110 protein-coding genes and 1 tRNA gene (2 of these 111 cut by a window edge) are annotated in these 111,220 nt (G+C 64.3%); 59 read left to right on the plus strand and 52 right to left on the minus strand.

Features of this window, described 5'->3' with window-relative positions; all coding sequences use genetic code 11:
- Positions 1–250: the start of a peptide chain release factor N(5)-glutamine methyltransferase gene (gene prmC, locus IVB19_RS01595; RefSeq protein ID WP_247820902.1), read on the minus strand. 647 nt of this gene lie to the left of the window's left edge; only the first 250 of its 897 coding nucleotides appear in the window; it begins with the start codon at positions 248–250; its stop codon lies beyond the left edge, outside the window.
- A gap of 90 nt (positions 251–340) precedes the next feature.
- Here prmC and IVB19_RS01600 point away from each other — a divergent pair, with 90 nt between their 5' ends.
- Positions 341–760 carry an HIT family protein gene (locus IVB19_RS01600; protein ID WP_018452887.1) on the plus strand — a complete coding sequence of 140 codons (420 nt, stop codon included), beginning with the start codon at positions 341–343 and terminating at the stop codon, positions 758–760.
- Here the strand turns inward: IVB19_RS01600 and IVB19_RS01605 are convergent.
- From IVB19_RS01605 to IVB19_RS01620, 4 genes are all read right to left on the minus strand, one after another.
- Positions 757–1,455, minus strand: a complete 699-nt coding sequence (locus tag IVB19_RS01605; protein ID WP_247820903.1) for an ABC transporter ATP-binding protein — start codon at positions 1,453–1,455, stop codon at positions 757–759. The two genes, IVB19_RS01600 and IVB19_RS01605, sit on opposite strands and share 4 nt — an antisense overlap.
- On the minus strand, positions 1,452–3,299 hold the full coding sequence (locus tag IVB19_RS01610) for a branched-chain amino acid ABC transporter ATP-binding protein/permease (RefSeq protein ID WP_085348401.1): 1,848 nt from the start codon (positions 3,297–3,299) through the stop codon (positions 1,452–1,454). Before IVB19_RS01610 ends, IVB19_RS01605 begins: the two co-directional genes overlap by 4 nt.
- Positions 3,300–3,310: 11 nt before the next feature.
- On the minus strand, positions 3,311–4,186 hold the full coding sequence (locus tag IVB19_RS01615; protein WP_247820904.1) for a branched-chain amino acid ABC transporter permease: 876 nt from the start codon (positions 4,184–4,186) through the stop codon (positions 3,311–3,313).
- Positions 4,187–4,285: 99 nt separating this feature from the next.
- The gene (locus IVB19_RS01620; RefSeq protein ID WP_018452891.1) at positions 4,286–5,620 is read right to left on the minus strand and encodes a substrate-binding protein; all 1,335 of its coding nucleotides are present in this window, start codon (positions 5,618–5,620) and stop codon (positions 4,286–4,288) included.
- A gap of 251 nt (positions 5,621–5,871) precedes the next feature.
- Here IVB19_RS01620 and IVB19_RS01625 point away from each other — a divergent pair, with 251 nt between their 5' ends.
- A complete protein-coding gene (locus IVB19_RS01625) occupies positions 5,872–6,486 on the plus strand; it encodes a hypothetical protein (RefSeq protein ID WP_247820905.1) in 615 nt (204 codons plus the stop codon).
- A gap of 112 nt (positions 6,487–6,598) precedes the next feature.
- The gene (locus tag IVB19_RS01630) at positions 6,599–7,069 is read left to right on the plus strand and encodes a MarR family winged helix-turn-helix transcriptional regulator (RefSeq protein ID WP_247821743.1); all 471 of its coding nucleotides are present in this window, start codon (positions 6,599–6,601) and stop codon (positions 7,067–7,069) included.
- A gap of 33 nt (positions 7,070–7,102) precedes the next feature.
- On the opposite strand, the gene prfA is transcribed toward IVB19_RS01630, so the two are convergent.
- The 3 genes from prfA to IVB19_RS01645 form a co-directional block, all read right to left on the minus strand.
- On the minus strand, positions 7,103–8,188 hold the full coding sequence (gene prfA / locus IVB19_RS01635; protein WP_085348398.1) for a peptide chain release factor 1: 1,086 nt from the start codon (positions 8,186–8,188) through the stop codon (positions 7,103–7,105).
- A 56-nt stretch (positions 8,189–8,244) separates the two neighbouring features.
- Positions 8,245–10,512: a phosphoenolpyruvate--protein phosphotransferase gene (ptsP, locus tag IVB19_RS01640; protein WP_026232414.1), complete on the minus strand. Its 2,268-nt coding sequence runs from the start codon at positions 10,510–10,512 to the stop codon at positions 8,245–8,247.
- Positions 10,513–10,781: 269 nt separating this feature from the next.
- Positions 10,782–12,038: an aspartate kinase gene (locus tag IVB19_RS01645; RefSeq protein ID WP_027515136.1), complete on the minus strand. Its 1,257-nt coding sequence runs from the start codon at positions 12,036–12,038 to the stop codon at positions 10,782–10,784.
- Between the two features lie 149 nt (positions 12,039–12,187).
- Here IVB19_RS01645 and IVB19_RS01650 point away from each other — a divergent pair, with 149 nt between their 5' ends.
- The 3 genes from IVB19_RS01650 (at position 12,188) to IVB19_RS01660 (ending at position 14,597) form a co-directional block, all read left to right on the plus strand.
- On the plus strand, positions 12,188–12,655 hold the full coding sequence (locus tag IVB19_RS01650) for a PH domain-containing protein (protein ID WP_018452897.1): 468 nt from the start codon (positions 12,188–12,190) through the stop codon (positions 12,653–12,655).
- Between the two features lie 14 nt (positions 12,656–12,669).
- Positions 12,670–13,443 (plus strand): bifunctional 2-polyprenyl-6-hydroxyphenol methylase/3-demethylubiquinol 3-O-methyltransferase UbiG, encoded by a 774-nt coding sequence (ubiG, locus tag IVB19_RS01655; protein WP_162496295.1) that lies wholly within the window; start codon positions 12,670–12,672, stop codon positions 13,441–13,443.
- A 254-nt stretch (positions 13,444–13,697) separates the two neighbouring features.
- On the plus strand, positions 13,698–14,597 hold the full coding sequence (locus IVB19_RS01660) for an EamA family transporter (protein ID WP_247820906.1): 900 nt from the start codon (positions 13,698–13,700) through the stop codon (positions 14,595–14,597).
- Here IVB19_RS01660 and IVB19_RS01665 read toward each other — a convergent pair.
- The 5 genes from IVB19_RS01665 to IVB19_RS01685 all read right to left on the minus strand — a co-directional run bounded on the left by IVB19_RS01665 (position 14,594) and on the right by IVB19_RS01685 (position 17,451).
- Positions 14,594–15,079 carry a DUF1178 family protein gene (locus IVB19_RS01665; RefSeq protein WP_247820907.1) on the minus strand — a complete coding sequence of 162 codons (486 nt, stop codon included), beginning with the start codon at positions 15,077–15,079 and terminating at the stop codon, positions 14,594–14,596. The two genes, IVB19_RS01660 and IVB19_RS01665, sit on opposite strands and share 4 nt — an antisense overlap.
- On the minus strand, positions 15,076–15,954 hold the full coding sequence (locus IVB19_RS01670) for a carbon-nitrogen hydrolase family protein (RefSeq protein ID WP_085348371.1): 879 nt from the start codon (positions 15,952–15,954) through the stop codon (positions 15,076–15,078). The genes IVB19_RS01665 and IVB19_RS01670 overlap by 4 nt, the downstream gene beginning before the upstream one ends.
- A complete protein-coding gene (gene grxC, locus IVB19_RS01675) occupies positions 15,951–16,226 on the minus strand; it encodes a glutaredoxin 3 (protein ID WP_085357821.1) in 276 nt (91 codons plus the stop codon). Before grxC ends, IVB19_RS01670 begins: the two co-directional genes overlap by 4 nt.
- 47 nt (positions 16,227–16,273) lie before the next feature.
- Positions 16,274–17,071, minus strand: a complete 798-nt coding sequence (locus IVB19_RS01680; protein ID WP_247820908.1) for a ComF family protein — start codon at positions 17,069–17,071, stop codon at positions 16,274–16,276.
- 65 nt (positions 17,072–17,136) lie between these two features.
- A complete protein-coding gene (locus tag IVB19_RS01685; protein WP_247820909.1) occupies positions 17,137–17,451 on the minus strand; it encodes an NIPSNAP family protein in 315 nt (104 codons plus the stop codon).
- 115 nt (positions 17,452–17,566) lie between these two features.
- On the opposite strand from IVB19_RS01685, the gene IVB19_RS01690 reads away from it, so the two are divergent.
- On the plus strand, positions 17,567–18,436 hold the full coding sequence (locus tag IVB19_RS01690) for a methyltransferase domain-containing protein (RefSeq protein WP_247820910.1): 870 nt from the start codon (positions 17,567–17,569) through the stop codon (positions 18,434–18,436).
- Between the two features lie 156 nt (positions 18,437–18,592).
- On the opposite strand, the gene IVB19_RS01695 is transcribed toward IVB19_RS01690, so the two are convergent.
- Entirely contained in the window at positions 18,593–19,003 is a 411-nt protein-coding gene (locus IVB19_RS01695; protein ID WP_247820911.1) for a (deoxy)nucleoside triphosphate pyrophosphohydrolase, read from the minus strand.
- A gap of 140 nt (positions 19,004–19,143) precedes the next feature.
- On the opposite strand from IVB19_RS01695, the gene IVB19_RS01700 reads away from it, so the two are divergent.
- A complete protein-coding gene (locus IVB19_RS01700) occupies positions 19,144–20,499 on the plus strand; it encodes a TadE/TadG family type IV pilus assembly protein (RefSeq protein ID WP_247820912.1) in 1,356 nt (451 codons plus the stop codon).
- A 51-nt stretch (positions 20,500–20,550) separates the two neighbouring features.
- Here the strand turns inward: IVB19_RS01700 and argJ are convergent, their stop codons facing one another.
- Both argJ and IVB19_RS01710 read right to left on the minus strand, forming a co-directional pair.
- Positions 20,551–21,792: a bifunctional glutamate N-acetyltransferase/amino-acid acetyltransferase ArgJ gene (gene argJ, locus IVB19_RS01705; protein ID WP_247821744.1), complete on the minus strand. Its 1,242-nt coding sequence runs from the start codon at positions 21,790–21,792 to the stop codon at positions 20,551–20,553.
- Positions 21,793–21,894: 102 nt separating this feature from the next.
- A complete protein-coding gene (locus IVB19_RS01710) occupies positions 21,895–22,827 on the minus strand; it encodes a peptidylprolyl isomerase (protein WP_018452911.1) in 933 nt (310 codons plus the stop codon).
- Between the two features lie 361 nt (positions 22,828–23,188).
- Between IVB19_RS01710 and secA the strand changes: the two genes are divergently transcribed.
- Positions 23,189–26,029: a preprotein translocase subunit SecA gene (gene secA / locus IVB19_RS01715; protein WP_247820913.1), complete on the plus strand. Its 2,841-nt coding sequence runs from the start codon at positions 23,189–23,191 to the stop codon at positions 26,027–26,029.
- A 220-nt stretch (positions 26,030–26,249) separates the two neighbouring features.
- Here secA and IVB19_RS01720 read toward each other — a convergent pair whose 3' ends face one another.
- On the minus strand, positions 26,250–26,684 hold the full coding sequence (locus tag IVB19_RS01720) for a MarR family winged helix-turn-helix transcriptional regulator (protein WP_007599198.1): 435 nt from the start codon (positions 26,682–26,684) through the stop codon (positions 26,250–26,252).
- Positions 26,685–26,862: 178 nt separating this feature from the next.
- On the opposite strand from IVB19_RS01720, the gene IVB19_RS01725 reads away from it, so the two are divergent.
- The 7 genes from IVB19_RS01725 (at position 26,863) to IVB19_RS01755 (ending at position 34,464) form a co-directional block, all read left to right on the plus strand.
- Positions 26,863–28,050: a substrate-binding domain-containing protein gene (locus IVB19_RS01725; protein WP_085384113.1), complete on the plus strand. Its 1,188-nt coding sequence runs from the start codon at positions 26,863–26,865 to the stop codon at positions 28,048–28,050.
- A gap of 189 nt (positions 28,051–28,239) precedes the next feature.
- Entirely contained in the window at positions 28,240–29,754 is a 1,515-nt protein-coding gene (locus IVB19_RS01730) for an amidase (RefSeq protein WP_085351652.1), read from the plus strand.
- Between the two features lie 108 nt (positions 29,755–29,862).
- Positions 29,863–30,720, plus strand: a complete 858-nt coding sequence (locus IVB19_RS01735) for a branched-chain amino acid ABC transporter permease (RefSeq protein WP_085351651.1) — start codon at positions 29,863–29,865, stop codon at positions 30,718–30,720.
- Positions 30,721–30,724: 4 nt separating this feature from the next.
- Positions 30,725–31,942, plus strand: coding sequence for a substrate-binding protein (locus tag IVB19_RS01740; protein ID WP_018452916.1), 1,218 nt, complete (start codon positions 30,725–30,727; stop codon positions 31,940–31,942).
- A 6-nt stretch (positions 31,943–31,948) separates the two neighbouring features.
- Positions 31,949–33,055 (plus strand): branched-chain amino acid ABC transporter permease, encoded by a 1,107-nt coding sequence (locus IVB19_RS01745; protein WP_247820914.1) that lies wholly within the window; start codon positions 31,949–31,951, stop codon positions 33,053–33,055.
- Positions 33,042–33,776, plus strand: a complete 735-nt coding sequence (locus IVB19_RS01750) for an ABC transporter ATP-binding protein (RefSeq protein ID WP_018452918.1) — start codon at positions 33,042–33,044, stop codon at positions 33,774–33,776. The genes IVB19_RS01745 and IVB19_RS01750 overlap by 14 nt, the downstream gene beginning before the upstream one ends.
- Positions 33,769–34,464, plus strand: coding sequence for a branched-chain amino acid ABC transporter ATP-binding protein (locus IVB19_RS01755; RefSeq protein WP_026232421.1), 696 nt, complete (start codon positions 33,769–33,771; stop codon positions 34,462–34,464). Before IVB19_RS01750 ends, IVB19_RS01755 begins: the two co-directional genes overlap by 8 nt.
- A 186-nt stretch (positions 34,465–34,650) precedes the next feature.
- Here IVB19_RS01755 and IVB19_RS01760 read toward each other — a convergent pair whose 3' ends face one another.
- From IVB19_RS01760 to IVB19_RS01775, 4 genes are all read right to left on the minus strand, one after another.
- On the minus strand, positions 34,651–36,198 hold the full coding sequence (locus IVB19_RS01760) for a L,D-transpeptidase family protein (RefSeq protein WP_247820915.1): 1,548 nt from the start codon (positions 36,196–36,198) through the stop codon (positions 34,651–34,653).
- 412 nt (positions 36,199–36,610) lie between these two features.
- The gene (locus IVB19_RS01765) at positions 36,611–37,573 is read right to left on the minus strand and encodes an acetyl-CoA carboxylase carboxyltransferase subunit alpha (protein ID WP_007599220.1); all 963 of its coding nucleotides are present in this window, start codon (positions 37,571–37,573) and stop codon (positions 36,611–36,613) included.
- Between the two features lie 281 nt (positions 37,574–37,854).
- The gene (gene xerD / locus IVB19_RS01770; protein ID WP_247360805.1) at positions 37,855–38,838 is read right to left on the minus strand and encodes a site-specific tyrosine recombinase XerD; all 984 of its coding nucleotides are present in this window, start codon (positions 38,836–38,838) and stop codon (positions 37,855–37,857) included.
- A gap of 16 nt (positions 38,839–38,854) precedes the next feature.
- Positions 38,855–39,001 (minus strand): hypothetical protein, encoded by a 147-nt coding sequence (locus IVB19_RS01775; protein WP_035669499.1) that lies wholly within the window; start codon positions 38,999–39,001, stop codon positions 38,855–38,857.
- A 184-nt stretch (positions 39,002–39,185) separates the two neighbouring features.
- Between IVB19_RS01775 and IVB19_RS01780 the strand changes: the two genes are divergently transcribed.
- The 3 genes from IVB19_RS01780 to IVB19_RS01790 all read left to right on the plus strand — a co-directional run bounded on the left by IVB19_RS01780 (position 39,186) and on the right by IVB19_RS01790 (position 42,349).
- Complete coding sequence (locus IVB19_RS01780; RefSeq protein WP_085384097.1) at positions 39,186–39,809, plus strand: shikimate kinase; 624 nt, start codon at positions 39,186–39,188, stop codon at positions 39,807–39,809.
- The gene (aroB, locus tag IVB19_RS01785) at positions 39,806–40,954 is read left to right on the plus strand and encodes a 3-dehydroquinate synthase (RefSeq protein ID WP_247360807.1); all 1,149 of its coding nucleotides are present in this window, start codon (positions 39,806–39,808) and stop codon (positions 40,952–40,954) included. The genes IVB19_RS01780 and aroB overlap by 4 nt, the downstream gene beginning before the upstream one ends.
- Before the next feature lie 90 nt (positions 40,955–41,044).
- Entirely contained in the window at positions 41,045–42,349 is a 1,305-nt protein-coding gene (locus tag IVB19_RS01790) for an HlyC/CorC family transporter (RefSeq protein ID WP_018452925.1), read from the plus strand.
- Between the two features lie 142 nt (positions 42,350–42,491).
- On the opposite strand, the gene IVB19_RS01795 is transcribed toward IVB19_RS01790, so the two are convergent.
- Positions 42,492–42,767 carry a BolA family protein gene (locus tag IVB19_RS01795; RefSeq protein ID WP_026232423.1) on the minus strand — a complete coding sequence of 92 codons (276 nt, stop codon included), beginning with the start codon at positions 42,765–42,767 and terminating at the stop codon, positions 42,492–42,494.
- Between the two features lie 152 nt (positions 42,768–42,919).
- Between IVB19_RS01795 and IVB19_RS01800 the strand changes: the two genes are divergently transcribed.
- A complete protein-coding gene (locus IVB19_RS01800) occupies positions 42,920–43,555 on the plus strand; it encodes a J domain-containing protein (protein ID WP_027515160.1) in 636 nt (211 codons plus the stop codon).
- A 198-nt stretch (positions 43,556–43,753) separates the two neighbouring features.
- On the opposite strand, the gene IVB19_RS01805 is transcribed toward IVB19_RS01800, so the two are convergent.
- Complete coding sequence (locus IVB19_RS01805; RefSeq protein ID WP_018452928.1) at positions 43,754–44,848, minus strand: citrate synthase/methylcitrate synthase; 1,095 nt, start codon at positions 44,846–44,848, stop codon at positions 43,754–43,756.
- A 75-nt stretch (positions 44,849–44,923) separates the two neighbouring features.
- Here IVB19_RS01805 and IVB19_RS01810 point away from each other — a divergent pair, with 75 nt between their 5' ends.
- Positions 44,924–46,144, plus strand: coding sequence for a citrate/2-methylcitrate synthase (locus IVB19_RS01810; RefSeq protein WP_085358851.1), 1,221 nt, complete (start codon positions 44,924–44,926; stop codon positions 46,142–46,144).
- A 48-nt stretch (positions 46,145–46,192) separates the two neighbouring features.
- Here IVB19_RS01810 and IVB19_RS01815 read toward each other — a convergent pair whose 3' ends face one another.
- The 3 genes from IVB19_RS01815 to IVB19_RS01825 form a co-directional block, all read right to left on the minus strand.
- Positions 46,193–46,522: a type II toxin-antitoxin system PemK/MazF family toxin gene (locus IVB19_RS01815; RefSeq protein ID WP_026232424.1), complete on the minus strand. Its 330-nt coding sequence runs from the start codon at positions 46,520–46,522 to the stop codon at positions 46,193–46,195.
- Positions 46,509–46,721 carry an antitoxin MazE-like protein gene (locus IVB19_RS01820; RefSeq protein ID WP_143273843.1) on the minus strand — a complete coding sequence of 71 codons (213 nt, stop codon included), beginning with the start codon at positions 46,719–46,721 and terminating at the stop codon, positions 46,509–46,511. The genes IVB19_RS01815 and IVB19_RS01820 overlap by 14 nt, the downstream gene beginning before the upstream one ends.
- A 105-nt stretch (positions 46,722–46,826) precedes the next feature.
- A complete protein-coding gene (locus IVB19_RS01825) occupies positions 46,827–47,486 on the minus strand; it encodes a DedA family protein (RefSeq protein ID WP_018452932.1) in 660 nt (219 codons plus the stop codon).
- Positions 47,487–47,795: 309 nt separating this feature from the next.
- On the opposite strand from IVB19_RS01825, the gene cobS reads away from it, so the two are divergent.
- From cobS to IVB19_RS01850, 5 genes are all read left to right on the plus strand, one after another.
- Entirely contained in the window at positions 47,796–48,794 is a 999-nt protein-coding gene (gene cobS, locus IVB19_RS01830; protein ID WP_018452933.1) for a cobaltochelatase subunit CobS, read from the plus strand.
- A gap of 163 nt (positions 48,795–48,957) precedes the next feature.
- Positions 48,958–50,862, plus strand: coding sequence for a cobaltochelatase subunit CobT (gene cobT / locus IVB19_RS01835; RefSeq protein ID WP_018452934.1), 1,905 nt, complete (start codon positions 48,958–48,960; stop codon positions 50,860–50,862).
- Positions 50,859–51,920: an esterase-like activity of phytase family protein gene (locus IVB19_RS01840; protein ID WP_247820916.1), complete on the plus strand. Its 1,062-nt coding sequence runs from the start codon at positions 50,859–50,861 to the stop codon at positions 51,918–51,920. Before cobT ends, IVB19_RS01840 begins: the two co-directional genes overlap by 4 nt.
- 119 nt (positions 51,921–52,039) lie before the next feature.
- Positions 52,040–53,152 (plus strand): NADH:flavin oxidoreductase/NADH oxidase, encoded by a 1,113-nt coding sequence (locus IVB19_RS01845; RefSeq protein WP_018452936.1) that lies wholly within the window; start codon positions 52,040–52,042, stop codon positions 53,150–53,152.
- A gap of 281 nt (positions 53,153–53,433) precedes the next feature.
- Entirely contained in the window at positions 53,434–53,844 is a 411-nt protein-coding gene (locus IVB19_RS01850) for a hypothetical protein (protein ID WP_026232425.1), read from the plus strand.
- 243 nt (positions 53,845–54,087) lie between these two features.
- Here IVB19_RS01850 and IVB19_RS01855 read toward each other — a convergent pair whose 3' ends face one another.
- From IVB19_RS01855 to IVB19_RS40180, 3 genes are all read right to left on the minus strand, one after another.
- Entirely contained in the window at positions 54,088–54,333 is a 246-nt protein-coding gene (locus IVB19_RS01855) for a PilZ domain-containing protein (RefSeq protein ID WP_027515169.1), read from the minus strand.
- 352 nt (positions 54,334–54,685) lie between these two features.
- On the minus strand, positions 54,686–56,023 hold the full coding sequence (locus IVB19_RS01860; RefSeq protein ID WP_247820917.1) for a T6SS phospholipase effector Tle1-like catalytic domain-containing protein: 1,338 nt from the start codon (positions 56,021–56,023) through the stop codon (positions 54,686–54,688).
- Positions 56,024–56,314: 291 nt separating this feature from the next.
- Positions 56,315–56,446, minus strand: coding sequence for a hypothetical protein (locus tag IVB19_RS40180; protein WP_007599247.1), 132 nt, complete (start codon positions 56,444–56,446; stop codon positions 56,315–56,317).
- 360 nt (positions 56,447–56,806) lie between these two features.
- On the opposite strand from IVB19_RS40180, the gene IVB19_RS01865 reads away from it, so the two are divergent.
- The 3 genes from IVB19_RS01865 to IVB19_RS01875 all read left to right on the plus strand — a co-directional run bounded on the left by IVB19_RS01865 (position 56,807) and on the right by IVB19_RS01875 (position 57,837).
- Positions 56,807–57,073, plus strand: a complete 267-nt coding sequence (locus IVB19_RS01865) for a hypothetical protein (protein ID WP_085351640.1) — start codon at positions 56,807–56,809, stop codon at positions 57,071–57,073.
- Positions 57,066–57,362, plus strand: a complete 297-nt coding sequence (locus tag IVB19_RS01870) for a hypothetical protein (RefSeq protein WP_204512787.1) — start codon at positions 57,066–57,068, stop codon at positions 57,360–57,362. The genes IVB19_RS01865 and IVB19_RS01870 overlap by 8 nt, the downstream gene beginning before the upstream one ends.
- A gap of 196 nt (positions 57,363–57,558) precedes the next feature.
- A complete protein-coding gene (locus IVB19_RS01875) occupies positions 57,559–57,837 on the plus strand; it encodes a DUF1488 family protein (RefSeq protein WP_085351675.1) in 279 nt (92 codons plus the stop codon).
- Positions 57,838–57,843: 6 nt separating this feature from the next.
- On the opposite strand, the gene IVB19_RS01880 is transcribed toward IVB19_RS01875, so the two are convergent.
- The gene (locus tag IVB19_RS01880) at positions 57,844–58,224 is read right to left on the minus strand and encodes a hypothetical protein (RefSeq protein WP_247820918.1); all 381 of its coding nucleotides are present in this window, start codon (positions 58,222–58,224) and stop codon (positions 57,844–57,846) included.
- Between the two features lie 311 nt (positions 58,225–58,535).
- Between IVB19_RS01880 and IVB19_RS01885 the strand changes: the two genes are divergently transcribed.
- The 3 genes from IVB19_RS01885 (at position 58,536) to IVB19_RS01895 (ending at position 60,630) form a co-directional block, all read left to right on the plus strand.
- Positions 58,536–59,156 carry a class I SAM-dependent methyltransferase gene (locus IVB19_RS01885; RefSeq protein WP_247820919.1) on the plus strand — a complete coding sequence of 207 codons (621 nt, stop codon included), beginning with the start codon at positions 58,536–58,538 and terminating at the stop codon, positions 59,154–59,156.
- A gap of 71 nt (positions 59,157–59,227) precedes the next feature.
- Positions 59,228–59,980: an SIR2 family NAD-dependent protein deacylase gene (locus tag IVB19_RS01890; RefSeq protein ID WP_247820920.1), complete on the plus strand. Its 753-nt coding sequence runs from the start codon at positions 59,228–59,230 to the stop codon at positions 59,978–59,980.
- 2 nt (positions 59,981–59,982) lie between these two features.
- On the plus strand, positions 59,983–60,630 hold the full coding sequence (locus IVB19_RS01895) for a non-canonical purine NTP pyrophosphatase (protein ID WP_247820921.1): 648 nt from the start codon (positions 59,983–59,985) through the stop codon (positions 60,628–60,630).
- Here IVB19_RS01895 and IVB19_RS01900 read toward each other — a convergent pair.
- The gene (locus IVB19_RS01900) at positions 60,625–62,298 is read right to left on the minus strand and encodes an HTH domain-containing protein (RefSeq protein WP_247820922.1); all 1,674 of its coding nucleotides are present in this window, start codon (positions 62,296–62,298) and stop codon (positions 60,625–60,627) included. The genes IVB19_RS01895 and IVB19_RS01900 overlap by 6 nt on opposite strands.
- 270 nt (positions 62,299–62,568) lie before the next feature.
- The gene (rpmB, locus tag IVB19_RS01905) at positions 62,569–62,880 is read right to left on the minus strand and encodes a 50S ribosomal protein L28 (RefSeq protein ID WP_007604603.1); all 312 of its coding nucleotides are present in this window, start codon (positions 62,878–62,880) and stop codon (positions 62,569–62,571) included.
- Positions 62,881–63,508: 628 nt separating this feature from the next.
- On the opposite strand from rpmB, the gene IVB19_RS01910 reads away from it, so the two are divergent.
- The 5 genes from IVB19_RS01910 to IVB19_RS01930 all read left to right on the plus strand — a co-directional run bounded on the left by IVB19_RS01910 (position 63,509) and on the right by IVB19_RS01930 (position 70,372).
- Positions 63,509–64,318 carry a DUF3108 domain-containing protein gene (locus IVB19_RS01910; protein WP_204512785.1) on the plus strand — a complete coding sequence of 270 codons (810 nt, stop codon included), beginning with the start codon at positions 63,509–63,511 and terminating at the stop codon, positions 64,316–64,318.
- A 691-nt stretch (positions 64,319–65,009) separates the two neighbouring features.
- Entirely contained in the window at positions 65,010–68,426 is a 3,417-nt protein-coding gene (locus tag IVB19_RS01915) for a helicase-related protein (RefSeq protein WP_247820923.1), read from the plus strand.
- Positions 68,427–68,448: 22 nt separating this feature from the next.
- Complete coding sequence (locus IVB19_RS01920) at positions 68,449–68,718, plus strand: RNA-binding S4 domain-containing protein (protein ID WP_083926310.1); 270 nt, start codon at positions 68,449–68,451, stop codon at positions 68,716–68,718.
- 132 nt (positions 68,719–68,850) lie between these two features.
- On the plus strand, positions 68,851–69,189 hold the full coding sequence (gene fdxA, locus IVB19_RS01925; protein WP_018452948.1) for a ferredoxin FdxA: 339 nt from the start codon (positions 68,851–68,853) through the stop codon (positions 69,187–69,189).
- A 343-nt stretch (positions 69,190–69,532) separates the two neighbouring features.
- Positions 69,533–70,372, plus strand: coding sequence for a CarD family transcriptional regulator (locus IVB19_RS01930; RefSeq protein ID WP_247360829.1), 840 nt, complete (start codon positions 69,533–69,535; stop codon positions 70,370–70,372).
- Positions 70,373–70,507: 135 nt separating this feature from the next.
- Here IVB19_RS01930 and IVB19_RS01935 read toward each other — a convergent pair whose 3' ends face one another.
- Positions 70,508–70,879: a winged helix-turn-helix transcriptional regulator gene (locus IVB19_RS01935; protein ID WP_018452950.1), complete on the minus strand. Its 372-nt coding sequence runs from the start codon at positions 70,877–70,879 to the stop codon at positions 70,508–70,510.
- A gap of 109 nt (positions 70,880–70,988) precedes the next feature.
- Here IVB19_RS01935 and IVB19_RS01940 point away from each other — a divergent pair, with 109 nt between their 5' ends.
- Positions 70,989–71,699, plus strand: coding sequence for a glutathione S-transferase family protein (locus tag IVB19_RS01940; protein ID WP_247360830.1), 711 nt, complete (start codon positions 70,989–70,991; stop codon positions 71,697–71,699).
- Between the two features lie 37 nt (positions 71,700–71,736).
- Here the strand turns inward: IVB19_RS01940 and IVB19_RS01945 are convergent, their stop codons facing one another.
- The 7 genes from IVB19_RS01945 to cyoA are packed head-to-tail and all read right to left on the minus strand — an operon-like array spanning position 71,737 to position 78,650.
- Positions 71,737–72,270 (minus strand): response regulator transcription factor, encoded by a 534-nt coding sequence (locus IVB19_RS01945; RefSeq protein ID WP_018452952.1) that lies wholly within the window; start codon positions 72,268–72,270, stop codon positions 71,737–71,739.
- Entirely contained in the window at positions 72,260–73,639 is a 1,380-nt protein-coding gene (locus tag IVB19_RS01950; protein WP_247360832.1) for an ATP-binding protein, read from the minus strand. The genes IVB19_RS01945 and IVB19_RS01950 overlap by 11 nt, the downstream gene beginning before the upstream one ends.
- On the minus strand, positions 73,611–74,471 hold the full coding sequence (locus tag IVB19_RS01955) for an SURF1 family protein (RefSeq protein ID WP_247360833.1): 861 nt from the start codon (positions 74,469–74,471) through the stop codon (positions 73,611–73,613). The genes IVB19_RS01950 and IVB19_RS01955 overlap by 29 nt, the downstream gene beginning before the upstream one ends.
- Positions 74,468–74,854: a cytochrome o ubiquinol oxidase subunit IV gene (cyoD, locus tag IVB19_RS01960; RefSeq protein WP_085351630.1), complete on the minus strand. Its 387-nt coding sequence runs from the start codon at positions 74,852–74,854 to the stop codon at positions 74,468–74,470. Before cyoD ends, IVB19_RS01955 begins: the two co-directional genes overlap by 4 nt.
- Positions 74,851–75,480, minus strand: a complete 630-nt coding sequence (gene cyoC / locus IVB19_RS01965; protein ID WP_085351629.1) for a cytochrome o ubiquinol oxidase subunit III — start codon at positions 75,478–75,480, stop codon at positions 74,851–74,853. The genes cyoD and cyoC overlap by 4 nt, the downstream gene beginning before the upstream one ends.
- A complete protein-coding gene (gene cyoB / locus IVB19_RS01970; protein ID WP_018452957.1) occupies positions 75,481–77,478 on the minus strand; it encodes a cytochrome o ubiquinol oxidase subunit I in 1,998 nt (665 codons plus the stop codon).
- Positions 77,479–77,489: 11 nt separating this feature from the next.
- Positions 77,490–78,650 (minus strand): ubiquinol oxidase subunit II, encoded by a 1,161-nt coding sequence (gene cyoA / locus IVB19_RS01975; protein WP_027567955.1) that lies wholly within the window; start codon positions 78,648–78,650, stop codon positions 77,490–77,492.
- A gap of 181 nt (positions 78,651–78,831) precedes the next feature.
- Here cyoA and IVB19_RS01980 point away from each other — a divergent pair, with 181 nt between their 5' ends.
- On the plus strand, positions 78,832–80,157 hold the full coding sequence (locus tag IVB19_RS01980) for an MFS transporter (protein ID WP_085351627.1): 1,326 nt from the start codon (positions 78,832–78,834) through the stop codon (positions 80,155–80,157).
- Positions 80,158–80,279: 122 nt separating this feature from the next.
- Here IVB19_RS01980 and IVB19_RS01985 read toward each other — a convergent pair whose 3' ends face one another.
- Together IVB19_RS01985 and IVB19_RS01990 are read right to left on the minus strand one after the other, a co-directional pair.
- On the minus strand, positions 80,280–81,671 hold the full coding sequence (locus tag IVB19_RS01985; protein WP_240544076.1) for a M48 family metalloprotease: 1,392 nt from the start codon (positions 81,669–81,671) through the stop codon (positions 80,280–80,282).
- Between the two features lie 134 nt (positions 81,672–81,805).
- On the minus strand, positions 81,806–82,645 hold the full coding sequence (locus tag IVB19_RS01990; RefSeq protein WP_085351626.1) for a thermonuclease family protein: 840 nt from the start codon (positions 82,643–82,645) through the stop codon (positions 81,806–81,808).
- A gap of 254 nt (positions 82,646–82,899) precedes the next feature.
- Here IVB19_RS01990 and IVB19_RS01995 point away from each other — a divergent pair, with 254 nt between their 5' ends.
- The 4 genes from IVB19_RS01995 to IVB19_RS02010 all read left to right on the plus strand — a co-directional run bounded on the left by IVB19_RS01995 (position 82,900) and on the right by IVB19_RS02010 (position 88,091).
- Positions 82,900–84,105 carry an ABC transporter substrate-binding protein gene (locus IVB19_RS01995; protein WP_018452962.1) on the plus strand — a complete coding sequence of 402 codons (1,206 nt, stop codon included), beginning with the start codon at positions 82,900–82,902 and terminating at the stop codon, positions 84,103–84,105.
- A gap of 134 nt (positions 84,106–84,239) precedes the next feature.
- Positions 84,240–85,031, plus strand: coding sequence for an enoyl-CoA hydratase (locus IVB19_RS02000; RefSeq protein ID WP_247360837.1), 792 nt, complete (start codon positions 84,240–84,242; stop codon positions 85,029–85,031).
- Between the two features lie 2 nt (positions 85,032–85,033).
- A complete protein-coding gene (locus tag IVB19_RS02005) occupies positions 85,034–85,786 on the plus strand; it encodes a VOC family protein (protein WP_247364519.1) in 753 nt (250 codons plus the stop codon).
- Between the two features lie 136 nt (positions 85,787–85,922).
- The gene (locus IVB19_RS02010; RefSeq protein WP_247820924.1) at positions 85,923–88,091 is read left to right on the plus strand and encodes an acetate--CoA ligase family protein; all 2,169 of its coding nucleotides are present in this window, start codon (positions 85,923–85,925) and stop codon (positions 88,089–88,091) included.
- Between the two features lie 101 nt (positions 88,092–88,192).
- Here the strand turns inward: IVB19_RS02010 and IVB19_RS02015 are convergent, their stop codons facing one another.
- From IVB19_RS02015 to IVB19_RS02025, 3 genes are read right to left on the minus strand one after another with little or no spacing between them, the layout of a single operon-like run.
- Entirely contained in the window at positions 88,193–89,011 is an 819-nt protein-coding gene (locus tag IVB19_RS02015) for an enoyl-CoA hydratase/isomerase family protein (RefSeq protein WP_204512777.1), read from the minus strand.
- Positions 89,012–89,026: 15 nt separating this feature from the next.
- Entirely contained in the window at positions 89,027–90,187 is a 1,161-nt protein-coding gene (locus tag IVB19_RS02020) for an acyl-CoA dehydrogenase family protein (RefSeq protein ID WP_085351673.1), read from the minus strand.
- Positions 90,188–90,204: 17 nt separating this feature from the next.
- Positions 90,205–91,269 (minus strand): acyl-CoA dehydrogenase family protein, encoded by a 1,065-nt coding sequence (locus IVB19_RS02025; RefSeq protein WP_247820925.1) that lies wholly within the window; start codon positions 91,267–91,269, stop codon positions 90,205–90,207.
- A gap of 238 nt (positions 91,270–91,507) precedes the next feature.
- Here IVB19_RS02025 and IVB19_RS02030 point away from each other — a divergent pair, with 238 nt between their 5' ends.
- Positions 91,508–92,293, plus strand: a complete 786-nt coding sequence (locus IVB19_RS02030) for an SDR family NAD(P)-dependent oxidoreductase (protein ID WP_085358831.1) — start codon at positions 91,508–91,510, stop codon at positions 92,291–92,293.
- Positions 92,294–92,476: 183 nt separating this feature from the next.
- On the opposite strand, the gene IVB19_RS02035 is transcribed toward IVB19_RS02030, so the two are convergent.
- Both IVB19_RS02035 and IVB19_RS02040 read right to left on the minus strand, forming a co-directional pair.
- Positions 92,477–92,749 (minus strand): GlsB/YeaQ/YmgE family stress response membrane protein, encoded by a 273-nt coding sequence (locus IVB19_RS02035; RefSeq protein ID WP_085384090.1) that lies wholly within the window; start codon positions 92,747–92,749, stop codon positions 92,477–92,479.
- 30 nt (positions 92,750–92,779) lie between these two features.
- Positions 92,780–93,361, minus strand: coding sequence for a YidB family protein (locus tag IVB19_RS02040; RefSeq protein ID WP_204512775.1), 582 nt, complete (start codon positions 93,359–93,361; stop codon positions 92,780–92,782).
- Positions 93,362–93,519: 158 nt separating this feature from the next.
- On the opposite strand from IVB19_RS02040, the gene IVB19_RS02045 reads away from it, so the two are divergent.
- A complete protein-coding gene (locus IVB19_RS02045; protein WP_085351619.1) occupies positions 93,520–94,527 on the plus strand; it encodes a 2-dehydropantoate 2-reductase in 1,008 nt (335 codons plus the stop codon).
- A 28-nt stretch (positions 94,528–94,555) separates the two neighbouring features.
- Positions 94,556–94,771 (plus strand): hypothetical protein, encoded by a 216-nt coding sequence (locus IVB19_RS02050; RefSeq protein ID WP_247820926.1) that lies wholly within the window; start codon positions 94,556–94,558, stop codon positions 94,769–94,771.
- A 117-nt stretch (positions 94,772–94,888) separates the two neighbouring features.
- Here the strand turns inward: IVB19_RS02050 and IVB19_RS02055 are convergent, their stop codons facing one another.
- Positions 94,889–95,521, minus strand: coding sequence for a hypothetical protein (locus tag IVB19_RS02055; protein WP_247820927.1), 633 nt, complete (start codon positions 95,519–95,521; stop codon positions 94,889–94,891).
- Between the two features lie 208 nt (positions 95,522–95,729).
- Between IVB19_RS02055 and IVB19_RS02060 the strand changes: the two genes are divergently transcribed.
- The 6 genes from IVB19_RS02060 (at position 95,730) to IVB19_RS02085 (ending at position 100,754) form a co-directional block, all read left to right on the plus strand.
- Complete coding sequence (locus IVB19_RS02060; protein ID WP_085358823.1) at positions 95,730–97,247, plus strand: AMP-binding protein; 1,518 nt, start codon at positions 95,730–95,732, stop codon at positions 97,245–97,247.
- A gap of 26 nt (positions 97,248–97,273) precedes the next feature.
- On the plus strand, positions 97,274–97,912 hold the full coding sequence (locus IVB19_RS02065; protein ID WP_085384087.1) for an RraA family protein: 639 nt from the start codon (positions 97,274–97,276) through the stop codon (positions 97,910–97,912).
- 26 nt (positions 97,913–97,938) lie between these two features.
- Positions 97,939–98,310 carry a cupin domain-containing protein gene (locus IVB19_RS02070; protein ID WP_018452976.1) on the plus strand — a complete coding sequence of 124 codons (372 nt, stop codon included), beginning with the start codon at positions 97,939–97,941 and terminating at the stop codon, positions 98,308–98,310.
- 48 nt (positions 98,311–98,358) lie between these two features.
- Positions 98,359–99,315 (plus strand): tripartite tricarboxylate transporter substrate-binding protein, encoded by a 957-nt coding sequence (locus IVB19_RS02075; protein WP_247820928.1) that lies wholly within the window; start codon positions 98,359–98,361, stop codon positions 99,313–99,315.
- 97 nt (positions 99,316–99,412) lie between these two features.
- Positions 99,413–99,489, plus strand: a tRNA-Arg gene (locus IVB19_RS02080).
- A 125-nt stretch (positions 99,490–99,614) separates the two neighbouring features.
- Positions 99,615–100,754, plus strand: a complete 1,140-nt coding sequence (locus IVB19_RS02085) for an amidohydrolase/deacetylase family metallohydrolase (protein WP_085351614.1) — start codon at positions 99,615–99,617, stop codon at positions 100,752–100,754.
- 26 nt (positions 100,755–100,780) lie between these two features.
- Here the strand turns inward: IVB19_RS02085 and IVB19_RS02090 are convergent, their stop codons facing one another.
- Complete coding sequence (locus tag IVB19_RS02090; RefSeq protein WP_018452979.1) at positions 100,781–101,926, minus strand: acyl-CoA dehydrogenase family protein; 1,146 nt, start codon at positions 101,924–101,926, stop codon at positions 100,781–100,783.
- 121 nt (positions 101,927–102,047) lie between these two features.
- On the opposite strand from IVB19_RS02090, the gene IVB19_RS02095 reads away from it, so the two are divergent.
- Positions 102,048–102,746 carry an alpha/beta hydrolase family protein gene (locus tag IVB19_RS02095; protein WP_247820929.1) on the plus strand — a complete coding sequence of 233 codons (699 nt, stop codon included), beginning with the start codon at positions 102,048–102,050 and terminating at the stop codon, positions 102,744–102,746.
- 4 nt (positions 102,747–102,750) lie between these two features.
- On the opposite strand, the gene IVB19_RS02100 is transcribed toward IVB19_RS02095, so the two are convergent.
- Positions 102,751–103,725 (minus strand): ketopantoate reductase family protein, encoded by a 975-nt coding sequence (locus IVB19_RS02100; protein ID WP_085351612.1) that lies wholly within the window; start codon positions 103,723–103,725, stop codon positions 102,751–102,753.
- A gap of 154 nt (positions 103,726–103,879) precedes the next feature.
- Between IVB19_RS02100 and IVB19_RS02105 the strand changes: the two genes are divergently transcribed.
- Complete coding sequence (locus IVB19_RS02105) at positions 103,880–104,683, plus strand: enoyl-CoA hydratase-related protein (RefSeq protein ID WP_247820930.1); 804 nt, start codon at positions 103,880–103,882, stop codon at positions 104,681–104,683.
- Positions 104,684–104,730: 47 nt separating this feature from the next.
- Here the strand turns inward: IVB19_RS02105 and IVB19_RS02110 are convergent, their stop codons facing one another.
- Complete coding sequence (locus IVB19_RS02110; RefSeq protein WP_204512773.1) at positions 104,731–105,615, minus strand: LysR family transcriptional regulator; 885 nt, start codon at positions 105,613–105,615, stop codon at positions 104,731–104,733.
- A gap of 113 nt (positions 105,616–105,728) precedes the next feature.
- Here IVB19_RS02110 and IVB19_RS02115 point away from each other — a divergent pair, with 113 nt between their 5' ends.
- The 4 genes from IVB19_RS02115 to IVB19_RS02130 are packed head-to-tail and all read left to right on the plus strand — an operon-like array spanning position 105,729 to position 109,739.
- Positions 105,729–107,093, plus strand: a complete 1,365-nt coding sequence (locus tag IVB19_RS02115; protein WP_204512772.1) for an FAD-dependent oxidoreductase — start codon at positions 105,729–105,731, stop codon at positions 107,091–107,093.
- Positions 107,094–107,127: 34 nt separating this feature from the next.
- Positions 107,128–108,132, plus strand: coding sequence for an ABC transporter substrate-binding protein (locus IVB19_RS02120; protein WP_085351609.1), 1,005 nt, complete (start codon positions 107,128–107,130; stop codon positions 108,130–108,132).
- 16 nt (positions 108,133–108,148) lie between these two features.
- Positions 108,149–108,922, plus strand: a complete 774-nt coding sequence (locus IVB19_RS02125; protein ID WP_085351608.1) for an ABC transporter ATP-binding protein — start codon at positions 108,149–108,151, stop codon at positions 108,920–108,922.
- A complete protein-coding gene (locus IVB19_RS02130) occupies positions 108,915–109,739 on the plus strand; it encodes an ABC transporter permease (protein ID WP_018452987.1) in 825 nt (274 codons plus the stop codon). The genes IVB19_RS02125 and IVB19_RS02130 overlap by 8 nt, the downstream gene beginning before the upstream one ends.
- Positions 109,740–109,847: 108 nt before the next feature.
- Here IVB19_RS02130 and gtdA read toward each other — a convergent pair whose 3' ends face one another.
- Complete coding sequence (gene gtdA, locus IVB19_RS02135; protein ID WP_018452988.1) at positions 109,848–110,888, minus strand: gentisate 1,2-dioxygenase; 1,041 nt, start codon at positions 110,886–110,888, stop codon at positions 109,848–109,850.
- Between the two features lie 90 nt (positions 110,889–110,978).
- On the opposite strand from gtdA, the gene maiA reads away from it, so the two are divergent.
- Positions 110,979–111,220, plus strand: the 5' end (the start) of a protein-coding gene (maiA, locus tag IVB19_RS02140) for a maleylacetoacetate isomerase (protein WP_247820931.1). It continues 391 nt past the right edge of the window; the window shows 242 of its 633 coding nt (coding positions 1–242); the start codon lies at positions 110,979–110,981; the stop codon falls past the right edge of the window.

The raw sequence follows: 111,220 nt of genomic DNA on the forward strand, positions 1-111,220 counted from the left end.
TGCGGGCGACGGGCTCATGCGCGAGCCGGCGCTGCGCATACGCTTCCAGCCGCGCAGCCTCTTCAGGCGCGAGTTGTCGGCCCGCCTGCGTCACCATCCCGGTCAGATCAAGCCTCAGCGCAGCTCCGACGAGCAGGCGCGCATCGAGGGCGGGCTGCTCGATGCCGGCCGATTGCAGCCGTGCCGCAAGCACGCGCCGCGCACTCTCGATGCTGTGTCCGGGATCGAAATCTGTCGCCAATGGAACCATCCTGCCTAGCATCGTGGATAGATCGGCTGGCTTGCTTGCGTCAATGAAAAGGAGCGCGTCAGATCGCGCCTCGCAACCCAAGGAGGGTCCATGACGCCCTACGACGATCAGAACGTCTTCGCAAAGATCCTGCGTGGCGAGATCCCCTGTTTCGAGGTTTTCAGGGACGACCGTAGCCTCGCCTTCCTCGACATCATGCCGCGTTCGCCCGGGCACACGCTGGTCGTTCCCCGGGCGCCGGCACGCGGCATCCTCGACATCGCGGATGACGACCTCGCCGCGGTCGCCCGAACCGCCAAGCGGATCGCGATTGCCGCGATGAAGGCGTTCGACGCCGAGGGCATCATCCTTCAGCAGTTCAGCGAGCCGGCCAGCGGCCAGGTGGTCTTTCACCTGCACATGCACGTCATGCCGGTCAGGGCCGGAATCGAGCTGCTGCCGGCGCAGACGCGCAAGGAGGATACGGCGGTGCTCGCCGCTCACGCCAGGCGAATGATCGCCGCGCTCTAGACACCGAGATAGCGCTGGAGCAGCTCCGGCTGGGCCTTGAGCTCCCGCGCCGGCCCTTCGTGCACGATATGTCCGTTGTTGATGATGTAGATCCGTGTCGCCAGCGCCAGCGTCGCCGCCAGGTTCTGCTCGACCAGCACGATGGTCTGGCCGGCGGCGGCGAGCTCGCGGCAGGCCTTGACCAGATCGTGGACGATGACGGGCGCGAGTCCCTCGAACGGCTCGTCCAGCAGCACGATCTTGGGATCACGCACGAGCGCCCGTGCGATCGCGAGCATCTGCTGTTCGCCCCCGGATAGCTCGGTGCCGCGGTTGTTGCGCCGCTGCTTCAGCCGCGGAAACATCTCGTAGATGCGATCGAGCGGCCAGCGTTTCGGCGCGGTGATGCCGGCGAGGACGATGTTTTCCTCCACCGACAGGCTGCCGAAAATGCGGCGTTCCTCGTGCACGAGCTGCATGCCGGCCTGCGCGATTCTGTGGCTCTTGCGCCCGGCGATATCGATGCCGTCGAATTTCACGCTGCCGCTACGCGGCGTCACGACGCCCATAAGGCTCTTCAGCGTGGTGCTCTTGCCGGCGCCGTTGCGTCCGAGCAGCGCCACCACCTCGTGAGGCTCGACATGCATGGCGACGTCGAACAGGATGTGGGAGTCCCCGTAATAGCTGTTCAGGCCGTTGACCTCGATCAGGCTCATGCCGCGATCTCTCCGTGCACGCCACCGAGATAGGCTTCCTGGACGGCGGCGTTGGCCTTGATTTCCTCCGGCGTGCCGGAGACCAGCACCCGGCCTTCCTGGAGCACGGTGACGCGCTCGACCAACTCGAACAGCGAATCCATGTCGTGGTCGATGATGATCATGGTACGGCCGCGCGCGATCGACTTGAGCAGCTTGACGGTCTCGAGACGCTCTCGCGGGCTCATGCCGGCGAGCGGCTCGTCAAGCAGCAACAGGCGCGGCGACGTGGCGAGCGCAAGCCCGATTTCCAGCCTGCGCTTCTCGCCATAGGCGAGCTCGGACACGGGCGTGTCGGCACGACGGGTCAGGTTCACCAAAGCGAGCGTGTGCGCCACCTGCTCCGTCAGGCCCTTGACGCCGCCGAGCGTGCGGAACAGGTCGAGCCGGAATTTTCCGCGCAGTTCGGCAAGGGCTGCGATCGTCAGGTTCTCCCGCACCGTCAACCCGGTGAAGAGCTGGTTGACCTGGTAGCTTTTGGTCAGTCCGAGCTGGCAAACCTCGGTGACCTTCAATCCCGTGATGTCGCGGCCCTCGAACACGATCTGGCCGGAGCTCGGCGCGATCTCGCAGGTCAGCATCTTGAAAAAGGTTGATTTGCCGGCGCCGTTGGGGCCGATGATCCCGCGCAGCTCGCCCCGATTGACGCTGAAATCGATGTCGCTGTTGGCAACGAGGCCGCCATAGCGCTTGGTCAGGCCGGTGGCTTTCAGGATCGGCCCGGAATAGGCGGGGTGCTCGACCTCCTTGGCCTGCATCGGCGCCGGTGGAGGTTGCAGCCTGGCCTCGGTGTCAGCGGCGTCCTGCTCCATCTCCGCATCCGCCTGCTTTCGCTTTCCCGAGACGAGGCGGTAGAGATCGGCAAGGCCGCCGATGATGCCGCCGCGCAGGAAGCAGACCAGCAGCACGAACACGACACCCAGCACCAACTTCCAGGCTGCGCCGAGGCCCAGTGCGGACTGCAGGAAGTCCTGAAGGAACAGCCAAACGGTTGCGCCGACCAGCGGTCCGAACAGCGTGCCCCTGCCGCCGATGGCCGTCTGCATCACGAGCTGGCCCGAGGTGTCGAAGGTGAAGGCGTCGGGCGGCATGAAGGCCTGGAGCACGCCGAGCAGTCCGCCGGCGAAGCCCGCGTAAGCGGCTGCGATCACGAAGGCGGTCAGCTTGTAGCCATGGATGTTGTGGCCGACCGCCGTGGCGCGCAGCGGATTGTCGCGGATCGCACTCAGAACCGCGCCGACCGGCGAGCGCACGATCCTGAGGGCGATGACGACGCCGACGAAATAGCACAGCGCGATGAACTGATAGAGCGACCAGCCATTGGTGAAGTGGATGGAGGTGAAGCCGAGATTGAAGCTCGGCGTCGGCACGCCGGGCAGGCCGTTTTCGCCGCCGGTGAAATCGGAAAGTGGATTGAATTCGACGAAGAAGAACACTTCCGCGATTGCCACGGTGATCATCGCGAAATAGATGCCGGTGCGGCGCAATGCGATCAGGCCGATCAGGTAGCCGGTCGCTGCGGCCGCGATCATGCCGATGATCAGCGCGCCCAGCACGTTGCCGAAGCCCGCGCGGGTCAGCAGGTAGGCGGCGACGAAGCCGCCGGTGCCGTAGAAGGCGGACTGGCCGAACGAGAGCAGGCCGGTGAAGCCGAACAGGATGTCGAAGCCGAGCCCGAACAGGCCCCAGACCAGGATCCTGTTCACGGTGTTCGGCGCGAAGCCGAGATGAGGCAGCACGAAGGGGGCTGCGATCAAGCCGATCGCAGTCAGGGCTTCGATCAGGAAGGGGCGTTGCTTGAGCATCAGGTGATCGCTTACTCGCGGCCCTGGACGCCGAGCAGGCCATGCGGTCGTACCACGAGTACGAGCGTCATCGCCGCAAACAGCATCACATAGGCATAGCCGGGGTTGAACATGGAGGTGACGCTGATGATCTCGCCGGCGATCAGGCCGCCGAGAATTGCGCCGGGGAACGAACCGACGCCACCGATCACCACCACCACGAAAGTCTGGACCAGGATGTCGTCACCGATGCCCGGTGTCAGCGACACCACCGGCGCGTTGACGATGCCGGCAAAGCCGGCGGCCATTGCGCCGATGCCGAAGACCGCCATGAAGACGCGATAGACATTGATGCCAAGCGAATCCACCATCACCGAATCCTCGATGCCGGCGCGCACAATCATGCCCAGCCGGGTCCGGTAGAGCACGATGAACAATGCGCCGAGGGCGATCGCGACGATGCCGACGACGGCGAGGCGGTAGGTCGGATAGAACATGAAGCCGAGATTGGTGATGCCCTGGAATAGCGCCGGCGGCGGCACCAGCTGCGACTGGCTCGAGAAGATCAGGCGCACGAGCTCGACGAAACAGATGCCGAGCCCGAAGGTCACGAGCAGCTGATCCTCGTGCGGACGATGATAGAAATGACGGATGATGACGCGTTCCATGAGAACGCCGAGCAGCATCACGAACAGGGAGCCCGCGATCACGGCAAGGATGAACGACTCCGTGTACTGATAGGCGACGAAGCCGGCATAGCCGCCGATCATGAACATCGCGCCGTGTGCGAGGTTGAGCACGCCGAGCGTGCCGTAGATGATGGTCAGGCCGGAGCTGATCAGCGCGAGCAGGGCGCCGAGCGCGAGCCCGTTGAAAAGCTGTGAAACGAGGTTGGGCCAACTTATCATGCGACAATCGCTGTTGTGGCGCGCGATGTTGCGCGTCAGAAAAAGGCGACGCCGCGGGACCGGAGTGCAGTCCGCGGCGTCACAGGGGTTGGCGAGGTCTCAGCTGTAGTCGCCGAGATGGCAGCCGAAGGCGTCGGGCTTCTGCATCAGGCCTTCACCCGGGACGATCTCGACGACGTCGTACCAGTCTTCCTTGTTCTTCATGTCCTTCTGCTGCTTGCCCTTGACGATGATCACCGGGCGGACGCATTGGTGATCCTCCGGGCGGTAATGGACGTCGCCGACCAGGGAGGGGATCGTCTCGCCCTTCTCGTAGGTCTTGATCACGTCAGGCGGACTGAAGCTGCCGGCCTGCTCGCACATGTGCGCCCAATGCGCGAAGCTGACATAGGCGTTCTCGGCGCCCCATTCGGGCTTGTAGCCGTACTTCTTCTCGAACGCTTCGTTGAACATTTTCGCCAGCGGGAACTTGTCCTCGATGGTCCACCAATAGTCGGTGGCGGCGTAGACGCCCTGCATCAGGCCCCCGGTCTCGCGCGCGATGAAAGGCACCTGGTACGGCACGACCAGCTTCATCTTGTCGAGCACGCCAAACTGCTTGGCCTGTTGTGTCGACAGTACCGCGTCGTGGCCCCAATTGACGTTGATCAGCACGTCGGCGCCGGAGTTGGCGACGTTCAGCAGGTATGAGGAATAGTCGGGGGCGCCGAGCGGGGCGACCTGGTTGGTCACGGTGGTCCAGCCGGCGGTCGCCAGGAAGTCCTGCATCGATTTGGTAACGGTGTGGCCGTAGGTGTAGTCGGGCGTCAGATACGCCGCCTTCTTGCCCTTGCCGAACTCACGTACCATCACCGGGCCGATCGCTGCGGCCGCAGTCTGGCCGTAGAAGTTCTGGCGAAAGCCGTAGCGGACGCAATCCTTGCCGGTGGTGTCGTTCGAGCCGGAAATGCCGCATACGAAAATCACATGTTCGCGCTGGGCGAGCTTGTTCAGCGCCACCGCAACGGCGCTCGACGTGCCGCCGGTGATCATGATCGCCTTGTTCTCGCTGATGAAGCGCTGCTGCGCCTGCACTGCCTCGTTCGGCTTGGCCGCGGAATCGGCGACGCCGAACTTCAGCTCCTTGCCGAGCACGCCCTTGCTGGTCTTGGGCGAGATCTTCTTGATCAGCTCGTGGCCTTCATTGATGTGCTCGATCGCGAGCTGGTAGCCCTTGAGCTCGTCTTCACCCTGCACGGCATAGGTGCCGGTGCGCGGCACCGAGATGCCGATGAAGGCGGTGGAGCCCGAGACCCCTGCGGGGTAGGAGCCGATCGCCGGCTTGTCCTCGGCAAACGCCGGCATCCCCGGCAGAACCGCGCCACCGATGAGGCCCGCGGTGGTCTGAAGCAGGCCACGGCGCGAAAGGCCGCGGCGGATGAGATTGTCAGTCATGATCGTTTCCTCCGAACGTCGTTCTTGTTTGCAGGCAAAGCACGACCTGTCCGACGGCAGCCGGCCTCGAAGGCCTGTCCGCGCCGGGCACGTCACATCCGCGTGTAGCTCTTGGGCGCAAGCATTGCTTGTGAACGCCTTCTGTCAATTTCGTCTTTGGTCGAACGCCGAAAATTATCTCGTGAAAACATATCGCATCACGATATATATTAGCCTTTGTGAGTACGAGGCTGGTGAGTTCGGCGAGAGAAATGGCGCGGCAGACGACAGTGGCGGGTACCCGAAAGCGAGGGTCGTGGCCGCAAGGTGCGGAGCGGCAGGAGGCGGCGTGGCCGGAAGAGGTGAGCGGGCAGCGGGCGACACCGCAGTCCGGCGATGCCTCGCGCATGCCCGATCCGCGCAACTGGCCGGCCGGCCGGCGCGGGCCCGTCGTCGGCCCCGTTCAGGCGAAGCGCGCACCAGGTCCGATGCAGAAGTTGAGCGTGCGCGCCCAGAACGTCCTCAAGGAGCTCGCGGTCGAGCTCACTGCCGAGCAGCCGCCGAAGGGGAACTGGTCGCCCTCGCGCGAATTGCTGCTTGCGCTGACGGCTGAACGCCTCGCGACCGCGCGCAATTGCGGTCCTCACACGATGAGGGAAATCATCGACTGGGCGCAGGGCTGTGGCGTGACGATCAAGCCGGTGATTCCGCCCGGGGGGTCGCTGTCGCAGATGTGGGCGGAATTGATTAGCAATGCATCCGCGGGCGCCTTGACCAGCGCCGAGATTGCCGGCGCGCTGCAGCGCTCGATCCGGCGGAAAAGCGTCCGCATCCCGATCGCGTTCCAGGTCATCCTGGTGAAGATCCTGCTGTCCAGCTTCGAATAGCTGGCGATATTTGTGTATCCGGGGCGCCGGTCGGTTGGTTCGGCTTGGCCTTCCTTGCTAGTCTCGGTGAGGCCGCCCGTTGCGCCGGCTGGCTCGACGTCGCAGGCAGGGAATGGCCCCATCGAAGCGGAAGACGACACGCCCATCGCGTGCTGTGGCCACAAAAGGTGGCGCGATGCGCGAGGCCGACTACGGGGCGCTTGCGCAGTTTCGCTATCAGCTCCGAACCTTCCTGGCCTTCAGCGAAGCCGCGGCCCAGAGCGCCGGCTTGACGCCGCAGCAGCACCAGGCGCTGCTGGCGATCAAAGGATTGGCCGCCCCTGACGGCGCCAGCGTCGGCGACATCGCGCGCTTCCTGCTGATCCGGCACCACACCGCGGTGGAGCTGGTGGATCGCATGGCGAAACTGAAGCTGATTGGCCGGGAAGCCGACCCGGATGATGCGCGGCGCGTCCTGGTCAAGCTGACAGCGAAGGGCGAGCGGAAGCTGCGATCCCTCTCGCGCATCCATCTGGACGAGCTCAGCGCCGCCGCGCCCGGTTTGGGCAAGATCCTGCGAGCGTTTCGAGCCAAGAGATGCTGAGGACACGCTGAAGAAAGCGCGAAGCCGCGAGCTCTACGCCGCCGCGCCCTGAGCGGCGAGCTGCGCGGCCTGGTGCTCGGTGGTCAGCGCGTCGGTCAGTTCGCCCAGCGCTTCGCCCGCCATCACCTGCGGCAGCTTATAGAGCGTCAAATTGATGCGGTGATCGGTGACGCGTCCTTGCGGGAAATTATAAGTGCGGATGCGCTCGCTGCGGTCGCCGGAGCCGACCTTCTCCTTGCGCTCGGCCGAGCGCGCCGCGTCGAGGCGTTGCTGCTCGGCGTCGTAGATGCGCGAGCGCAGGATGTTCATGGCGGAAGCGCGATTCTTGTGCTGCGAGCGGCTATCCTGCATCATCACCACGATGCCGGTCGGGATGTGGGTGATGCGGATCGCCGATTCGGTCTTGTTGACGTGCTGGCCGCCGGCGCCTCCGGCGCGCATCGTCTCGATACGCAAATCATCGTTCCGGATCTCGACGTCGACCTCCTCCACCTCGGGCATCACGGCGACGGTGGCGGCAGATGTGTGGATGCGCCCCTGCGTCTCGGTGTCCGGCACGCGCTGCACCCGGTGCACGCCGGACTCGAACTTCAGCTTAGAGAACGCGCCGCGGCCCTGCACCTCGGCGATGATTTCCTTGTAGCCGCCGACGCTGCCTTCGCTGGCCGAGATCACCTCGACCTTCCAGCCCTGCAGGGCCGCGAAGCGCTCATACATCCGGAACAGGTCGCCGGCAAACAGCGAAGCCTCGTCGCCGCCGGTGCCGGCGCGGATTTCCAGCACCACGTTGCGATCGTCCATGGCGTCCTTCGGCAGCAGCGCGACGCGGATCTTCTGGACCAACTCCTCGATCTTCGGCGTCAGCTCGCCGCGCTCGGCTTCCGCCATGGCGCGCATCTCGGCATCGGTCGCGGGATCGGCGATCAGCGCCTCGGTGTCGGCGAGCTCCTTGAGGGCCGAACGATAGGTCTTGACCGCTTCGATCAATGGCGTGAGCTCGGCGAGCTCACGCGTGATCTGCACATAGCGTTCGGAGGCGAGCTGACCGAGCGATTCGGCCTCGAGTGAGGCGTGATGCGCGAGCAGGACGTCCAGTTTGGCTTCGGGGAGTGACGACATCGGTTCGGTCTCAAATGCGGAAAAGGGCGAGGCGGCAGGAGGGGGCGACAGGCCCGCTACAAGGCCAGGCCTTCGGCCTCGGCAAATTCCGTCAGCTTCTGCCGGATCGAGACGCTGCCGGCGGGCGCGTCCAGCAACGGCCCGAGCATCGCCTCGGCCTTCTTGGCGTCGAGATCGAGCACCATGGCCTTGACCGGGCCGAGCGCGGTGGCCGAGAGCGACAGCGAGCGATAGCCCATCCCGATCAGCGCCAGCGCGCCGATCGGTTTCGACGCCATCTCGCCGCAGAGCGACAGCGATTTGTTCGCGGCTTGCGTCTTGCGTGCGATGTCGCGAAGCGCGCGCAGGATCGGCGCCGACATGGTGTCGAAGCGCTCCGAGACTTTCGCGTTGCCGCGGTCGACCGCGAACAGGAACTGGAACAGATCGTTGGAGCCGACCGAGATGAAGTCGACCTTCTTCAGGAGCTCGTCGAGCTGATAAAGCAGCGCCGGCACCTCGACCATGGTGCCGATGTCGATCCGCTCCGGCAGCGTGTGGCCGTGCTGGCGCAGATAGGTCAGTTCGCGTTCGACCAGCGCCTTCGCAGAATCGAATTCACCCACCTCCGAGATCATCGGGAACATGATGCGCAGCGCGCGGCCGCCGCCGGCGCGCAGCAGTGCGCGGATCTGGCCGCGCAACAGGCCGGGACGGTCGAGCCCGAGCCGGATCGCGCGCCATCCGAGCGCGGGGTTCTCCTCGATTACCGCCTCCATATAAGGCAGCGCCTTGTCGCCGCCGATGTCGAGGGTGCGGAAGGTGACGGGCTTGGTGCCGGCGGCATCCAGCACGGTGCGATAGAGCGCGAGCTGGTCGCTGGTGCGCGGCAGGCTCTGGCCGACCATGAATTGCAGCTCGGTGCGGAACAGGCCGATGCCGGCGCTGCCGGTGTCTTCGATGTGCGGCAAGTCGATCGCTAGACCCGCATTGATCATCAGCTCGACCTTCTGGCCGTCCTTGGTGACGCAGGGCCGGTCGCGCAGCGCCAGATACTGCGCCTGGCGGCGGGCCCGGAAGCGCACGCGCTCGGCGAAGGCCGCTTCGACCTCCTGCGATGGGCGCACATAGATCATGCCGGAGGTGCCGTCGACGATGACGGCGTCGCCGGGATCGGCGATACCAGGCGCGTTCGGGACTTCGCCGACCGCGGGAATGCCGAGCGCGCGCGCCACGATCGAGACGTGGGAATTGGCGGTGCCTTCCTCCAATATGATGCCGCGCAGGCGCTTGCGGTCATAGTCGAGCAGCGCCGCCGGGCCCATCGCGCGCGCGATGACGATGGCGTTGTCGGGCAATTGTTCGCGTGACGGCGCGTGATCCTGGCCGACCAGCTGTCGCATCAGGCGATAGCCGAGATCCTCGAGATCATGCAGCCGGTCGCGCAAATAGGGATCTGTCGAGCGCAGCATGCGCGCGCGGGTGTCGGATTGCACACGCTCGACGGCGGCTTCCGCCGTGAGGCCGGTGGCGACCGCCTCGTGCAGCTTGTGCGACCAGCCCTGGTCGTTGGCGAACATGCGGTAGGCTTCCAGCACCTCGCGATGCTCGCCGCCCTCGGCGACGTCGCCGCGCTCCAGCATGCGGTCGAGATCGGCGCGCAGCTTGGCGAGCGCGGTGTCGAGCCGCTTGATCTCCTTTGGCAGGTCCTCGGCGATGTAGTCCTTGATAACCACGCGCGGCTCGTGCAGCACGACATGGCCGAGTGCGATGCCTTCCGACAGGATGGCGCCGACCTTCTGCGCCGAATGGCGCGCCGCGGGCTCATGGCCTGGCTGGGCCAGCGCAGACAGCTCGCCGGAGGCGATCAGCTCCGCCAGCACCATCGCGGTGGTCTGAAGCGCCTCGAGCTCCTCCTCGACATAGTTGCGCTTGGCGCGATTCTGCACCACCAGCACGCCGAGCGTGTTGCCGGCGCGCAGGATCGGCACGCCGAGGAAGGAGTGGTAAATCTCTTCGCCCGTCTCCGGGCGGAACGAGAAGGCCGGATGGCTTTGCGCATCGCTTAGGTTGAGAGGCGTTGCCTCGCTCGCGACCAGGCCGACCAGGCCCTCATGGGCGCTGAGCACGGTGTGGTGCACCGCCTCGCGGTTGAGGCCTTCGGTGGCATAGAGCTCAAGCGTGTTGTCCACGCGCAGCACATAGACCGAGCACACCTCGGCCACCATGTTGGCGGCGATCAGCACCACGATCTTGTCCAGCCGCTCCTGGGCCGAGACCTGCTCCGCCATGGTTTCGCGGAGCCGTCTCAACAAGACGCGGGGACCTCCCGACGCGCTCCGCATGAACCGTCAATCTCCTTCGTCTGCCGGGGCCGAAAGGGCCCGCGGCGGCTCGCCCAGAAATCCAGAAAAACAACAAATTTGCTCGTCCGGCGCCAGCCCCGGCGGTTGCCTGGGCCGAATCAGCACCGCCTCAACTGGGGCACAGTTTCTGGCAGCCCACCCAGTTCGCCGTATAGCGAATTGGGGCTTGTTTTGCCAAGCAAAACGCCTGCCAAACGCGAAAGTGTGGACACCTTCGCGTTTGCTGCGACCGCTAAGAGAAAATTAGCCTAAGCCTGATCGAGACCGTAGAGCGTGTGCAGCGTGCGCACCGCAAGCTCGGTATAGGCGGTGTCGATCAGAACCGAGAATTTGATCTCGGAGGTTGTAATGGCCCGGATGTTGATATTCCGTCCTGCGAGGGCCGAGAACGCCTGGGCGGCAACGCCGGCATGGCTGCGCATGCCGCTGCCGATCACCGAGATCTTGGCGACATCGGTCGCGGTGTCGAGCCGGGCATAATTGATCTGGCTCTTGGCCGCGGTAATCGTCTCCTTGGCCCTGGTGTAGTCGGCGGCCGGGACCGTGAAGGTGAGGTCGGTGGTCTTGCCGTCCTCGGAGACGTTCTGCACGATCATGTCGACGTTGATGTTGGCATCCGCGAGCGGGCCGAAGATCGACGCCGCCACGCCGGGCTTGTCCTCGATCTGGCGTACCGAGATCTGGGCCTCGTCCTTCGAAAAGGCGATGCCGGTGACGACGTGGCTTTCCATGATCTCCTCCTCGCTGCAGATCAGCGTGCCGGGCGGCTGGTTGGCATGCGGGTCGATATCCTCGGGCTTGTCGAAGCTCGAGCGGACGAAAATTGGCATGTTGTGGACCATGCCAAGTTCCACCGAGCGGACCTGGAGCACCTTGGCGCCCTGGGAGGCCAGCTCCAGCATGTCTTCAAATGCGATCTTGTCGAGCCGGCGCGCCTTCGGCACGATTCGCGGATCGGTGGTGTAGACACCGTCGACGTCGGTGTAGATGTCGCAGCGGTCCGCCTTCACGGCGGCGGCGATCGCCACGGCCGAGGTATCGGAGCCGCCGCGGCCGAGCGTGGTGATGCGGTTGGTCTCGGGGTTGATGCCTTGGAAGCCGGCGATCACGGCGACTTCCTTGCGCTCCCTGAAGCGCTTGATGATCTCGCTGCCGTCGATGCCCTCGATCCGGGCCGAAGCATGGGCGTCGCTGGTCGTGATCGGGATCTGCCAGCCCTGCCAGGAGCGGGCCTGGATACCCATGCCCTGAAGCACGATGGCAAGCAGGCCGGACGTCACCTGTTCGCCCGAGGCGACCACGGCGTCGTATTCGCGCGCGTCGTGCATCGGCGAGGCCTCGGTGCACCAGGCCACCAGCTCGTTGGTTTTACCGGACATCGCCGAGACGACCACGGCCACTTCATGGCCGGCGTCGACCTCACGCTTCACATGGCGTGCGACGTTGCGGATACGTTCGATGTTGGCGACGGACGTGCCGCCGAATTTCATCACGAGGCGGCTCATGACGACGCGTGCATTCCTTCATAAGGATCAGTATGGTGGCCCGCACTGGACGGGCCTCGCGGACACCGACCGCGCGTATACATAGCGGCGGGGCCGGGGGCAAGCGGGTTCCTGCGGGGCAGGGTGCGGGTAGTGGGTTAACCGAGATCATGGCGCGCTATATCGACGAGATCCTGCAGCCTGGCGAGAAGGTGCTGTATTCGACCAATGCGCACTGGATCTTCTATTTTCCGGCGATCCTGGCCTGGATCGTGGCGCTGGTCCTGTTCGTCCTGTCCCGGCAAACCACCGTCGAGGGGCTCGTCATGCTCTGTCTGGTTGCGGCCGGCCTGGTCGCTCTGGCGGCGCTGTACTGGACTGTGAAGGGCTGGTTCCATCGCTTTACCACCGAGACCGACGTGACCAATTTGCGGGTCGTGCACAAGACCGGCTTCATCAAGCGCCGCACCTTCGAGATGGCGCTGGACAAGGTCGAGAGCGTCGATGTCGATCAGACCATTCTTGGACGAATTCTCAACTACGGCGACGTGACGATTCGCGGCGTCGGCGAGGGGATCGAGACGATCAAGACCATCGCCTCGCCGCTCGCCTTCCGTAGTTCGATCACCACGCGGTAGGACCGCGCGTAACCATGAGCATGCAGCAAGATACTTCCGTAACCGCAAGCACCTCGCCGGGCTCGACCGTCGATGCCGCCGAGATCGCGAAATTCTCAAAGCTCTCGGCGGAGTGGTGGGATCCCAACGGCAAGATGGCACCGCTGCACCGGATCAACCCGCTGCGGCTCGGCTATATCCGCGATGCCGCCTGCCGCAAGTTCGAGCGCAACGCGCGCAGCCTCAACTGCCTCGGCGGTCTGCGCGTGCTCGACATCGGCTGTGGCGCCGGCCTGCTCTGCGAGCCGTTGTCGCGCCTGGGTGCGCAGGTCATCGGCGTCGATCCGTCGGTCAGCAACATCGCGGCCGCCAAGCTGCATGCCGATAAGGCGCACCTCGCGATCGACTATCGCTGCACCACGGTTGAGGAGATCGACCCGCGCGAGCGCTTCGACATCGTTCTGGCGATGGAGGTGGTCGAGCACGTCGTCGACGTCGGCGTTTTCCTGAAGCGCTGCGCCGCGATGCTGAAGCCGAACGGCCTGATGGTGGTCTCGACGCTGAACAGGAACTGGAAGAGCTTTGCGCTTGCCATCGTCGGCGCTGAATATGTCCTGCGCTGGCTGCCGCGCGGCACCCACGAGTGGAACAAGTTCGTCACCCCCGACGAGCTGACGAAATACCTGCTCGACAACCGCCTGGTCATCACCGAGCAGACCGGCGTCGTCTACAGCCCCTTCGCCGACAAATGGACCCTCTCGTCAGACATGGACGTGAACTACATGGTGGTGGCGGAAGGCATGGTGTGAGGCGTTGCCGCTTCCAAACATTCGGCGTCGTCCTGGCGAAAGCCAGGGTTTAGTTAGGCGAAAACTGATAATTACGAGTCTTCGCCAAACCACTCCCTGGGGTAATGGGTCATGGATCTGCGCTTCGCTTGTCCAGGACGACACCGAATTCGTCAGGCAAGCATCGCACCCATGACATCCGCGTGATTGACCTGCTTGAGCGCGAGCGGCACGTTGACTCAACGTCCTCTCGCTCCCAGCGCAGTCCCATCCCCATGTTCACCATCGCCAGCCTCTGGATTCCCTTTACCGTCATTGCCGCGCTCGGCCAGGTCGCGCGCAATGCGATGCAGCGGTCGCTGACGAAGCCGCTGGGGACCTGGGGCGCAACCAATATCCGCTTCCTGTTCGGCTTTCCGTTCTCGCTGCTTTTCCTGGCGGTGGTGCTGGTCGCCACCGGCGATCATCTCGACATGCCGCCCGGTGTGTTCTGGCCGTGGCTCCTGCTCGGCGCGCTCAGCCAGATCGTCGCGACCGGCCTGATGCTGCTCGCCATGAACGACCGCTCCTTCGTGGTGACGACGGCCTATTTGAAAACCGAGGCGATCCAGACCGCCATCTTCGGCTTCGTCTTCCTCGGCGATCATCTGACATGGCTGAAGGTGCTTGCGATCGTGATCGCGACAATCGGCGTCGTCATCACCGCGCTGCGGCCCGGCGGCGAGAAGAGCTTTGCCGAATTGAAGCCGACCATCACCGGCCTCGTCGCGGCCGCGGCCTTCGCGCTCTCTGCGGTCGGCTTCCGCGGCGCCATCATCAACGTGCCTGATGTCTCGTTCGTGACTGCGGCATCGTTCACGCTGGTGCTCGGCCTGTTCGTGCAGACGCTGATCCTGACGGTCTATCTGCTCTGGCGGGCGCCAAAAGTGCTTCAGTCGATCCTGAGGCTTTGGAAGCCACCGCTGCTCGCCGGCTTCATGGGCGCCTTCGCCTCGCAGTTCTGGTTCCTAGCGTTCGCGCTGACGGCCGCCGCCAATGTCCGCACCCTCGCTTTGATCGAGGTGCTGTTCGCGCAAGGCGTGGCGTACTATTCGTTCAAGCAGCCGATCGCGCCGCGCGAGATTATTGGCATCGCGCTGATCGTGGTCGGCGTGGCGGTGTTGGTGGGAGTCTAATTCCGGTCTTCCGGCAGCGTCGGCAGCGGCGACACCTCGATGCCTTCGTCGATCAGCGACTTGGCCTCGTCGGGCGAGGCCTCGCCATAGATCGGACGGTGCTCCTTGTCGCCGTAATGCATCGCGCGGGCTTCGGTGGCGAATCGCTCGCCGACATTGTCGGCGTTCTTCACGATGTGATCGCGCAGCTCTTTGAGCTTGGCGCGCAGCTCGCGCTCCTGCGCCATCAACAGCGAGGTCGGTGCGGATTGCGCAGCTTCGGGCGCGGTCATCGTGGCGGTGGGCTCAGGCGGCGGCGTGGCGCGTCCGCGGCCCTTCTTGCCGACGATGCGCGGCGCCATGATCGCCTTGTCGACCTTGGCCGAGCCGCAAACCGGACAGGTCACGAGCTTGCGCTTCACCTGCTGGTCGTACGCGGCCGAGCTCTGGAACCAACTCTCGAAGTCGTGGCTCCGGTGGCAGCGGAGCGCGTAGCGGATCATGCCGATCCCCGCACCAGGTGCAGATGGTCCGGCCCCGCCTTGGGGTCGGCGACGCCGAAGCGGCGGCCGTGCTGGAGTGAGGGGATCGCGCGGCGCGCGGTCTCGACCTTGGCCGGATCGATTTTTGCCATGATGATGCCGGGCTCGACATCGCCTTCGGCGAGAATCTCGCCCCAGGGATCGATGATGAGCGAATGGCCATAAGTCTCGCGCTTGTTCTCGTGCAGGCCTGCCTGCGCCGCGGCGAAGATGAAGCAACCGGTCTCGATCGCGCGCGCACGCAACAATACGTGCCAATGCGCCTCGCCGGTCTTGCGGGTAAAGGCCGAGGGCACCGTGATGAAGTACGCGCCGCTTTCGGCCAGCGCGCGGTAGAGCGCGGGGAAGCGCACGTCATAACAGATCGTCAGGCCGACGCGGCCCCAGGGCAGGTCAGAGATCACGGCCGTCTCGCCCGGCTGGTAATTGGCGGATTCGCGATAGCTCTCGCCGTCAGGCAGCTCGATATCGAACATGTGGATCTTGTCGTAGCTCGCGAGCACATTGCCCTCGGGCCCGATCAGGAACGAGCGGTTGACCGCTTTCTCGTCCGAAAAGCGCAGCGCCAGCGAGCCGACATGGATGTGGATCTTCAGTTCCGCCGCGAGCGCCCGGTACGCCCTCAGCGAGCTGTCGTCGTCTTGGCTCTGGAGGTGCTCGAACAGGGCCTTGCGGTTGAGCTGCATCATGTTGCTGACTTCGGGCGTCTGCACGTAGTCGGCGCCATTGGCTGCAGCTTGGCGGATCAGCCTGGTGGCCTGCGCGAGGCTCGGCTCGGGCATCAGGCCGGTGCGCATCTGCACCATCGCCGCCGTGAAAGTCCTGTTGTCGCTCATGACTCCGCCTTGACGCTCTCGAACATGGCGTCGAGCTTGCCTTCGCGATCGAGCGCGTAGAGCTCGTCGCAGCCGCCGACATGGTTCCCGCCGATCCAGATCTGCGGGAAGGTCGAGCCCTCGCCGGCGCGATCGTACATCTCCTGGCGCCAGGACGGGTTCTTGGCGATATCGAACTCCGTGAACGTCGCCTTCTTGCGGGTCAGCAGCGACTTGGCGGCGGAACAATAGCCGCAGCCCGGCCTCGTGTAGATCTCGACAGCAGCGGTCATCTTGTCTAGCGCTCTCATGTCATGAATTCATTGAATTATATGGGACTTCACCGGCTCTCGACAACCCGGGCAAACACCAGCACGTCCACTTGCGCCGCTTTGGCCCGGAGCAGGGCCCGCGCACAGGCATCCAGCGTCGCGCCCGACGTCAGGACGTCGTCGATGAGGACAATGCGCCGACCTTGAACGTCCGCCTGGCGGTCGGGGGATACCTGGAATGCGCCCTGCACATTGGTAGCGCGCTGGGCCCGCGACAGGCCGATCTGCTGCTCGGTCGCGCGTACCCGGCGCAGCACCTCAGCCTTCGCCTTCACTCCGCTCTGCCGCTCGATGATCCGCGCCAGCGCCCCGGACTGGTTGTAGCGGCGGCGCCACGCCCTTCGCCAATGCAGGGGAACGGGCACCAGCATGTCGGCTTCGGCGAGCAGTTCGCCGCCCGCGCGCGCCATCCAGCGGCCCATGGCGGGCGCCAAATCCGTCCGGTCCTGGTATTTCAGCGCATGCACCAGGGTGCGCGCGACGTCGTCATAACGCACCGCGGCGCGCGCCCGCTGGTAGGCCGGCGGGCTCGCGATCGCCTCCATCGACAGCATGTCGGGCCCGGGATCGTACACAAAGGGAATGCCGAGCCGCGGGCAGTAGGGCCGTTCGATGAACGACAGCCGCGCCCAGCACGCCGCGCACACGCCCTCGCCGTCGACCGGCTCGCGGCAGGACACGCACAGTGTCGGCAGCGCAACGTCGAGCGCAAGCCTTGGCAGATGCGCCATCACACCTCGGCAGGCCTGAAGTGCGCCGCGCAAATGGCTGGAAATGGAGCGTGGTGGTGATGCCTCGGCGTCCATTGGGCAAGGCTAGCGCCGTCCTGCGCCACGCTCAAGTCAATGGGCTGTTCTCGTCCGCGCCCGGCCTACGGCTCTTTCGGCAGCACGGGCCGGAAAAACGATCGCTCATAACGGCGAAAGCAGCGCGTTTGCCCTGCGAACTCGATCGCTTTCTGGACGTCCGGATCTTCGGCGCTGTCCTTCCGATATTGTTCGTACGCCGCGAAGCTCGGGAAGCTGAACATCGCGAGGGCGACGTCGCTGGCGCCTTCCGATGGCAGGAAGTACCCGTGGTGGATGCCGCCGAATCTTGGCACTAGTTCCAGCCACATCCTGCCATAGGCTTCGAATTCGGCGAGCTTGTCCGGGGGGATCTCGTATCGCAGATAACAGGTGATCATCGTTTGACGCTCCGGCGCCGCGGGCCTGGTGCGGATTGCTAGTTTGGAACACGGGGCCGGTGCCGGCTCCATGAGGCAAGGCTAGCGCCGCGCGCAGTGGATTGCCAGAACCAGCATGATCGGCGTAACCAGCGGCATGGCTCAAGACCCGCAAACCCCGCCCGCTTTGTTCGATCGTGCCTTGCTGCGCGCGCGACAGCGCCGCGCGCAGGCGCAAGGTGCCGCGAGCTTCCTGCTGGATCGGGTCGCCGAGGACATCTCCGACCGGCTGGCCGCGGTGATGCGAGAGTTTCACACAGCGGCCGATCTCTGGACGCCCGGCGAGGGTCTCGCGGTGCTGCGCGCGCGACTGCCCTCGATCGAGCGCATTGAGCTCGATGCGTCGGGTGCGGAGAAGCTGCCCTTTGTACCGGAGAGCCTCGATCTCGTGGTCTCGGCGCTGGCGCTGCAATTCGCCAACGATCTGCCGGGTGTGCTCGCGCAGATCCGTCGCGCGCTGAGGCCGGACGGGCTGCTGCTGGCGGCGATGATCGGCGGCGACAGCCTGACCGAGCTGCGCCAGGCCTTTGCCGCCGCGGAGGCCGAATGCGAGGGCGGCGTATCGCCGCGAGTCGCACCGTTCGCCCATCTGCGCGACGTTGGCGCGCTGTTGCAGCGGGCGGGGTTTGCGCTGCCGGTCACCGATGTCGACCGCGTCGTGGTGCGCTACGCCAACGCGTTCGCGCTGATGCAGGATATCAGGCGCATGGGCGCCGCCAATGTGCTGATCGAGCGGCGACGCACGCCGAGCCGGCGATCGACGCTGCTGCGGATGGCTGAAATCTACGCGGAACGCTTTGCCGACGCCGACGGCCGCATCCGTGCGACATTCGACATCATCTGGCTTTCCGGCTGGGCGCCGCATGCGAGCCAGCAGCAGCCGCTCAAGCCTGGATCAGCGAAGGCGAGCCTGGCGGAAGCGGTGAAGAAGGCCGGAGGGACGTAAGCTCTCTCCGCCGTCATGGCCGGCATGCCGTCCGAAGGACGGCGTCGCTTCCGCTCGCCTATGTCCCGGCCATCCACGCCTCTCGGTTCAGCACGAAGATCGTGGATGCCCGGGACAAGCCGGCATGACGCCGAGAGTGTGGTGCCCGCTTCGAATTCACATCAACAAATCAATCAAATGCGGGATCAGCGGAATGTCCGCGGGCGGCATGGGATAGTCGCGCAGCTTGTTGGCGCGAACCCAGGCCAGGGCCTGGCCTTCGCGCGGCGTGACCTGTCCGTCCCAGCGCCGGCAAATGAAGAGCGGCATCAGGAGGTGGAAGGTCTCGTAGCCGTAGCTCGCGAACGTCAGCGGCGCCAGGCAGGGTTCGGCGACGGTGATGCCGAGCTCCTCGTGGAGTTCGCGGATCAGGCTCTGTTCCGGCCGCTCGCCGGGCTCGCACTTGCCGCCGGGAAATTCCCAAAGGCCGGCCAGCGTCTTGCCCTCGGGGCGCTGCGCGATCAGGACGCGCTTGTCGGCGTCGACGAGGGCGCAAGCCACCACGAGCGTCAGTTTGAGATCAGCCATGCCTGGAATTCCGCTCACTGAAGGATCATCCGCAACGGTTCGTTAACCCTGTTACGGCCCGTGTTTCCGAGGTCTCCATAAGTCATATTTAATCCACGGTTCCTAGAGTGGACACGCTGAAACCATTTCGGGCCAGATCCATGCGCGCTGAGTGTCGTCCCATCTTCCGTCGGTTCCTTCGCGACCGGCGCGGCAATGTCGCGGTGATCTTCGCAATCTGCTGCGTCCCCCTGATCACGTTCATCGGCACCGCGATCGACTACTCCCGCGCGACGCAGGTCCGGGCCAAGCTTCAGGGCGCGGCTGACGCGGCCAGCGTCGGTGCGCTCGCCAAGGCATCGCCGGGGTTTGCCGCCGCGGGCTCGATGACCACGGACGGCACGATCACGGCCGGCGTCGACGACGCCCAGAAAATCTTCGATGCCAATCGCGCCAACCTGACCGGCTATACACTCGACAGCGTCACCCCGACCGTCGTCAAGACCGGCTCGACCATCAACTCGACTGTCTCGTTCACCGCCACCATCAACACCATGTTTCTCGGCCTGATCGGCAAGACCACACTGACCATGAGCGGCACGTCGTCGTCGACGGCCAATATGCCGCTCTATGTCGACTTCTATCTCCTGCTGGACAATTCTCCGTCGATGGGCGTCGCAGCGACACCGACCGACATAACGAAATTGCAGGGAAAGACGGGTGGATGTGCATTCGCGTGTCACGACACCACCAAGGCCGCCGGCACAAGCAACTACGACATCGCCAAAGCAAACGGCATCACGACCCGAATTGACGTGGTGCGCCAGGCGAGCGCGAACCTGATGGACACAGCCCAGAACACGCAGACCTATTCGAACCAGTTCAGAATGGCGATCTACGATTTCGGCGCTTCGTCAGCGACGATCGGATTGAGAAATCTGTTCGCGCTGTCGTCGAGCCTGAGCTCCGCCAAGACTGCGGCGGGAAACATCGACCTGATGGCGGTCGCCGGTCAGAATGACTCGTATACTAAAGACAAAGATACTCCCTTCACCACGATTTTTCCCGCGATCAATAGCGCAATCGCCTCGCCGGGAGCCGGCACATCCGCGTCACCGCTGAAATATCTGTTTTTTGTATCCGATGGGGTCGCTGACGAAACCAACTCAGGCACGACGATGTGTAGTGTCTCGTCTTCTTCGTATCCTCTCGCGTCATCGAATCGCTGTCAGTCGCCGATCAATCCGGCGCTCTGCACGGCCATCAAGGACCGCGGTATCAAGATCGCGGTGCTGTACACGACGTATCAACCACCTACCGACACCTGGTACACCACCTGGATCTCGCCCTTTAACCCCGGGCCGTGGGGGCCGTCTCCGAACAGCAAGATCGCGCAGAACATGCAGAGCTGCGCTTCGCCGGGATTCTATTTCGAGGTCAGCCCCACCCAGGGCATTTCGGAAGCGATGAACGCGCTGTTCAAGAAGGCACTCGCGGATGCGCGGATCTCGGGGTGATTTTGATCACCCCGCCCGCTTGCGGGTCAAGCGGACTCACCGCGAGTCCGGCTACGACCTGTAATCCCCGTTGATCGCGACATACTCCTTGGTGAGGTCGCAGGTCAGCACGCGGTCGCGGCCCTTGCCGAGGCCGAGCGAGACCTTGATCGCGATCTCCGGCGCCTTCATCGCTTCCGACACCTGCGCCTCGTCATAGGACGGATCGCGCGCGCCGCTCTTGGCGACGCGGATGCCGTTGAAGGAGATCGAGAGCTTGTCGCGGTCAGCCGGCTCGCCGGCCTTGCCGACCGCCATCACCACGCGGCCCCAATTGGCGTCCTCGCCGGCGATTGCGGTCTTCACCAGCGGCGAGTTCGCGATCGACATCGCGATCTTGCGCGCCGAGGCCTTGGTCTTGGCGCCCTCGACGGTGATCTCGACCAGCTTGCGCGCGCCTTCGCCGTCGCGGGCCACTTGCTCGGAAAGATTGGCGAGCACCTGGTTGAAGGCCTTGACGAAGGCTTTCAGGCGCGGGTCGGTGGCGCGACTGATCTTCGGCGCGCCGTGTTCCGCAGCAGCACCGGTGGCAAAGGCCAGCAGCGTGTCCGAGGTCGAGGTGTCGCCGTCGATCGTGACCGCGTTGAAGGTGTCCTCGACGCCGCTTTTGAGCAGCGCCTGCAGCGCGGCAGGCGCGATCGGTGCGTCGGTGAAGATGAAGGACAGCATCGTCGCCATATCGGGCGCGATCATGCCGGCACCCTTGGCCATGCCATTGATGGTGACCTTGGCTTTGCCGAGCTTCACGGTCGCGGTCGCGACCTTCGGGAAGGTGTCGGTGGTCATGATCGCCTTGGCGGCCGCCAGATAATCGCCGGCCTCGGCGGTTTCCGCGAGCCGACCGAGCACGCCATCGAACTTGCTCGCATCCAGCGGCTCGCCGATCACGCCGGTCGAGGCCAGGAAGATCTCACCCTCGGTGCATCCGACGGCCTTGGCCGCGATCTTCGCGGTCAGTGCCGTGGAGCTGCGGCCGGTCTTGCCGGTGAAGGCATTGGCGTTGCCGGAATTGACCACCAACGCGCGGGCCTTGCCGCCTTTCAGCTTGGCGCGGCACCATTCCACCGGCGCGGAGGGACATTTCGACTTGGTGAAGACGCCTGCGACCGCGGTGCCCTTGTCCATCACCGCCAGCAGCACGTCGGTGCGGTTCTTGTAGCGAATGCCGGCTTCGGCCGTCGCGAGACGGACCCCCGCGATCACGGGCATGTCGGGAACGTGTTTCGGGGCGAGGGGGGAAACGGAGGAGGACATCGGGGCGCCTTGGTGGGATCTGGACATGCAGATGCCCGGCGCGGGGGCCGGGCATCACAAAGGCTTAGATACTCTTCACGTCACCGAAGTGACAGCGAATTCTTACTTCTTCGCCGGGGGCGCCATCTTGCTGTCGGACGGCTTGGCGTCAGCCGGCTTGGCCGCATCGGCCGGCTTGGCGTCCTTTGCCGCATCCGCCGGCTGGTCCAGCCGCTCGACCTTGGCTTCCGCGCGCAGCTTGGCGACGTAATCGGCCTGGGCCTTGCGGGTGACATACTGCTCGATCTGCGCCTTGACTTGCTCGAAGTCCGGCGCCTTGCGGCTGCGCTTTTCCTCGACCTTGATGACGTGCCAGCCGAACTGCGACTTCACGGGGTCGGAGATCTTGCCCGGCTCGAGCGCGAAGGCGACCGCGGAGAATTCCGGCACCATCTGCTCCTTGGTGAAGAAGCCGAGGTCGCCGCCGTCGGCCGAGCCCGGATCCTTGGACTTCTTCTTGGCGAGTTCGGCGAAATCGGCGCCCTTGTCGAGTTCGGCCTTCACCGCCTTGGCCTCGTCCTCGGTCTCGACCAGGATGTGGCGGGCGTGCACTTCCTGCTCGCCGGTGATCTGCTTGGAGGCCTCCTCATAGACCTTCTTCATGGCATCCGGGGTGGTGGCGGCCTTGCCCTCGCCGGCGAGCAGGCTGTCCATCAGCAGGCGGTTGCGGGCGAACGCGAGCCGCTTCTTGAACTCCTCGCCCTCGGCGAGCTTCTTGTCCTCGGCGGCCTTGCCGACGATCTTCATGTCGATCAGGAAGGACAGGACGTTCTCGTCCTTGGTCGCCGGGTCCATCTGGGCGAGGCTCGGCCCGAGTTCCTCTTCGGCCATGGCGACGTCGCTCTTCTTGATTTCCGCGCCATTGACCTTCGCCAGCACCGGATCGTCGGCAGCCCGGCCGGGACCCGCGATCAGCGCCAGCGCAAGGCAGCCCACGAGGGCGGTGGCGAGGCCGAAGCGCAGGCCGGTTCTGGTTACCGGGAACGAGGTGGTCATGGAAAATCCTTTTGTTGAAGCAGGGGGCTGCTCGAGCGGGGCGGACACTCGCCCAATTCAGGGGGCCTTGGCAACGCGAAAAGTCTGTCAAAATGATGAATTAGCCGCAATGCACCCGCCGTTGACAAGGCCCTGACCGGGCCATATCTCTGCCCGGTCGCGTCCATGCGATGGCGTTTATTTTGCTGCGTTTTTGGCCGTTGAACCCAGACTTGCCCAACTCCCACCCATATGGCGGATGGACCCCCCGCAGACGGGGCTCTGGCGCCTAGCAGGCGTCACGGTGAGTTGATAGGCAGGCGGGTGACAACCTCTTGGCTGCAACGCGAACGCGGTTGAATCGCGAACACAGGAACTAAGCATGATCGGCGCGCTCGCCCGCAAGTTTTTCGGCTCCGCCAACGACCGGCGGGTGAAGGGATATCAGTCCCGCGTCAACGCGATCAACGCGCTGGAGCCCGAGGTCTCGAAACTCTCTGACGAGGCCCTCAAGGCCCGCACCGTCGAGTTCAGGAAGCAGCTCGCCGAGGGCAAGACCCTTGACGACCTGCTGGTCCCCGCTTTCGCCACGGTCCGTGAAGCCGCCAAGCGCACGCTCGGCCAGCGCCATTTCGATGTCCAGCTGATCGGCGGCATGGTGCTGCACGAGGGCGACATCGCCGAGATGAAGACCGGCGAAGGCAAGACCCTGGTCGCAACGCTCGCGGTCTACCTCAACGCGCTCGCTGGCAAGGGCGTCCACGTCGTCACGGTCAACGACTACCTCGCCCGCCGCGACTCCGCCTGGATGGGCCAGATCTACGGCTTCCTCGGCCTGACCACCGGCGTGATCGTGCACGGCCTCGACGATTCCGAGCGCAAGATGGCCTATGCCTGCGACATCACCTACGGCACCAACAACGAATACGGCTTCGACTATCTGCGCGACAACATGAAGTACCGGCTCGAGGACATGGTCCAGCGGCCGCACTTCTACGCGATCGTCGACGAAGTCGACTCCATCCTGATCGACGAAGCGCGCACGCCGCTGATCATCTCCGGCCCGCTCGACGACCGCTCCGACTTCTACAACACCATCGACGGCTTCCTGCCCAAGCTCGACAAGTCCGACTACGACGTCGACGAGAAGCAGCGCACGGTGACGCTGACCGAAGCCGGCATGGAGAAGATCGAGACGCTGCTGCGCGATGCCGGCCAGCTCAAGGGTGAATCGCTCTACGACGTCGAGAACGTTTCCGTCGTGCACCACATCAATCAGGCGCTGCGCGCCCACACGCTGTTCACGCGCGACAAGGACTACATCGTCCGCGACGACGAGGTCGTCATCATCGACGAGTTCACCGGTCGCATGATGCAGGGCCGCCGCTATTCGGAAGGCCTGCATCAGGCCCTGGAAGCCAAGGAGCACGTGCAGGTCCAGCCGGAAAACCAGACGCTGGCCTCGATCACCTTCCAGAACTATTTCCGGATGTACGAAAAGCTCGCGGGCATGACCGGCACGGCGCTGACCGAAGCCGACGAATTGTTCGACATCTACAAGCTCGAGGTCGTGGAGATCCCGACCAATTTGCCGGTCGCCCGTCTCGACGAAGACGACGAGGTCTATCGCACCCAGAACGAGAAATACGCCGCGATTCTGGCCGAGATCGAGCGCGCCAATGCGCGGCTGCAGCCGGTGCTGGTCGGCACCGCCTCGATCGAAAAATCGGAAGTGATCGCCGAATATCTCAAGAAGCACGGCTATCGGCAGATCGATTTCGGTAACGAAAATTCGATGCAGAAGCTGTACGCGGCGGCCCGCGCCGGCAAACCGGCAAAGCTGTTCGCGGTGCTCAACGCGCGCTTCCACGAGCAGGAAGCCTACATCGTCGCGGAAGCCGGCGTCCCCGGCGCGATCACGATCGCGACCAACATGGCCGGCCGCGGCACCGACATCAAGCTCGGCGGCTCGCTGGAAATGCGCATCCAGCAGGAGGCCGCTTCGATCGAGGACGAAGCCGAGAAGGCCTTGAAGATCGAGCAGATCAAGGCCGACATCGAGCACTTCCGCGACATCGTGCTGAAGGCCGAGGAAGAGGTCGAGATCGAGCCCGCGAAGGGTTCGAAGCCCGCCAAGACCGTGAAGAAGCCCGGCGGCCTCTACATCATGGGCTCCGAGCGCCACGAATCCCGCCGCATCGACAACCAGCTCCGCGGCCGCTCCGGCCGTCAGGGCGATCCCGGCCGCTCGAAATTCTTCCTGTCGCTGGAAGACGATCTGATGCGCATCTTCGGCTCGGATCGCCTCGACAGCATGTTGCAGCGTCTCGGCCTGCAGGAGGGCGAGGCCATCATCCATCCCTGGATCAACAAGGCGCTCGAAAAGGCGCAGCAGAAGGTCGAGGCGCGCAACTTCGATATCCGCAAGAATTTGCTCAAGTTCGACAACGTCCAGAACGACCAGCGCAAGGTGATCTTCGACCAGCGCGTCGACCTGATGAAGGACGACAGCGTCGCCGAGACCGTCGCCGACATGCGCCACGCCTTCATCGACGACCTCGTCGCCAAGCACGTGCCCGAGCATGCCTATGCCGAGCAGTGGGACGTCGCGGGCCTGAAGGAAGAGCTCAAGCGCGTGCTCGATCTCGACCTGCCGGTCGAGGACTGGGCCAAGGAAGAGGGCATCGCCGACGAGGAGCTGCTCACGCGCATCGAGACCCGCGCCGACGAGCACATGGCCGCAAAGGTCGCGCAATGGGGTCCCGACGTGATGCGTTACGTCGAGAAGACCATCCTGCTGCAGACGCTCGACCATCTCTGGCGCGAGCATCTGATCATGCTCGACCATCTGCGCCAGGTCATCGGCCTGCGCGGCTACGGCCAGCGCGATCCGCTGCAGGAGTACAAGACCGAGGCGTTCAACCTCTTCCAGGAGATGAGCGCGCATCTGCGCGAGGCCGTCACGGCGCAGCTGATGCGGGTCGAGATCGTGCCGCCGGAGCAGGAAGCCCCGGTGCTGCCGCCGATGGAAGCGCACAAGTTCGACCCGAACACCGGCGAGGACGAAATGGCGCTCGCGAGCGTCACGCTCGGAGCGCAGTCCACCGACGCGGCGTTGCGCGATCCCAAGAACCCGGCAAGCTGGGGCAAGATCGGCCGCAACGAGGATTGCCCCTGCGGCTCAGGCAAGAAGTACAAGCACTGCCACGGGCGGTACGCTTAGCGATCAGGTGTGAGGTGCGACGTCGGCGCCTCACATTCCACTGTCGTCGCCCGGTTTAGCCGGGCGACCCAGTACGCCACGGCTTCTCGGTTCAATCACGTCAGTCTCTGGAATACTGGATCGCCCGATTAAATCGGGCGATGACATCGAGTATGGGGCGCGCGGCTCCATCTCCTTCGCCGGGACGACCGTGTGGAGAGAGCTTGCTAAACACGCCAGCTCAATTCGAGCTGTCGATCAAGCTCTCCAGCAGCCGCTTCAATTCGCTCGTCGATTTGTCGCCGTAGCTCTCGAGGATGTGCTCTTCCTGGTCGACCGCGAGCGAGTTGAGCTTCTTGCTCAGCACCTTGCCGCGATCGGAGATGAACATCAGGACCTTGCGGCGGTCGTTCGGGTCCTGCACGCGGTAGACCAGCGTGTCCGAGACCATGCGATCGATCATCTTGGTCAGCGTCGGATGGTTGAGCAGCACGGCATCCGCGAGCTCTCCCATCGAATGGCCGTTGCCATCCGACAGGACTTTCAGAATGCGCCACTGCTCGACGGGCACGCCTTCCTTGCTCAACCGCAGTTCGAGCTGCCGGTTGATCTCCCGGTTGGCTTGCGCGAGCAGGTAGGCGAGGTGTTCGGTGATCGGGGTGTTCGGTTTTGCCACGGCTAAGACTTTGTCTTGACCCAAATGAGTGAATGTCTTGCAATCGATGCTGCATCTATATGCACTTCAATTCTTGAATATTCAATATTTTCAAAATAGGATATTGCCCAACAATAGGGCGGGTGCCGCGGCCGCCTGCTGAATGAGCTTTCAAGTCTGGTATCAGACAGGAGTTGGCGTGCGCGCGACGGTAAACTTCCCGGCTCACGGCGGTCCGGCGTTACCGCCGTCCTTGCTGTTCAGGAATCTGTCGCCCGCGGCAGCGGATTTCGACCTGTCGCCGGCTGATGCGCATTTCATGAAGCGCCGCGGCGCACACAACAAGCTCCGCATCGGGGGCTTCATTTGCTGCACCGGCTCGCCCGGTGTCTGGGGCCCGTGCGCGACAAGCAGCGCGCAGCTCGCGGTCGCCGAGATCAACAAGCGCGGCGGCATTCTCGGGCGCGAGATCGAGCTTTCGATCTACGATGCCGGCGGGCCGCTCGACGGGATTCTGAGCCGCGCCGAGCAGGCGATCGCTTCCGATGAGATCGACCTCATCGTGGGACTGCATACCAGCGCGGTGCGTGTGGCGCTGCGCAAGGTCACGACCCGCCACCGTATCCCCTACATCTATACGCCCGTCTACGAGGGCGGCGAGCAGACGCCGGGTGTCATGGCGATCGGCGAGACGCCGCGCTGGCAGAGCCGCCCCTCCATCCACTGGCTTGCCGACGTCAAGAAGGCGGCGCGCTGGTACCTGATCGGCAGCGATTATGTCTGGCCCTGGCAGTCGCACCGCGCGGTGAAGCGCTACATCAAGGAGGCCGGCGGCCATGTCGTCGGCGAAGAGTTCGTTCCCCTCGGCGAAGACAACCACGAGCCGCATCTGGAGCGCATCCGTGCCGCGAGGCCTGACGTCGTCCTGATCTCGTTGATCGGCACCGACAGCATCACGTTCAATCGCGCGTTCGGCGAATGCGGCCTCGGCGCCACGACGCTGCGGCTGGCCGGGGCGATGGACGAGACCGTGCTGCTCGGAATCGGCGCCGACAACAGCGAAAATCTGTTCTGTGCCTCCGGCTATTTCCCGGGCATCGGATCGCGAGCCAACGACGACTTCCAGAGCCGCTATCGCGCGATGTTCGGACCGAACGGCCCCCCGATCGGCTCGCTCGGTCAATCCAGCTATGAGGGACTGCGCTTCCTTGAGGCCGTGGCAAACAAGGCGGGCACGTTGGCGATGGGGCCCATGCTCGCGGCCGGCCGCAACATCGTCTATGGCGGCGCGCGCGGCCCCGTCACCGTCAGGAACGGTCATACCCGGATGCAAATGTATCTCGCCGGCGCGGATGGCCTCGATTTCAAGCTGATCAAACCGATCTGACGCCGGCGCCCCATCTGCAAACGCCCGAATCCAAAATAATACTTGAAAAGGAAAATATTTCCGTCTGTAATATCAAGGTAGAGCCGACGGGCGCGCGCCGCACACGCGCGCCGATGAGGCTCCAATGCCAGGGATTCCAATTCCAGGGATTCCAATTCCAGGGATCAAGAAGCCTTTGAGGAGAGCGCCGTGACAGTTGTCCTTCCCACGCCAGCCCAATTGCGCAGTGTCGCCGACCAGTGCGGCCTTTCGCTGACCGACGACGATGTCGCCTCGTTCCGCGGTCTGATGCAGGGCTCGATCGAGGCCTACAATCTCGTCGGAGCCATGCCGGACGAGGTGCCGGAGGTCAAATATCCGCGCACGCCGGGCTATCGGCCCTCGCCGGAAGAGAACCCGCGCAACGCCTGGTATCGCAAGTCGACCGTGAAGGGTGCGGCGAGCGGCAAGCTCAAGGGCAAGACGGTCGCCCTGAAAGACAACATCATGCTCGCCGGCGTTCCCATGATGAACGGCTCGGCGACGCTCGAAGGCTACGTCCCCGATTTCGACGCCACCATCGTCACCCGCATGCTCGATGCCGGCGCCGAGATCGCCGGAAAAGTTCATTGCGAATCCTTCTGCATGTCCGGCGGCAGCCACACCAATGCGGTCGGCGCCGTCCACAATCCGCACAAGATGGGCTATTCGGCCGGCGGCTCGTCGTCAGGCAGCGGCGTCGTCGTCGCGCTCGGCGAGGTCGACATGGCGATCGGCGGCGACCAGGGCGGTTCGATCCGCATGCCGTCCTCGTTCTGCGGCACTTATGGCATGAAGCCGACCTGGGGCCTCGTGCCCTACACCGGCATCATGCCGATCGAGGTGTTCGTCGACCACACCGGCCCGATGACGGCGACCGTCGCCGACAACGCGCTGCTGCTGGAGGTGCTGGCCGGTGACGACGGCTACGATCCCCGCATCAAGGCGCCGAAGGTCGAGGAGTACACCAAGGCGCTCGGCCAGGGCGTCAAGGGCATGAGGATCGGCATCCTCAAGGAAGGCTTTGAGCAGGCGACGGCCGAAGCCGCCGTCAACGAGAGCGTGCGGGAGGCCGCAAAGCGTTTCAAGGATCTGGGCGCCACGGTCGAGAACGTTTCGATCCCGATGCATCTCATGGGCCCCGCGATCTGGACGCCGATCGGCACCGAGGGCATGACCCAGACCATGATGTATGGCGACGGTTATGGGCTGAGCCGATCCGACCTCTATTCGACCACTCTGATGGATTTCCATCGGGGCTGGCGCCGGCAGGCGGATTCTCTGTCCGAGACCACAAAGCTGTTCCTGCTGCTCGGCACCTACATCAACAACACGTTTGGTCCGCGCTATTACGGCAAGGCTCTCAACATTTCCCGACGCCTGACCGCGGCTTACGACAAGGCCTTCAAAGACTACGATTTGCTGCTGCTGCCGACGACGCCGATGAAGGCGACGAAGCTGCCGGAGCCCACGGCCAGCCGCGAAGACTATGTCGCGCGTGCGCTGGAGATGATCTCCAACACCGCGCCGTTCGACATCACCCATCATCCGGCGATGTCGCTGCCCTGCGGCATGGTCGACGGCCTGCCCGTCGGCCTGATGCTGGTCGGCCGCATGTTCGAGGAATCCACCATCTACCGGGCTGCCCACGCCTTCGAGCAGATCGGCGACTGGAAGAAGATGTGAGCGAGGCATTGATGCGGGCCAACGGAACAGGGAAGCGTTTTCGGACGCGTCAAGACAACGAGCCGGAGCCCCGTTCCGATTCCTTCGGAACGGGAAAGGCTCCGGCGCATGGCTAACGCGTTCGTCGCGGCGTTCGAGATCCTGAGCTTCGGCGCGATCATCGTCCTGATCGTGCTGGGGCTCGGGATCATCGCCAGCATGATGGGCATCTTCAACTTCGCGCAGGGCGAGTTCGTCCTGCTCGGGGCCTACATCACCTATCTCGCCTACGCCAAGGGCCTGCCGATCTGGGCCGGCATGGTCGCCGCACCATTCATTGTCGGCGCGCTCGGCTTCGTCCTGGAGGCGCTGATCATCCGACGCTTCTACGCAGCCCCCATCGTCGCCATGCTCGGCACCTATGCGCTCGGCCTGATCATCCGCGAATCCGTGCGCGGCTTGATCGGCGGCTTCTATCTCACCGTGCCGGAGCCGATCGGCGGCTCGATCGATATCGGTGCCATGCACATCTCGGCCTGGCGCTTCACCATCATCATCATCACGGCGCTGGTGATGGGCGGCTGCTATCTGCTGCTGGCGCGCACCAGCTTCGGCCTGCGCGTGCGCGCTACCCTGGAAAATCCTTCGCTGGCCCGCGCCTCCGGAATCTCCACGCCGCTGATCTACGGCGCCACCTTTGCGTTCGGCGCGGCGCTTGCCGGCCTTGCCGGCGCACTGATCGTGCCGGTGTTCAGCCTGTTCGCCGATCTCGGCCTGCGCTTCCTGATCCAGGGCTTTGTTGCGGTCATGGTCGGCGGCGTCGGCTCCTTCATCGGGCCGGTCGCGGGCGCCGGCGTCATCGGCACGCTCAGCGCCGCGCTGCCCTGGGTGATGGCGCCCGTCGTGGCCGATGTCCTCGTCTTCGTTCTCGCCATCGTCTTCATCAAATTCCGGCCGCAGGGCCTCATCGCTGGAAAAGGGGTTTAGTCACATGTCCGATCGTTCTCAGCTCTCCCGTCGCCGGTTCCTTTCGAATCTCGCCTTTGCCTCCGGTGCAGTCGCAACCGGCGTCGGCAGTTGGGTGATCCCGGCGCCCTGGGCCAATGCGGCCGAAGCCCCGATCAAGGTCGGCATCGCCACCGACCTCACCGGGCCGATTGCCTACGCCGGCAATGCCGACGCCAACGTCGCCAAGATGGTGATCAAGGAGATCAACGCCGGCGGCGGTCTGCTCGGCCGCCCGCTCGAGCTCTTTGTCGAGGACACCGCCTCGAACGAATCCGTCGCGGTCGGCAACGTCCGCAAGCTGATCCAGCGCGACAAGGTCGACATGGTATTGGGCGGCATCACCTCGTCGATGCGCAACGCCATCAAGGACCCGATCGTCGCGCGCGGCAAGACGCTCTACATCTATCCGCAGCTCTACGAAGGCAAGGAGTGCACGCCTTATCTGTTCTGTACCGGGCCGACGCCGGCGCAGCAGTGTGACGAGTTCATTCCCTGGCTGATCAAGAACGGCGGCAAGAAGTTCGCGCTGCCGAGCGCCAACTATGTCTGGCCGCACACGCTCAACGTCTACGCCCGCAAGGTGATCGAGGCCAACGGCGGCGAGGTCGTGTTCGAGGAATACTATCCACTCGACCAGGTCGACTTCTCCTCGACCGTCAACCGCATCATCTCCAACAAGGTCGACGTCGTCTTCAACACCGTCATCCCGCCCGGCGTCGGTCCGTTCTTCAAGCAGCTCTACGAGGCCGGCTTTCTCAAGAATGGCGGACGGCTGGCCTGCGTTTACTATGACGAGAACACGCTCAACATCAATCAGGCGGCCGAGATCGAGGGTCTCGCCAGCTGTCTCGATTATTTCAAGGTGCTCACCAAGGAGAACCCGTTCGACGCAAAAATCCAGGCGGCCTACGAGAAGGATTTCCCGGGCAACTTCCTGTTCGCTGCCGGCAGCGCCGCCACCGGCACCTATCGCGGCCTGAAGCTGTGGGAAGCCGCCGTCAAGGAAGCCGGCAAGGTCGATCGCGACTCGGTCGCCGCTGCGCTCGATCATGCCAAGATCGCCGAAGGTCCCGGCGGACCTGCCGAGATGGTGCCGGGCAAGCGCCACTGCAAGATGAAGATGTACACCGCTGTCGCCAAAGGCGGGAACTACGAGATCGTCGGACGCAGCGACGGACTCGTCGATCCCAAGGAATGCTAGAGTCGAATGCCGAAAGCGATGGGCGCAGTGAAGCAGGCAGTCCCCGCCGAGATCGGCGGGGAGCAGAACGTTGCCATGGTTGAACACGGATCAGCAGGGCAAGCCGGTTCGGCGCGGAAAATCCTGCCGATCGTGGAGGGCGTCGTGCTCGTCGCGGCGCTGCTCGCGCCGCTGGTGCTGCAGGACTACCTCACGGTGTTCGCGACGCGCGTGATCATCCTCGCGCTGTTCGCGCTGTCATTCGACCTGGTGTGGGGCTATGCCGGCATCATGAGCTTCGGCCAGGCGCTGTTTTTCGGCTCGGCCGGCTATGGCGTGGCGCTGCTCGCGCGCGATCTCGACATTACCAACATCTTCCTGGTGCTGCCCGCGGGCACCATGATCGGGCTCACCTTTGCGCTACTGCTGGGCGGCTTCCTGCTGCTTGGACGGCATCCCTCCAGCGTGATCTTCGTCTCGCTGGGCACGCTGACCGGATCCTACGCCGCCGATCGGCTTGCGCGCGGCTGGTACTATCTCGGTGGCCAGAACGGCATCCCCTCGATCTCCTCGATGACGCTCGGCAGTTACGAGTTCTCGGAAGGGCCGCCGTTCTATTATCTCGTGCTTGGCCTGCTCGTCGTGGTCTATCTCCTCTGCCGCTTTCTGGTGCGCTCGCAGTTCGGGTTGGCGCTCGCGGGATTGCGCGAGAACGAGCAGCGCATCGCCTTTTTCGGCTACAAGGCGCAGCATCTGAAGGCGATCATTTTTGCGATCGGAGGCGCAGTGGCCGGCCTCGCCGGCAGCCTCTATGCCTTCCACGAAGGTTTCGTCTGGCCCAACATGGTCGGCGTCGTGGTCTCGACGCAAGTGGTGCTCTATGTGCTGTTCGGCGGCTCCGGCACGCTGATCGGCGCCGTCATCGGTGCCGTCATCGTTGAGGGCGTCAGCTTCTGGCTCTCGGACAATTACCGCGAGGTCTGGCCGATCATCCTTGGCGTGCTGCTCCTGCTGGTGATTCTGTTCCGGCCGCTCGGCCTGATCAGCTTCGTGCTCGGCGAGCGCGAGCGGGTCGGCAGCTTTGGTGGCAAATCCAGGAAGACCGGGAAGGAGAAGCGCGATGCCGCTCCTTGAAGCCAGCGGCGTCAAGAAGATCTTCGGGAAGCTCACCGCGCTCGACGGCGCCGCGCTGACCGTCGGCGAGAACGAGTTTCACGGCCTGATCGGCCCGAACGGCTCCGGCAAGAGCACGCTGATGAAGTGCATCGCCGGCGCCGAGGTGCCGACACAGGGCAAGGTCTCCTTCGTCAACGCCGATATCACCGCGTTCACGCCGACCGAGCGTGCCCGCGCCGGTATGAGCTTGAAATTTCAGATCACATCCGTGCTGCCGACGCTGACGCTCTACGACAACATTCTGCTCGCGCTGCAGGCGCAATCCTCGCTGTTCGATCTCGTGTTCTCGCGCACGCGCGGGCTCTTGCACGATCAGGTCATGACCATGCTGACGCAATTTCGCCTCGCCAACCGCGCTTTCGACGCGGCGGCGGCGCTGTCGCACGGCCAGCAGCAATGGCTGGAGATCGCGATGGCGCTGGCCTGCAAGCCGAAGCTTCTGCTGCTGGACGAGCCGACCGGCGGCATGAGCCTGGAGGAGCGCCGCGTCACCGGTGAATTGCTGCAGCCGATCAAAAAGCATTGCTCGCTGGTCATCGTCGAGCACGATCTCGATTTCATCCGCGACATCTGCGATCGTCTCACCGTGCTCGACCAGGGCAAGGTGCTGGCGTCCGGCACGGTGTCGGAGATCCAGGCCAACAAGGCCGTCCAGGAGATTTATTTGCGCCGTGCCTGAATTTTTGGACATCAAGCATCTCGACGCCGGCTATGGTCGCAGCCAGGTCCTGTTCGACGTCAACCTCGGCATTCCCTGGCGCGGCGGTGTCGCCGTGCTGGGCCGCAACGGCGCCGGCAAGACCACGCTGATGAAGACCATCGTCGGCGAACTGCCGGCGTGGAAGGGCGAGGTCGCCTTCGATGGCCGCGACATCAGCCGCCGCGCGACCCAGGAGCGCGTGCGCGCCGGCATCGGCTACGTGCCGCAGGAGCATTCGGTGTTCGCGCGCCTGTCGGTGCGCGACAATCTCGCGGTCGGGTCGCTCGCGAGCAGGAAAGCCGACGCGGTCGAGCACGTGCTGACCATCTTCCCAAAGCTCGGCCAGCGCCTCGACCAGCCCGCCGGCACGCTTTCCGGCGGCGAGCGCAAGATGCTCGCCATCGGCCGCGCCATGCTGGGCGATCCAAAACTTCTTCTGCTCGACGAGCCGACCGAAGGCGTCTGGATCGGCGTAATCGAGGAGATCACCGAGCGCCTGATCGAGCTTGCGAAAACCATCGCCGTCATCATCGTCGAGCAGCACCTCGACCTCGCGCTCCGCGTCGCCGATTACGCCTACGTGCTGGACCGCGGCCGCGTCGCGCTGCAAGGCGAAGCGGGCGAGGTGAGGGGCAATCCGGAGCTGCTGCGGTATCTGGCGCCGTAGGGCGCGCGTGAAGCGCGTCGCTCTCACACCGAACTCGGCTGTCATGCCCCGCGAAGGCGGGGCATCCAGTACGCCGCAGCTTCTCGATCGATAAGGGGTGCCTCTGGAATACTGGATTCCCCGCCTTCGCGGGGAATGACGGCGTCAGGCTGGGATGGATCGAAGAGATTAAGCGGAGCGCCCGCTTTACTTCACCGCCCCAAACCGGCTGTCGAATGAGTTCGATTGCACCACCGGCGCGGCGCCCATGATCTGGGTCGCTTCACCCGCGCCATCCGACACCGACGGCTTCAGCGTCGGGCGGGTTGCGGCGAGGCGGGTGTCGGGCTTCGCAGGTTCGGCGGGTTTGGCAGCGGCAACAGCCGGCTTCGGTGCATCCTTCGCTGCGTCCTTGGACGTGTCGCGGCCCGGTACGAACCGGGTCACCGCGGCCTTCAGCCGGGACGCTGCGGTGGGCGGCGTCGTGGTCGTCGTTGCAGCCGGAGCGACGGATGCCGTGGCCTGCGGCGGCGGCGTGGTCGCGGTGGCGTCGGCATTGCCCACACCCATCTTGCGGCCGAGATTGGAGAAGAAGCCGGATTTCTCGGGCGGAGCTGCGGTGGCGACGCGGGCGCTGGCGGCGGGCGCGCTGACGGCGACGACCGGCTCTTCCTGCGGCGAGGGCGCGGCTGCATCGAGATTCGGCTTCGGCGGATTGACGTGTCCAGGGATGGTGCCCGGCGCCTTCGCCATCGCCAACATCTGGAGCGTGGTGCCTTCGGCGCCCTCCGACAGGCCGGTCGAGCCTTCCGGAATCTTCGCGGCAAAGATCTTGTTCATGCCGCCGTCGATGCCGGTGTTCATGCGCGCAACGGGCGTGCCGCGCGAAACCAGCTTGTTGTACTCCGCCTGGTCGCGCGCATCCTTCTCGCGCACGGCGCTGGCGATCTCCTCGGGGATCACATAGGCCGGGCACTTAGCGGACGCGTCGAACACCGGATCGCGCTTGGCGTCGGGCGGCTTCGCCGCGTCGAACACGTACTTCTTCTCGCAGAAATCGACCTTCGGCTCCTGCCGCGTCACCTCGAAATGATCATAGCCTTCCTTGATCATCTTCCAGAACGGCATGTTCGGATTGTTCCGGTGCTTGGCCATGTTCACCGGCGTCATCTTGAACGGATAGGCCTGCAACTGGAACGCCTTCTGGCCGCCGAAGAAGGACTCGCGCCCGAGCGAATAGATCTCGGCGATCTGCTCGTCCGTCATCGCGTAGCAGCCGCGCGACGAACAATCGCCATGCACCATCAGCTGCGACCCGCTGCGGCCCAAAGCCTTGTCGAACGCGTTCGGATAGCCCGTGTTGAACGACAAATAGTACGCCGATTGCGGATTCATCTGGCCCGGATTGATCGAGTAGAATCCTTCCGGCGCCTGACGATCGCCTTCGCGCACCTTCGGGCCGAGATCGCCCGACCAGCGACAGATCGGATAGGTCTTGAGCAGCGCGAACTGGCCGTTGCGGGTCTGCTTCCAGACCTCGAGCTCGGCCTCCTGCTTGAACAAGCGCACCAGGATCGGTGATTGCAGATCCATGTTCTTCTCGACCATCGCGGCGAGAAGCTTTGGCGGCACCGGCTGGTTGGCCTTGGCATTGGTCGCAAGCGAAACCTGGTCGGTGTCGCAGCCGGCCAGCACGAAGCTGGCGGCAAGCGCCACCGAAACCAGAAACGCGCGAGCAAGCGAACGAGAAATCAAGATGGACCCCACACCGTCCAAGGCATCGCGCGCAAACCCCAATCTTGAAGCATGATCCGACCGGAGACCGGGACCCGTCGCGACGGGCTTTTTCGCAATCACGCTCCAGCGCTTATGCCCTGAAGCCATTGATTAAAATTCTAACCTCTGGGTCATGTGGTCGCAACCCGCACGGGGATCACGAGCCCGTTGGCCCAAAGGCGTGGTCAACGAAGACTTAAACTGGGCTGAAACTTGGGCCTTTCGGCCAAACCAGCACTGAGATCGCTGATTTGGGCAAAAAAAGGGTTAACGCGGGGTTACCGGGGGCCTCCGGGACGGTTTGGCCGGCCTCAAATTCAGCGTCGTCTCGGCGAAAGCCAGGACGACGGCGGAGGGGGACGCGTCCAACGGGCCCCAAAGCCCGCCCGAATCAGCCCAGTTTCCGGCCAATATCGAGGAATTTCTGCCGCCGATGCTTGCGGATGGCGTCCCCGTCCAGACCCCGGAGTTCGTCAAAGGCCTTGGCAATGGCGTCGCCCGTGGTGGCGATCATGGCGGCGGGGTCGCGATGGGCGCCGCCGACCGGCTCCTTCAGGATGCTGTCGATCACGCCGAAGCGGAGCATGTCCTGGGCCGTGATCTTCATGTTGTTGGCGGCTTCCTGCGCCTTGGAGCCGTCGCGCCAGAGGATCGAGGACGCCGCCTCGGGCGAGATCACGCTGTAGATCGCGTGCTCCAGCATCAGGACCTTGTTGGCGGTGGTGATGGCGATGGCGCCGCCCGACATGCCCTCGCCGGTGATGATGGCGACGTTCGGCACGGTCAGCGCCATGCAGGCATCAGTCGAACGCGCGATCGCCTCGGCCTGGCCGCGCTCTTCCGCGCCGATGCCGGGATAGGCGCCGGCGGAATCGGCGAGCGACAGCACCGGCAGGCCGAACCGCTCCGCCATCTCCATCAGCCGCACGCATTTGCGATAGCCCTCGGGCCGCGCCATGCCGAAATTATGCTTGATGCGGCTCTCGGTGGAATCGCCCTTTTCCTGGCCCATCACGCAGATGGCCTCGCCGCGGAAGCGGCCGAAGCCGGCCACCAGCGCCTCGTCCTCGCCGAACTTGCGATCGCCGGCGAGCGGGGTGAACTCGGTGATCAGGCCCTTGATGAAGTCGTTGAAATGCGGCCGCTGCGGATGCCGCGCGACCAGCGTTTTCTGCCACGGCGTCAGGTTCAGATAGAGGTCGGCCATCGCCTGCGCCGCCTTGTCCTCGATCCGCCCGATCTCCTCGGCGATGTCGCTGCCGGAGGCCGCAAGCGTCCGCAATTCATCGAGCTTGGAATCGAGCTCGGCGACGGGCTTTTCGAAATCGAGATAGCTGCGCATCTGGTCTGGCATCAACTCAATATAGGGAGGACGGGGCGAGGCGGCGAAGCGGATTCGATGTCGCGGAAAGAAGTGTAGGTTCGTCAATGAGTTGGCTTGTGTGCTCGCAACGAGCGCAGGCCAAATCATCGTGAGGCCCCGGCTCTTTCTGCGGAGATGTGGCCGAAGTCAAGGCGGTTTCATCGTTCCAGTACCGTAGCCCGGATGAGCGAAGCGATATCCGGGGCAGGTCGCCCGATCGTCAATCCCGGATGTCGCTTCGCTCATCCGGGCTACTGCAGCTACGGCAGCAACTATTTCTCCGCCAGCGGGTGCAGGTCGCGGACCAGGCTCTTCAGCCGCTCCTCGACCACGTGGGTGTAGATCTGGGTCGTCGAGATGTCGGTGTGGCCGAGCAGCGTCTGCACGATGCGCAAATCGGCCCCGTTGTGCAGCAGGTGGCTGGCGAAGGCGTGGCGCAGCACGTGGGGGGAGACCAGCCGGGCCTGGAGGCCCGAAGCGACCGCGAGCTCCTTCAAATCGCGGGCAAAATGCTGCCGCGTCAGATGTCCGCTCTCGCCGAACGAGGGGAACAACCATTTCGAGGCCGCCACGCTGTTCTTCTTGTCGGTCTTGTTGTTGTCCTTGGCCGCCTCGGTCGCCGCGAGATAATCGGCCATCGCCTGGCGCGAGGCCTCGTTGAGCGGCACCAGCCGTTCCTTGTTGCCCTTGCCGCGCACCACGATCATGCGGGCGTCGCGCTTCGCGGCCGTACGTGGCAGCGCGACCAGTTCGGAGACGCGCAGGCCGGTGGCGTAGAGCACCTCGAGCAGGCAATAGAGTCTCAGGGCGCGCAGCCGTTTCGAGAGCGAAGCATCCTCCGCCTCGCTCAATTCCTTGGCGCGGCGGAGCATGCGGTCGACATCCGCAATCGACAGCACTTTCGGCAGGCCGCGGCCGCGCTTGGGGCCGGACAGGATCGCCGCGGGATCGTCGGTTCTGATGCGTTCGTTCAGGAGGAAGCGATAGAGATGCCGCATCGCCGACAGCCGTCGCGCGACGCTGGTGGACTTGAAGCCCCGCGTATCGAGATCGGCGAGATAGTCGCGCAGCGTCTGTGTTTCCGCGTCCGCGAATGCATGGCCGGCGCGACCAAGAAACTCGGAGAAGTCGGTGAGGTCGCGGCGATAGGCGTCGAGCGTATTGGGGCCGGCGCCCTGTTCCGCCGCGAGCATGTCGAGGAACAGGCCGGTGAGCTTGGCGTCTGAGGACTTGTTATCGGAAGATCTGGCACGCATGCCGGCAGCCTAGCTGCTATTTCTTGAGAAACTTATCCGGCGGGATCGTCACCGTCATTTCCCGCGGCTTGGGATTGACGAAGTTCGCCAGCGCGAAGACCACGCCATAGACGATGCCGGCGATCACGGCGACGACCGTCAGGAAGCGGAACAGGCTGGGCATCGGCAGGATCTCGGAGAGGGTCTCGGTCAGGGGCTTGGCGGGCAAATTAACCAATGAAATCATCCAACACGTTCGCCGTTTCGTGGCAAGAGTCCTCTGGCGAGGGCCCCTGCGGGGTCGTATAGGTGGCCAAAGGATGCCGCCTTTGGCGGCAGATCGAGCGAGACCCATTCGAGCGAGACAAATGCCCGACGCCGCGTTGCCGATCCAAGCCTCGCCCGAGGCCGACATCCTGTCGGCGCTGGGGACGCGCTCGATCGTGCTCGTCGGCATGATGGGGGTGGGCAAATCCACCATCGGCCGCCGCATGGCTCTCCGGCTCAAGCTGCCCTTCGTCGATGCCGACACCGAGATCGAGGCGGCGGCCGGCATGACCATACCGGAAATCTTCGAGCGTCATGGCGAGCCGCATTTCCGCGACGGCGAGGCCCGCGTGATCGCGCGTCTGCTTGACGGCGGTCCCATCGTGCTGGCGACCGGCGGCGGCGCCTTCATGCGCGAGGAGACGCGGACCCGGATCGCGGCGAAGGCGATATCGATCTGGCTCAAGGCCGATCATGATGTCATCATGCGCCGCGTGCGCCGGCGCGCCGACCGTCCGCTGCTCCAGACCGCCGATCCCGAAGGAACCGTGACGCGCCTGCTCACCGAGCGCGAGCCGGTCTACGGCCATGCCGACCTCACCATCGCCTCGCGCGACGTGCCGCACGACAAGATCGTCGATGAGACGATAGAGACGCTGCGCGCGCATCTTTGCGGCGAACGGGCGTCCCCGCCACCAGCCGACGTCGCGAGTGCCGCACGATGACCGCGCCTTTGAAACATTCAGATCCTGTCAATGTCGAAGTCGCGCTGGGGAATCGCGCCTATGACATCGTCATCGGCCGCGGCGTGCTGGCCTCGCTCGGCGAACGCGTCGCGCGCCTGCGCCCCGGCGTGCGCACCGCGATCGTGACGGATCGCACCGTCGCGAAATACTGGCTCGAACCCGCCGAGGCCTCGCTCGCAGCCGCGGGCATTCCGACATCGCGCATCGTCGTCGAGGAAGGCGAGATCTCCAAGACCTATGCCGGTCTCGAAAAGGTCAGCGAAGCCCTGATCGCCGCGAAAATCGAACGCAACGATCTCGTCATCGCGCTTGGCGGCGGCGTGGTCGGCGATCTCGCCGGCTTTGCGGCGGCGATCCTGCGCCGCGGCGTCGATTTCGTGCAGGTGCCAACCTCGCTGCTGGCGCAGGTCGATTCCTCCGTCGGCGGCAAGACCGGCATCAACTCGCCGCAGGGCAAGAATCTGCTCGGCGCCTTCCACCAGCCGGTGCTGGTGATCGCCGACACCGCCGTGCTTGACACGTTGTCCGCTCGGCAATTCCGCGCCGGCTACGCCGAGGTCGCCAAATACGGCGTGCTCGGCGACGAGGCCTTCTTCGCCTGGCTCGAGAAGAACCATTCCGACATCTCCAAAGGCGGTTCGGCGCGCGAGCATGCGATCGCGACCTCCTGCCGCGCCAAGGCCGGCGTGGTCTCGCGCGACGAGCGCGAGACCGGCGAGCGTGCGCTGCTCAATCTCGGCCATACGTTCGGCCATGCGTTGGAAGCCGCGACCGGCTTCTCCGACCGCCTGTTTCACGGCGAGGGCGTTTCGATCGGCATGACGCTGGCGGCGCAGTTTTCCGCGAAGCTCGGCATGATCGGCGAAGCCGATGCGATGCGAGTCGAGCGTCACCTCATTGACGCCGGCTTGCCGACGCGCTTGCAGGACATCGCGGGCTTCGCGCAGGAGGGGCTTGCCGATGCCGACGCGCTGATGACGCTGATGGCGCAGGACAAGAAGGTCGAGCGCGGCAGGCTCACCTTCATCCTGCTGGAGGCCGTGGGGCGGGCCGTCGCCGTGAAGAACGTCGAGCCGGCTCCGGTGCGCGACTTCCTGAAGGACAAGCTCGCGCAAAAGGCATGACGCGAGGCTGAACGGCGCTACAGCGTTTTCGCGCGAAGTGGGTACCGGTTCGCGTAAGAAACGCGTCAAAACAAGAAACCAGAGTGGTTCATGGATTGGCTCGGATTCACCATCGTCATTCTCTGCCTGCTGGTCTCCGGCTTCTTCGCCGCGAGCGAGACCGCACTGACGGGCGCCTCGCGCGCCAGCATGCTGCGGCTCTCCAAGCAGGGTAATCGCGACGCCGACGTGGTTTCGCAGCTGCTCGACATGCGCGAGCGCCTGATCGGCGCCCTGCTGCTCGGCAACAACATCGCCAATATCAGTGCATCCGCCCTGGCCACCAGCATCTTCACCGCCTGGTTCGGCGACGTCGGCGTGCTCTATGCCACCGGCTTGATGACCGCACTGGTCGTGATCTTCGCCGAGGTGCTGCCCAAGACCATCGCGATCAACGCGCCCGACCGCATGGCGCTCGCGGTCGCGCGCCCGATGCGGCTGACAATGTACGTGCTGGGGCCGCTGCTGCGGATCGTGGAAGTCATCGTGCGGCTGTTGATGCGCCTGTTTGGCCTTGCCGGCGAGCACCAGGCGATCCTGTCGCCGACCGAGCGCCTCCGCGGCGCGGTCGACCTGCTGCATCATGAAGGCAAGTTTGAGAAGCACGACCGCGACATGCTCGGCGGGCTGCTCGATCTGCGCGAGCTCCAGGTCTCCGACGTCATGATCCATCGCACCGAGATGACGATGATCAACGCCGACCTGCCGCCGGAGGATCTGGTGCGCGAGGTGCTGGCGGCCGAATACACCCGCATCCCGCTGTGGCGCGAGAAACCGGAAAACATCATCGGCGTGCTCCACGCCAAGGATCTGCTGCGCGCGATCCGCGCGTCCGACGGCGACACCTCGCGCATCGACGTCTCGACCATCGCGCTGCCGCCCTGGTTCGTGCCGGAAATGCGGCCCGTCTCCGAGCAGCTCAAGGCGTTCCGCCGCCGCAAGACTCATTTCGCCCTGGTCGTCGACGAGTACGGCGAAGTTGAAGGCCTCGTGACGCTGGAAGACATTCTGGAAGAGATCGTCGGCGACATCTCCGACGAGCATGACGTCGTGGTCGCGGGCGTGCGCGCCCAGCCGGACGGCTCGGTCGTCGTCGACGGCTCGGTCCCGATCCGCGATCTCAACCGCGCCATGGACTGGCACCTGCCCGACGAAGAGGCAACGACGGTCGCCGGCCTCGTCATTCACGAGGCGCGCTCGATCCCCGACCGCGGCCAGAGTTTCACCTTTCACGGCTTCCGCTTCCGCGTCCTCCGCCGCGAACGCAACCGCATCACCGCGCTCCGTATTTCACCGGTGCCGCGCGAGACGGAAATGGAGGAAGCCAAGCGGCGGCGGGCGGGGACGTCGTTTTGAAGCGGTAGCTGTCATCGTCCGCCTTGTGCGCGCTTGCGCACTGGGGCGGACGATCCAGTAAGCCGCAGCGGCTCGATTCTAGCCGCGCCGCCTCGGAGTACTGGATGCCCGCCTTTGCGGGCATGACAGCCGCATCGGCGAGCTAGCTGCCGCCTTCTCCCGGCGCTTGCGCGTGGATCGCCAGCGCGTGCACGCTGCCGGAGAGTTCCGCGGCCAGCGCCGAATTTATCATGCGGTGGCGATCGACCCGGCTCTTCCCTTTGAAGGCGGAAGACACAATATAAACCCGAAAGTGCGTCTCGCCGCTCGGCCGATGGCCGGCGTGGCCCTCATGCAAATGTGACTCGTCGACGACTTGCAGGCTTTCCGGCGTGAAAGCTTCCTGCAACTTGTTGCTGATAGTGTCTCTGATGGCCATCTGGGTCATTACGGTGCGAGATCGCTCTCCGTATTGCATAGGCCGCCTCTAGCGGCCGTTCAAGGACGCCTCAGCATAGTTTCGGCTATGCTTTTCAGCTAATTGCAATGTCAAGACTTGAAGGTTTTTGCATTGCGTAGTCAAAGTCAGCCATGCCGATCGATTCATCAAAGTTCTTCGACTCCATCCGGATCAAGCCGAAAGGCAAGCAGCCGGAGGTGAAGCCGCGCGACGCCGTGGTCAATTGCGAATGGACCGGGTGTCAGAACAAGGGCGCGCATCGTGCGCCCAAGGGTCGCGACAATCAGCGTGAGTACTGGCACTTCTGCCTGAACCACGTGCGCGAGTACAACCAGAACTACAATTTTTTCTCCGGCATGAATGCCGACGCTGTCGCGCGCTATCAGAAAGATGCGCTGACCGGTCATCGTCCGACCTGGAAGATGGGCGCCAATGGCGGCGTCAAGAAGGGCGCCGAGGCCGAGATCGACGGCGCCTTCGATCCGTTCAGCATGTTCCAGGAGCTGAACGGCCGCACCGGCTGGCGCGCCGGCCCGCAGGCCGCGCCCAAGGCCGAGACGCGCAAGATCATGAACGCCGAGCGCAAGGCGCTTCAGGTGATGGGCCTCGGCCCCGAGTCCACGCTCGCCGACGTCAAGTCCAAGTACAAGGCGCTGGTGAAGCAGCACCACCCCGATGCCAACGGTGGCGACCGCTCCACCGAGGATCGCCTGATCGAAATCATCAAGGCGTATAATTATCTGAAGACCGTGGTGCGCGAGGCGTAGGCTTCGCGCGCGCTTTCTTCCCTTCTCCCCTTGCCGGAGAAGGTGGCGCGAAGCGCCGGATGAGGGGTTTCTCTCGGCGAATTCAACTGCAAGATATGAGGGTGTCGAGACAATCCCTCACCCGTCTCGCCGCTTTGCGGCGAGCCACCCTCTCCCGCAAGGGGAGAGGGGAAGCACGCGCTCCGGGCTACGCATTCCCTACGCCTTCGGCATCGCGCCCACATATGACGAGCTCGGCCGGATCAGCCGCCCGGTCCGCTGCTGCTCCCGCGCATGCGCCGTCCAGCCGGCTGCGCGCGCCACGGCGAAGATCGGCGTGAAGGCCTGCCTCGGAATCGCCAGCGCATCGAGCAGGATCGCGGTGAAGAACTCCACATTGGTCTCCAGCGGCCGGTCCGGATTCTTCTTGCGCAAGGCTGCGCGGATATAGGCCTCGACCTCGCCGGCAAACGGCAGGTCGGCGCCGTCCGAGGCCAGCGCCTCGATCGCGGTCTTGAGCACGTCGGCGCGGGGATCGCGCACGCGATAGACGCGGTGGCCGAAGCCCATCATTCGCTCGCCGCGGGCGAGTGCCGCGTCCACCCAGGGCTGGATGCGCTCGCGCGAGCCGATCGCGTCGAGCATTTCCAGCACCGGCTCCGGCGCGCCGCCATGCAGCGGACCCGTCAGCGCGCAATAGCCGGCGGTGACGGCGGCAAACAGATCTGCGTGCGTTGAGGCCACCACGCGCGCGGTGAAGGTCGAGGCGTTCATGCCGTGGTCGCTGGCGGTCACGAGATAGGCGTCCAGCGCCCTGACCTCGCGTGGTTCGGGCGCGCGCCCGTGCAGCATGCGAAGCGTATCGGCAGCCTGGCTCACGTTCGGATCGGGCGCCACGGGATCGAGACCCCTAGCCCGGCGGACGAGCGCGCCCGCAATCACCGGGAATGCGCCGACGATCGTCGCCTCATGGGCGAGCCCGTGCTCGGCGCGAACTCCCGCGACCGCCGCGCGAAATCCGTCGATGATGCCCATGCCGCGCGTTGCCGGCAGCAGCTCATCCAGCCGCGCGAAGGCGCGCTCGCGTGCGGCGCCCAGGCTCGCGCGCACATCGGCTTCGCTCAGCGTGGTCGTGCTGGCGCCGTTCCAGAGCCGGGCGGTGACGCCCTCAAAGCTCGACTGGCTCGCCAGTCGGCCAACATGCTCGCCGGCGATGATCAACTCGCCGCGCTCGCCGTCGACATGGCTCAGCACGGTTTCGGCCGCGGGAACGCCGTCCAGCCCGATCTGGCTCTTGGTGAGGTGGATGTTCATGGCCCAAATCTCCTTTGCACCAGCCAAAGATCAGGCCTCTCGACAGATTGATCAATCTTGATTACATTAATCAATATGAAAAATTCGGAAGGTCTCTACCTCTCCGCCCGGGAAGCCGCCGCCGAGCTCGCGATCTCGCCGGCCACGCTCTACGCCTATGTCAGCCGCGGCCTGGTCCGCTCCGAGCCGACGCCCGACTCGCGCAAGAACCGCTATCGCGCCGAGGACGTCCGGGCGCTGAAGGAGCGTCGGGTGCCGTCGCCGGAGCCGCGCGGCCTGCGCAGCTTCGATGCCGATCTGCCGGTCATGGACACGGAGATCTCCACCATCACCGAGGAGGGCGCGATCTATCGCGGCGTCAATTGCGTCGATCTCGCGGAGAACGACACGCTGGAGCACACGGCGACGCTTCTGTGGGACGTCTCCGGCGTCGATCCCTTTGCGCCGGACAATTTTCCCGCGGTGTCCGATGAGATGCGCCTGATCGCGCAGGCCGCGCGGCGCGCCGCGCCGATCGATCGCGCCATTGCCGTGCTGGCGCTCGCATCGAGCGCCGATCCCCGCGCCTTCACCCGCGCGCATGATGGACGTGCGATGGTCGGTGCGCGCATCGTCCGGCTCCTGGTCGCGACCATGCTCAATACGGAGCCGTCCGCCGAGCCGCTGCACCAGCAGATCGCCAGTGCCTGGGCTCCCGACAACAAGCACGCGGCCGATCTCATACGCCGCGCGCTGGTTCTGCTCGCCGAGCATGAGTTGAACGCGTCCACCTTCACCGCGCGTTGCGCAGCCTCGACCGGTCTTAATCTTTATGATTCCGTCATCGCCGGCCTCGCCGCGCTGAAGGGACCGAAGCACGGCGGTGCCGGCGTGCTCGCCTCGCAGCTCGTCAAGGCACTGGTCGATCGTGACGTCGAGCCAATGGTCCGCGAGCGTGTCGCGCTCGGCGAACGCTTTGCCGGCTTCGGTCACGGCGTCTACAAGCGGGGCGATCGGCGCGCGCAATCGCTGCTCAACGCGCTCTCTCGCGCAGGCGCACCGCGCAAATTCACCAAGGAGGTGCCCGAGCGGATCGCGGAGGCGACCGGCGAACTCGTCAATATCGACTACGCGCTCGCGGTGCTCGTGCACGCGCTGCGCCTGCCTGGCGGCAGCGAGCTCGCCCTGTTCGCGATGGCCCGCAGCGTCGGCTGGATCGCACATGCGAGCGAGCAGTTGCAGTTCGGCAAGCTGATCAGGCCCCGGGCGAGGTATGTCGGGCCGGCACCGGGGCGGAGGGGAGGCGCTGCTAGCTAGGATCGCTGCTGCGGTCGTCCTGGCGGAAGCCCGTGCTCGGGTACCTGATCAATCCGCAAGCCCTAACACGAACGCCAAAGCAATCCCAATCCGCGCCATATCCTGGCTGCCGAGGCGCCCGATCTTCTGTCCGATCCGTTCGCGTCTCACGGTGATCGGCTTGTCGGCCATCGCCTGCGATCTCAGTCGTAATCCATTTTCGCGGGTTGGCTCGATAGTCACCCGAAAATCCGGGGCGTGCGCCAGTTCGGAAGTCAACTGGCAGATCACGACGGAGGCATGAGTTTCAGGGAAAGCGTCGCTCTGCACGATGACCGCCGGGCGGGGTTTGCCATAGTCGCCCGTTGCAGCGACGGTCACGACGTCACCGCGTTGCATCTGCATCAAACTCGGAGACCGACTCGATCCACTGCAGCGCGTTGCGCTCGCGATCGGGGTCGAGGCTGGCAACTTGCTTCGCCACCCGTCGTCGAACTGACCGCGAGCGAGCATCAGCTACGACGAGGCGCAGTTCGCGCAAGCCCCGCAGCCGCCTCCGCTGGCGCATCATTTTCATTCTTTCAGCGGGTGCAGTCATTGGAAACGATCCCATGTAACGCGTTACAATGTAACGCGTTACGGCTTGGAGGCAAGGGCCGCCACGTTGCGAAGTCCCCAAACCGCAGTGCGCCGCTCGACGCTATCACCCTCGCGGCTTCGCCACCGCCACGCCGCCGCCGTTCCGGCGGCGATAGATCCAAACCGCCAGGCCTACGACGATTGCCACGCCGACCACGGTCAAAATCCACATATGCTTATACGGATGCCCATGGTGCGGCAGCCCGGCATATTCGTGCAGGGCCGACACCGCCAAAACGCCCGGCAGCACATGCGCCGGCGCCCAGACCAGGATCGCCGGGATGTTGATGGCGTAGAAGCGGGCCGGGGGCATGCCGAGCGCGCCCGCCGTGACCGGGACGAAGGCACGGATCGGCGGCACGAAGCGGGCGAAGAACACCGCCCAGGTGCCGAAGCGGTGGAAGAAATTCTCGCTCTGTTCGACCACACGCGGATAATTGGTCAGCGGCCAGGTGTTGAGGATCTCCCGTTGTTGCCGGTGTCCGATCCAGTAGGCCGAACCATCGCCGAGCACTGCGCCGAGCGCCGCCGCCAGCAACACCCATTGCAGCTTGAGCTCGCCGCCCGGGACCAGGGCGCTCAGCGCCAGGATGATCGTCGAGCCGGGGATGACCGACCCCACCACCGGAACCGCCTCGAGCAGGGCCGCCAGAAACAGGGTCAGATAGGCCAGCCACGCATGGGCCGAGACGAATGAAATGAGGGGATCGAGAAAGGACGTCACATCGTCTCTGCGGTGGGATTGGGCCTTGGGGTTCGGACCCTATATTCAGACCCTACATAAGTAATGAGCGGCGGTAAAAGTGCCACCCGCGTCGGCAGGACGGTGCCTTCGGCACGAAATTCAGGCGTGATTCGCAGGGCAGCCTTCCAAAAATCGCGTTCCTTGCCTATCTAAATGAAAAGACAACGGAACTTTGATCGGGGGGCGGGCTTCTGCCCGCCCGTTGTCTCTGATAGGTTCGCAACAGCACCCAGCCGCAGCCAACGTGCAATAACTGGTCTCGGGATCGCCCGGGACCTCGGAGGATTGATGACGACCGCCGCGATGTCCAAAGTTGAGGAAGTTTCCGGTTTGCCCGACATGAAGGTGTCGGTGCGCCAGGTGTTCGGGATCGACAGCGATCTCGAAGTCCCCGCCTATTCCGAAGTCGATCCTCACGTCCCCGAAGTCGATTCCGATTACCGCTTCGACCGCGCCACCACGCTCGCCATTCTCGCCGGCTTCGCCCACAACCGCCGCGTCATGGTCACGGGCTATCACGGCACCGGCAAATCCACCCATATCGAGCAGGTCGCTGCGCGACTGAACTGGCCCTGCGTGCGCGTCAACCTCGACAGCCACATCAGCCGTATCGACCTCGTCGGCAAGGACTCGATCGTGGTCCGCGACGGCAAGCAGGTCACCGAATTCCGCGACGGCATCCTGCCCTGGGCGCTCCAGCATAACGTCGCGCTGGTGTTCGACGAATACGACGCCGGCCGCCCGGACGTGATGTTCGTGATCCAGCGCGTGCTGGAAGTCTCCGGCCGGCTGACGCTGCTCGACCAGAACAAGGTGATCAAGCCGCATCCGGCATTCCGCATGTTCTCGACCGCCAACACCGTCGGCCTCGGCGACACCTCGGGCCTCTATCACGGCACCCAGCAGATCAACCAGGGTCAGATGGACCGCTGGTCGATCGTCACCACGTTGAACTATCTCAGCCATGACGAGGAAGTGGAGATCGTGCTGGCCAAGGCCAAGCACTATCGCACCACGGAGGGCCGCGACATCGTCAACAAGATGGTTCGCCTCGCCGACCTCACCCGCAACGCCTTCGCCAATGGCGATCTGTCGACGGTGATGAGCCCGCGCACGGTGATCACCTGGGCGGAGAACGCCGACATCTTCAGCGACATCGGCTTTGCGTTCCGGGTCACCTTCCTCAACAAATGCGACGAGCTCGAACGTCCCCTCGTCGCCGAGTTCTACCAGCGCTGCTTCAACGCGGAGCTGCCGGAATCGTCGGTGAACGTGGCGCTCAGCTGATCGCTCTCGGTGTGTCGTCCCGGCCGAGTGCGCAATTGCGCACGGGGGCCGGGACCCATACCGCGAGGTCTCTCTGTGAAGCGACGCTGCTAATTTCTCCTGACGCAATGATTGCCGGCGGTTATGGGTCCCGGCCTTCGCGGGGACGACGGGTAAGGGCGAGATGAGCACCACCTCCAACTCCAAATTCCGCAACACCAAGGAAGCCCCGACCGAGCCGTTCAAGCGCTCGGTGGCCTCCTGCCTGAAGGCGATCGCCAAGGCGCCCGAGCTCGACGTCAGCTTCGCCGCCGAGCGTCCCGGGCTCGCGCCGGGCAAGGCGCGGCTGCCCGAGCCCGCGCGAAAGATGACCAGGCGTGATGCCGCCATCGTGCGCGGCCACGCCGATTCCATCGCGCTCAAGCTCGCCTGTCACGATCCGAAGGTGCATCGCAAGCTGATGCCGGGCAATCCGCAGGCGCGCGGCGTGTTCGAGGCGGTGGAGCAGGCCCGTGTCGAGGCGATCGGCGCGCGGCGCATGGCGGGCGTTGCGAAAAACCTCACCGCGATGCTCGACGACCATTTCCATCGCGGCAAGTTCGACGAGATCACCGATCGCGCCGACGCGCCGCTCGCCGACGCGCTGGCAATGCTGGTGCGCGAGCGCCTGACCGGCATGGCGCCGCCGACGGCCGCCAAGAAGATGGTCGATCTCTGGCGCCCTATTCTCGAAGACAAGATCGGCAGGCGGCTCGACCGGCTCGATACCGTGGTCGAGGACCAGACCAGGTTCGGCGATGCCGTGCATGATCTGCTGACGGCGCTCGAGATCGGCGACGAGCGCAGCGCCGACAGCGAAGACAATGACGAGAACGACGAGAACCAGGACGGCGACAACGATCAGTCCGGCGCCGAGGGCTCGCCCGATTCCGACGCCGCGCAGGAGATGAGCGCCGATCAGGCCCAGGCGTCGAGCGAGGAGATGAGCGAGAGCGCGATGGAAAGCGCGCAGGCCTCGACCTCCGACACCTTCGACGACGGCGAGCTCGGCGACGACGAGACGCCGGGCGAGGCGACGCGGCCGAATTCGCACGGCAAGAACGAGCCGCGCGGGCCGGAATATCACGCCTTCGCGCCGAAGTTCGACGAGGTCATCGCCGCCGAAGACCTCTGCGACCATGACGAGCTGGAGCGGCTGCGCGCCTATCTCGACAAGCAGCTCGCGCATCTGCAGGGCATCGTCGCCCGTCTCGCCAACCGGCTGCAGAGGCGCTTGATGGCGCAGCAGAACCGCGCCTGGGAATTCGATCTCGAAGAGGGCATTCTCGACCCCGCGCGGCTGTCGCGCGTGGTGACCGATCCCTATCACCCGCTGTCCTTCATGCACGAGAAGGAGGCGACGTTCCGCGATACCGTGGTGACGCTGCTGCTCGACAATTCCGGCTCGATGCGCGGGCGGCCGATCACGGTCGCGGCGACTTGCGCCGACATCCTCGCCCGCACGCTGGAGCGTTGCGGCGTCAAGGTCGAGATTCTCGGCTTCACCACGCGCGCCTGGAAGGGCGGGCAATCGCGCGAGGCGTGGCTTGCCGCCGGCAAGCCGGCCAGCCCCGGCCGCCTCAACGATCTCCGCCACATCATCTACAAGTCGGCGGACGCCCCCTGGCGTCGTGCGCGGAAAAACCTCGGCCTGATGATGCGCGAAGGGCTGTTGAAGGAGAACATCGACGGCGAGGCGCTCGACTGGGCGCACAAGCGCCTGCTCGGCCGGCCCGAACAGCGCAAGATCCTGATGATGATCTCGGACGGCGCGCCGGTCGACGATTCCACGCTGTCGGTCAATCCCGGCAACTATCTCGAGCGGCACCTGCGCCACATCATCGAGGAGATCGAGACCCGCTCGCCGGTCGAGCTGATCGCGATCGGCATCGGCCATGACGTGACGCGCTATTATCGCCGCGCGGTGACGATCGTGGACGCCGAAGAGCTCGGCGGCGCCATCACCGAAAAACTCGCCGAACTGTTCAGCGAGACCAACACCGCGCCCACGCAGCCGGCCAACCGCCCGCGACGCAAACTGCATTCGTGAGCAACCATCGATCCCGCCGCAGCTTTATCGGCCACGCGGCGGCGGGATTTTCCACTTTCGCACTGTCTCGCCTGGCGCGGGCGCAGCCGGCGCCGAAGCCGGCGCTCATCGAGCACGCCGTCGCAGCGCCCGTTGGCATCGAGGTCAACGCGCGGCCGATCCCCAATTTCGAGCCGCGCGACCGCGCGCGCACGCGGTTCGGTTCGCTGGACTATCGCGGCGGCCTGGTGCTGACCTCGCCGCATCGCGGCTTCGGCGGCCTGTCCGGCTTCCGCTTTCTCGACAGCAAAGGCGAGCGCTTCCTCGCGATCTCCGACCAGGGCACCTGGTTCACCGGTCGCATCCGTTATTCCGGGCGGATCATGACCGGCCTCGGCGACGTCGAGGCCGCGCCGGTGCTCAATGCGGAGGGGCGGCCGATCACGGAGAAGCGGCTGTGGTACGACACCGAGTCGCTCGCGCGTGACGGCGACCTCGTCTATGTCGGGCTCGAGCGCGTCAACCAGATCATGCGGTTCGATTTTGCGAAGGGCGGCACACGCGCGCGCGGCGAGGTGCTGCCGACCCCGCCGGCGGTGCGCAAACTGCCCTACAACAAGGGGCTCGAGGCGCTGGTGTTCGTTCCAAAGGGGCAGCCGCTCGCGGGCACCTTGATCGCGCTGTCGGAGGGCGGCTTCGATGCCGACGGCAATCTGATCGGATTTTTGCTCGGCGGCCCCACACCCGGCCAGTTCAGCATTCGCCGCACCGACCAGCAGCTCATCAGCGACGCGGTGCTGCTGCCCTCGGGCGATCTCCTGATCCTCGAACGCAAATTCTCCTGGTTCACCGGCGTCGATATCCGCATCCGCGCCATCCCCCTGAAATCGATCGCGCCCGGCGCATTGGTCGACGGCCCCGTGCTGTTCAAGGCCGATCTCGGCCACGAGATCGACAACATGGAAGGCATCGACGCCCACGTCACGGCTGACGGCGAGACCGTGCTGACGCTGGTGTCGGACGACAATTTCTCGATGCTCCAGCGCACCCTGCTGCTGCAGTTCGCGCTGGTGGAGTAGGGCGGCGCGGCCGCAATGCATCCCCCGCGAGCCGCCATGCCCCCCGCGCGGCTGGCAATCGGCGCATCGCCCACTACACTCTCTCCGTCTCCCTGCCCCCCATCCCGGAACTCCCCCGCATGAGCGCCCTGTTTTCCCCGATCAAGCTGCGCGGCCTGACTTTGAAGAACCGCATCGTGGTGTCGCCGATGTGCCAATATTCGGCCGAGGACGGCGTCCCCACCGACTGGCACTTCACCCACATCAACAATCTCAGCCTGTCGGGCGCCGCGATGTTCTGCATCGAGGCGACCCATGTCGAGGCGATCGGCCGCATCACGCCGGGCTGCCTCGGGCTCTACAGCGATGCCGCCGAGGCCGCGCTGAAGCAGATCCTCACCTCGGTGCGGAAACATTCCTCGACCGCCGTCGCAATGCAGCTCGCGCATGCGGGCCGCAAAGCCAGCAGCGCGCGGCCGTGGGACGGCGGCCAGCTGATTCCGCAGGATGCGGGCGGCTGGCAGACCGTGGCGCCGTCGGCGCTGCCGCACAAGGAGGGCGAGGCCGCGCCGCTGGCGCTCGATGCCGCGGGCCTCAAGCGCATCCGCGAGGCCTTCGTCGATGCCGCCAAGCGCGCCGATCGCATCGGCATTGACGCGGTCGAGCTGCACGGCGCGCACGGCTATCTCCTGCATCAATTCCTGTCGCCGATCTCGAACAGGCGCACCGACGAATATGGCGGCTCGCTCGAGAACCGCATGCGCTTCCCGCTGGAGGTCTACGACGCGGTCCGCGCCGTATTCCCGCACGACAAGCCGGTCGGCATGCGGGTGTCGTCGACCGACTGGGTCGAGGGCGGCTGGGACCTGGCGCAGACCATCGCATTCGCAAACGCGCTGAAGGCGCGCGGCGTCGACTGGATCGATGCCTCCTCCGGCGGCGTCTCGCCGCTGCAGAAGATCGCACTCGGCCCCGGCTATCAGGTGCAGTTTGCAGAGGCCATCAAGCGCGAGACGGGTTTGCCCACCATCGCCGTCGGCCTGATCACCGAGCCGAAGCAGGCCGAAGAGATCGTCGCATCCGGCAAGGCCGACATGGTCGCGCTCGCCCGCGGCTTGCTCTACGACCCGCGCTGGGCCTGGCACGCCGCAGCCGAACTCGGCGGCGAGGTCGAAGCCCCGCCGCAGTACTGGCGCTCGCAGCCCTCGACCCAGAAGGCGCTGTTCGGCAAGACCACGTTCGGGGCGCGGTGAGGGGCCGAGTCTGGCGCGAGGACCGCGCCGCAAACTCGTCATTGCGAGGAGCCCTTGCGACGAAGCTATCCAGGCTGGGTCCGCGGAAAGAGCCTGGATTGCTTCGCTGCGCTCGCAATGACGATGGGGAGGCAGCCATGCGACACACGCCAAGGTCGTTGCTCCGCGTACCTTTTGGTCCCGTGCCGTCCCACCTCACGCATCCGTAAACCTTCTCAGCTTCCACCCCACCCAAATCTGGCCTAACCTCGCGTGCGTCCAACGCCTCGCGGAGGCCCGCCATGCGATTTCGTGTTCGAAAAGCTGCCCACGTCATCGAGCGCGTGGGGCTTGCGATGGCGGGCGCGGCGTGCGGGCTGTTCGTCGGCGCTTACGTGGGATCCGCGATACCCGCGCTCACCACCGAGGGGTTCCTGCTGCTGATGATGGTGCTGGGCTTCGTCGGCTTCTATCTCGGCATCGACACGCCGCAATTGCCGTTCGACGAGGCCCACGGCGACATCGACGCCGCGGAACTGTTGAGCGCCGCCGGCACGCTCTGCGCCACGCTCACCGCACTCGCCTCCGTCGCCATCATCGTGCTCCGCCTCGATCCGCACATCGCCTGGAGCTGGTTCGCCTTGTTCGGCTGGATCGCCGGCGTCGCGATGCAGATCGTCGCGGGCGCAAAGGCGCGGATGCGGAAGCCGTGAATTTGTTGTGTTGGGAGAGATCGCGCCGCAAGTACACTGCGTTCCCTCCCCCTTGTGGGGGAGGGCTAGGGAGAGGGGTAGCCACACGGCGTGCTCTGTCGAATGAAGCGACACTCTGTTGCCATCGCTTCGCACGTAACTAACACCTTTTGCTGGGCCACCCCTCTCCCCAACCCTCCCCCACAAGGCGGGAGGGAGCCGAGCGGAGTGTGGAGCGCGGCCTTGTTCAGCAGCTGGAAGGAGTCAAAACACCACGCCCACCTTCGAGCCGCGCTTCCACGCCACGCGGCAGCGTTTTTTCGTGTTCACATGCAGCAGCTCGAAGCGATCGGGAATCTTCACCTGGCCGCCGAGATCGACGCAGGCGCCGCCCGGCGAATAGTCGATCAGCGTGCAGGGGATCACCGGCGCGCGCGGGTCGGTGATGATCTTGGCCTGGCGGGACACGAGGCCCGCGGGTTTGACGCGGGCGTGTCGTCGCGGATGCATTGGCACTCTCCTCCAATTTCCGCGGATGGCGCGGGTGGTCGGGAGATGATGCCAAGGAGTTGATTCGATCCGGCTAAGGCGGGCTGGAGAATTTTAATGAAAAGTGTCGGCGAATGGAGAAAGCGGCGGTAGCGGGGTGGGAAGGCTTCCCCCTCTCCCCTTGTGGGAGAGGGTGGATCGCCACGAAGTGGCGAGACGGGTGAGGGGTCTCGCACGGCATACGAAGCTTTCGCGTTCGCGGCGACAACCCCTCATCCGGCGCCATAGCCGATGCGAAGCATCGGCGTTTTCAAGAACGGCGGCCGAAGACCGCCTATGCCACCTTCTCCCACAGGGGGAGAAGGGAAGGCCCTCACCCCACCACGATCTCCCCCGACTCCGCCACCATGCCCACACCCGGCGGCAGCGGCATCGGCACCGTCACATAGTCCTTCGGCAAATTCACCGGCCGATAGCCCGGCTCCACCGCCATCCGCTTCACCACGCTCTCATGCACATGCGCGCCTTCGGGGATCAGGCGCGGTTCGCAATCGGGGATGTAGAACCCGAGAAACACCTTCCGCGCCGGCCATTCCCGGTACTTGGCGCTCTTCGGCAGATATTCCAGCACGCGCCAGGGCGCCGTCATCGAATCATGCAGCTCGCCGGTCTTGCCGGTGTAAGCCGGCGGCACGTATTGGAACGGCGAGTTCTTGCGCTGGATGCCCCAGGCGAGCTGGTTCACCGTGCGCGGGTTGAAGTTCAGCCCCGCCTTGGTCGCCTCCTCGATCATCCAGAGCAGCGGATATTTGGACTCGCCGCTCTCGACTTCCGGATAGCCGCCACCGACGTCGCAATGCACGCCGGCGAACCACACCTGCAAAATGTCCTGCGGCTCCTTCTTGTCGTCGGGCACGAAGCGGTTGCGCCAGTACTCCTGCGGCTCCTCATACGCCTTGAGGCGGAACATGCAGCGCCGCTCGTCCATGGCGATCGCCTGGCGGAAGATGTTGACGCTGGGATTGCGCAGCGTGAAGGCGAGCTCCTCGAAGCTCGGCAAATAGCCCCGGTCGGCGCGCGGCACGATCACGCTCGCCACCGTGTCCCAGACGCCGATGAAGTGGATGGTCGGCCAGCGCGACGAGGTGATGCGTGCGAACTGCGCGGCGAGATCGAACTTGTTTTTCGGCAGCGGCCCGCTGTCGTCAAAACCCTCATCGATGAGGTCGCTGACATCGTTGCCGCGCCCGGTGCCGGAATATTGCTTGTAGGCGACGAGGCCACTGCCTGCGAGGTTGGCCTGCTCCGGCGAGATCAGGCCGATCTTGTGGATCAGCCCCGCCAGCACGCGAACCGTGTAGGCACCGCGCGAAAAACCGAACAGATAGATCCTGTCGCCGGGCGCGTAGTGCTGGACCAGGAAGCAATAGGCCGACAGCGTGTTGTCATCGAGCCCGTAGCCGGTGGCGAGCCCCAGCACCAGATTGACGTTGGCTTTCCAGCGGTGCCACGTCGACGGCTCCGTCACCGTGCCGACCCCGGGATCGTAGAACACCAGCTGCCGCGGCCGCGTCTTGTCGGTCTTGCGCAGGCAGCGATAGAGCTTCAGGACGTTGGAGATGTTCTCCGAGATCTCGTTGCCGGTGCCGTCACAGCAGATGACAAGGTTCTTCGGCTCGGATGTGTGCTCGGCGTTGCGCTCGTGATCCACAGGATGCCCCTCCCGCTGATGCTACCCGGGCGAGTATAGCGGAAAAGGGCGGGGAGAGGGAGATGACGCTTCTTCTCCTCTCCCCTTGCGGGAGAGGGTGGATCGCCGCGAAGCGGCGAGACGGGTGAGGGGTCTCTCTCCGCGTGCGAATCTCTCGCGTCAGAACTCCCGGAGACAGACCCCTCATCCGGCGCCATAGCCGATGCGAAGCATCGGCGTTTTCAAGAACGGCGGCCGAAGGCCGCCTATGCCACCTTCTCCCGCAAGGGGAGAAGGGAAGGCGCCCGCCGGCTACTTCTTCTTCTGGCCGATCTCCGGCTGCCAGGCCGCGTCCTTGCGGCTTGGCGCTGCGGCGCTGGTCTTGATCTTGTCCTTTTTCGGCTTCTTGGTCTCGCGGTTGCTGCGTTGCTGTCCCTTGGCCATGACGTCGTCTCCTCCTGGGTTTCGAGTTCGTCCGCGTGCGAGATCGGCGTTGCAATGGTCGCTGGGCAGGGCTCTGAGATGCACCCGCCCGAACCAATGAAGATCGCCGCTGCGCACACGAGGCGCGAAAGATGCAGCGCAACATCGACGCGCGGCAATTGCGTGAGCTGCGCTGACGTGGTCGAGCGTACGCCCGCGCCCTGCCGATTGCGAGGACTAAAACGCCGCGTGCGAGCACCGCGCTTGCGCCTTAAGTCCCGGCCCACGCTGACATAATGCTGGCTATTGCCGGGTAACAAGCGCATGGTTCGCCTTAGCTGGTGTCGGTTGGGGCCCCTTCTTTGCGAAAGGCAGGCGCGCATGACCATCCGCTCGCGGCGAGAAACCATCACCTTCAAGCATCCATTCCACATCCGCGGTCTCGAGCGCGAATTGCCGGCCGGCGCCTATGAGGTCGTCACCGACGAGGAGATGATCGAGGGCCTGTCGTTCGCGTCCTATCGCCGCGTCGCCACCATGATCACGGTGCCCTCCGAAGGCGTGCGCGGTGCGACGGAGATGCTGTCGATCGGCTCGGTCGACCTGGCGGATGCCCAACGTATCGACGCGAGTGCCGCCAATGACTGAAATTCCGGTCGATCTCGACAGCCACCGCGGCATGGCCGCCCAGAAGGCAACCGATCTGCGCCGCGCGCTGGCCGATGTCGAGGCCCAGGTCAGGGAGCTGCGCGAGCGCGAGGCCGAGCTCGAAAACCGCATGATGTCGGTGCCCGCCACCTCCTGGCCGGAGGCCGCCGTGAAGGCCCGCCATCTGCTCAACCTCTATGCTGCGAGCCTGCCCACCGAGGACACCCGCCACCGCGCGCTGGTGGCCGCGCTGTTCGACGATTTCGCAAGGCTCAACGGCGACGGCTGACGGCGAGGCAACGCGCGCAACCACCGGCGTCGTCCCGGCCGAGTGCGCAATTGCGCACGGAGCCGGGACCCATAACCACCGAAGTCAGTTGTTGTGCACCCTCGTGCCACAGCCTGCTTCGATAACGCTGACCGGCGCCGCCCCCAGTGCGCAATTGCGCAAGTCCGGCACGACGCGGACGCAAAAGGAGTACCCCATGACGCTCACCACCAGCCGCTTCATCGCCCATGACCAGGACCGCGGCATCGTCCAGTTTTCGATGCAGGACGGCGCGAAGGAGATCGCCTGCGCGATCTCGACCTCCGCCATGGACGACCTCGAGCGCGGCCCGCGCGCCAGGCCCAGCGAGCGCGAAGAGCAGTTCACGCGCCTGCGCGAGCGCATCGAAGCCTGCACCGGACGCAAATATCAGGCGACGGAGTTCGAAGGCACCCCGCCGGGGATCGTGCTGCGGAGCATTGATTTTCGGGGGTAGGGACGCCTACTTCGGCGGCTCCTGGGGCTTGTTCTGGAATTGGATGTTACACTTCTTTGCGATCGAGGCCTGTTCGACCGCGATCAATTGTCCCTTCATTTGCGCAAGTTCGGCCGCAGCTTGTTTGTCGCCTCCGACCAGAAACGCTGCGGGCCAGAACACAACGACGGCAACGCCCGTCGCGACCTGATCCTTGGTGCGCTGGCTGTCTTGCACGCCGGAGAGGGTCGCAGCTCTAGCGGATACCGACTGCGCCTCAAGCGCGAGCTGCTGGCAATTGTACTGCTGATACTGCACCGGCGAGACGTAAGCCGCCGATATGTCAGATGAAGACGACGCACAGCCAGCAAGTGCGGCCGCAAGGACCGCCAGGCCCAAATTACGCATTAGAAGAATCCCCCCGGAAAGTTGCACAGAAGCGCAACCAGTGCGGGAGATCAATAGAACCTTGGCTTAGCTAGTAGCACTACGGGGTGGCAGTCGTTTTCGGCGGCAAGTGATGGGCCGACAATTCTGAATAATTAGATCGACGCCACGTCGCCCAGTCTCGATGCAGGACGGACCCAAGGAGCTCGCCTGCGCGATCTCGACCTCCGCCGTGCACAGGGCACGGGTTTTTTCTCTATCAACCGCTGATTGCGTTGGTCCGCTAGTATCCTTAAGCTATCTGCTCCGATTAAAATTCATATTGCAGGCAAATGACAAGAGACAGCGGCGGTTACGATGAAGGCTATTCGTCGAGTGATTGTTTTTGGGGGAGGTCCCCCGGCTCTTTGGTAAAATCGTTTCTCGAAGAGCATCCGGACGTACGTGGAATTCGCGTGCTCGACTTAGGTTGCGGGGAAGGGAAGAACGCCGCCGCATTTGCTCAATGCGGCGCAAGCGTAACAGCAGTTGATTGCTCCGCGAAGGCTATAGAAAATGGTCAGCGCTCGTTTCCAGACCCGCGAATTGAATGGCTCGTCTTAGATGGAAAAGCTTATCTGACTAGAGATGAATTATTCGATGTGATTGTGCTCTATGGCTTAGCGCACTGCCTTAGTTCGTCTGAAGAGATATCCTCACTGATCCAAACGGCGCTACTGAGGACACGGCTTGGCGGGTATCACTTCCTTGTTTCATTCAATGATGGGCCCCATGATTTATCCGCCCATCCGAACTTTTCGCCAACTCTACTGGCTCATTCGTTTTATGTTGAGCAATACGAAGGCCACACGGTCTTGGCTGAGTCTGACTCGATCATTCACGAGACGCATCCCCATAACAACATCCCGCATTTTCACAGTCTTACTCGCTTAGTAGTGAAGAAGGTCCGATGACCTGCCCCCCCGATCTTCGAAGATTGTACCGCGATAGGCGCGTCGTCCCGTTCGTCGGCGCAGGAGCGTCAATGTCAGTTACCTGGGACGGAGGAACCAAGAGGGGGCCCTCCTGGGAAGCGATGGTGGACCAAGCAGCGAAGCTGATTGGCTGTAATGACGAAAATTTGCTACGGATGCGGGGAAGTGACCTCCAAATCTTGGAGTACTTCAAGATTTTGAACCGCGAGCTCGCACCGCTAACGAATTGGCTTTCGCTACAATTCGCCGAAGCGACGGATGCAGACATTCTTGCCTCGCCGGTGCATTCAGAGTTGGTTCAACTGGATCGTTGCAGCCTCTACTATACAACAAATTATGACGATTTTATCGAACGAGCTCTAAAGAAGAGCGGACGAAATACACACATCGTATCCGGCGAACACACAATTGCGCATGATAGGTCCGTGATCGAAGTCGTCAAATTTCACGGCGACTTCAATAGTCCTCAACAGATGGTGGTCTCCGAATCGCAATACATGGAGCGGATGCGATTGGAGAGTCCAATGGACTTCAAGTTGCGGGGCGACATACTTGGTAGAGCCGTTCTGTTTATCGGATACAGCTTCCGCGATCCGAATGTGAATTACTTATTTCACATCGTGAATCGCTTATTTTCCGATCTGCCAAACTCTTCGAGTGGGAGAAGAGCATACATAGTTCTGCCAGAGCCGTCGGAATTCGAGCGGCGCCTCTTCAATGAGCGCAACATCGATGTCATACCCGTTGGGGCGGAAGATATATCAAAGAACGTCGCTGAAGTGCTTCATGAGATGAGAATCTAGTGATGAGCTCCTCTCCCATACAAATCGCGTATTGCTCCTGGAGTGATTACAAGAAGGAGGAATGGGCACTAGCGAAGGACACGATCGAGCTTGAGTATACCGGCAAGAAGCTGGGTGAGCTCTTCGATATCCGCTTTAGGAAGATCGCAACAACGGAGCCGCTATTATGCGATCTCGAGTCTATGGTTAAGTTCAAAGTTGAATCTGCGTATCGACAGATTCAGATCCCCTGCATTGTTGAGCATGCAGGGCTCGTTCTGGAAGGCTTCGGGGATAAGTCGTTTCCGGGTGGACTTACTCAGCCGATGTGGGACTCTCTTGCTCCCGAGCAGTTTGTGGCGGCTTGTTCGACGCTCACCACTAGAGCGATCGCGCGAGCTGTGGTTGGCTATTGTGACGGTTTGAACGTCCACACCTTTGTTGGCGAGACCCAAGGCGCTTTGAGTAATTCTCCAAGAGGAATTAGAGAGTTCTACTGGGACACCATTTTTTGTCCTGACGGCTTCGGCGGCCGGACCTATGCGGAGATCGTGAAGAACGATCATTCAGGTCTCGGGGAAAAGCTCCTCGTATCGCAATCAATTAAGGCCCTCAAGGCATTCATGACGTATCGCTTGGCCGCTGAACCGTCTTTATTTCCAGCGCTATGAACGCATTTGCGGCAATAGCTCGTCTAGCGTTCGCCGAAAGGCTTCCATCCCAAAAGAGTTGTAGATGTAGGCGTTTGCTCGGCGGCCTAGGCTTGAGATCTCCCCCTCTACTGGGGCGTCGTATACCTTAAGAAAATCGCGATAGCTGAATTTCAGCGTTCCTGCCTCTCTGGCGCGATACATGTCGAACGCGAGATCCGGTGGGGTCTGTACAAAGAGTAGTCCGATCCCGCCAGCGCACTTTCTTTCTAAGTGCTCGAAGGTGTCGAGATTTCGAATTCCATCGACAATCGTACGATTGCCACCTTCGTGCGCGATTTGGCTCGCGATGGCGTCAGCCAACTTCTTAGTGCCGCCTTCCGCACTGATGAATTCGTATGCTCGAGTTTGAAATTCCTCTCGTCCAATCTCCGCAATTGGAGGTGATTCCATTAGCGTGCGAACCAACTCCCCAGTCTTGATCAAAGAGCATTGTAAGCGTTGGCTGAGGTAATTGGCGGTCTCCGACTTCCCCGATCCAATTCGGCCCGCGACAACTAAGATGCGGTCGGTCGCAAAGCGAGAGTTATTTACGATTTCGAGTCTTGCTCGCGTGAAGAGAGTGGACGGATAAAAGCGTCGCAAACATAGCTGCGACCAATACTCGAAATCGGTTATGTCGACCTTGTCCTTTGAAAGATCGATCCATCCCAGGCCTTTGATCGATGAATCGCCCTTCTGCAGCTTCTTGGCTGTGTTCCAATCGGGAAGCCATGCACGGTAAACAATGGCAACGTGCCGCCTTCCGACCTCCGAAGAGTCGTCATTCAGAACTCCCAAACACTCTAGTGGGACGCTTTGAAAGAGATCGATAGTAGGTTTATCCGTAAGACTTGCCTCAGCCGAGACCTTGCGTTTTCGTCTGGTTCGATCTGGCAAAAAAAGTTCTTCCGCGAGCTCTCTGCGTCCACAAGCTGACAAACCAAAGTCGGCTCGCGAAAGCATGTCGAGATCAGCGGCGCTAACGTGGCCACCGAAGCCAATGCACTTCGATCCTCTTAGAAATTCGGCTGCTCGGCTGAGATAGGATCGCTTGAAGAACAGCAGGCGCTGACCACATTGAACCAAGACGTACGTTATGAATTGCTTCGCGTCGTTGTTGACCTCAGCCTCAGCTCGCCCGAGGTAGGTGGTAGTTTTTTCGCTAAGAAGCTGCCCCAGTATGGAGGATGTATCGGTGTCTATACCTTGAAAGGTCAGGACATCGCGATATGCAGATTCTGGAACGCACAGAACTTCTTCGTGCGGCGTATTTAGTACACGGCGCTCGGCTACGTATTCAGACGGAACTTCGCCGGGCGCAATGTCCGGCTCACTTAATGGTGCTCCTAGGGAAGCGCGAAGGATAAAGCGCCCGCGACCAGTTCGAACAAATCGTGAGTCAGACTTTCTGTGTAAGATGTCCATGCTAAGCCGAGCCTGCATGGATTTCTGAGGTGTGCGACCCATTGTGTGGTCGCCAAAGAGTCCTTGCTCGACTCCTCGATCAACAATCTCACCAGCGCTAAGTGGGACACGAGACTTGCTCAACACAATCTCCGCGACACGAAGAAAGGTTTGTCGTTCACCTTCGACGCGCTCGTCGGTCTGATTCTGCACGGCAACCGTTTGTTTTTGGTAACTATGCATTAGGATGATGTGCTTCCGCTCGGCGAGTGCTCACTCAAAAGCTACCTCGATCTAAGCCGCGCGCGAAGGACGATGCGGCTGTCGTTGAGAGGCTCCCAAAAAGTCGTGTCAATTGATGATCTTAGCGTAACCTACTCCAAGCGATGCGGCGACATAGACATTTCAACCGCAAAAACAAAAACGGCCGGATCTTCCGATCCGGCCGTCACGCAAACTCTTCCGGCTTAGCCTACGCCTCGCGACGCAAGCCTCCGCCCATTCCGATAACTCTTAGCTCGCCTTCTTCGCCGGCGCGGGGGTCGGGCCGACCTTCTTCTGGATGGCGCGCTTCAGCTCGAGGGCGCGCGGCGACAGCACGGCGGCCTTGGCCTTGAGCAGGAAGGGATCGAGGCCGCCATTGTGGTCGACGCTCTTGATCGCGTTGGTGGAGACGCGCAGGCGCACGTTGCGGCCCAGCGCTTCGCTGATGAAGGTCACGTTGACCAGGTTCGGCAGGAAGCGGCGCTTGGTCTTGATGTTGGAGTGGCTGACCGTGTGGCCGACCTGGGGGCCCTTGGCCGTCAATTCGCAGCGGCGAGACATGGCAAAATCCTCAATCTTTCCCAACGATGTGCGGCCGCCATTCGGGGCGCCACGGGCAAATCTCTGTCCTTGCAGGGAGCGGGCGGACGTATAGGGGGGAAGCGGCGGGACGTCAAGGTTTTGGGGCGGGTTTCGTGCTCCAAGCTAGCTGTCATCGCCCGGCTCGCCGCCTTCGCTGAAGCTTCGGCGGGCCGAGCACCCGTGTGGGCCTCGGCGTAGCCTTGGCGGAGCCGGGACCGGGCGATCCAGTATTCCAGAGGCGGTACGGCTGACCAGAGGGGCCGCGGCGTACTGGATGCCCCGGTCAAGCCGGGGCATGACAGCGGTGGAGGTGGCGGGGTGAGGTGCGCTTTTCAGCCCCACCCCGATCACCAAAACGGCAATGATTATCGCGCCTTACCATCACATAAAGGGCGTATTCGCGCCCGAAAAGTCCAGTGGAGTTCCGGCCGCCGACAGGCCCGGACGCATTGCTTGGCGCGCTATTTGGCTTAAGTAACAACCGTTCGCGCCCCGATTGGATTGTTTCGTGCTCACAACGCCTCATCTTGCGCCCTGCCTGCGCTCAGCGGAGCGGCGCGCAAGGAATCCGCGCGTAAGCCATCCGCGCCCTGCCGGCCGCTGGGTCATGGCGGCCCTTGGCGGGCTGGTGTTGGCGTGGGCGGCGGAGCCCGCGGCGGCGCAGGGCAAGCTCGAGGCGCAATACGAGGCGACGCTGGCGGGCATTCCCGTCGGCAAGGGCGCCTGGAATATCGACATCCAGGACGATGTGTTCGCGGCCGCGGCCTCCGGCGGCACCTCGGGGCTTTTGAAATCGTTCGCGGGCGGGTCGGGCACCGGCGCCTCGCAGGGCCGCGTCGTCAACGGCGCGCTGGTCGCGACCGGCTACCAGGCCTCCACCACCACCTCGAAGAAGACCGAAGAGATCCGCATCACGCTCGACAAGGGCAATGTGAAGGATTTTGCCATCGTGCCGGAGCCGCCGGTCGATCCCGACCGCATCGTCGTCACCGATGCGCATCGCCGCGGCGTCTGGGACCCGATGACGGCCTCGCTGGTGCGTGTATCCGGCAGCGGCGAGGTGCTGTCGGCGGACGCCTGCCACGGCAGCGCCGCCGTGTTCGACGGCCGCATGCGCTACGAACTCAAGCTCGATTTCAAGCGCATGGAAAACGTCAAGGCGGAGAAGGGCTACCACGGCCAGGTCGTGGTCTGCTCGCTGTATTTCGTTCCCATCGCCGGCTACATCCCCGACCGTCCGGTGATCAAATATCTCGCCGCCCAGCGCAACATCGAGGTCGCGTTCGCGCCGATCGCCGGAACGCGCATCCTGGTCCCGTTCTGGCTGAAAGTGCCGACCCCGCTCGGGCCGGCCATGCTGGAAGCGACCTCCTTCATCACCAGCGCCCAGCCGCCCAAGGTCGCGAAGACGCAGTAGGCCTGGGTGCCGTAGCCCCGCTGCCGTAGCCCGGATGGAGCGCAGCGTAATCCGGGGTTCTTTGCTTCGGCCCCCGCATTGCGCTCCGCTCCATGCGGGCTACGGACCTCCCTTTTGGTGAAAATAAACATCAATGATTTCAACAACATCCCTACTGTGCATGGGGTTGTTTTCGCGCATTTTGTTTGGAGGGGGTCGAGAACCGGGAATCCATTTGACTCCTCCCCGATTCTGATTCGACTCCGCGCCGTCCCCAGCTTTAACGAATCCGCCATCTCAACGTCGCTTGTGCGGCAGGCCAAAACTCCATCTAGTGCGACCCAACAAGCCTCCCGCGACATCTTGCGTGAACGGAACAGGACTCAAGGGGGAGTCAGCGATTCGGCCGCGATTCGTTCTCAACTCGTTCCGAAGCTTAAAGCCAACGGGAAAAGCGTCGCAAAGTGAGACAGTTGCGCTGGGTTCGGGGAGAATGCTCCCACACTCTCGGTGTCATCGCCCGGCTTGACCGGGCGATCCAGTACGCCGAGGCGTCTGTGGTTGAGCGGAGAAGCCGCAGCGTACTGGATGCCCCGGTCAAGCCGGGGCATGACGGCGGAGAAGCCGCAGCGAGGTGACTTCCAGGCCCTTCGCGCCACCGCCCCAAAACAGCACTGACATTCGCCCCAATCGCCATTACCTAATCCCCCAGATGCCTTTTTCCTCCTCCCCCTTCGCTTCCGAGCGGCTTCCCGGCGCCGGCGTCACTGCGGTGCTCGGTCCCACCAACACCGGCAAGACCCATCTCGCCATCGAGCGGATGCTCGCGCATCCCTCCGGCATGATCGGGCTGCCGCTGCGCCTGCTCGCGCGCGAGGTCTACAACAAGATCGCAGCAAGGGTCGGCCCCGATGCCGTCGCGCTCGTGACCGGCGAGGAGAAGATCAAGCCGAAAGCGCCGCGCTACTGGGTCTCGACCGTCGAGGCGATGCCGCGGGATCTCGACGTCTCCTTCCTTGCCGTCGACGAGGTGCAGATCGCATCCGATCTGGAACGCGGCCATGTCTTCACCGACCGCATCCTCAACCGCCGCGGCCGCGACGAGACGCTGCTGCTCGGCGCAGCGACCATGCGTCCGATCATCGAGCGGCTGCTGCCGGGCGTCTCCATGATCACGCGGCCGCGCTTGTCGCAGCTGGAATTCGCGGGTGATCGCAAGATCACGCGGCAGCCGCGCCGCACCGCCATCGTCGCCTTCTCGGCCGACGAGGTCTACGCCATCGCCGAGCTGATCCGCCGCCAGCATGGCGGCGCCGCGGTGGTGCTGGGCTCGCTGTCGCCGCGCACCCGCAACGCGCAGGTCGCGATGTTCCAGAACGGCGAGGTCGATTACCTCGTCGCCACCGACGCCGTCGGCATGGGCCTCAATCTCGACGTCGACCACGTCGCCTTTGCCTCCGACCGCAAGTACGACGGCTACCAGTTCCGCCGGCTGACGCCGTCCGAATTCGCCCAGATCGCCGGCCGCGCCGGCCGCGCCACCCGCAACGGCACCTTCGGCACCACCGGTCGCTGCGCGCCGTTCGAGCCCGAGCTCGTCAATGCGCTGCAGAACCACACCTTCGATCCGGTGAAGGTTTTGCAATGGCGCAATTCGAAGCTGGATTTCGCTTCCCTCGGCGCGCTCCAGGTGTCGCTGAACCTGGCCCCCGGCCACGACGCGCTGACGCGTGCGCCGATTGCCGAGGACATGCGCGTGCTCGACCATGCCGCCCGCGACGCCGAGGTGCGCGACGTCGCGCATGGCAAGGACGCGGTGGAACGGCTGTGGGAGGCCTGCCAGGTCCCGGATTATCGAAAGCTGTCGCCGGCCGCCCATGCCGAGCTGGTGACGACGCTGTACGGCTTCCTGATGCGGAAGGGATGCATCCCCGACGCCTGGTTCAGGACCCAGATCGACCAGGCCGACCGCGTCGACGGCGATATCGACACGCTGTCGGCCCGGATCGCGCAGATTCGCACCTGGACCTTCGTCGCCAACCGCCCTGACTGGCTGAAAGACCCCGAACGCTGGCAGGGGATCGCCCGCGAGGTCGAAAATAAATTATCGGATGCGCTCCATGAACGCTTGACTGAGCGTTTCGTTGATCGCCGGACCAGTGTATTGATGCGCCGCCTGCGGGAGAACACGAGCTTGAATACGGAAATCGGCAAGACCGGCGAAGTCATCGTCGAAGGCCATGTCATCGGCCGCCTCGATGGCTTCACCTTTGCACCGGATGCGGCGGAAGCCGGCTCCGATGCGAAAGCGTTGCAGGCTGCAGCGCAGGCCGTGCTCGCCGGCGAGATCAACGCGCGCGCCGAAAAACTGGGCAACGCACCGGACGAGCAGTTCGTGCTGACCTCGGAAGGCATGATCCGCTGGACCGGCGACGCCGTGGCGCGGCTGTCTGCCGCAGAGGAAGCGCTGCATCCGCGCATCCGCATCATCTCCGACGAACGCCTCACGGGCGCCCCCCGCGACAAGGTGCAGGCGCGGCTCGAGCTCTGGCTCAAGACGCATATCGAAAAGCTGCTCGGGCCGCTGTTCGAGCTCAGCAAGGCCGAGGACGTCACCGGCATCGCCCGCGGCATCGCCTATCAGCTCGTCGAGGCGCTCGGCGTGCTGGAGCGCCCGAAGATCGCCAACGAGCTGAAGGATCTCGACCAGCCCTCGCGCGCGACCTTGCGCAAATACGGCGTCCGCTTCGGCGCCTATCACCTCTATTTCCCCGGCCTGCTCAAGCCGGCCGGGCGTGCGCTGGCCGCGCTGCTCTGGGCGCTGAAGCAGGACAATGTCGATCCCTCCGCGCTGTCGGGCGCGCAGCATCTGGCAAGCTCCGGCCGCACCTCGTTCCCGGTCGACAAGCAGCTGCCGCGCGATGCCTATCGCGTGCTCGGCTACAAGCAGGCCGGCGAGCGCGCCGTGCGCGTCGATATCCTCGAGCGCCTGGCCGATCTGATCCGTCCGGCGCTGGCCTGGCGCGAGAACGCGTCTGGCGAAAAGCCCGCCGGGGCATTCGACGGCCGCAGCTTTGTGGTGACGCAGGCGATGACCTCGCTCACCGGCTCCGCCGGCGAAGACTTTGCCTCCGTGCTGCGTGCGCTCGGCTATCGCATGGACAAGCGCCCGCCGCTGCCGGCGAAGCCCGCCGCGGCTGTTGTCGAGACGCCTATTGCTGACGCGCCTGTTGCTGAAGCCTCCAGCGAAGAGACGCCCGCAACCGAAACGCCGGTCGAGGACGCCGCAACCCCTGCGGATGCCGCGATCGAAGCCGCTGCCGAGCCTGTGACCGTCGAAGACGCGCCCGGGATGGAGCAGCACGACGAGCCCGCGCATGACGAGCCGGCGCTCGAAGCTTCCGTCACGCCGGAAGACGCTCCCGGCATCGCGCCACCTGCGGAAGAGCCTGTTGCCCCCGCTGAAGCAGTCGAAACCGCACCTGCCGAAACCGCGCCTGCAGAGACCGCTGCAACTGAAGCCGCTGCGTCGGCCGATGCGGCAGCGCCCGTGGAAGCCGCGGCGACGCCCGCCGAGCCCGAGCTCATCGAGGTCTGGCGTCCCGCGGGCCGTCACGATGATCGCAAGCCGCGCCACGAGCGCCATCGCAACCAGCGTCATCACCAGCCGCGTCCACAGGCGGGCGCTGAAGCCGGCGCTGCGCCTGCCGAAGGCGAAGCCCAGCCTGCCGCCGACGGCGAGAAGCGCGGTGAGCGCCATCGCCATGGCGGCGGTCATCGTCGAGATGGTGGCAGGGACTTCCGCAAGCCGCGAGAAGGTAGCGCCGAAGCTGCGCCGCGTCCCGAGGGCCGCGACGACAAGAACCGCCGCTTCGAGGGCAAAAATGGCGGCAACAAGGACCGCGACAACAAGGACCGCAACAAGGGCAAGTTCGGCGGCGATCGCGACAAGGGCCGCGATAACCGTGGCCGCGACCGCGACAAGGGCCGCGACCGCCAGGGCGGACCGTCGCTGCGTCCCTACGCATCGAGCGCCACCCCGCGCGAGCGCGATCGTCCGGTCGATCCGAACTCGCCGTTCGCGAAGCTCGCTGCGCTGAAGGAGCAGCTGTCCGGGCGTAAGGAGTGAGCCCACGACCGAGCGGCAGCGCATCGACAAATGGCTGTGGCACGCGCGGGTGGTGAAGGCGCGCACCTCCGCGGCCGCGCTTGTCGAGTCCGGCCATGTTCGCGTCAACGGTGCACGCGAGAAATCGCCGGGGCATGCGATCAAGATCGGCGACGTGCTCACCATCGCGCTCGATCGCACCGTGCGCGTCTTGAAAGTCATCGCCTTCAACGAGCGCCGCGGCGACGCCGCCTCGGCCCGTGTGCTCTACGAAGAGCTCGGTGAAGGCCCGCCAAGTTCTCAGCGCAATTAATTGCGCTTTGAATTCATTTCTTGGTCGATCAAGCGCATAAAGCCGTCATGATCGGCCGTTCCTGAGCTTGCGGCGCCGGGCCATCCGCGCTACGCAAGCCGCGACTTTTAAAAGAGCTTTTCGGAGCGTTGGATGACTTACGTCGTCACTGAAGCGTGCATCAAGTGCAAGTACACCGACTGCGTCGAGGTCTGCCCGGTCGACTGTTTCTATGAGGGCGAGAACATGCTCGTCATCCATCCTGACGAGTGCATCGACTGCGGCGTGTGCGAGCCGGAATGCCCCGCCGATGCCATCAAGCCGGACACGGAACCGGGCCTGGAAAAGTGGCTCACGGTCAACGCCGACTACGCCAAGAGCTGGCCGAACATCACCCAGAAGAAAGAATCACCCGACGACGCCAAGGATTTCGACGGCATGGAGGGCAAGTTCGACAAGTATTTCTCGCCGAACCCCGGCTCCGGCGACTAATTCGGGCCAAACTTAACCCTATTAGCGGCCTTACCGCCGAAAACCAGCCCTTAACACCCCTAAATCATTGATTTTTGCGGGAAATGTGCTATATTGGGCACATTGAGCCGAACCCTGGTTAGCCCCGTCGGCCCCTTGGGTTCCCGTGAAACCAAATGTCGAACAGGGGCGTGGCAGTTTCCGCGCGCAGGCTGTGTCACAGAAAACGCGTAAAAAGAGTACTTCAGCGAAGGCTTCCCATAAGGACGCCAAGAAAGTCGCCGCGGCCAGCCGTAGCGCATCCAAGGGTCGGACCGCGACGAAGGCGCCGGCTGCAAAGTCCTCGAAGAACAAAAGAAGCGCAATGCCTAACAAGACTGCCAAGCCGGCCGCGAAAGCGACCGTTGCCAAGCCTGTTGCCGCCAAGCCTGCCGCCAAGCCCGCTGTTGCCAAGGCTCCCGCTGCCAAGGCTCCCGCTGCCAAGCCCGCCGCAAAGGCTCCTGTTGCTGCTGCTCCTGCCAAGGCCCCTGTTGCTGCCGCCAAGCCGGCCGTGAAGCCCGCGGCTGTTGCGCCGAAGGTCGAGGAAAAGAAGGTTGTGACCCAGCGTCAGGGCTTCAAGGCCAACGAATTCGTCGTCTATCCCGCTCACGGCGTCGGCCAGATTCTGGCCATCGAGGAGCAGGAGATCGCCGGCGCGAAGCTCGAGCTGTTCGTCATCAACTTCATCAAGGACAAGATGACGCTGCGCGTGCCGACCGCCAAGGTCGCCAATGTCGGCATGCGCAAGCTCTCCGACCCCGCGCTGGTGAAGCGTGCGCTCGAGACCCTCAAGGGCCGTGCCCGCGTCAAGCGCACCATGTGGTCGCGCCGCGCCCAGGAATACGAAGCGAAGATCAATTCGGGCGACATCGTCGCTATCGCGGAAGTCGTGCGCGACCTCTATCGCTCCGAGTCGCAGCCCGAGCAGTCCTACAGCGAACGCCAGCTCTATGAAGCAGCGCTCGACCGTCTCTCCCGCGAGATCGCGGTGGTGCAGCACTCGACCGAGACCGAAGCGGTCAAGGAGATCGAGGCCCAGCTCGCCAAGAGCCCGCGCCGCACTGGCGCCAAGTCCGAAGCCGCCGAAGGCGAGGCCGATGCGGACGCCGAGGGCGATAGCGACGAGACCGAGGGCGGCGCCACGGTCGCCGACGAGGCCGCGTAAACGTCTCGCGCGTCGAACGCAACAGATCAAAGCCCGGCCTTACGGCCGGGCTTTTTGTTTTGGAGACGCTGACCGCCCCGGTTCGGGGACGTCAGCGGGCGGAATTGCTTTGAGCCTATGCGGTCCTGAGCAGGATCAAACCCGCGATGCGCTTCCCGAAGCGCCGCGCCCGGTCTCGCGGTCGTCTCCGCGCGCGTCAGTCGCAACCGTCGACCACCAGGCGCCCAACGCATCGATCAACGGCACCAAGGTGTGGCCGGCGGCGGTCAGATCGTACTCGACCCTCAACGGGTATCCGTCGAATTCCGTGCGGGTCACGATACCGGCGTCCTCCAGCTTGCGAAGCTCGAGGGCGAGCATCCTGTGCGAGATGGTCGGATTGTCCCGACGCAAGTCGCTGAACCGTTTGGTGCCCTGTTTCAAATAGTAGATCAGAAGCGTAGGCCACCGGCCGCTCAGGATCTGCATCACTTCCTCGATGGGACATCTCGAAACGAGGTCTTTCATCGGCGGACTCCAGGTTACAAAAATGTTCGCAATTTACTTGATGGAGCGAGCGACTAGGGTTCGGGACCGCTGCGCAGCGTGATCATCAGAAATCACGGAGAATAGATCGATGGATCCAATCCTACTCTACGGCTTCCCGATGGGAAGCTCCATGGGGCTCGTTGCAGCTCTTGAATGGCTTGGCAGGCCATATCGCCTGTGTCGCGTCGACATGCTGGGCGAGATGCTGAGCCCGTCATACGCCGGGATCAATCCGCGACACGAGACACCTGCACTCATCACGGACCGGGGCGATGTGCTGACGGAAACCATGGCGATCGCGGCTTGGCTCGAAGCCAGGGATACCGAACGGCGCATCAGCTTTGATCCGTTGTCGCCGCAAGCCGATCGCATGCACCAGCTGATGGCGTTCGTGAATACCGGCTTTACCGGCGCCTTCGCGCCGCTTTGGGTCGCAATGGAAGGCGTGGCGATGGACGACGCCATGCGTTCGGCCTTGCGGGAGTTCGGAAGGAGAAAGGTGATCGAACGCCACGACAAGCTCGAAGGCATGATCGAGCCGGCAAGGTTCCTGCTCGCCGACCGGCCGACCCTCGCGGACGCCTTGCTGGCAGGTGTGGCGCGCTGGCTCGACTTCCACGCTGTCGCGGACAGGAGCCGCTGGCCAAAGCTGGCCGCGCTGCGCCAACAACTCGAGGCCGATCCCGGGGTCATCTACGCCACCGCCGTGGAGAGCGGCAGCAATGATCCGGGAACAGGATCCTGCGCAGGCCATACCGCCCTGGCCGACGTCATCGCGCGATATGGCAAGCAAGCCTAACCAGTGGAGAGGAGGAGCGGCTTCGATCCGCTCCTCCTCACTTCACCGGCCGCTTCTCGAGCTTCCGCGCCAGCGTCCGCCGATGCATCCCGAGCCGCCTTGCGGCTTCCGAGATGTTGAAATCGGTTTCGATCAGGGTCTGGTGGATGCGTTCCCACTCCAGCGTCTTAATCGATGTCGGCCGGGCGTCGAGCGCGACCTCGGCATTGCCTGCGGCCTTGTTGAAGGCGGCCTCGATGTCGTCGGTGTTCGACGGCTTTGCCAGATAGTGGCATGCGCCGAGCTTGATGGCCTCGACGGCGGTGGAGATGCTGGCAAAGCCCGTCAGCACCACGATCAGCATCTCCGGATCGTGCGTGTGCAAGAGCTCCACGCAGGCCAGTCCCGAGGCGCCGCCGAGCTTGAGGTCGACGACGGCATAGCCGAACGATCGCTCCTCCAGGACTTTCCGCACGTCCTCGATCGAGGCGGCGAGCACGACCTCGTAGTCGCGGCGCTCGAACGAACGCTTCAGGGTGCGGGCGAAGCCGGCATCGTCCTCGACGACGACGAGCGAACGATCAGGCGTCAAAGCTGCCTCCGATCGCGAGCGTTGCGAGCGGCAGCGTGAGGCGGACCGTAGCGCCGCGCTTCCTGTGGTTCTCGGCGGTCACGCTGCCCCCTAACTTGCGCACCACGTTCACCACCAGGAACAGGCCGAGCCCGCCGCCGGCGCGGCCCTTGCTCGATTGATAGGGCTTTCCGAGCTGTGCCAGCATCTCCGGCGCAAAGCCGGGGCCGCGATCGCTGATCGACAGCACGAGATGATCGCCCTCGCGCCCGGCAACGAGCTCGACCCAGTCGCGCGAGACCTCGTAGGCGTTGTCGAGCACGTTGAAGATCACCTGCTTCAGCGCGACGTCCGAGACGATTGCGACGTCTTCGCCGAAAGTGTTGACGAAATACAACGTGCGCGCCGAGCGCGCGTCGCGCCACTCTTCCACGAGCGCGGTGACGAAAGCCGCCACCGTCGTCGGCGACGATCCCTCGCCGCGGGCTTCGCCCGCCGACACCAGAATGCCTGTCACGATCGACTTGCAGCGTTGCAGCGAGGTCTCCATCTCCTCGAGGTCCTCGGCCAGCTCCTGATCGGCGGCGAGGTCGGGCATGCGGCGCCAGTCGCCGAGGATGACCGAGAGCGAGGCGAGCGGCGTGCCGAGCTCGTGAGCCGCGCCGGAGGCGAGCAGGCCCATGCGCACGATATGATCCTGCTCGGCGGCATGCTGGCGCAGCGCCGCCAGATGCGCGTCGCGCTCGCGCAAATTCCTGTTGATGCGGGTGACGAACACCACCAGCAGCACGGCGTTGAGCACGAAGCCCAGCAGCATGCCGGTAACCGTGAGGGTGTAGGTCTCGCTCAGCGGGTTCGGCGGCAGATCGAGCGGTCGGTAGGCGACGGTCAGCCAGACGAAGCTCGCGCAGGTCAAGGCGACCAGCGACCAGGTCGAGCGGCCATCGAGCAGCACCGCGCCCAGCGTCACCTGGAGCAGGAACAGCGAGGTGAAGGGATTGGTGGCGCCGCCGCTGAGGTAAAGCTGCGCGGTCAGCGCGGCGACGTCCAGCATCAGGGCGACCAGCAACTCATTGTTGGTGATCGCGGCGCGATGGCGCACCCAAACCAGGCTGGAGATGTTGAGAAATATCAGGGCGCCGATTACCGCCCCCATGCGGGTGAGGGGCAGGGGAATGCCGAGCCACACATGCACGCCGCCGATGGTCACGATCTGGCCGACCACTGCGGTCCAGCGCAGCTGGATCAGCAGCGCCATGTTCTTGCGGTTGGTCTCGTCGTCGGTTGGCGCTGTGCCGATCAGCTCGCTGCGCGCGTCCGCCTGCGATTGCAGCGTGACGGCGCCATGCGTTCGTCCGTCGTCAGGTGGGCTCGCCGATCGTTCCAGCATCTGATCCCGTCCTGCGGGCGACAGCATCGGGGCCGCCGGCCGCTTCGTGGACGAAGCCGCTCCAGGGCTCCTTGCGGCGGAACAGCCCGCCGCCGAATGTGACGAAAAGTCTGCCGGCCAGCATGAACGCCAGGGCAAACCACGTCAGCGCGTAGATCAGGTGGTTATTGGGAAAGCTGATCACGGTCAATCCGCCGATTGGGCCGTTGCCGGATTGTGATCGAGCGTCGGCATCGACGAAGAAGGGCGCGACGTGGTCGAGGCCGCGTGCCGCCGCAATCGCGGTGACATCCCGCGAGTACCAGCGATTGTGCTCAGGCACGTTGGTCCTGAGGAATCCGCCTTTTGGCTCCGTCACGCGCAACAGGCCGGTGATCTCGACCTGGCCTTGCGGATTGCCGTCCCGGCGCGTCGAGGCGTCGCGCCGCTCGGGCGGCACCAAGCCGCGGTTGACCAGGACCAGCGTGCCGTCGTCGCGCCTGAGCGGCGTCAGCACCCAATAGCCCGGGCCTTCTTCGGTGACGGCCTGAACCAGCGTCTCGCGGTCATGCAGGAAATGGCCGGAGACGCTGACGTGCCTGTATTCGTCGTTCGCGGCGGAGACGGTCGGCCATGCCGCCGGCGAGGGGATCGGCTGGGCCGGGGCATGAACGCGCTGCTCGACGCGATCGATCAGCGCCAGCTTCCAGGCGCGGCGCTCGATCTGCCAGACGCCGAGCGCGATCAGAAGCGCAAAGGCCGTGAGCGAGAGGATCGTGAGCCACAAGGGCGGGCGCGCTGCGTTGCTGCGCGTCCCGTTTGCCTCGCTCGTCACGGTCCGGGTCTCGTTCATTTCATCCCGGTCATCTGGTGGATCGGCATCATGTTGCTGTTGAGGTGGTTCATCACCCACAGCGAACCCGACAGGGCGATCACCACCATGACGATGGTGAAGATCAGCGCCATCATGCTCCAGCCGTTCTCTGACGTCGTGTTCATGTGCAGGAAGTAGATCATGTGCACGATGATCTGCACGACCGCGAAGGCCATGATCACCAGCGCGGTGATCTGCTTGCTCGGAAGCGCGCCGCTCATCACCAGCCAGAACGGGATCGCGGTGAGCACGACCGAGAGCACGAAGCCGAGCATATAGGTCGAGAACGAGCCGTGGGCATTGGCGTGGCTGTCGCCGTGATGATGATCGTCCGCGTGGGCGGCGTGAGTATCGGTGTTCATCGCAGAACTCCCAGGAGATAGACGAAGGTGAAGACGCCGATCCAGACCACGTCCAGGAAGTGCCAGAACATCGACAGGCACATCAGGCGGCGGCGATTGGCCTCGATCAGGCCGAACTTCCAGACCTGCACCATCAGGGTCACCAGCCAGATCAGGCCACAGCTGACGTGCAGGCCATGGGTGCCGACCAGGGTGAAGAAGGCGGACAGGAAAGCACTACGCTGCGGCGTCGCGCCCTCATGGATCATGTGGGCGAACTCGGACAGCTCGATGCCGATGAATGCGGCTCCGAACAGGCCGGTGATCGCCAGCCAGATCTGGGTCTGCGCGATCTTGTTCTGCTGCATCGTCAGCATGGCAAAACCATACGTGATCGACGACAGCAGTAGCATCGAGGTGTTGACCGCGACCAGCGGCAGCTCGAACAGATCCTTCGGCGCCGGGCCGGCGGCGTAATTGCTGCCGAGCACGCCGAAAGTGGCGAACAGGATCGCGAAGATGAGACAGTCGCTCATCAGATAGATCCAGAAGCCGAGCGAGGTGCTGTAGCCTTCCGGATGCGGGTGTTCGTCGGCGAGGTAGAAGACCGGCTCGCCGGTTTGCGTGGGATTGACAGCGACAGTCATTTACTTGGCTCCGGCGAGCAGCTTGGTGCGCGCGTCTTCGGCCCGGATGACGTCCTCGGCCGGAATATCGAAATCGCGGTGATAGTTGAAGGTGTGACCGATGCCGACGGCGAGCATCGCGATGAAGCTCGCGGCCGCCAGCCACCAGATGTACCAGATCAGGCCGAATCCCATCGCGGTGGCGAAGCCGGCGAGGATGATGCCGGTGCCGGTGCTGCTCGGCATGTGGATCGGCTTGAACCCGGTGAGCGGGCGCTGATAACCGCGCTTCTTCATGTCCCACCACGCGTCGTTGTCGTGAGCGACGGGGGTGAAGGCGAAGTTGTAGGCCGGCGGCGGCGAGGAGGTCGCCCATTCCAGCGTGCGCGCGTCCCAGGGATCGCCGGTGACGTCCTTGAGCTGCTCGCGCCTGAGGAAGCTGACGGCGAACTGCATCAGCATCGAGAGAATGCCAAGGAAGACCAGGAAGGCGCCAATGCCGGCGACGATGAACCAGATCTGCAGGCTCGGGTCGTCGAACACACGGAGCCGGCGGGTCACGCCCATCAGTCCGAGCACATAGAGCGGCATGAAAGCGAGGTAGAAGCCCGTGACCCAGAACCAGAACGACAGCTTGCCCCAGAACGGGTCGAGCTTGAAGCCGAACGCCTTCGGGAACCAGTAGCCGATACCGGCGAACGCGCCGAACACGACGCCGCCGATGATTACGTTGTGGAAGTGCGCGATCAGGAACAGGCTGTTGTGCAGGACGAAGTCGGCCGGCGGCACCGCGAGCAGCACGCCGGTCATGCCGCCGAGCACGAAGGTCAGCATGAACGCGATCGTCCACATCATCGGCAGCTCGAAGCGGATGCGGCCGCGATACATCGTGAATAGCCAGTTGAACATCTTCGCGCCCGTCGGGATCGAGATGATCATCGTGGTGATGCCGAAGAAGGAGTTGACGCTGGCGCCCGACCCCATCGTGAAGAAGTGGTGCAGCCAGACTAGGTACGACAGGATGGTGATGACCACCGTGGCGTAGACCATCGAGGTGTAGCCGAACAGCCGCTTGCCCGAGAAGGTCGAGGTCACTTCCGAGAAGATGCCGAAGGCGGGGAGAACCAGGATGTAGACCTCGGGATGACCCCAGATCCAGATCAGGTTCACGTACATCATCGGGCTGCCGCCGAAATCGTTCGTGAAGAAGTTGGTGCCGACGTAGCGATCGAGCGAGAGCAGCGCGAGCACGACGGTCAGAACCGGGAAGGAAGCGACGATCAGCACGTTGGTGCAGAGCGCGGTCCAGGTGAACACCGGCATCCGCATCATGGTCATGCCGGGGCACCGCAGCTTGACGATGGTGCAGATCAGGTTGATGCCGGACAGTGTCGTTCCGACGCCCGCGACCTGTAGCCCCCATATGTAATAGTCGACGCCGACATCCGGACTGTAGCCGATGTTCGACAGCGGCGGATAAGCGAGCCAGCCGGTGCGGGCGAATTCGCCGATGAACAGCGAGGCCATCACCAGCACCGCGCCGCCGACCGTCATCCAGAAGCTGAAATTGTTCAGGAACGGGAACGACACGTCGCGCGCGCCGATCTGGAGCGGCACGACGAAGTTCATCAGGCCGGTGACCAGCGGCATCGCCACGAAGAAGATCATGATCACGCCGTGGGCGGTGAAGACCTGGTCGTAGTGATGGGCGTTGAGATAGCCCTCCGAGCCGCCGAAGGCGAGCGCCTGCTGCAACCGCATCATCAGCGCGTCGGCGAAGCCGCGCAGCAGCATCACGATGCCGAGGATCATGTACATGATGCCGATGCGCTTGTGGTCGACGCTGGTGAACCACTCGCTCCAGAGATAACCCCAGACGCGGAAATAGGTCAGGCCGGCGAGCATGATGAGGCCGCCGGTCGCCACCACGGCAAACGTGCCGACGACGATCGGCTCGTGCAGCGGCAGCGATTCGAAGGTGAGCCGGCCGAAGATGAGCTTGAGAAGATCAGGAGACATGCGGGATCTCTTTACGAATCTGACTTCGGACGTTGTCCGAGGAAGAAGGACGAGGACTTCAGCGGCGTGAAACTCGGCCGCTTCAGGCCGGCGCCGAGCAGCGGCGCGGTGTCGACAGGTGCCGTGATGGAAGCGGTGGTCCTGCCCTGCGGCGCATCGGGCGTGCAGGTGCCGGCGACGAAAGTCGGCTCCGGCCCAAGCGCGGTGCCGCGGCGGGCGTACTTGTCGTAGGCCAGCGGCAGGGTGTTGTTCAGACCCTCATGGCCGAGGCCCCCCTTGGCGTCGATCGCCATCATCTCGCTCTGGCACATCTTGCCGGTTTCGACGCACATGTTGAGGATCAGGCGGTAGAGATCGGAATCCACGGTACCGTAGCGCCGCACCGGCTCGTTCTGGCTGGGCTTTTCGAGCTGGAGATATTCGGCGCGGCCGAGCGAGCCGCCGCCGGACTTGGCGCTGGCGATCCAGGCGTCAAAGCCCTTGTCGTCGAGACCCTGGAAGTTGAAGTGCATGCCGGAGAAGCCGGCCCCGCTGTAGTTCGCCGAAAAGCCCCGGTAGGTGCCGGCGTGGTTCACGACGGCGTGGAGCTTGGTCTCCATGCCCGGCATTGCGTAGATCTGGCCGGCCAGCGCGGGGATGTAGAACGAGTTCATCACCGAGGACGCGGTGATGCGGAAGTTGATCGGACGATCGACCGGAGCTGCCAGATCGTTGACGGTGGCGATGCCGTAATCCGGATAGATAAAGAGCCACTTCCAGTCGAGCGCGACGACGTCGACCTCGAGCGGGGCCTTGGACTGGTCGACTGCGCGGTCGGCATGGATGCGGCCGAGCGTGCGATAGGGGTCGAGCAGGTGCGTGCCCATCCAGGTCAGCGCGCCAAGGCAAACAATGATCAGAAGCGGCGCCGACCAGATCACCAGCTCGAGGCTGGTCGAGTGGTCCCATTCCGGCTCGTAACGGGCGTCGGTGTTGGACTGGCGGTAGCGCCAGGCGAACAGCACCGTCAGCGCCATCACGGGCACGACAATCAGGAGCATTAGGACGGTGGAGATGATGACGAGGTCGCGCTGTTGCGCTGCGATATCGCCGGCCGGCGCCAGCACGACGTAGTTGCAGCCGCTGAGCGCAACCGCCAGGGGTAGCAGCGCCAGGATCTTGAAACGGGACACGGGCCGAGCCTTATGAGAATGAGTTTCTTTTGCGGACCAAGGGGTAGCTGCGGCGCAGCAATCCGGACATTGGACAATTTGTCCAATGTTGCAGTGCGGGATGTTGCGCCAGACAGGGCTAGATTGCCTGGCACCTCGCCGGGCGGTCGGCTTTGGTTTTCAGGACGTTAAGGGCGCGCGAATGGCGATGGCACAGACCCCCGCAATGGCAGACCACTCGGGCGAGCACGGCCATGATCAGGCCAGTCCCGGCGAGATCGCCATCGGCGTCATCATCGGCCGCACCTCGGAATTCTTCGACTTCTTCGTTTTCGCGATCGCCTCGGTGATCGTGTTCCCGCGCCTGGTCTTCCCGTTCACGAGCGAACTGACCGGCACCCTCTATTCCTTCATGATCTTCGCGCTGGCCTTCATGGCGCGGCCGATCGGCACCGTCATTTTCATGACGGTCGACCGCGAGTACGGCAAGACGGCCAAGCTGATCTCGGCGCTGTTCCTGCTCGGCACCGCCACCGTCGCGATCGCGTTCCTGCCCGGCTATCACGAGATCGGCGCTGCCGCGATCTGGCTGCTGGCGCTGGCGCGCATCGCACAGGGTCTGGCCTGGGGCGGCGCCTGGGACGGCATGGCCTCGCTGCTGGCGCTGAACGCGCCGCCTTCAAAGCGCGGCTGGTACGCGATGGTGCCGCAGCTTGGTGCGCCGCTTGGTCTGATCGTGGCGAGCGGGCTGTTCGCCTATTTCGCCGGGAATCTGTCGGCCGACGATTTCTTCGATTGGGGCTGGCGCTATCCGTTCTTCGTCGCCTTCGCCATCAACGTCGTGGCGCTGTTCGCGCGCCTGCGCATGGTGACGACGGAAGAATATGCCTCGCTGTTCGAGACCCGCGAATTGCAACCCTCGCGCATCTCCGAGACTGTGGCGCGCGAAGGCCAGAACATCATGCTCGGTGCGTTTGCGCCGCTGGCGAGCTTCGCGCTGTTCCACATGGTCACGGTGTTTCCGCTGTCCTGGGTGTTCCTGTTCACCCGCGAAAGCCCGGTGCGCTTCCTGATCATCGAGATCGTCGCCGCCGTGTTCGGCGTCGGCGCGATCGTGCTCTCCGGCGTCATCGCCGATCGCGTCGGCCGCAAGTCGCTGCTGATGGGATCGGCGATCGCGATCGCGATCTACAGCGGCTTTGCCCCGCAGCTGCTCGATGCCGGCGCGTTCGGCGAGACCATCTACATGGTGATCGGCTTCATCCTGCTCGGCCTGTCGTTCGGCCAGTCCTCGGGTGCGATCGCCTCGAACTTCAAGCAGGCGTATCGCTACACGGCCTCGGCACTGACCTCCGACATGGCCTGGCTGTTCGGCGCCGGCTTTGCACCGCTGGTCGCTCTGTTGCTTGCGACCAATCTCGGCGTCATCGCCTCGGGTGCGTACCTGCTGTCAGGCGCGTTCTGGACCTTGCTCGCGCTCTGGCTCAGCGGCCAGCGCGAGGCCGGCGATATGGACGCGGGCCGCTGATCGGGCGGAGCTCGTAGGGTGGGCAAAGGCGCGTAAGCGCCGTGCCCACCATCTTTCAACGATCCTTATCGGGTATGGTGGGCACGCTTCGCTTTGCCCACCCTAGGGCAGTTTGCAGTACGTCAATCCGCCACGACCTTCACACGATCGCGCACCTTCACCTGCGCGTTGCGATCGAGCCCGTTGAGCACGCGAAAACGCTCGGCCGGATGATCGACGCCGGCCATGCGGTGGGAGAGCGATTCCACGGTGTCGCCGGGCTGCACGGTGATGACCTTGATGCGCAGCGGGCGCGCGGCCTGGATCTCTTCGAGCGTCAGGCGGCGGAATGAACCGACGGTCTCGCGCGCATTGCGCTCGCTCTCGGTCGACTTCTGCCGTGCCGCGAAGATGAAGCGGTAGACGTCGCTGCCGAAGCGCAGCGCATAGACCTTGAACTGCCACTGGTCGCCCTTGGCGGTGGCGGACGCAGCCGGGAAACCGTTGATGGTGATGTCCTCGGTGGAGGCTTTCTCGACGCCCTCCATCCAGCCGGAATTCAGGTAATCGCCCAGCGACTGTTCGGCCGGCACCCGCACGACATCGAAACGCATCGCCTGCGAGCCGCCGTCGCGCACGCCGATCACGGCCTGCGCGGTATTGTCGAGCGTAAAATTGTCCGGCGCCTGGAAGGTGAAACCGAGCTTCGGATGCAGGAAGCGCCGGCCGCGGACAAAACCTTCGCTTGGGTCTTCGCCGTAGACGAGATTGTCGATCGCGGCGAGATACGTCTCGCGGTCGCGCTCGCCGCCCTCTGGCGCTGCGTATTGCCGCGCGATGGTCTGCGCGTTCTGCACGCGCTCGGGCGTTGCCGGATGCGACGAGGTGAAATCCTGCGCGCGCGGATCGAGTGAGGTCTTGCCGACCTTCAGCTCGGCATTGCGCTCCATCGCCGAGAGAAAGCGTGCAGCACCATAAGGATCGAAATGGGCCTTGGCGGAGATGCCGACGCCGACGCCGTCGGCCTCGAACTCCTGATTGCGCGAAAAGCTCGCCATGGTCAGCTTGGTCTTGGCGAGCGCCAGCGCGGTGAGATCGGGATCGTTGCTCATGTCGGTGACGACGCGGGTGACGATCGCGGCCTGGCGGGCCTGGTCCTCGCGCATCGCGGCGTGCTTGGACAGCACATGCGCCATCTCGTGGCTGAGCACGGAGGACAATTCCGACGTATCGCTCGCCAGCGCAAGAAGACCGCGCGTGACATAGAGCTGGCCGTTCGGCAGCGCGAAGGCGTTCACCGCGCCGGAATTGAGGATCGTGACCCTGTAACCCTGATCGGGGCGGTCGGACGCTGCGACCAGGCGGTCGACGGTCTTGGTGACGAGCGATTCGAGCCTGGGGTCGTCATATGTGCCGCCGTAGCTCGCCAGGATGCGCTCGTGCTCCTTTTCGGTGGCGGGGGTCTGCGCGACGGCCGGCTTCGGCTTGGGCATTGCGACGGTCGGGGGCGCCGCCGTGGTCTGGAACCGGCCCATATCGCCGCAACCGGCGAGGGCTGAACCCAGCACGAGGCATAGCGCAGCCGGCGCTGCCCGCAGGCGGCGGCGTTCACCTCGTCCGTGCCGTCCTAGCACCCCATTCACGTCGCTTAACCCGTGCCTGGCCCTTTTTAGGGCCTTACCCCTGTCGGCTCGTTTGCGCCCAGCAACTCGATTTGTCCCACGAGGCGTACATCGATACGCGGCCCCGTATTCCCCTCAGCCCAGCCCCGGACACGAATACGCTTATTTTCCAGAGACTTAAGGGCGATCCCGGCGCTTTCGAACGCGGGTATCATGCGCTTTGAAATAGTCACGGCGAAGCCGCGTGTCCAGTTTCGTCCGAAGTTGAGGTAGGTCATTGCCCCAGCTTGCCGGACCGACAGGACTTTGCCCTCGACCACCACAAAACGCCCGATCCCCGCCAAAATATCGTCCGGACTTTCCGCGTTTTTTATGGCCGACAGGTCAGCCCAGCTGCCCTTTTTTTGGCGCCTCGCCTCGGCCTCCGCCGCCATCAGGGCGGCCGCGCAGTCCTTATCGGCGATCTCGGCGGAGACGATGGCGTCGCCCTGGGCGAGGAGCGTCGCCTGCACGGAGATGCCGCTCTCGCCGACAAAGACCAGCGCGCCCTGGCGGCCATAGCGGTCGGGCGTGTCGTCGGCGCTGCGCAAAATAACGTCGCGACCGACGAGCAGCGTCGTCAGCGCCTGCTTCGTGGTCGCGGTCGGCTCGATGCCGGTCAAGCGGATTTCCCGGCCGTCATCGAGACGCAGACTGCGCGCATCGATCGCGGTGACGCGGCCTTCGCCCTGGGACTCGAACTGGCACGGCGTGGCGGACGCACCGCGAGCCGCGACCAGAAGACATGCGACGATGAGATGAAGCAGTCGCGTCACGTTGCCCGGAAAGGTTGCGTTGCGCTCCAACCATAACTCAAGCGCGGTGGGGCGCGAAGACTGTTTGTTCATACTCCGTCATTGCGAGCGCAGGGAAGCAATCCAGAGTCCCTCCGAGGAAAGATCCTGGATTGCTTCGCTGCGCTCGCAATGACGGCGGAGGCACTCTTCCGCATCTCGTCATTCCGCTTTGCGGAAAGCGCGTGTTGATCGTTCATCTGCATCGTCCCGTGCGCTTGCTGCGCTGTCGCGCATGCGGCATGATTGCGGTAACAGCAATAACCAAGCCGCCATCAGAGTACGGCGCGATAAGGGAGGTCTTTTCGATGAAGCATGTTTTGTCGGGCATTTTTGCCGCTGCGTTGGCGCTGAGCGCGAGCGCCGTGCAGGCCCAGGACAAGCCGCCACTGAAGATCGGCGGCATCCTCGACATGTCGAGCCTGTATGCCGACATCACCGGCCCCGGCAGCGAGACCGCGGCCAAGATGGCCGTGGAGGACTTTGGCGGTGAGGTGCTCGGCCGCAAGATCCAGGTGCTGGCTGCCGACCATCAGAACAAGGCCGATCTCTCCGCCAATATCGCCCGCGACATGCTCGACAATCAGGGCGTCGAAATGATCTATGACGTCGCGGCCTCCGCGACCGCGCTCGCCGCCGGCGAGATCGCGAAAGCGCGCAACAAGATCATCATGTTCAACGGCCCGGGCTCGATCCGCCTCACCAACGAGGCCTGCGGTCCCTATACCATTCACTACGTGTTCGACACCTACGGTCAGGCCAATGTGACCGGCCTTGCGGCCGTGAAGTCGGGCCTCGACACTTGGTACTTCCTCACCGCCGACTACGCCTTCGGCCAGGATCTGGAAAAGGACACCAGCGCCGTCGTGACCAAAACCGGAGGCAAGGTGCTCGGCAGCGTGCGCCATCCCCTCAACACGTCGGATTTCTCGTCGTTCCTGCTGCAGGCCCAGGCCTCGAAAGCCAAGGTGATCGGGCTTGCGAACGCCGGCGGCGACACCGTCAACGCCATCAAGCAGGCGGCCGAGTTCGGCATCACCAAGGGCGGCCAGAAGGTCTCGCCGCTGCTCGCCTTCGTGACCGATATCGACTCCATCGGACTCGAGACCGCGCAGGGCCTGTTGCTGGCGGAAGCCTTCTACTGGGATCTCAACGATGACACCCGCGCGTTCTCGAAGCGCTTCCAGGAGCGTATGAAGCGGCCGCCGACCTCGGCGCAAGCTGGTGTCTATTCGTCCGTGACTCACTATCTGAAAGCGGTGAAGGCAGCCGGCACGACCGACGCTGCGACGGTGATGAAAGTGATGAAGGAGACGCCGATCAACGACTTCTTCGCCAAGAACGGCAAGATCCGCGAGGACGGCCGCATGCTGCACGACATGTACCTGTTCGAGGTCAAGAAGCCGTCGGAATCCAAGGGCCGCTGGGACGACTACAAGCTGCTCGCCACCGTGCCCGGCAGCGAGGCGTTCCAGTCGCTGGAGCAGTCGCGCTGCCCGTTGGTGAAGAAATAAACACCGTCATTGCGAGGAACGAAGCGACGAAGCAATCCAGACTGTCTCCGCGGAAACATCTCTGGATTGCTTCGCTTCGCTCGCAATGACGAGCGTCGATAGACCGAAGCAAACAACAACAAGGGAGACGTCCCATGAGCAACGACATGGTCCTGCAGAAGCTCGAAGGCGGGCTGCTCACCATCACCATGAACCGGCCCGAGCGGAAGAACGCGCTCAACCCGGACATGGTCGCCGGGCTGGTCGTGGCGGCACGGCGCGCGGCGGATGATCCGGAGGTGCGCGCGGTCTTGTTCAAGGGCGCGGGCGGCTCCTTCTGCGTCGGCGGCGACGTCAAGTCGATGGCGGAGGGCCGCGCGCCGCTCCCGTTTGAAGTAAAGATGGCGAACCTGCGCCGCGGCATGGAGGTGTCGCGCATCCTGCACCAGATGCCAAAACCCGTGGTGGCGCAGCTCGATGGCGCGGCGGCCGGCGCGGGTCTGTCGATGGCGCTGTCGTGCGACCTCCGCGTCGCCTCCGAATCCTGCAAGATCACCACCGCCTTCGCAAAAGTCGGCTTCTCCGGCGATTACGGCGGCACCTATTTCCTCACCCAGCTGCTCGGCAGCGCGCGGGCGCGCGAGCTCTATCTGACCTCGCCGGTGCTGACCGCGAAGGAGGCTCATGCGATCGGCATGGTGACCAAGGTCGTGCCTGACGCCGAGATCGACGCGGCCGCGCACGAGCTCGCGCTGTCGCTGGCGCAGGGTCCGTCGATCGCGCTCGGCTTCATCAAGCGCAACATCAACAATGCCGAGCATCTCGCGCTGGAAGATTGCTTCGACGGTGAGGCGATCCACCACACCCGCTGCAGCGATACCGAGGATCACAAGGAGGCCGCAAAGGCGTTTGTCGAGAAGCGCAAGCCGACCTTCAAGGGCGCATGACGATGGCGCCCTATATGCGGTTGCGGCAGATCTGCCTGGTTGCGCCGCAGCTCGCGCCCGTGATCTCTGACATCGCTGATATCATGGGCCTCGCTGTCTGCTATCGCGACGGCAACGTCGCGAAATACGGCCTGGAGAATGCGCTGCTGCCGGTCGACACGATCCTGCTGGAGGTGGTCGCGCCGTTCAAGGACGGCACCACCGCCGGCCGCTTCATCGAGAAGAGCGGCGGGCGCGGCGGCTACATGGCGATCTTCTGCTGCAACGATCCCGACGAGCGCGGTCGTAACGCCAACGCGCTGGGCGTGCGCACCGCCAACGTCATCGACCACGCGCCCTATCATGGCGTGCAGCTGCATCCCCGCGACTGCCGCGCCGCCTTCATCGAGTTCAACCACACCGAAGGCAGCGACGACATTTTGGGGCCTTATCCGCCAGCGGGGCCAGACTGGCATAAATTCATCCGCAAGGACGTGACGCAGGCGTTGACGAGCGTGGAAATACAGAGCCCGGACCCGCAAGGGCTGGCCGAGCATTGGGGCAAGCTCATCGGCGTGGCGCCGAGTGGCGATGTCGAACTGAAGCTGACCAACGCGACCTTCCGGTTCGTGAAGGGCGCCAGCGAAATCATGAGCGCGCTGGAGTTTCAGGTGACAGATGTGGCCCAGGTGCTGCATGCCGCCAAGGCCAAGGGGCTCGCGGTGGCGGGCAATGAGTTTCTGCTGAGCGGCGTGACATTTCGGCTCGCTGCTTGACCACTTGCGCTAGTTCTCGTTGTGTCGTCATGCCCAGGCCTGTCCCGCCTGCGCGGCCGAAGCGGCTTCGGCCGCGCAGGCGAGACAGGCCCGGCCATGACGGGGGTAGCGCCAGACCGACAATTGGAATCTGCACATGCCGCATCCGCTCGACAGCTTCTTTGCACCCGCCAGCATCGCGCTGATCGGTGCTTCGCGCGATCACGAGAAGATTCCGGGGCGCCTGCTGTCGATGTTGCGCAAGAACGAGTATCCCGGAAAAATCTATCCGGTGAACCCGAACTACGCCGAGATCGACGGCCTCATTTGCTACAAATCGATCACCGACATCGGCGCGCCGGTCGATCTCGCAATCATCCTCATCCCCGCCCGCGCGGTGCTCGCCGCGCTCGAACAATGCGCCGCCGCCGGCGTGAAGAACGCTGTTATCATCTCCTCCGGCTTCGCCGAGGAGGGCGGGGAGAGCGCGGCGATGCAGGACGCGATCGCGGCGCTGGCGAGGCGCACCGGCATGCGGATTTCCGGTCCGAATGCCGAAGGCTTTTTCAGCCAGAAGCAGCGCGTGGCGGCGACGTTCAGTCCCGCCGTGGACGTCAAGCCGAGCGTGGTGCCGCTGGTCGCCACGACGAAGCGGATCGGCATCGTGGCGCAGAGCGGCGGCATCGGCTTTGCGTATTATCACCGCGCCAGTGCGCTCGGCATTGCCGTGAGCTATGTCGTCAGTGCCGGCAACGAATCCGATCTCGGGGCCGGCGAGTTTCTGGATTACATGGTGCAGGACGCTTCAACGGACGTGATCCTGCTGTTCATCGAAGGCATTCGCGACGTCGACAAGTTTCTCGCGGCAGCGCGGCGCGCCGCCGAACTGAAAAAGCCTGTCATCGTCACGAAGGTCGGCCGCTCCGGCGCCGGGATGCGCGCGGCCGCCTCGCACACCGCGAGCATGGCCGGATGGTCGGCGGCCTACGACGCGGTGTTCGCCAAATATGGCTTCATCGTCTCCAACGATCTCGACGAGGCGCTGACGATCGCAGCTGTGCTTGCGAGCAATCCGTTGCCGAAAGGCGATCGCGTCGCCGTGGTCACCGTCTCCGGCGGCGCCGGCATCTGGGGCGCCGATGCCGTGGCGCTGCAAGGCTTGCAGGTGCCGGAGCTCTCCGAAAAAGTCCAGGCGGAGATCAGCGCGCTGATGCCGTCCTACGGCACCGCGCGCAACCCGATCGACGTCACGGCGCAGGGCGTGACCTCGGGCGGCTTGCAAAAGAGCGTCGATGTGCTCACCGCGTCGGACGAGATCGACGCAATCCTGATCGTGCTGTCGCTGTCGAGCGACGTCCGGAAGCCCTTCAAGGAAGCCGAGCTGACGCCGGTGCTGGCCGCGCAGCACAAGTCGGTGGTGTTCTATTCCTACACGGTACCGTCCGATTTCGCGAGGCGCGAGCTTGCCAAATCCGGCGTCGTGGTGCTCTCCGGCCTCACTTATGTCGGCGTCGCGATGCGGCAGCTCGTCGATTATGCCACCTTCGAGCTGCAGAGGCCCGCGGACGGGGCGCAAGTCCCCGCGCGGGACATCTCAGCACAGCTGAAATCGCCTGCGCTCTCGGAAGCCGACAGCAAGACATTGCTCCGCGCCGCCGGCATCGCGCTGCCGGATGAAGTGCTGGTGAAGGACAAGGGCGAGCTCGATGATGCCGTCGCCCGCGTCGGCTTTCCGCTGGTGCTGAAGATCCAGTCGCCGGACATCGCGCACAAGAGCGAGGTCGGCGGCGTGCGCGTCAATATCACCACAAAGGGCGAAGCGTTTCTGGCGTTCGAGGCGCTGCTCAACAATGTGCGCCAGCACAGGCCTGAGGCGGCCATTCAGGGCGTGCTGGTCTGCCCGATGGCGAAGCAGGGTGTCGAGATCATCATCGGCACCATGACAGACGCGACGTTCGGGCCGATGGTGATGGTGGGCCTTGGCGGCATCACGACCGAATTGTTCCGCGACGTCGTCTACCGCCCGGCGCCGGTCAGCGCAGAAGAAGCCGGCACGATGCTGGCGCGCTTGAAAGCCGCGCCGCTGCTGACGGGATTTCGCGGGGCGGCGATGGCGGATGTTGCGGCGGTGTCGCAGTTGATCGCGGACATTTCCGTGCTTGCCGCGCAACATGCAGAGGAGATCGCGGAGATCGAGCTCAACCCGGTGCTGGTGCACGCGGAAGGGCAGGGCGTGACGATCGTGGACGCGCTGGTGGTGGGGCGGAGATCATCCCTCTCCCCTTGTGGGAGAGGGTGGCTCGCCGCGAAGCGGCGAGACGGGTGAGGGGTCTCTCTCCACAAGCGCAAGAGAATGGCTTGCGGAGACAACCCCTCATCCGGCGCTTCGCGCCACCTTCTCCCATAAGGGGAGAAGGAAGAAAGGACCTACCGCCCCCTGAAATTCGCGACCCGCCGCTCTTCCGTGGCCTTCACGCCTTCCTTGAAGTCTTCCGTGGCGCGCAGTCGGGTCTGCTCCTCGAGCTCGTGATTGGTCGCGGCCATCACGCGATCGGCGAGGCCAGCGCGCATCGTGGCGCGGGTGGAGACGAGGCCGAGCGGGGAGCATTCGGCGATTTCACCGGCGAGCTTCAGTGCGGCCGCCTTGACCTGGTCCTGCGGCACCAGCTCGTTGGCGAGGCCCCATTTGAAGGCCTCTTCACCGGTGACGCGGCGGCTGGTGTAGAACATCAGCTCGGCGTTGTTCTTTCCGATCAGCTCGGGCAGCGTCACAGTCAGGCCGAAGCCGGGATGAAAGCCGAGCTTTGTAAAGTTCGCGGAGAAGCGCGCTTCGGGGCAGGTGACCCGGAAGTCCGCCGAGACCGCGAGGCCCAGTCCGCCGCCGATGGCGGCGCCCTGCACGGCCGCGACGATCGGCTTCTTGGCGCGGAAGATGCGCACGGCCTGGATGTAGAGATGATTGATCGCCCCGAGGCTGTCGGCCGGATCGCCCTTGGCCGTCTTATCGGCTTCGCGCGCCTCTTGCGCCTGTCGTGCCGGGTCCTGGAAATTGGCGCCGGCGCAAAACGCCTTGCCCTGGGCCGATAGCACCGAGGCGCGAATCTCGATGTCGCGATCGAACTCGTCGAGTGCGTCCGCGATCTGGTTGATCAGCGAAATGTCGAAGAAGTTGAGCGGCGGGCGGCGGATCTCGATGGTGCCGACGTGACCAACTGTTTCGACGCCGATATCTTTATAGGTGCTCATGATGTCCTCGAATGATTAGCGCAAGCCAAGCCCGCGGGCGATGATGCCGCGCAGCACCTCGGTGGTGCCGCCCTGGATGGTGAGTTTCGGTGCGGTCTTGATGGCGAAGTCGAGCTGCCGCTCCAGCGTCTCGCGGTTGGTCGCGGTCTCCTCGACGAAGGCGGCGAGATCGCGCACGCGGTGCGGCAGCTGCTGCTCCCACACCGTGCCGATGTCCTTGACGATGGAGGCTTCGACGACGGGCTCCTTGCCGGCTTGCAGCATGCCCGCGACCGAGACCGACATGCGCCGCATGGTGTGGAGCTGCGCCACCAGCCGGCCGATCCCTTCGGCACTGCGCGTATCCGGATTGGGACCAACGGCGCGAACCAGCTCGGTCAGCACGTAATAGGTCTCCAGAAAGCGCTCGGGGCCCGAACGCTCGTAGGCAAGCTCGCTCGTCGCCTGCTTCCAGGCGCCGTCGACTTCGCCGAGCACGTGATCGTCGGGCACGAAGAAGTCGGTGAACACGACCTCGTTGAACTCGTACTGGCCGGTGATCTGGCCGATCGGGTTCACCTGGATGCCCGGCTGCTTCATCTTGACCAGAAACTGGGTCAGGCCGTGACGTCGGTTTTCCTTGGTCGGCTGCGACGTCCGGAAGATCGCGATCATGTAGTCGGCGATATGCGCCGACGAGGTCCAGATCTTGGTGCCATTGATGAGATAGCCGCCGTCGGTCTTGGTCGCGCGGGTCTTCGCGGCAAACAGGTCCGAGCCGGAGTTCGGTTCGCTCATGCCGATCGCGAAGCAGATCTCGCCGCGGCAGATGCGCGGCAGGATGTCCATCTTGATGTGCTCTGGGGCGTATTTCAGCAGCACCGGCCCGCTCTGGCGATCGGCGACGAAGAAGCGCCGCGTCGGCGCGTTGGCGACGCGCATCTCCTCCGTCACCACGTAACGTTCGAGGAACGAGCGCTCCTGTCCGCCATATTTTTTCGGCCATGTCATGCCGAGCCAACCCTTGGCGCCGACCCGGCGGGAGAATTCCGGCGCGTCGGTGTCTTCGCGGTTGGGCTTGTGCGGATCGAAGGTACCGGCGGCGATTTCCTCCGCGAGGAAGGCGCGTACTTCCTTGCGCAATTGCTCGCATTTCTCGGGCAGGCGGATCGGATCGAAACGGAGGGCAGCGGTCATTGTTGTCTCGTCCCTGATCAGCGCGAAGCCACGAGCGGCCACAATTCGTCGGCGCCGCGGTTGGCAATGAGCTTGCCGAGCTCGACGGCCCAGTGGCTTTCCGAACCGAAATCGTCGCGCCAGGCAAGCGCCCGCAGCGAATAGCGGTGCAGGATGTGCTCCAGGGTGAAGCCGATCGCGCCATGGACCTGGTGCGCAATGGCGCCGCCCTTTTCCGCAGCTTCCGCGCAGCGGATCTTTGCGGAGGCGGCTTCGAGATAGACCGCGTCATCGAACGACTTTGCGTTGGCGATGGCGTCGGCCGCGGAAGTCGCAGCCGCAAGCGCAGCAGCCGACTCGCCGGCGAGGCGGGCGAGATTGTGCTGCACCGCCTGGAATTTGGAGATTTTCTTCTCGAAGGCGACGCGCTCGTTGGAATAGCGCACGGAGATGTCGAGCATCGATTCCAGCGCGCCCGCGATCTGAAGGCTACGCGCGACGCCGCCCATCAGCATCATTGTGGTCTGGTCAAAGCCGCTCGGGGCGGGCTTGATGGTGACGGGCTGGACCTTGTCGAGCGTGACGGTGTCGCTGTGGTCGTAGCCGACATTGAGTCCGGTCTCGATCCGACCCTTGCTCGCATCGACCAGCGCGACCGAGACGCCGTCCTTGCCGTGGGCCAGCAGTGCGAAGTGCTTTGCCGCCTTTGCGAAGGGCACGCCGCGGGCGCGGCCGGAGAGCGCACCATCGGCATCGCGGGTGATGCGATCCTTGGGCGACGCCGGCAGCACCGTCATCTCCCCCTCCGGGGAAGCGATCTTCGCCTGCGCCAGCAGCCAGCCGGCCAGCATGGTCTCGGCCAGGGGAACCGCGACTGCGAAACGGCCGGCCGCGTTCAGCAGCGCAAAGCCGTCGGCCAGACTCGCGCCGGAGCCGCCGAGATCGTCGGGCACCCAGGCCAGCGGCAGGCCGGCCTCGCTCAGCGCCTGCCACAGCGGCGCCTGCCACGAATCCTTCTTGTCGTTGTTGACGGTCTGCGGATCGGCGAGATCGGCGAAGATTTTCTCCGCGGTCTCGACGACGATATTGTCACTCTCCGCCACAGCGTTCCCCGTGTTTTGCCATTGGCGCATCCGGCCCCAGTGGGGCGGGCGCGCAGGTTCTTCTTGCGCCCGATGATCCAAAAAAGCCATGGCCCTGACAAGCGCTGATCGCAGGTCAACCTGCGGCGCGGGCATGGGCGATGAGCTAATTCCGCTTAGCGGAGTTTGCTCGATTTGCAGGGCGCGGCAAACTCGCTAAACAGAACGTCGATACTCAATCAAGGGGAAGGAAATCCGGATGGCAAAGGACAGTTTGTGCGCAATCGTGACGGGGTCCGCCTCCGGCCTGGGTGCTGCGACCGCGGAAATTCTCGCACGGAGCGGGGCGCGGCTCGTCATCAACTATTCCTCGAGCCAGAAGGAAGCGGAGGCGACCGCGGAGCATTGCCGCAAGGCGGGCTCACCGGAAGTTCTGGTCGCGCAGGGCGACGTCTCGAAGGATGACGATTGCCGCAAGATCGTCGCGGCAGCTGGCGGCTGGGGCCGGCTCGACGTGCTCGTCAACAATGCCGGCACCACCAAGCATGTCGTCCATGCCGATCTCGACGGATTGTCGGCGGAAGATTTCCAGCGCCTGTACGGCGTCAACACCATCGGCCCGTTCCAGATGGTGCGCGCGGCGCGCAGCCTGCTCGAGGCCGGCGCCAAAGCTTCTGGGCGGCCGTCCGCCGTGGTCAACATCTCCTCGGTCGCCGGCATCAGCGGCGTCGGATCGTCGATCGCATACGCCGCGAGCAAGGGCGCACTCAACACCATGACGCTGTCGCTGTCGCGCGCGCTGGCGCCGCTGATCCGCGTCAACACGGTATGCCCGGGCTATATCGATACACCCTGGTTCACCAAGGGCCGCGGCGAGGCGGGCGCCAAGCAGGTGCGCGACAGCGTCGTGGCGAAGGTGCCGCTGAAGGTCGCGTCATCGGCGGAAGACATCGCGCAGCTCGTCTGTTTCCTGGCGATGCCGGCCTCCAGCAACATGACCGGCGAAGTCGTGCGCATGGATGCGGGGATGCATTTGGTGACGTGATCGCGCGGCACATTCTCTCCACGTCGTCGCCGGGCTCGACCCGGCCTCCGCTCTCTCCACGTCATGGCCGGGCTTGACCCGGCCATCCACGTGTCGCCGCGCGGATCAAAAAACGTGGATGCCCGGGTCAAGCCCGGGCATGACGATGAGGTGGCGGTGTGCCGCTTTCGGCGTTTTGAAGCGTCACCCCTTGATCACGCCGCTCGCCACCAGCCGGTGCCAGATGAACAGCACCACCACGGCGCCGATGGTGGCCATGATGAATCCCGCGCCCTGGTCGGGACCGTAATGACCGATGGCCTGGCCGATGAAAGTCGCGAGAAACGCGCCGGCGATGCCGAGGATGGTGGTGAGGATGAAGCCGCTCGGATTGTTCGGTCCCGGCGCCAGCCAACGCGCGATGAGGCCGGCGACGAAGCCGACGACGATGATCCACAACAAGCCACCCATGCTCATGTCCGTGCTCCCCTCGTTTGACTAAACCAATCAGACTCTGCCCGCGATCTCTTGCTCGGTCGGCAGCCGTCCGTCCGGCGTCAGATGGTCGACCACCTGCGGCAGATATTGGCTGAGGCCCGAGAGCAACTCGTCACGCGACAGGCCGCTTTGGGCGGACAGGCTCTCGATCTGGTCGGCGCCGAGCGCATTGGCGAGATCGCCTGGAGCGATCGCCTTGTTCTCGCCCTTGCCGACCCAGGTATTGGCAGTATCGCCATGACCGCTCTGCTGAAGCTGGTTGAGGAGATCGCCGAGCCCGCCGCTGAGCACGCTGCCGGCCGCGCCGCCCGCGAGCAGGCCGCCAAGGCCGCCCTTCAACAGGTCGCCGAGGCCACCGCCAGCGCCCGCATTCACCGGCGGGGGGAGATGCGTCGGCGTCGGTGCGGGGGACGGCTGGGGCGCGCTGCCGCTCTGGTTGCCGCTCATATGCTTGAATGCCTTCCAGGCGAGAAGGCCAAGGAGCGCCATGGTCATCGGCGACATGCCGCCGCTGGATGAGGATTGTGAACTCGGCGTGCTTGGCCCGCGCGGGCCGTTCTGCATGCCGTTGAGGACGTCGAGCAAACCCATGGCGTTCTCCCTTGGCGCTTTGTTGCCGGTAACAAGCCCCGTTCGAAAACATATGAGGCCGTCATGACGGTTACAAGGCGATTGCGCCGCAACTCCGGGAATGGGCAGCAGACACAGCCTCTGCTATCGAGGGCGGATCGTTGAGGGGGCAAGCCAAGATGATGACGGATCGACCGATCGTGGTGGCCGGCGCGGGCGCCATCGGATGTTTTGTCGGCGGCACCCTGGCGGCTGCCGGTCGCCGCGTCGCGTTCCTGGTGCGACCGCGGGTGAAGGCCGAGATCGAGCGGTTCGGTCTGCTTCTGACCGATTTCGACGGCTCCGAGAAGAAGCTCGATCCGGGCCAACTCGCGCTATCGGAAGATCCCGCGATCTTGCACAGCGCCGGCATCGTGCTGGTCACGGTGAAGAGCGCCGACACGGCCGCTGTCGCCGAGCACATCGCGCAGCATGCGCCGCAGGACGCTGTCATCGTCTCGCTGCAAAACGGCGTCGGCAATGTTGCGGTGCTGCGCGAGCGCCTCGGCGACCGCCGCGTGCTCGCCGGCATGGTGCCTTTCAACGTGGTCGGGATGGGCGAGGGCCGCTTCCACCGCTCGACCTCCGGCGACATTCATGTTGGCCAGGATGATACGAACACGGCCGCAGCGCTGTCGGTGCCGGGGCTCACGATGCGCGCGAGCCGCGACATCACCGGCGTGCAATGGGGCAAGCTGATCATCAATTTGAACAACGCGCTCAGCGCCTTGTCCGATATGCCGCTCGCTGCGCAATTGGCGAACCGCGAATGGCGAAGGCTGTTCGCCGATCAGATGGTGGAGGGGCTGGCTGCGATGAGGGCCGCTGGCATCACACCGGTGTCGGCGACGCCGATCCCGTCGTCCTGGACGCCCGCCTTGCTGAGACTGCCTGATCCGATTTTCGACCTGATCCTGGGAAGGACCATGAAGATCGATCCCGAGGCGCGTTCCTCGATGTGGCAGGATTTGAAGCAGGGCCGCAAGACCGAGATCGACTATCTCCAGGGCGCGATCATCGCCCTCGCCGAACAGAACAGTGTCGACGTGCCGCTGTCGCGCCGCATTGTTGCGCTGATCAACGAGGCTGAGGCCGCGGGCAAGGGTCCGCCGCGGCTGACGCCGCAGCAGGTTCGCGGCGCTGCATGAGTTCACGCCGGCTGACGGGAGACGTGCGATGAAACGTTGTTTGACGATCGGGGTCGTGCTCGCCGCCTTATGTGCAGCTTCCACGTTTGCTCAGGCAAGGCCGCCGACCGTCACGAATTCGCCCGGCTATGACGCGCGCCTGAAGGAGAGTCGTTCGCAGTTGGGTAGTTCACCGACAACAACGGCGCCGGTGAATGCGCCGGTTGCTCAACCGATGCGCAGCAAGAAGAAGCACACGAACTGAGGCTAGGAGACGGATCCCCGCCCAGTTCGTCATTGCGAGCGTAGCGAAGCAATCCAGACTGCCTCCGCGGAGAGATGCTGGATTGCTTCGCTGCGCTCGCAATGACGGCGGCGCAGCTCAGCCCTTCTTCGCGGGCTTGCTCGGCGTCGGGCTGAACAGCTTCTTGATGTCGTTCAAACCATCCGACAGCCGCGGCCATTCGCAGGAGAACGAGCCCTTGGTGCAGGGTGCGCCCTTCGGCCGCGGCCGCGCGTCGCCGATGGCGGCCTGCTGGACTTTCGGCCGCTCGACCGGAACGGGCACGCGCTCGACCTCGGTTCGCAAGGCGACTCGCTGGAGCTGCTGCACCTGTTGTTCCTGCTGCTCGCGCTGCTGACGCGCGGTGGCCTGCGCGGCTTCATTGCTGCGGCGCTGATTGGCGAGATAGGCGGTGTAGGATTCGTCGATCTTCTTCTGCTCCTCCGGCGTCGGATTGGGCCCGGCGATGTCGAAGCTGCGGTCCTGGAGGAAATCGTAATAGGAATAGCCGCCGCCCGCCTTGCGCCGGCCGGCGAATTTGGCGTTGCAGTCGGCAAGCGCAGCCGTCTTCTCGGATTTGGTCGTAGCTTTCTCGGCGGCGTCGGCGCAGGCCTCGAAGTCAACAGGCGCGCGCTTCCACCATTGTGCCTGGGCATGCGACGGCGCCAGCAGGAAAAATCCTGCTGCGGCAACGACAAGCGCCGCACGACGCGATGCAACTACGTCCGACATTCTACGAGAGCATTCCTTGCAAAACTCAACCCGAACTGAGTCGGGCTGATTTTTGCCCCTTTATGGCCTGCTTGTCACCCATGGAACCCGGGAATTTCATGGCTGTGATGCTGACATTTTTTGCTTGACGTGGCGCAGGAGTCACAGCGTCACTTCATCCTGCGCTCGCCTCATCGGCGACGCCAAGAATACGAAGTGGAAACGCCTGATGCTGCTGCCCCTGTCCGATGTGCCGCGCTGGTACGCCGAACGCAAACCGCAAGGCACGATCGCCGTCCGTCACGGGCAGGATACGCTGACATGGGACGCGCTCGAACGCGGCGCCAACCGGCGCGCGCGGGCGTTCATGGCCAAGGGTGTCAAGCCCGGCGACTTTGTCGCGATCGGTTTGCCCAACTGCAATGCGTTTTTCGAGACCTCGTTTGCAGTGTGGAAATGCGGAGCGACGCCGACCTCGTTGTCATGGCGGCTGCCGCGCGGCGAAGCCGCCGCGGTGCTCGACATCCTGAAGCCGGCGCTGGTGGTCGGCGGCGAAGCCGACTGGAACGCGCCGAACCGTCTGCCCGCGGATTTCGTGCCGGAAGGGTTTTCGGACGAGCCGCTCACCGCACCGGTGGCGCGCTATTGGAAAGCCATGACCAGCGGCGGATCGACCGGCCGCCCGAAGGTGATCCTCGATCACCAGCCGGCGGTGACCGACACGGTCGCCACGCCGCCGCTCAACATCCCCTTCGGGGTCTCGCTGCTCAATCCCGGTCCGCTCTACCACAATGCGCCGTTCATCGTGTCGCACCAGGCGCTGTTCACCGGCGGCCAGCTCACCGGCCTCGTCAAGTTCGACGCCGAGGAGGCGCTGCGGCAAATCGCGCGCGAGCGCGTGCAATGGGTCAATTTCGTGCCGACCATGATGCACCGGATCTGGGCGCTGCCGGAGCACGTGCGCAACGCCTACGATGTGTCGAGCCTGCAAACCGTCTTTCACATGGCCGCTCCGATGCCACCCTGGCTGAAGGAGAACTGGATCGCCTGGCTCGGGCCTGAGCGGATCTGGGAGCTCTATGGCGGCACCGAGCGACAGGGCTCCTGCATCATCTCCGGCAAGGAATGGCTGACGCACCAGGGCTCGGTCGGCAAGATCGGCGAGACGGCGCGCTTGCGCATCATCGGCGAGGACGGCAACGACGTTGCGCCGGGTGAGACCGGCGAGATCTACTTCCTCAACAATGACGGCAATGACGCCACCTATCACTATCTCGGCGCCGAGCCGAAGCGCCGCGCCGACGGCTGGGAATCGCTGGGCGATATCGGCAGGCTGGATGCGGAAGGCTACCTTTATCTCGGTGACCGCCTCGCCGACATGGTGCTGCGCGGCGGCGCCAACATCTATCCCGCCGAGGTCGAAGCTGCCGTCTCCGCCTGTCCGGGCGTGCGCTCCTGCGTGGTGGTGGGATTGCCCGATCCGGAATTGGGCCAGCGCGTGCACGCCATCATCGAGCCGGAGAGCGATGCGGACGGCCAAGCCATCGCCGACGGAATGGCGGATTTCCTCAAAGACAGGCTCAGCCGCTACAAGCACCCGGAGAGCTTCGAGATCGTCACCGTCCCACCACGCGACGATTCCGGTAAAGTTCGCCGCACGCTGTTGCGCGACGAGCGCGCAGCGTGGATGAAGGAGGGGCGCGCGTTCCGGATTTGGCCGGCGAAGGCGCGGGCGGACGCCGATTAAGAGAATTCATGGGAAGGACCGAGATTATGACCATCACCATCGCCGCGAACGCTGTGCCGAAGCCGCCGGCCGCGATCATCGAGGGCTTTCGCGGTGCGCCGACCCCGGTCATTTCGGACAATCTCGGCCGGCTGCCGGGCGCCGTGGGGCTCAAACCCTATCATCGCGGTGCCAAGCTGGTGGGCACGGCCTTCACGGTCCGCACCCGTCCCGGTGACAATCTCGCCATCCACCGCGCGCTCGAGCTGGTGGGCCCCGGCGACGTCATCGTGGTCGATGGCGGCGGCGACGAGACCCGCGCGCTGGTCGGTGAGATCATGAAGAACATCGCGCAATGGCGCAAAGCCGAAGGCTACGTCATCGACGGCGCGATCCGCGACGTCGCGGCGTTCGCTGCCGATGACTTTCCCTGCTATGCCCGCGCGGTGATCCACCGCGGCCCTTACAAGAACGGCCCCGGCGAGATCAACGTGCCTGTTTCGATCGGCGGCAACGTGATCTCGCCCGGCGACATCGTCGTCGGAGACGAGGACGGCGTGGTGTCGTTTGCCGCCGCCGGTGCCGCGGCGCTGCTCGACGCCGTGCGAGCCCAGGTCGCGCGCGAGGAGGAGACGCTGAAGGCGATCCGCGAGGGCCGTTATCAAGGCTCGTATGGCAAATCCTGATCAGCGAGAAGGAAGAGGAGGGCGGCGTGAGCCAGCAGGACGAATTCCACAATCTCGACGATAACGGCGACGGGTTGTTTCGCGAGCTCGCGGCAGGGGTGACCACGCGCATCTTCTCCGGCGAGCAGGCGATGCTGTCGGTGGTGACGCTGGCGCCGCATGCGCAAGGCACGCTGCACCATCATCCCGAGGAGCAGTGGGGCGTGCTGCTCGACGGCTCCGCCATCCGCGTCCAGGGTGATGAGGAGATTGCCGTGAAGAAAGGCGACTTCTGGCGCACGCCGGGTAATGTGCCGCACACCATGCGCGCCGGCCCCGACGGCGCCCGCGTGCTGGACATCTTCAGTCCGCCGCGGCCAGAATACAGAAAAGCGGGATCCGGTTTCGGGACCACTTAAAGCGCCAAAGAGCAAAAGCCGGGCGCGAGAAAACAGGGGAGGGATACCATGACGATCACACGACGGACGCTGCTGGCAGCGCCGGCTATTCTCGCGATGACGCCGGCGTTGGCGCAGGCTTCAAAAATCACACTGGTGGTGCCGTTTCCGCCGGGCGGATCCACCGATGCGATGGCGCGGCTGCTCCAGAGCCATCTGCAAACCAAGCTCAACCGCATCGTCATTGTCGAGAACAAGTCGGGCGCGGCAGGCGCGCTCGGCGCGGCGCAGGTCGCCAAGAGCCCGCCTGACGGCTCGACGTTCCTGGTCACCTTCGATTCCCACGCGGTGATCCCCTCCATCCTCGACAAGCCGCCCGTCGATGTCGAGCGCGAGCTAATGCCGGTGTTGCTGGTCGGCACCGCGCCTTACGTGATCGCTGCCGGTGCAGGCCGCCCCTACAAGAGCTTTGCCGACGTGGTGGCGGCCTGCAAGGCGATGCCCGGCGCGGTGAAATACGCCTCCGTCGGCATCGGCACGCTCGGCCATCTCGCCATGACCGTGCTCGGCAACAAGGCCGGCGTCGAGATCATGCACGTGCCCTATCGCGGCGGAGGCCCCGCAATGAACGACGTGCTCGGCGGCCATGTCGATCTGATCGCGGGATCGGCGGCGCTGGTCGCAGCCCAGCTCGGCACCAACATGCTGCGTCCGATCCTGCAGCTCGGCCGCGAGCGGCTGCCCGGCCTGCCGGATACGCCGACCGCGATCGAGGCAGGCTTCCCGGATTTCGAGACGCTGGCCTGGTGGGGCATCTTCGCGCCCACCGGCACGCCGCCGGACATCGTCGCAGGCCTCGCGACGGCGTCCAAGGAGATCCTGAGCGAGCCCGCCACCGCCGCCCAGCTCAAGGAAACGCAGCAGATGACGCTGCTGCTCGAGGACGCTCCCGCCTTCAAGACCTTCTTCGACAAGCAGGTCGCCATTTGGGGCAAGGTGGTCAAGGACAACAATATCCGGGCATGAGATGACCGGCAGCCCTCCGCATTGAGCAACGCGGAGGGCTTCCGATCCCCCTTCCGCTTTGATATGAAGCCCCGGTAACCCGCTCTGCGGGTTCCGCGGTCCCGTAGCTCAGCCGGATAGAGCGACGGTTTCCTAAACCGTAGGTCGGAAGTTCGAGTCTTCCCGGGATCGCCAGTTTTTCAGTGAGCAATCGTCGCGTTTGCCACGCTCGTCGGCGCAAAAATTGCTAGAAGCGCGAAGCTTCCTTCCTGGCCCGGGCTGACTGCCGCCCCGCCTCGCTGCCATATCCGGAGACGACAATGCCTTTTGACTTGATCCTGCGCGGCGGCCGTGTGGTCGACCCGTCCCAGAAGCTCGATGCTGTGACGGATGTCGCCTTTTCCGGCGGCAAGGTCGCGGCGATCGGCAGTGGGCTCAAGGCCGATCCGGGCACGGACGTGCGCGACGTCTCGCAGTTCATCGTGACCCCGGGGCTGATCGATCTCCACACCCATGTCTATTGGGGCGGCACGTCGCTCGGCATCGACGCCGAGGAGTTCTGCCGTCTCTCCGGCGTCACCACCGCGGTCGATACCGGCAGTGCAGGGCCGGGCAATTTCGCGGGCTTCCGCAAGCACGTGATCGAGCCGAGCCAGGTCCGCATTCTCGCTTATCTGCATGTCTCGCATGCCGGCATTTTCGGCTTCTCGCACCGGATCATGGTCGGCGAGAGCGAGGAGCTGCGGCTGATGAATCCGATCGAGGCGGCCAAGGTGGCCGACGCCAACCGCGATCTCATCGTCGGCATCAAGGTGCGCGTGGGGCTGCATTCCTCGGGCACGTCGGGCGTCGTGCCGCTCGACATCGCGCTCGAGGTCGCGAACGAGGTCGGCATGCCCCTGATGGCGCATATCGATCATCCGCCGCCGAGCTACGAGGAGGTGCTGGCGCGCCTGCGCCCCGGCGACGTGCTCACCCATGCGTTCCGTCCCTTCCCCAACACGCCTGCGACCGCGCAGGGCACGGTGAAGCGGGCGGTGCTCGACGCCCGCGAGCGCGGCGTGCTGTTCGACATCGGCCACGGCAAGGGCTCGTTCGCATTCAAGACCGCGCGTGCGATGCTCGCCAACGGCTTCTATCCCGACACCATCTCGTCCGACATTCATCAGCTCTGCATCGACGGCCCGGCCTTCGATCAGGTGACGACCCTGTCGAAATTCCTGTGCATGGGCATGCCGCTGTCCGACGTCATCGCAACCTCGACCGTCAACGCCGCGATGGCGCTGCGGCGCCCCGAGCTCGGCAGCCTCAAGCCGGGCAGCGTCGGCGACGCCACGCTGATCTCGGTGAGGGAAGGCCAGTTCGACTATGAGGACGTCGTCGGCGAGCACCTGATCGGCGACCGCAAGATCGTCTCCGAAGGCGTCGTGATCGGCGGCCGGTGGTGGCATCCGAATTGAGCGGCAGGCCGTTCACGCCGGCTTGATTACAACGACCTCGCGATCAACAGCTTCATGATCTCGTTCGTCCCGCCATAGATCTTCTGGATGCGGGAATCGATGAAGATGCGCGAGATCGGATATTCCTGCATATAGCCGTAGCCGCCGAACAGCTGCAGGCATTCGTCGGCGGTCTCGACCTGCTTCTCCGAGCACCAATATTTCGCCATCGACGCCGTGACGGTGTCGAGGTCCTTTGCGACCAGCCGCTCGATGCACCAGTCGACGAAGACGCGCGCGATCATCGCTTCGGTCTTGCGCTCGGCGAGCTTGAAGGCGGTGTTCTGGAAATCCATCAGCGGCTTGCCGAAGGCCTTGCGCTCCTTGGTGTAGTCGACGGTGAGTTTTATCGCGCGCTCCATAGCCGCGACCGCGCCGACCGCGAGCGCGAGGCGCTCCTGCGGCAATTGCTGCATCAGCTGCACGAAGCCCTGGCCTTCCTCGCCGCCGAGCAAATTGTCCGGCGGCACCGCGACGTTGTCGAAGAACAGCTCAGACGTGTCGGAGGCATGCAGGCCGATCTTGTCGAGGTTGCGCCCGCGCTTGTATCCATCCGCGCCTGAGGTTTCGACCACGATCAGCGAAATGCCCTTGGCGCCGACATCGCCGGTGCGCGCAACCACGATGACGAGGTCGGCAGCCTGGCCGTTGGTGATGAAGGTCTTCTGTCCGTTGATGACGTAGGAATTGCCCTGCTTCCTGGCGGTGGTCTTGACGGCCTGCAAATCCGAGCCGGTGCCGGGCTCGGTCATGGCGATGGCGCCGACCATCTCGCCTGAAGCCATCTTCGGCAGCCAGCGCTTCTTCTGCTCCTCCGAGCCGTAATTGAGGATGTAGTGCGCGACGATGGCGCTGTGCACGGAGACGCCGGTCGTCAGCTCCGGCACCGTGCTTTCGAGGTCGTCGAGCACGGCGGCATCATAGGCGAAGGTGGCGCCCAGGCCGCCATATTCCTCCGGCACGCTTGCCAGCAGCGCGCCCATCTCGCCGAGCCCGCGCCAGGCAAAGCGGTCGACCATCTTCTGCTCGCGCCATTTTTCGGCATGCGGGGCCAGATCCTTGGCAAGATACTTCCGGAACTGGTCGCGGAAGATTTCGAGCTCTTCGGTCATCCAGGAGGAGCGGTAGGACATGGTCACCTCGGTCAATGCGGCTTGCCGGCCTGGTTAGGCCAGCCTTTGGCGGCAATTATTGTGTTTTCAGGCTGTGCCGGTGACGCTACCAAGGCGGCCGGAGCAGCGTCTATCGGGATGGTTGATTGTGGCTGTCAAAATTCAAACCGTCAAAACCAAAGAGCTCAAGCTCGACATCGCGCGCATCGGCACGGTCTCCGCGATCCTGACGCAGCCGGACAAGGCGCGCGCCTGTTACGTCCTGGCGCATGGTGCCGGTGCAGGGATGCGGCATGCATCGATGGACAAGATTGCGGAGGGGCTCGCTGCTCGCGACATCGCGACCTTCCGCTTCAATTTTCCTTACATGGAAAACAAGCAGGGCCGTCCCGACCAGCCTGCGGTCGCCCACGCCACGATCCGCGTGGCAGTCGAGGAAGCCGCGCGGCTCTGCCCTGGTGTGATGCTCGTTGCGGGTGGAAAATCCTTCGGCGGGCGCATGACCTCGCAGGCGCAGTCCAAGGCTCCGCTGCCTGATGTCAAAGGGCTCGCCTTCCTCGGTTTTCCCCTGCACGCCGACAAGAAGCCGTCGACGGAGCGCGCCGAGCATCTCGCCCATGTCGAGATCCCGATGCTGTTCCTGCAAGGCACCCGCGACGGGCTCGCCGATCTCGGCCTCCTCAAGCCGGTCATCGCCGCTCTTGCCCCGAAGGCGACGCTGCATGAGATCGAAGGCGGCGATCACTCCTTCGCGGTGCTGAAAAAGTCCGGCCGCACCAATGAAGAGGCGCTGACAGAGGTGCTTGATACGCTCGCGGCCTGGATCGACAAACTCGCCTGAAATCTCACGCCGAATATAGCCCCTTGTCGCGCGCCTTCTGAATCGCGAGCGCGGCGATCAAGTCGAGCGTCGGCGTCGACAGGCCCGCGGTGCGCGCGAAGGCTTGGGGCGCCTTTACCAGGACGTCGATCTCCATGGCGCGGCCGAGCTCGTAATCCTGCAGCAGCGACGGCTTGTGGTTGGGGGCGGGGCCGCTGCGTGATACGCGCTTGACCTCGGGGATAAAATGCTGAGCGATCTCGTTGGCCTCGTTCAGCATCCGCGGAATGACATCCGCAAAGGCGGGGTCATCGCGCACGCCGCGCGCGGTCTGGCCGGTGAGCAGGCACAGCACCGACAACGACATGTTGGTCAGCAGCTTTGACCAGATCGCCTCGCGGATCTCGGCGACCGGCGGCGATTCCAGCCGTGCGTCGCTGAAGACACCGCGGAGCGTCGTGATGCGCTCGCAATTGCGGTCGTCGCATTCGCCGATCAGCAGGCGGTTGCGGTCCGGCGTCAGGTTCTGCACCACGCCGGGCGCGATCACCTCGTTGGAGGAGAAGACTACGCCGCCGACGATCCGCTCTTTCGGAATGCAGGCGCGCAGGCGTCCGCCCGGGTCGAGGAAGGAAATGTCCGGCGGGGTCGGGTGCCGCGGCGGCAGGCCGATCCGGTACCACCAGGGAATGCCGTTCTGCGCGAACACGATCGCGGTGTCGTCCTGCAGTAGTGGCTTGAGACTGGAGACCAGCCCGGTCAACGCGGTTGCCTTCAAGGTGCTGATCACGACGTCCTGGGGGCCGAGCTGGGCCGAATCGCCGGAGGCGTTCACCTTGGCGGAGACCTCGGAATCGCCGACGCGCAGCTTGAGGCCGTTGGCCCGGACCGCTTCCAGGTGCGCGCCCCGCATCACGCACGAGACCTCGTGGCCGGCGCGGGCCAACCGAACTGCAAGATGGCTGCCGACGGCGCCCGCGCCGAAAATGCAGATGCGCATGTGATGTCCGTCCCTGATCCCTTGATGCCGCCCCGCGGCAGCATGACACAAGCCGCCATGCGATGGACGCGGCTGCCCTACGCTCGAAAGATATGGATCAGGGCGCGGAGCCTCGGTCATAGTGCGCGCCAAACAAACGAGCGGAGGAACACCGATGACCGACAGCCCCGTCCTGTGGACCCTGGATGGGCGTGGGGTTGCGACCGTCACGTTGAACCGGCCGGAGGTTAACAATGCCTATGACGGCGCGTTGATCGCAGGCGTGCTCGCGGCCATGGACGATCTCGGCAGCAAGCCCAACCTTCGCGTCGTCGTGCTCAAGGGCAATGGCAAGCATTTCCAGGCTGGCGCCGACCTCAAATGGATCAACGGCGTGCGGCCGCAATCGAGCGAGGCGAACGAGGCGGCGTCGCGGGCGACGTTCGAGGCCGTGCAGCGGCTCAACACGCTGGCTATCCCGACGGTCGCGCTGGTGCAGGGCGGCTGCTTTGGCGGCGGCACCGGCGTGATCGCGGCCTGCGACGTCGTGATCGCGGCGGACAACGCGCTGTTCTCGATCACCGAAGTGCGCTGGGGCCTGACCGCGGCCATCATCATCCCGCAGCTCTGCGATGCCATTGGTGTACGGCAAGTCCGCCGCTACGCGCTGACAGGTGAACGTTTCGGCGCCGAGGACGCCCGTCGTATCGGCCTCGTCCACGAGGTGGTGCCGCTCGCCGATCTCGACGCCGCCGGCGCGAAGGTGGTCGAGCAGTTGCTTGCCAACGGATCGGAGGCGATGGCCGAGACCAAGCGGCTGGCGCTGGAAAGTTCGTTCGGCGGCATGGCGGTGGACGATGCCGCCTACAAGCGGCTCGTGCATCTGCATTCGCTGAAGCGACAGAGCGCGGAAGCCGCGGAGGGGCTGGCGTCGTTCGCGGAAAAGCGCGCCGCGAATTGGGCAGGTGCTAAAAGCTGAACGCGAGTAGCCCGGATTACGCTTCGCTCCATCCGGGCTACGGGCTTTTACAGCGACGTGGCGAGTGACCTTTTCAGCAAAGTGAGCAGCGCCTGTACCGCGGCGGCATTGCGCCGCCGTTCAGGGATCGCAGCCTTCACCCACAATTCCGGAATCGGAAACTCGCGCAGCACCGGCTTGAGCGCGCCGTCGCGCAAGGCGCTCGCGACGAGATAGTCCGATATCAACACAATGCCGTTGCCGGCGATGGCGCTGCGCGCCAGCACTTGGCCCTCGTTGCAGGACAGCAGCGGGCTGACCTGGACGCTGATGCGGCCGCGCGGCCCGTCAAAGATCCATTCGGGGCCGGTCGGTAGAAAGCTGAGGCAGCGATGATCGACCAGATCACGCGGATGTTTTGGCGTGCCGTGTTTCTTCAAATAGGCAGGCGAGGCGCAGAGCAGCCGCTTCAGCGGGCACAAGGGTTCGTCGACGACACCGCCAAAGGAATGCGGGAAGGCGCCGATGGCGATGTCAAAGCCTTCGGTGACGGGATCGACCGGACGGTCGAACAGCACGATCTCGAGCTTGAGCCGCGGGTTCTGGGTCTGGAAGGCGGTGAAGACGTCCGCAAGCCGCGCGACCGTCAGCGAGGTCGGGGCCTTGATGCGCAGATGATCGACGAGATCGTGGCCCTTCTCGCCCATGCGCGACAGCAGATCGGCGGCGTCGGTGACGACGCCGCGGGCGCGATGCACGTAGCGCTGGCCGGCCTCGGTCAGCCGCAATTGCCGGGTCGAGCGATGAAACAGTGGCGTGCCGATCCGCGCCTCCAGCTGCGTGACGCGCTTGGCGACCACCGACGTCGAGACGCCGAGTTTTCGCGCGGCCGCGGAGAAGCCGGTGGCGTCGGCGGTCGCGAGGAACGCCTGAAGGTTTACCAGGATGTCCATCTTCGGCCTTTCGCGATTCGAGAAAGGTGATCGCCTATTTTGGCGGATTGTAGCTCGATCCGGGTTAATTCATAGTCCGGCCCAAGCAAAGGATTTCAGGGACAGGACGCGCCATGCAGGCCATGACGATCGAAGAACCGGCGCGCCAGGTGCCGCTTTACGGCGAATATGAAGTCGTCGTCCTCGGCGGCGGTCCGGCCGGCATCGTGGCGGCGGCCTCAAGCGCACGCGCGGGACGGAAGACGCTGCTGATCGAGCGGTACGGCTTCCTTGGCGGCATGGGCACCGCCGCAGGCGTCACCAATTTCTGCGGCCTGCACGGCAATGTCCACGGCGAGGCCCACCGGCTGGTGCAGGGCATGGCGTCGGAGTTGCTGGCGCGGATCGATCGCTTGAACGGCCTCAACGCGCCGCATCTGATTCTCGGCAAGGTCTTCGCCCAGGCCTACGACACCGCCGCCTACAAGATCGCGGCCGACCAACTGCTCGCCAGTCACAAGGTGCACATCCTTTTCCACGCGCTTGGTGCCGGTGTGGTGATGGGCGATAACCGCCGCATCGATGCGCTGATGGTCGAGACCAAGGCCGGCCGGCAGGCGGTGCGATCGGAGATCTTCATCGATTGCTCCGGCGACGGCGATCTCGCGGTTTGGGCCGGCGCGCCGTTCGAATTCGGCGACGAGCACGGTCATCCGATGTATCCCTCGATGATGCTCCGTCTCAACAACATCGACCCGGAGAGGGCAGGCGAAGCCTGGCGGACCATTCCGCAATTGATGGAGCAGGCCACCGCCGCCGGCACCCACACATTCCCGCGCAAGAGCGCGATCGTGCGGCCGCAGAAGTCCGGCATCGAATGGCGGGTGAATTTTACGCAAGTGGCGCGCGAGGACGGCCATGCCATCAACGGCATCGAGCCTGATGATCTCACCCGCGGCGAGATCGAGGGCCGCAAGCAGGCGCTGGCTGCGTTCGAATTCCTGCGCACCGTGCCGGGCTTTGAAAAATCCTACATCGTCGACCTGCCGCCGCAGCTCGGCATCCGCGAAACCCGCCGCATCACGGGCGGCTATCAGCTCAGCGGCGAGGACGTGCTCGGCTGCGCTTCGTTCGAGGATTCCATCGGGGTCAATGGCTGGCCGATCGAGGCCCATGTCCCCGGCGACGTCGTCTTCACCTTCCCGCCGATCCCGGAATCGCGCGGCTATAACGAGCTGCCTTACCGCATGCTGGTGCCCGAAGGCGTCGATAATCTGCTGGTCGCCGGCCGCTGCGCCTCGATGACCCATGAGGGCCAATCGGCGGCCCGGGTCTCGGGTGCCTGTTTCGTGATGGGGGAGGCGGCCGGTTCCGCGGCAGCGCTGGCGCTCTCCGGAAACCGGATCCCGCGTGACATCCCCGTTGAAAAGCTGCAGGAAACGTTGAAACAACAGGGCGCCTTTATCGGACGGGACCAGCCCGTGCCTGAAGGCCTGTAACCGACTGCAAGATATCGACGGCGGAGGAAACGAAATGATCGGGATTGTGCGGCTCGCGCTAGCTGGCCTGATGGCGATCACAGCGATGGGCACGGCCCGAGCCGAGGGCGCGCTGAAGGCCAGGATCGGCGTGCTCAGGCTATCCTCCTCCGCGCCGGTGTTCATCGCGCAGGACAAGGGCTATTTCCGCGAGGCCGGCCTCGACGTCGAGCTGAAATTCTTTGATGCGGCGCAGCCGATCGCGGTGGCGACGACCTCGGGCGACATCGATTTCGGCGTCACCGCCTTCACCGCAGGTCTTTACAATCTCGCCGGCAAGGGCGTGCTCAAGGTGATCGGCGGCATGAGCCGCGAGAAGGCCGGCTATCCCCTGATCGGCTATTTCGCCAGCAACAACGCCTATGCGAGCGGCCTGAAGACGCCGAAGGACCTCGCGGGCAAGCGCGTGGCGATGACGCAGGTTGGCTCCTCCTTTCACTATTCGCTCGGCCTGCTTGCCGACAAATACGGTTTCAAGCTCGCCGACGTGAAGATTGTGCCGCTGCAATCGCTGTCGAATGCGGCGGCCGCGCTGAAGGGCGAGACCGTGGATGCAGCGCTGCTGCCGATCTCCACCGCGCGAAAGCTGATGGACGACGGTGGTGCGAAGTTTCTCGGCTGGGTCGGCGACGAGACACCCTGGCAATTGGGCGCGGTGTTCGCCTCACCGAAGACGCTGACCAACAAGGTGCTGGTGACGAAGCTGCTCGGCGCCTTGGCAAAGGCCGACCGCGAATATCACGACGTCATCCTCGCCGCGATGAAGGACGGTGTCGCGCCGATCAATGACAAGACAAAGCCGCTGCTGGAGATCATCGCCAAATATACGAACCTCCCGGTCGAGCAGGTGGTCGGCAACTGCGCCTATATCGATCCCGACGGCAAGCTGGATGTGAAGAACGTCGACAACCAGATCAAATGGCTCCAGGAGCAGGGTTTTGCCGACAAGGGCTTCGACGCGAATGCGATCATCGCCAAGGAATTCGTGAAGGCGGATTGAGAGTAGAACGCAGTCCATGGACCTGATCGCCAACCACATCACCCATCGCTTCGGCGATCTCGCCGTGCTCGACGACGTCTCGTTCACCGTCAGCGCGGGCGAGGTGGTGGCGATCGTGGGGCCGTCGGGCTGCGGCAAGAGCACGTTGCTGTCGATCCTCGGCGGGCTGTTGCTGCCGACCTCCGGCGCGCCCGAGCTGCGTGGATCGCCGCCGGCGGACAGCCTCAATCCGCTCACCTTCGTGTTCCAGGACTTTGCGCTGCTGCCCTGGGCGAATGTGGAGGAGAACGTCGAATTCCCGCTGCTGCACACCCAGCTCTCGGCCGTGCAGCGCCGCGCGCTGGTCGAGGACGCCTTGCGCCGCACCGGCCTGACCGATTTTCGCAAAACCTATCCAAAGCAGCTTTCCGGCGGCATGCGCCAGCGCGTCGGCATTTCGCGCGCGCTCGCGGTCAGGCCGGCCATTCTCCTGATGGACGAGCCATTGTCGGCGTTGGATTCGCAGACCCGCGAACTGCTGATGGAGGATTTCGTCCGGCTGCTCGCCGATGGCGGCATGGGCGCCGTGTATGTCACGCATAATCTCGAAGAGGCGGCGAGGCTTGCCGACCGCATCGTGGTGCTGTCGCGGCGCCCTGGCCGTATTCGCGAGGTCGTGAGCGTGCCGATGACGCGCACTGAGCGCGGTGACATTGCAGCCCGTGAAAAGCTGCTCGCGCTTCAGAACCAGATCTGGTCGCTGATCCGCAACGAGGCGATCGATGCCGAGCGCGAGGTCCAGCATGCTTGATCGCGCTCCGGCGGGAACATCGACGAAGGATGAAGCGGTCCGGCGCGTCCGCTTTCGCGGCGCCGGCTTCGTGCCGGCGAGCAGCCGTTTCGGCGGCTGGATCGCGCTCGCGCTGGTCATTGCGATCTGGCAGGCCGCCGGCAGCACCGGCCTGGTCAATCCGCTATTCCTGCCACCGCCATCGGCGATCGCGCGGGCGATCTACCAGCTCGCGATCTCGGGTGCGCTGTGGCAGCACCTTTCCGCGTCGCTCCTGCGCATCGGTGTCGGCTGGCTGCTCGGCACGGCGGCCGGTGTCGCGGTTGGCTTTGCCATCGGCCTGTCGCGTCTGGCGCGCAGCGTCGGCATCACCTTCATCTCGGCGCTGTTCCCGATCCCGAAGATCGCGCTGCTGCCGCTGTTGATCCTCTGGCTCGGCATCGGTGAAGAGCCGAAGATCGCGACCATTGCGCTCGGGGTGTTCTTCTCGACCGCGATCTCGGTCTATAGCGGCGTCGACGCGGTGCCGCGCAACCTCATCCGCATGGCGCAGAGCTTCAACGTTCCGTTCGCCACCATCGTGCGCAAGGTGGTCTGGCCGGGCGCGCTGCCCGCGATCCTCGCCGGCTTCCGCATCACCTCGTCGGTGGCGCTGCTGCTCGTCGTGAGCGCCGAGATGATCGGCGCGCAGTACGGCATCGGCGCGTTCGTGCTGCAGGCTGGCAATTTGATGCAGACGGATCAGCTGCTCGCGGGCGTGGTGATTTTGTCGGTGTTTGGGTTGATGGTGGGGAGGGTGATCAACTGGCTGGAGACGCGGCTGTTGCACTGGCGGTGAGGTTTACTCCGTCATTGCGAGCGCAGCGAAGCAATCCAGACTGTCGCCGCGGAAAGATTCTGGATTGCTTCGCTGCGCTCGCAATGACGATGCTACCAGCAGCGTACCTCACGCATTCCCGCGATCCTCCCGGAACAAATCCAGCTTCTGCTGCACGGGGCGATCCGAGAAGCTGAACAGCACCGCATCCATATCAGCCTCGTGCGTGACCCATTGCCAGCTCGGCACCACGAACAAATCGCGCGGGCCCCATTCGAACGTCGCATCCCCGATGCGGGTACGGCCGTGGCCCTCGATCGGACAGAACACCGTCGCGTCCGTCGCGCGATAGCGCGCGGTCTTGAAGCCCTTCGGCAGCAGCTGGATGAACGTGCCGATGGTCGGCATCGCGAAGTCGCCGGTCTCGGGGTTGCTGAATTTCAGCTTCAGCCCGTGACAGGCATCCCACTCCTGGCTCGCGCGAGCCTTCTCCAGTGCCTCGCGCGTGTAGGCATAGGGATAGCTGAAGATCGGGGAAGTCTTCGAGCTCCGCTTCACGTCGACCGGCAGCAGATTGTGGCCGTAGCGTGCAAAGCTGTCGCCGGCGGGCCTTGTAATCTTCTGCTGATCCTCGTTGGAGCCTTCCGCGAAAGAGCAGTCGAAGAATTGCACCAGCGGAATGTCGAGACCGTCGAGCCAGAACATCGGCTGGTCGGTCTCGTTGGAATGATCGTGCCAGGTCATCGACGGCGTGATGATGAAGTCGCCGGGCTCCATCGCGGTGCGCTCGCCGTCCACGGCGGTGTGGGCGCCCTTGCCTTCGAGCACGAAGCGCAGTGCCGATTGGCTGTGCCGGTGCGCGGGCGCGACGTCGCCGGGCACCACCATCTGCACGCCGGCATAGAGCGACGTGGTGATTTTCGACTGTCCGCGCAGGCCGGGGTTTTCCAGAACTAGCACGCGCCGCTCGGCCTCTTTCGCCGTGATCAGCTTGCCGGCTTCGGTCATGTAGTCGCGGATGATGTCGAACTTCCACAGATGCGGCCGGCAGGCGCTCTTCGGCTCCGGCGTGATCAAATCGCTCATGACCGTCCAGAGCGCGGTGAGATTCTCGCCGTCGATCTTCTTGTAGAACGCCTCGCGTTCCGGCGTCTTGGTCACGGCTTCCATGGTGCGGCTCCCGTCGCTTTGTTGATTGACAGTATACTTACGATCTGGGTAGCGTCAACGTGCGAACAAGAACGAAACGGGAGGGTTCCGATGAAGCTGCACGGCTATTTCCGCTCCAGCGCCGCCTACCGGGTACGCATCGCGCTGAACCTCAAGGGCCTCGGTGCCGAGCACCTGCCGCATCATCTTCGCAAGGGCGAGCAATGTGCGCCAGCCTATCTCGCCATCAATCCGCAGGGCCTGGTGCCGGCGCTGGAGAACGATGCGGGCGCAGTGCTGACCCAATCGGTCGCCATCATCGAATGGCTCGACGAGACCCATCCCAACCCGCG

The sequence above is a fragment of the Bradyrhizobium sp. 187 genome (assembly GCF_023101005.1).
GTDB classification, from domain to species: domain Bacteria; phylum Pseudomonadota; class Alphaproteobacteria; order Rhizobiales; family Xanthobacteraceae; genus Bradyrhizobium; species Bradyrhizobium canariense_D.

Excerpts from the sequence above, each read along its gene's own strand:
- IVB19_RS01600 (WP_018452887.1), top strand. The coding sequence starts at position 341 with ATGACGCCCTACGACGATCAGAACGTCTTCGCAAAGATCCTGCGTGGC.
- IVB19_RS01605 (WP_247820903.1), bottom strand. The coding sequence starts at position 1,455 with ATGAGCCTGATCGAGGTCAACGGCCTGAACAGCTATTACGGGGACTCC.
- IVB19_RS01610 (WP_085348401.1), bottom strand. The coding sequence starts at position 3,299 with ATGCTCAAGCAACGCCCCTTCCTGATCGAAGCCCTGACTGCGATCGGC.
- IVB19_RS01615 (WP_247820904.1), bottom strand. The coding sequence starts at position 4,186 with ATGATAAGTTGGCCCAACCTCGTTTCACAGCTTTTCAACGGGCTCGCG.
- IVB19_RS01620 (WP_018452891.1), bottom strand. The coding sequence starts at position 5,620 with ATGACTGACAATCTCATCCGCCGCGGCCTTTCGCGCCGTGGCCTGCTT.
- IVB19_RS01625 (WP_247820905.1), top strand. The coding sequence starts at position 5,872 with ATGGCGCGGCAGACGACAGTGGCGGGTACCCGAAAGCGAGGGTCGTGG.
- IVB19_RS01630 (WP_247821743.1), top strand. The coding sequence starts at position 6,599 with ATGGCCCCATCGAAGCGGAAGACGACACGCCCATCGCGTGCTGTGGCC.
- prfA (WP_085348398.1), bottom strand. The coding sequence starts at position 8,188 with ATGTCGTCACTCCCCGAAGCCAAACTGGACGTCCTGCTCGCGCATCAC.
- ptsP (WP_026232414.1), bottom strand. The coding sequence starts at position 10,512 with ATGCGGAGCGCGTCGGGAGGTCCCCGCGTCTTGTTGAGACGGCTCCGC.
- IVB19_RS01645 (WP_027515136.1), bottom strand. The coding sequence starts at position 12,038 with ATGAGCCGCCTCGTGATGAAATTCGGCGGCACGTCCGTCGCCAACATC.
- IVB19_RS01650 (WP_018452897.1), top strand. The coding sequence starts at position 12,188 with ATGGCGCGCTATATCGACGAGATCCTGCAGCCTGGCGAGAAGGTGCTG.
- ubiG (WP_162496295.1), top strand. The coding sequence starts at position 12,670 with ATGAGCATGCAGCAAGATACTTCCGTAACCGCAAGCACCTCGCCGGGC.
- IVB19_RS01660 (WP_247820906.1), top strand. The coding sequence starts at position 13,698 with ATGTTCACCATCGCCAGCCTCTGGATTCCCTTTACCGTCATTGCCGCG.
- IVB19_RS01665 (WP_247820907.1), bottom strand. The coding sequence starts at position 15,079 with ATGATCCGCTACGCGCTCCGCTGCCACCGGAGCCACGACTTCGAGAGT.
- IVB19_RS01670 (WP_085348371.1), bottom strand. The coding sequence starts at position 15,954 with ATGAGCGACAACAGGACTTTCACGGCGGCGATGGTGCAGATGCGCACC.
- grxC (WP_085357821.1), bottom strand. The coding sequence starts at position 16,226 with ATGACCGCTGCTGTCGAGATCTACACGAGGCCGGGCTGCGGCTATTGT.
- IVB19_RS01680 (WP_247820908.1), bottom strand. The coding sequence starts at position 17,071 with ATGGACGCCGAGGCATCACCACCACGCTCCATTTCCAGCCATTTGCGC.
- IVB19_RS01685 (WP_247820909.1), bottom strand. The coding sequence starts at position 17,451 with ATGATCACCTGTTATCTGCGATACGAGATCCCCCCGGACAAGCTCGCC.
- IVB19_RS01690 (WP_247820910.1), top strand. The coding sequence starts at position 17,567 with ATGATCGGCGTAACCAGCGGCATGGCTCAAGACCCGCAAACCCCGCCC.
- IVB19_RS01695 (WP_247820911.1), bottom strand. The coding sequence starts at position 19,003 with ATGGCTGATCTCAAACTGACGCTCGTGGTGGCTTGCGCCCTCGTCGAC.
- IVB19_RS01700 (WP_247820912.1), top strand. The coding sequence starts at position 19,144 with ATGCGCGCTGAGTGTCGTCCCATCTTCCGTCGGTTCCTTCGCGACCGG.
- argJ (WP_247821744.1), bottom strand. The coding sequence starts at position 21,792 with ATGTCCTCCTCCGTTTCCCCCCTCGCCCCGAAACACGTTCCCGACATG.
- IVB19_RS01710 (WP_018452911.1), bottom strand. The coding sequence starts at position 22,827 with ATGACCACCTCGTTCCCGGTAACCAGAACCGGCCTGCGCTTCGGCCTC.
- secA (WP_247820913.1), top strand. The coding sequence starts at position 23,189 with ATGATCGGCGCGCTCGCCCGCAAGTTTTTCGGCTCCGCCAACGACCGG.
- IVB19_RS01735 (WP_085351651.1), top strand. The coding sequence starts at position 29,863 with ATGGCTAACGCGTTCGTCGCGGCGTTCGAGATCCTGAGCTTCGGCGCG.
- IVB19_RS01740 (WP_018452916.1), top strand. The coding sequence starts at position 30,725 with ATGTCCGATCGTTCTCAGCTCTCCCGTCGCCGGTTCCTTTCGAATCTC.
- IVB19_RS01745 (WP_247820914.1), top strand. The coding sequence starts at position 31,949 with ATGCCGAAAGCGATGGGCGCAGTGAAGCAGGCAGTCCCCGCCGAGATC.
- IVB19_RS01750 (WP_018452918.1), top strand. The coding sequence starts at position 33,042 with ATGCCGCTCCTTGAAGCCAGCGGCGTCAAGAAGATCTTCGGGAAGCTC.
- IVB19_RS01765 (WP_007599220.1), bottom strand. The coding sequence starts at position 37,573 with ATGCCAGACCAGATGCGCAGCTATCTCGATTTCGAAAAGCCCGTCGCC.
- xerD (WP_247360805.1), bottom strand. The coding sequence starts at position 38,838 with ATGCGTGCCAGATCTTCCGATAACAAGTCCTCAGACGCCAAGCTCACC.
- IVB19_RS01775 (WP_035669499.1), bottom strand. The coding sequence starts at position 39,001 with ATGCCCAGCCTGTTCCGCTTCCTGACGGTCGTCGCCGTGATCGCCGGC.
- IVB19_RS01780 (WP_085384097.1), top strand. The coding sequence starts at position 39,186 with ATGCCCGACGCCGCGTTGCCGATCCAAGCCTCGCCCGAGGCCGACATC.
- aroB (WP_247360807.1), top strand. The coding sequence starts at position 39,806 with ATGACCGCGCCTTTGAAACATTCAGATCCTGTCAATGTCGAAGTCGCG.
- IVB19_RS01790 (WP_018452925.1), top strand. The coding sequence starts at position 41,045 with ATGGATTGGCTCGGATTCACCATCGTCATTCTCTGCCTGCTGGTCTCC.
- IVB19_RS01795 (WP_026232423.1), bottom strand. The coding sequence starts at position 42,767 with ATGGCCATCAGAGACACTATCAGCAACAAGTTGCAGGAAGCTTTCACG.
- IVB19_RS01800 (WP_027515160.1), top strand. The coding sequence starts at position 42,920 with ATGCCGATCGATTCATCAAAGTTCTTCGACTCCATCCGGATCAAGCCG.
- IVB19_RS01805 (WP_018452928.1), bottom strand. The coding sequence starts at position 44,848 with ATGAACATCCACCTCACCAAGAGCCAGATCGGGCTGGACGGCGTTCCC.
- IVB19_RS01810 (WP_085358851.1), top strand. The coding sequence starts at position 44,924 with ATGAAAAATTCGGAAGGTCTCTACCTCTCCGCCCGGGAAGCCGCCGCC.
- IVB19_RS01815 (WP_026232424.1), bottom strand. The coding sequence starts at position 46,522 with ATGCAACGCGGTGACGTCGTGACCGTCGCTGCAACGGGCGACTATGGC.
- IVB19_RS01820 (WP_143273843.1), bottom strand. The coding sequence starts at position 46,721 with ATGACTGCACCCGCTGAAAGAATGAAAATGATGCGCCAGCGGAGGCGG.
- cobS (WP_018452933.1), top strand. The coding sequence starts at position 47,796 with ATGACGACCGCCGCGATGTCCAAAGTTGAGGAAGTTTCCGGTTTGCCC.
- cobT (WP_018452934.1), top strand. The coding sequence starts at position 48,958 with ATGAGCACCACCTCCAACTCCAAATTCCGCAACACCAAGGAAGCCCCG.
- IVB19_RS01845 (WP_018452936.1), top strand. The coding sequence starts at position 52,040 with ATGAGCGCCCTGTTTTCCCCGATCAAGCTGCGCGGCCTGACTTTGAAG.
- IVB19_RS01850 (WP_026232425.1), top strand. The coding sequence starts at position 53,434 with ATGCGATTTCGTGTTCGAAAAGCTGCCCACGTCATCGAGCGCGTGGGG.
- IVB19_RS01855 (WP_027515169.1), bottom strand. The coding sequence starts at position 54,333 with ATGCATCCGCGACGACACGCCCGCGTCAAACCCGCGGGCCTCGTGTCC.
- IVB19_RS40180 (WP_007599247.1), bottom strand. The coding sequence starts at position 56,446 with ATGGCCAAGGGACAGCAACGCAGCAACCGCGAGACCAAGAAGCCGAAA.
- IVB19_RS01865 (WP_085351640.1), top strand. The coding sequence starts at position 56,807 with ATGACCATCCGCTCGCGGCGAGAAACCATCACCTTCAAGCATCCATTC.
- IVB19_RS01870 (WP_204512787.1), top strand. The coding sequence starts at position 57,066 with ATGACTGAAATTCCGGTCGATCTCGACAGCCACCGCGGCATGGCCGCC.
- IVB19_RS01875 (WP_085351675.1), top strand. The coding sequence starts at position 57,559 with ATGACGCTCACCACCAGCCGCTTCATCGCCCATGACCAGGACCGCGGC.
- IVB19_RS01880 (WP_247820918.1), bottom strand. The coding sequence starts at position 58,224 with ATGCGTAATTTGGGCCTGGCGGTCCTTGCGGCCGCACTTGCTGGCTGT.
- IVB19_RS01885 (WP_247820919.1), top strand. The coding sequence starts at position 58,536 with ATGACAAGAGACAGCGGCGGTTACGATGAAGGCTATTCGTCGAGTGAT.
- IVB19_RS01890 (WP_247820920.1), top strand. The coding sequence starts at position 59,228 with ATGTCAGTTACCTGGGACGGAGGAACCAAGAGGGGGCCCTCCTGGGAA.
- IVB19_RS01895 (WP_247820921.1), top strand. The coding sequence starts at position 59,983 with ATGAGCTCCTCTCCCATACAAATCGCGTATTGCTCCTGGAGTGATTAC.
- IVB19_RS01900 (WP_247820922.1), bottom strand. The coding sequence starts at position 62,298 with ATGCATAGTTACCAAAAACAAACGGTTGCCGTGCAGAATCAGACCGAC.
- rpmB (WP_007604603.1), bottom strand. The coding sequence starts at position 62,880 with ATGTCTCGCCGCTGCGAATTGACGGCCAAGGGCCCCCAGGTCGGCCAC.
- IVB19_RS01910 (WP_204512785.1), top strand. The coding sequence starts at position 63,509 with ATGGCGGCCCTTGGCGGGCTGGTGTTGGCGTGGGCGGCGGAGCCCGCG.
- IVB19_RS01915 (WP_247820923.1), top strand. The coding sequence starts at position 65,010 with ATGCCTTTTTCCTCCTCCCCCTTCGCTTCCGAGCGGCTTCCCGGCGCC.
- fdxA (WP_018452948.1), top strand. The coding sequence starts at position 68,851 with ATGACTTACGTCGTCACTGAAGCGTGCATCAAGTGCAAGTACACCGAC.
- IVB19_RS01930 (WP_247360829.1), top strand. The coding sequence starts at position 69,533 with ATGCCTAACAAGACTGCCAAGCCGGCCGCGAAAGCGACCGTTGCCAAG.
- IVB19_RS01935 (WP_018452950.1), bottom strand. The coding sequence starts at position 70,879 with ATGAAAGACCTCGTTTCGAGATGTCCCATCGAGGAAGTGATGCAGATC.
- IVB19_RS01940 (WP_247360830.1), top strand. The coding sequence starts at position 70,989 with ATGGATCCAATCCTACTCTACGGCTTCCCGATGGGAAGCTCCATGGGG.
- IVB19_RS01950 (WP_247360832.1), bottom strand. The coding sequence starts at position 73,639 with ATGCTGGAACGATCGGCGAGCCCACCTGACGACGGACGAACGCATGGC.
- IVB19_RS01955 (WP_247360833.1), bottom strand. The coding sequence starts at position 74,471 with ATGAACGAGACCCGGACCGTGACGAGCGAGGCAAACGGGACGCGCAGC.
- cyoD (WP_085351630.1), bottom strand. The coding sequence starts at position 74,854 with ATGAACACCGATACTCACGCCGCCCACGCGGACGATCATCATCACGGC.
- cyoC (WP_085351629.1), bottom strand. The coding sequence starts at position 75,480 with ATGACTGTCGCTGTCAATCCCACGCAAACCGGCGAGCCGGTCTTCTAC.
- cyoB (WP_018452957.1), bottom strand. The coding sequence starts at position 77,478 with ATGTCTCCTGATCTTCTCAAGCTCATCTTCGGCCGGCTCACCTTCGAA.
- IVB19_RS01980 (WP_085351627.1), top strand. The coding sequence starts at position 78,832 with ATGGCGATGGCACAGACCCCCGCAATGGCAGACCACTCGGGCGAGCAC.
- IVB19_RS01985 (WP_240544076.1), bottom strand. The coding sequence starts at position 81,671 with ATGGGCCGGTTCCAGACCACGGCGGCGCCCCCGACCGTCGCAATGCCC.
- IVB19_RS01990 (WP_085351626.1), bottom strand. The coding sequence starts at position 82,645 with ATGAACAAACAGTCTTCGCGCCCCACCGCGCTTGAGTTATGGTTGGAG.
- IVB19_RS01995 (WP_018452962.1), top strand. The coding sequence starts at position 82,900 with ATGAAGCATGTTTTGTCGGGCATTTTTGCCGCTGCGTTGGCGCTGAGC.
- IVB19_RS02000 (WP_247360837.1), top strand. The coding sequence starts at position 84,240 with ATGAGCAACGACATGGTCCTGCAGAAGCTCGAAGGCGGGCTGCTCACC.
- IVB19_RS02005 (WP_247364519.1), top strand. The coding sequence starts at position 85,034 with ATGGCGCCCTATATGCGGTTGCGGCAGATCTGCCTGGTTGCGCCGCAG.
- IVB19_RS02010 (WP_247820924.1), top strand. The coding sequence starts at position 85,923 with ATGCCGCATCCGCTCGACAGCTTCTTTGCACCCGCCAGCATCGCGCTG.
- IVB19_RS02015 (WP_204512777.1), bottom strand. The coding sequence starts at position 89,011 with ATGAGCACCTATAAAGATATCGGCGTCGAAACAGTTGGTCACGTCGGC.
- IVB19_RS02020 (WP_085351673.1), bottom strand. The coding sequence starts at position 90,187 with ATGACCGCTGCCCTCCGTTTCGATCCGATCCGCCTGCCCGAGAAATGC.
- IVB19_RS02030 (WP_085358831.1), top strand. The coding sequence starts at position 91,508 with ATGGCAAAGGACAGTTTGTGCGCAATCGTGACGGGGTCCGCCTCCGGC.
- IVB19_RS02035 (WP_085384090.1), bottom strand. The coding sequence starts at position 92,749 with ATGAGCATGGGTGGCTTGTTGTGGATCATCGTCGTCGGCTTCGTCGCC.
- IVB19_RS02040 (WP_204512775.1), bottom strand. The coding sequence starts at position 93,361 with ATGGGTTTGCTCGACGTCCTCAACGGCATGCAGAACGGCCCGCGCGGG.
- IVB19_RS02045 (WP_085351619.1), top strand. The coding sequence starts at position 93,520 with ATGATGACGGATCGACCGATCGTGGTGGCCGGCGCGGGCGCCATCGGA.
- IVB19_RS02050 (WP_247820926.1), top strand. The coding sequence starts at position 94,556 with ATGAAACGTTGTTTGACGATCGGGGTCGTGCTCGCCGCCTTATGTGCA.
- IVB19_RS02055 (WP_247820927.1), bottom strand. The coding sequence starts at position 95,521 with ATGTCGGACGTAGTTGCATCGCGTCGTGCGGCGCTTGTCGTTGCCGCA.
- IVB19_RS02060 (WP_085358823.1), top strand. The coding sequence starts at position 95,730 with ATGCTGCTGCCCCTGTCCGATGTGCCGCGCTGGTACGCCGAACGCAAA.
- IVB19_RS02065 (WP_085384087.1), top strand. The coding sequence starts at position 97,274 with ATGACCATCACCATCGCCGCGAACGCTGTGCCGAAGCCGCCGGCCGCG.
- IVB19_RS02075 (WP_247820928.1), top strand. The coding sequence starts at position 98,359 with ATGACGATCACACGACGGACGCTGCTGGCAGCGCCGGCTATTCTCGCG.
- IVB19_RS02085 (WP_085351614.1), top strand. The coding sequence starts at position 99,615 with ATGCCTTTTGACTTGATCCTGCGCGGCGGCCGTGTGGTCGACCCGTCC.
- IVB19_RS02090 (WP_018452979.1), bottom strand. The coding sequence starts at position 101,926 with ATGTCCTACCGCTCCTCCTGGATGACCGAAGAGCTCGAAATCTTCCGC.
- IVB19_RS02100 (WP_085351612.1), bottom strand. The coding sequence starts at position 103,725 with ATGCGCATCTGCATTTTCGGCGCGGGCGCCGTCGGCAGCCATCTTGCA.
- IVB19_RS02105 (WP_247820930.1), top strand. The coding sequence starts at position 103,880 with ATGACCGACAGCCCCGTCCTGTGGACCCTGGATGGGCGTGGGGTTGCG.
- IVB19_RS02110 (WP_204512773.1), bottom strand. The coding sequence starts at position 105,615 with ATGGACATCCTGGTAAACCTTCAGGCGTTCCTCGCGACCGCCGACGCC.
- IVB19_RS02115 (WP_204512772.1), top strand. The coding sequence starts at position 105,729 with ATGCAGGCCATGACGATCGAAGAACCGGCGCGCCAGGTGCCGCTTTAC.
- IVB19_RS02120 (WP_085351609.1), top strand. The coding sequence starts at position 107,128 with ATGATCGGGATTGTGCGGCTCGCGCTAGCTGGCCTGATGGCGATCACA.
- IVB19_RS02125 (WP_085351608.1), top strand. The coding sequence starts at position 108,149 with ATGGACCTGATCGCCAACCACATCACCCATCGCTTCGGCGATCTCGCC.
- IVB19_RS02130 (WP_018452987.1), top strand. The coding sequence starts at position 108,915 with ATGCTTGATCGCGCTCCGGCGGGAACATCGACGAAGGATGAAGCGGTC.
- gtdA (WP_018452988.1), bottom strand. The coding sequence starts at position 110,888 with ATGGAAGCCGTGACCAAGACGCCGGAACGCGAGGCGTTCTACAAGAAG.